Raw genomic sequence first — 93,025 nt, forward strand, 5'->3', positions numbered from 1 at the left:
GGGCGATCTGATCCTCGACGTGGTGTACGGCCGGATCATGTACATCGAGATACTCGGACGGCCACCCCTGCGACGTGGCGGGGATGGCCGTCCTGAGGGTGGAGCGGTTCAGCAGCCGGCCTTGCCGGTGTAGATCGCGAGCGCGGTGTTGGCGCCGAGGGTGGCGGTGAACTGGCCGCTGGAGTTGACGGTCACCGTCGTGTTGTTCTGCACGTTGCAGTACGTCCCGGCGCTCAGCGAGGTCTGGTACGTACGGCTCAGGCTGCTCGACTCGTGGTTGATGGCGACATAGCCCTTGCCGCCCCGGCCGAAGGCGATCGCGTCGCCGCCGTTGTCCCACCAGTTGGTGACCGACTCACCGCGGGTCGCGTTGCGGAAGGCGACCATGCGGAGGATCTCCGGCCAGGCGTGCTGGCACTTCCAGCCGTCCTGCCAGCAGGCCGTCACCGAGCCGCTGTTGGGCGGACCGGCGTCCGTGCTGGACCACTCGTAGCCGGAGTTGATGTCCGGGGCGCCGTACGGGTAGGCGAGCATGAAGACGTTGGCGAGGGTGTAGTTCGCCCCGTCCTTGTAGTTGAGCGTGGAGCCGTTGCGCTCGGTGTCGTGGTTGTCGACGAAGACACCGGAGACCGAGCTGCTCATATAGCCCCAGCCCTCACCGTAGTTCTTCAGGTAGGCGAGGTTCTCGTTGTTGAAGACACGCTTGAGGTCGTAGGCGTAACGGAACTCCTGCACGTCCCCGTTGCCGGTGTACTCGGTGGGCTGGACGGCCTCTCCGCTGCCGTAGATGGCCTCCTGCTTCCAGTAGACCGAGGTGTTGGAGAGCCGCGACTTGATGTTGGCGAGGTCGGTGGCCGGGATGTGCTTGGCCGCGTCGATGCGGAAGCCGTCGACGCCGTAGCCGAGCAGCGTGTTCATGTACCCGGCGATGGCGGAGCGGACGTACTCCTCGCCGGTGTCCAGGTCGGCGAGGCCGACGAGTTCGCAGTTCTGGACGTTGGCGCGGTTGGTGTAGTCGCTGATGGTCGACGTGCAGTCGTCGAAGTCGTACGAGGAGTACAGGCCGGGGTAGTTGTACTTCGTGTACGACGAGCCGCCGGTGCCGGTGCCGCTGCCCGCCGACATGTGGTTGATGACGGTGTCGACGACGACCTTCACGCCCGCGTTGTGGCAGGTGGTCACCATGTTCCGGAAGGCGGTGGCGTCACCGAGACGCCCGGCGATCTTGTAGCTCACGGGCTGGTACGAGGTCCACCACTGCGAGCCCTGGATGTGCTCGGCGGGCGGGGAGACCTGGACATAGCCGTAGCCGGCGGGGCCGAGCGTGTTGGTGCACTCCTTGGCGACCGAGGCGAAGTTCCACTCGAAGAGGACGGCCGTGACGTCCTTGGTGCCGGGCGGGGAGGCGGCGGCGGTCGTGGGGGCCAGGACGGCGGCCGCGGTGGCGAGCGCGGTGGCCGCGGCGCCGGCGGTTGCGGACCATCTCGATATCACGTGGGGGCTCCTTGCGTGACGGCCAGGCGTCCTTGCCCGGCGCCGGCGAGAACGTACCGCTAACGAAAGGTTTACAGCAAGGGGCTTGAAACTCACAGAAAGAACTTTCAACCACACCCTTGACGTGCCCTTCTCAACTCCGCCACGCTCACGAGTTGTTGAATGCCGCCCCTTCCAACTCGGAGCCGTCAATGACGCCGGCGATTTCAGTGAGCGGCCTCTTCGATCTCGGCCAGCAGCGTGCGGGCCTGCCGCAGGCGCGGGTGCTCCGGATGGAGAAGCCGCTCGCAGTCGGCCAGTGCCTGACGCGCCGCCGCTTCCGCCTCGCTTCGGCGTCCCAGGCCGTGCAGGGCGGCGGCCGTGCCCATGTCCAGTCTTCCGGTCTGCTCCCGGACCCGGGGCGGGGCGAATCGACGTGCCTCGGTGAGCGCTTCGTCGAGACGCCCTTGGCCGTTGAGGCTTTCGACCAGGCCGCAGTGCAGGGCGGCGAGCGCACGTCGTTCAGCGCGGGGCAGGTTCCCCCGCGCGATGGTCTCGGCCTCCTCATGGCGGGCCTGCCCGCACAGCGCGTCGACAAGCGTGGCCAGCACGGACAACTCGACACTCTGCACCGACATCAGATGCTTGAGCCGAGTCAGTTCGCGCAGCACGGCCGACCCTTCCGCCTCGGCCTCGCTGTGCCGCCGCTCGGCGTTGAGGACGACCAGGCGGTTCCTCCGCACACCCAGCAGGAGCAGCCGATACGGTCCCGCCGTCCCGTTCAGCTCCGCCGCGAGCGCATCCATCTCGTTCAGCACCCGCGCCCCGCGCCCATGGGCACACGCCGCACCTGTGGCCATGAACCTCGCGAACTGCCCCAGGGTCAGACGCCGGGAACGTCTGTGCAGGCGCCCCGCTTTCGCCTCGAGCTCCCTGGCCCCGGCCTCGACCGCCTCGTACGCGTCCTCGTCCCAGAGCTGGTAGAGACGCTCGATGTCGGCCTTGCCCCGCGCGTGGCCCCATATCGCCCATGTGATCTCCACAGGCGGTGACGCTACGGCACCCCCACAGGAGAGAGCCCGCCGCCTCAACAGGCAGCGGGCCCTCTCCGGGGAACGACCGTCAGGCCGTCGTCCACCACACCGTCGTGTCCGAGGGGACCTTCGTCTCGCCGTCCGCCTCCGCGATCTCACCGCTGGTGAGCAGGACACGGCCGTAGGACGGGGTCGTGACCGACTCGCCGCCGGTGTTGGCGACGCAGACGAAGTCGCCGCGGCGGAAGGCGAGTACGCCCTCGGGGGCGCGGAGCCACTCCACCGACTCGCCGGCGCCCAGGTCCGGCTGGGAGCGGCGCAGACCCAGTGCCCTGCGGTACAGCTCCAGCGTCGAGCCCGGCACGCCCGTCTGGGCCTCCACGCTCAGCTCGGCCCAGCTCGCCGGCTGGGGCAGCCAGCTGCCGCCCGCGCCGAAGCCGTACGACGAACCCTCCCGCGTCCACGGGATCGGCACCCGGCAGCCGTCGCGGAAGCCGTCCTGGCCGGCGCCGCGGAAGTACGCCGGGTCCTGGCGGACGTCGTCGGACAGATCCACTACGTCCGGGAGGCCCAGTTCCTCGCCCTGGTAGACGTATGCCGAGCCCGGCAGCGCCAGCATGAGCAGCGTTGCCGCCCTGGCCCTGCGCAGGCCCAGCTCCCGGTCGCCCGCCGTGCGGATCTGGGTGCCGAGGCCGGGCGGGTTGGCGAAGCGGGTCGCGTGGCGGGTCACATCGTGGTTGGACAGCACCCATGTCGCCGGTGCGCCCACCGGGGCCATCGCCTCCAGCGTGCGGTCCACCACCTCGCGGAGTTCCGTCGCGTCCCACGCGGTGCCCAGGTACTGGAAGTTGAAGGCCTGGTGGAGCTCGTCCGGGCGGACGTAGTTGGCGGTCCGCTCGACCGTCGGTGTCCATGCCTCGGCCACGAAGATGCGCCCGCCCGTCTCCCGCCACCGCCCTTCTGAGGAAGGCCCTTCGGGCCCCCTTCCATTTCCGGAGTACTCGTCGAGGATCGTCCGCCACTGGCGGTAGATGTCGTGCACGCCGTCCTGGTCGAAGAACGGCATGACATCGTTGCCCAGCAGCTTCAGCTGCTCGTGGTCGCCGAGGTCCGGGAGACCCTCCGCCTTCACCATGCCGTGCGCCACGTCGATGCGGAAACCGTCGACGCCCATGTCCAGCCAGAAGCGCAGGATGGAGCGGAACTCGTCGCCGACCGCCGGGTGTTCCCAGTTGAAGTCGGGCTGCTCCGGGGCGAAGAGGTGCAGGTACCACTCGCCCGGCGAGCCGTCCGGTTCGGTGACCCGCGTCCACGCCGGGCCGCCGAAGATCGACTCCCAGTCGTTGGGCGGGAGTTCGCCGCTCTCCCCCTTGCCGGGGCGGAAGTGGTAGCGGTCCCGCAGGGCCGAACCGGGGCCTTCGCGCAGGGCCCGCTTGAACCACTCGTGCTGGTCCGAGGAGTGGTTGGGGACCAGGTCGACGATGATCCGCAGGTTCAGTTCGTGCGCGTCGCGGATCAGGGCGTCCGCGTCGAGCAGGTTGCCGAACATGGGGTCCACGGCCCGGTAGTCGGCGACGTCGTAGCCGGCGTCGGCCTGCGGGGAGGCGTAGAAGGGGCTGAGCCACACGGCGTCCACGCCGAGGTCGCGCAGATACGGGAGTCGGGAGCGTACGCCTTCCAGATCGCCCATGCCGTCGCCGTTGCTGTCGGCGAAGCTGCGCGGATAGACCTGGTAGATCACCGCGTCCCGCCACCAGTCGCGGTGCCGGGCGACGGTGGCTACGGCGGAGGTCGGGGCCGGGTCGGCAGTGTGCTGCTGGCTCATGGCGTCCTTGCGGTGGGGGTCCCCCCGCTCGAGCGGAGTCGAGAGTGGGGGAGGAGTCATCGGGTCAGGTGGGGGTACGGGGGCGGGTGATGGAGGCGGCCGCGGTGACAGCGGGGTCGGATGGCCACCGCGGCCGCCACCCGCGCCCCGAAGGGGCGCGGGGAACTGCGCGATCAGCCACGACGAAGCCGTCGGACAACAGACGGCCATCGCGGCTCGATCGGCGGTCAGCCCTTCGTGCCGCCGGCGGTGAGGCCGGTCACCAGGTTCTTCTGCACGAGATAGAAGAACGCCGACACCGGTATCGCGATCAACACCGCCGCCGCCGTCATCAGGTTCCGCTGCGCGTCGTGCTCACTGACAAAGCTCTGCAGGCCGACGGCGAGCGTGTACTTCTGGTCGTCGAGCATGAACGTGGTGGCGAAGGCGACCTCACCGAAGGCGGTGATGAAGTTGTAGAACGCGGCGACCGCCAGACCCGGCTTGGCGAGCGGCAGGATCAGCCGGAAGAACGTGCCGAAGGGGGTCAGCCCGTCGACGCGTCCCGCCTCGTCTATCTCGAACGGGATGGTGTCGAAGTAGCCCTTCAGCAGCCAGGCACTGTAGGGCACCGCGGTCGCGCAGTAGACGAGGACGAGCCCAAGGTAGCTGTCGATGAGCTGGAGTTCCGACAGGATCTGGTACATCGGCACGATGAGTACGGCTATCGGGAACATCTGGGTGACCAGTAGCACCCACATGAACTTCCGGTAGCCGGGGAACCGCATGCGGGAGACCGCGTAGCCGGTGGTGGCCGCCGCGAACACACCGATGACGGTGGTGCCGAGGGAGACGATCAGCGAGCTCTTCAGCCAGTCGAAGAAGTTCGTGTGCTCCAGGACGAACGAGTAGTTGTCCAGCGTCATCTTGTCCCAGATGCCGCCCGGGTGGAGGTAGTCGTCCTTGTCCGGGCCGAGGGAGAGATAGACCAGCCAGGCGATCGGGAACAGCGCGATCAGGCTCGCGACGGTCAGGATGCCGTGGGAGGCGAGGGAGCCGACGAGGCTGCGCTGCTCGCGTCCGCGGCCCTTGCGCAGCCGGGAGGCTTCGAGGACCTGCGGGGTCACCGGACGGTCCGCCTTGATGTCGGAGGGGGTTGAGGTACTCATGGTGACTCCTGCCTCAGATCGCGAGCTGCTGGTCGTTGCGGTTCAGCCAGCGGCGGTAGAAGGAGGTGAAGACGATCAGGATGGCCAGCAGCAGGATGCCGTAGGCGGCCGACTGGGCGAAGTCACGCGGCTGCTGTCCGAAGCCGAGGTAGTACGCCCAGGTGACCAGGATCTGGGCGTCCGGGGCGGTGTTGCCGAACAGCAGGAAGATGATGGCGAACTGGTTGAAGGTCCAGATGACGCCGAGCAGTACGACGGTGGAGCTGACGGACCTGAGGCCCGGCAGCGTGACGTACCGGAACCGCTGCCAGGCGCCCGCGCCGTCCATCTCTGCGGCCTCGTAGAGCGAGGCGTCGATGGACTGGAGGCCGCCGAGCAGCGAGACCATCATGAACGGCACACCGCACCAGGTGTTGACCATGATCGCGGCGAACCGCTGCCAGAAGGTGTCCTCCAGCCACAGCGGTGTCGGCAGATGGAGGGTCTCCAGGAAGCTGTTGATGACGCCGCCGTCGGCGAGCATGAACCGCCAGCCGAACACGGTGACGAAGGTCGGTACGGCCCACGGCAGGACCAGGACCAGCCGGTAGAAGGTGCGGCCGCGCAGCTTCTGGTTGAGCAGCAGGGCGAGGCCGAGGCCGATGCCGTAGTGCAGGGCCACGCAGGCCGCCGTCCAGACGATCGTCCAGATGAAGTGCGACCAGAAGCGGTCGTACGCGGTGTCGCCCCAGAGGATGTCGGCGTAGTTGTCGAGGCCGATGAACTGGTAGGTGGCGTCGATGTGGTTGACGCCGATCTGCCGCGCCGTGTTGAGGCTGTTGGCGTCGGTGAGCGTGAGGTAGAGGCCGTACACCAGGGGGTACAGCACGAGGACACCGAGCACGACCGCCACCGGGGCGATCATCGCGTACGCGTACCAGTGCTTCTGGTATCCGTGCCTCAGGCGCTGGCCCAGACCGGGGCGTTGCCCGCGGTCACCGCGGCGTTTGCCGGTCGCGCGGTCGATGGCGACTGTCATGGTTCGACACCTTCTGGGAGTTCAAGGGGTGTACGGCTCACAGGCCGATGGCCGCCGGATCCCTCCCCCCATGAACCGGGGGATCCGGCGGCCGCTCGGGGCTTACTTGGAGAAGTCCGGGACCAGCTTGGCGATCGCGGTCTCGGCGTTGCTCAGACCCTTGTCCAGGGACTCCTTGCCGCCGGCGATCTTGGGCAGCTCGGTGTCCAGCGGGCCCCACAGGGAGCTGTACTCGGGCAGCGCCGGGCGCGGCTGGGCGGCGGAGAGGACCGTGCCGTAGCCGGCGATGCCCGGGTCGGCCTTGACCTCGGTGGTGTAGGCGTCGTCACGGGTGGGCAGCGTGGAGTTCTTCAGGGCGATGGTCGCCTGGGACTTCGCGGAGGTCATGAAGTTGAGGAACTTCAGCGAGGCCTTCTGGTGGGCGGCGTCGGAGCCGGCGTAGACCGAGAGGTTGTGGCCGCCGGTCGGGGCGCCCGCCTTGCCGGCTCCGCCGGCCGGGACGGTGGCGATGCCGAGGTTGGCCTTGTCCTTGAACGCGGCGCCCTTGTAGAAGTTGGTGATCTCCCACGGGCCCTGGATGATCGCGGCGACCTTGCCGTTGACGAAGGCGTCCTGGATGTGGGCGTAGGCGTCGGCGGTGGTGTCGGCCTTGTGCAGGCCCTTGCCGGAGAAGAGGCTCAGCCAGGTGCCGTACGCCTTGTTCGCGGCGTCCGAGTTGACGGTGATCTTCTTGGCGTCGGCGTCGACGGTGTCGGTGCCCTCGCCGTAGAGGAAGGACTGGGCGTAGTAGGCCTGGGTGGAGCCCCAGTAGCCGTCGACGCCGGTCTTGTCCTTGACCGTGGCGGCGGCCTTCTTCAGGTCGTCCCAGGTCCCCGGCGCCTCGACGCCGGCCTTCTCGAAGAGCTCCTTGTTGTACACAAGGGCGAGCGTGTCCGTGACGATCGGGACGCCGTACGTCTTGCCCTCGTACTTGGCCTGCTCGATCAGGTTGGACTTGAACTTGCTCTGGTCGGCGAGTGCCTCGGTGCCGTCCAGCGGCAGGAAGAAGCCCTTCTTGGCGAAGGCGGGGGTCCAGCCGACCTCGGAGCGCAGCACGTCCGGGGCGCCCGAGGCGCCGGCGGCGGTGTCGAACTTGTTCTGCGCCTGGTCGAAGGGGACGTTGACGTACTTGACCTTGACGTCCTTGTTGGCGGCCTCGAACTCCTTGATGAGGGCCTTGTAGGTCGGCGCCTCATTGGTGGCGTTGGAGGTGTCCCACCACGTGATGGTGACCGGACCGCTCGAGTCGCTGCCACTGTCGCTGTCGCCGTTGCAGGCCGTCGCCGTGAGGGCGAGGGACGCCACCAGCGCGGTGGCCGCTATGCCACGCCGCATGAGTTCTCCTTGAGGGTGAAAGCCCGTGTGTGCAGGGATGGCCCCGTCTGCCGCCCTGCTTGCGCAGGTGGCGGTCCCGTCCGCCGTCCCTGCCGCTGTCCGACTGCGCCGTTGCGGCCGCCGGGCGTCGCCGAACGTAACAGCGATGTAAGCGTGGCGAAAGGTCTTGCAGCAAAAAAGTGCAAGGCATCGTCGAAGTTATCCGCGCGTGACCTGTCGGCAACTGCCGTGAGACGCTTGTTTCCGGCGGTGGGGCGGCACAGGACGGGTTGTGCAAGACTCTGCAAGCTCTTGCCATCACTTTCACGAGGGAGCGCGATGACGCAGCAACCCGGACCCGGCCGGCCAACAGGCCGCTCGCGACGTCCCATTGGTGTGCAAGGGCAGATACGGCCGGTACAGTCCCACCCTGTGACCACACGGCTTGCCGACATCGCTGCACAGGCGGGGGTCAGTGAAGCGACTGTCAGCCGCGTCCTCAACGGGAAGCCCGGCGTCGCCTCCACCACCCGCCAGTCCGTGCTGGCCGCACTCGACGTGCTCGGATATGAACGCCCGGTGCGTCTGCGGCAGCGCAGCGAGGGTCTGGTGGGCCTGATAACGCCGGAGCTGGAGAACCCCATATTCCCGGCACTGGCCCAGGTCATCGGGCAGGCGCTGACGCGGCAGGGCTACACCCCCGTCCTCGCCACGCAGACCCCGGGCGGCTCCACCGAGGACGAGCTCACCGAGATGCTCGTCGACCGGGGCGTGGCCGGCATCATCTTCGTCTCCGGGCTGCACGCGGACACCTCCGCCGACATGCAGCGCTACGAGCAGCTGCGCGGCCAGGGTGTGCCGTTCGTCCTCGTGGACGGCTTCTCGCCGAAGGTGCAGGCGCCCTTCATCTCCCCCGACGACCGAGCGGCGATGACGCTCGCGGTGACGCATCTGATCTCGCTGGGGCACACGAGGATCGGCCTGGCGCTGGGTCCCAAGCGGTTCGTGCCCGTCCAGCGCAAGATCGACGGCTTCGTCCGCGCGATGCAGGACCAGCTGGGCCTGACCGCGGAGACGGTCGAGACGGAGCTCGTCCAGCACTCGCTCTACACCCTGGAGGGCGGTCAGGCGGCCGCCACGGCGCTGATCTCGCGCAACTGCACGGCGGTGGTGTGCGCCAGCGACATGATGGCGCTGGGTGCGATACGGGCGGCCCGGCAGCTCGGTCTGGACGTGCCGAAGGACATCTCGGTGGTCGGCTTCGACGACTCCCCGCTGATCGCCTTCACCGACCCGCCGCTCACCACGGTCCGCAAGCCGGTGCCGGCGATGGGCCAGGCCGCGGTGCGCACGCTGCTCGAGGAGATCGGCGGGACGCCCGCTCCGCACAGTGAGTTCGTGTTCATGCCGGAGCTGGTGGTGCGCGGTTCGACCGCTTCGGCCCCTGGGGACCGTAATCGTCCCTAAGGCGGAGAATCCGGGGTTCTGCCCCCCTGCGCTGGTAGGAGGCCGGGGAGTCGTCCCGCCGTAGGACATGCGTCCCGGACAGGACCGAGGGATGATCTGGGGGCAAGGGCTTTTCTGGCAGACTCTGTGTCCATGGGTGATTCGACCGTGACGACACTGGAAGGCCGCGAAGAGGCCGTTTCCCAGCCTGTCGCGGCCGATACGAGGCCGGGCTTCCTGCGCCGACTGCGCACCCCGCGCCGCCCCCGCCTCTGGTTCGAGATCCTGCTGATCGCTGTGAGTTACTGGACCTACTCACTGATCCGCAACGCGGTCCCGGAGCAGCGGGCCGAGGCGCTGCGCAATGCCGACTGGATCTGGCGGGTCGAGCACGACCTGGGGATCGCGGTCGAGGAGTCGGTCAACCACGCGGTGAATTCCGTGACTTGGCTGATCGTGGGCATGAACTACTACTACGCGACGCTGCACTTCGTGGTGACGCTCGGTGTCCTGGTGTGGCTCTTCCGCAGTCATCCCGGCCGTTACGCGGCGACGCGCATGGCGCTGTTCGCGACGACCGGCGTGGCCCTTGTCGGTTACTACCTGTATCCGCTGGCCCCGCCCCGCCTGATGAACGGCGGCGACTTCATCGACACGGTCATGGTCCACCAGACATGGGGCTCGATGGCCTCCGGCGACCTCAAGAACATGTCGAACCAGTACGCCGCGATGCCGTCCATGCACATCGGCTGGTCCCTGTGGTGCGGCCTGACGATCTTCGCGCTGGCGTCGGTGCCCTGGGTGCGCGTCCTGGGCCTGCTCTACCCGACGGCCACCCTCGTGGTCATCGTCGCCACCGCCAACCACTTCTGGCTCGACGCGGTGGGCGGCATCCTGTGCCTGACCTTCGGCTTCACGGTGGCACGGCTCTGGTACGGCGCTCTGCCGTACCGCTTGCCGCAACTGGTGCCCGCGGTGGCCCTCAAGCAGCCCCGGCCGCAGCCCGCATCGCCGCGATGAACGCCCGTAGCGCCGGCTGGGGCGGAGCCGTCTCGCGCAGCGCCGCGTAGATCGAGCGGGCGGGCTGCGGGCTCCGCAGTTCCCGTACCACCACTCCCGGCCGCACGCCGACCCCCAGCCCGAGCCGGGGGATGAGGCTCACCCCGAGCCCCGCCGCGACGAACCCCTGAGCGGTGACGTAGTCCTCGCTCTCGACCACGAAGCGCGGCCGGAACCCCGCCGTCTCGCAGGCGGTGAGCTGGGCGTCGAGGCAGGGTCCTGGCCATTCGCTGCCGACCCAGGGTTCCTCCGCGAGGTCGGACATCTCCAGCACTTCGGCATGCGCCAGGGGGTGGCCCTCGGGAAGTACCGCGAGGTAGGGGTCGTCCAGCAGGTGCAGGAACCGGACGCCGTCCTGGCCGGAGGCTCGTGGCCCCACCACCAGCGCCAGATCCGCCCGGCCCTCGCGCACGTCAGGCAGCGGGTCCTCGGGGTCGATGAGCTTCAGCTCGATCTGTACGCCGGGATGCTCCGTCCGCAGCCGGGCGACCGCCGGGGCGACCAGGGACGCGCCCGCCGTCGCGAAGTACCGCACCGACAGCCGGCCCGTCCGCCCCGCGAGCAGATCCGCCAGGGCGGTCTCCGCCTCGGCGACCTGGCGGCTGATCGTGTCCGCGTACTCGGTCAGGAGCAGCCCCGCCGCCGTGGGGCGCACCCCTCTCCCGACCCGTTCCAGCAGATCCGTCCGCGCCTCCTTCTCCAGCGCGGCGATCTGCTGGCTCACGGCGGAGGGCGTGTAGCCCAGCACCGTCGCCGCCCCCGTCACCGACCCGCTGCTCACCACGGCCCGCAACACCTGCATCCGACGCACATCCAACATGTAGCACAGCTTAACAACTCATCCAGAACTCTTCACTTGTCCTCACGCGTTAGGTCCCGGACCGTAGAGGCATGTCTCCCGCCTCCACGCTCCGCATGGCCGTCCTCGCCCTCCTGTGGGGCTCGGGGTTCCTCTGGATCAAACTCGCCCTCAACCACGGCCTCTCCCCCGCGCAGATCACCATCGTCCGCTGCGCGCTGGGCACGGCGACCCTGCTGGTACTGGCCCGCTCGGCCGGTCAGCGACTGCCCCGCTCACGGGCCACCTGGGGTCATCTGGTCGTGGCCGCGCTGTTCTGCAACGCCATCCCCTTCGCCCTGTTCGCGGTGGGTGAGCAGAGCCTCGACTCGGGTATCGCGGGCGTGCTGAACGCGACAACGCCCCTGTGGTCGCTGCTGATCGGCCTGCTTCTCGGCACCGACCGCGGCCTGCGCCCCGTACGCCTCGCCGGTCTCTTTCTGGGCTTCGCCGGTACGGTCCTGATCTTCGCCCCCTGGGATCAGTCGGGCCTGCTGAGCTGGAGCGCGCCGGCCCTGCTGGGGGCCGCGGCGAGCTATGCCGTGGCGTTCGCGTACATGGCCCGCAAACTCACGGACAAGCAGGCGCCGATGGCGATGTCCGCGGCGCAACTGCTCATGGCGACGGGTTGGACGACGCTTGCCCTTCCGGTCGCGGGCCCGGTCGACGCCGACATGACCGCCCTCCTCGCGGTGACCGCCCTGGGCGTCCTGGGCACGGGCGTGACCTTCTACCTCAACTACCGCCTGATCGCGGACGAGGGCGCGACGACGGCGGCGACGGTGGGCTACTTGCTGCCGGTGGTGTCGGTGGCGCTGGGCGCGCTGCTATTGGACGAACAGGTCGGGATCCGGGTGCTGGTAGGCATGGTCGTCGTGCTGGCGGGCGTGGCCATGACGCGCCCCACAGGGGCGCGGGGCTGTGTTGAATCTGCGGCTACCGCCGCGCGGGCGCGAGCAACCACGACGGCGCCGCGGCCGAAAACCGGAGCTCACGCCCCGTAGAACAGCGTCTCCACCACGGCCCGAGCCCGCCGTCCCGTACGCCGATAGTCGTCCAGCATGTCCCCCACATGCCCAGGCCCATACCCCAAGTACCGCCCCACCGCGGCAAGTTCACGCGGATCAGAAGGAAACGTGTCCCCGGCCCGCCCCCGAACCAGCATCACCGCATTCCGCACCCGAGTCGCCAACACCCAAGCCTCATCGAGGATCTCGGCGTCCTCACCCGCGATGAGCCCCGCGGCGCACGCCGCGGCGAGCGCCTCCCGCGTCCGCGTGGTCCGCAGCCCCGGCTCGGCCCACCCGTGCTGCAACTGCATGAGCTGCACGACCCACTCGACGTCGGAGAGCCCCCCCGGCCCCAGTTTGGTGTGCAGCTTCGGGTCGGCGCCGCGAGGCAACCGCTCCGACTCCATCCGCGCCTTCAGCCGCCGAATCTCCCGTACTGCATCGTCCCCTAGCCCCTCCGCCGGATACCGCAGCGGATCGATCAGCTCGATGAAACGCAGCCCCAGGTCCTCGTCACCGGCGACCACTTCGGCCCGCAACAGCGCCTGTGACTCCCAGACCAGCGACCACCGGCGGTAGTACGCCTCGTACGACTTCAACGTCCGTACGAGCGGCCCTGACTTGCCCTCGGGGCGCAGGTCCGCGTCGATCAGCAGGGGCGGGTCGGCGCTCGGGAGCCGCAGCAGGCGGCGCATCTCGGAGACGACCTTGTTGGCGGCCTCGGAGGCCGACTGCTCGGGCACGCCGTTGCGCGGCTCGTGGACGAACAGGACGTCCGCGTCGGAGCCGTAGCCGAGTTCGTGACCGCCGAAGCGGCCCATGCCGATGACGGCGAACCGGGTGGGCAGGGTGTCGCCCCAGGTGTCGCGGACCACCGCGCGCAGGGTGCCCGCGAGGGTCGCCGCGTTGAGGTCGGAGACGGCGCCGCCGACCCGGTCCACCAGGGCTCCCTGGTCGGCCTCGGCGGGCTGGGTCTCGGTGCCGTAGGAGCCGACGATGTCGGCGGCGCAGGTACGGAACAGTTCGCGGCGGCGTACTCCGCGGGCCGCGGTGACCGCCTGTTCGGCGCCGTCCGCGCGGCGCACCGCGGCGAGGATCTCCTGCTCCAGGCCGGCCCGGCCGCGCGGGGCGAGTCCGGCGCCGTCGCTGTCGCCCAGCAGCGCGACGGCTTCCGGTGCGCGCATGAGCAGGTCGGGGGCGAGGCGCCCGGCGGACAGCACGCGGGCGAGGTTCTCGGCGGCGGCGCCCTCGTCGCGCAGCAGTCGCAGATACCAGGGGGTCTTGCCCAACGCGTCCGACACCTTGCGGAAGTTGAGCAGGCCCGCGTCCGGGTCGGCGGAGTCGGCGAACCAACCCAGCAGTACGGGAAGGAGAGTTCGCTGGATCGCGGCCTTGCGGGTGACACCGGAGGCGAGGGCCTCCAGGTGCCGCAGGGCCGCGGCCGGGTCGGCGTACCCGAGCGCGACCAGCCGCTCCCGGGCGGCTTCGGGGCTCAACCGGGTCTCGCCGGACGCGAGTTGGGCGACGGCGTCGAGCAGCGGCCGGTAGAAGAGCTTCTCGTGCAGTCGCCGTACGACACTGGTGTGCCGCTTCCACTCGCGGTTCAGCTCGGCGACCGGATCCGTGCGCAGGCCCAGAGAGCGGCCGATACGGCGCTGGTCGGCGTCGTCCTCGGGGACGAGGTGGGTGCGCCGCAGCCGGTACAGCTGGATGCGGTGCTCCATGGAGCGCAGGAAGCGGTAGGCGTCGTCGAGTTGTACGGCGTCGTCCCGGCCGACATAACCGCCGGCGGCGAGGGCCTGGAGCGCGTCGAGGGTGGTGCCGCTGCGGAGGGAGGCGTCGGCCCGGCCGTGCACCAACTGCAGGAGCTGCACCGCGAATTCGACGTCACGGAGGCCACCGGGACCGAGCTTCAGCTCGCGCTCGATCTCGGCGACCGGGATGTTCTCGACGACCCGGCGCCGCATCTTCTGGACGTCGGCGACGAAGTTCTCGCGCTCGGCGGCCTTCCAGACGAGGGGTTCCAGCGCGCTGACGTACTCCTCGCCGAGTTCGATGTCTCCGGCGACCGGACGGGCCTTGAGGAGGGCTTGGAACTCCCAGGTCTTGGCCCAGCGCTGGTAGTAGGCGAGGTGGCTGGCGAGCGTCCGCACCAGCGGACCGTTGCGGCCCTCGGGCCGCAGGTTGGCGTCGACGGGCCAGATCGACCCCTCCACGGTCGTCTCGGAGCAGATCCGCATCATGTGCGAGGCGAGCTTGGTGGCGGACCGCAGGGCCTTGCCCTCGTCGGCCCCCTCGACGGCCTCCCCCACGAAGATGACATCGACGTCGGACACGTAATTCAGCTCATGGCCACCGCACTTGCCCATCGCGATGACCGCGAGCCGGCACACAGCGGCGTCGTCGGGGGCGGCGGCGCGGGCGATGGCGAGGGCGGCGCGCAGGGTGGCGGTGGCGAGGTCGGCGAGCTCGGCGGCGGTCTCGGCGAGGTCGGTGGTGCCGCACACGTCACGGGCGGCGATGGACAGGAGACAGCGCCGGTAGGCGACGCGCAGGGAGACGGGGTCGTCGGCCTCGGCGAGCCCGCGCTCGAACTCCTCCACGCCGGGGTGCAGATCGCGCGGTTCGTACATGACGAGCGCCTGCCAGTCCCCGGCATGCCGGGCCAGATGCTCGGCGAGCGCGGCGGAGGCCCCCAGCACACCTAGCAGACGGTCGCGCAACGGCTTGGCCGCTATCACGGTGTCCAGCAGCTCCCGGCGGGCGGTGGGGGCGGGCTGTGCCTCCAGCAGCCGTACGAGGCCGTGCAGCGCGAGATCGGGGTCGGCGGTGGCGCCCAGGGCTTCGAGGAGCACCGGATCATTGCGTACGGCGGTCAGCTCCGGACCGTCCAGCAGCCGCTCGGCAGCCGAGGGATCGGTGAACCCGTGCCGCAGCAGCCGACTGAAGGTACTGCTCCTGCGCCCCGGCGCCGTCATCCTCGGCCTCCTCCGATCAAGGTCACGTGCTTGAGCCTAACCGGAGAGGGTGAGAGAAGCGCCGGGGCGGATCGAGCGGGTGGGCCGGGTCGGCACCTGGTGTCGGGGGTGGGAACGGGCGCGGGCGCGGGACGTCGGGGGCGAGGAAGCGACCGGGCACCGCGGCACCGGGCTAAGCGCTCCGCGGGAAGTGCCGCGATGTGCCGTCACCCGTCCGCGGCGCCGTCGTGGCTGGTCGCGCAGTTCCCCGCGCCCCTTCAGGGCGCTGCCGAACCGTAGAGGACTTCACCCGACCCGCTCAGGGCCAGGAAGCGGTGGCCGTACGCCGGAGTGACGGCGCGCCGGAGCGAGGGCGACCGGGCGCCGAGGCCAGGCAGCGAGCGCCGGGTGCCAGGACGGGCTCAGCGGGTTACCACCACCGTGGTCGGGCGGGACGCGTCGGTGAGGACCTTGTCGCCGGGCATGCGGCCGGGGGCTGTGGTGCCTTCGAGGGGTGGCAGGAAGGCGGCCGCGACGGGGTGGCCGGCGAGGGGGACGTACACCCGTTGGACGGTGCCGGGAGTGCCCTTGCCGGGCAGGGTGGCGTACTGGACGTCGAGGCAGCGGGCGCGCAGCCGGGTCAGTACGGCCGTCACGGACGCGCCCGGCTCGACCGACGGGAGGACCAGTCGCGAGGGCTTCTCGCACCCGGGGTCGCCCGGCGGCGGGACGGGCTGTCCGGACCGACCCCCGTGCGGTCCGGACAGGGTGAGACTGCTGAGGTCGCCGACGGTGCCGTTCGTGGTGTCGACGCGGATCGTGTCGTCACGCAGCCACTGCAACGGGTGTCCGTCGAGGTCGGCCCGCACCCAGTCCGCGGTGTCGACCAGGAAGCCGGTCTCGACCGCGGCCTCCTCGGGCGGCACGAGCCGCCGGGGCGCCCGCCCGCGCGAGGCCCGTTCCGTACGGGCCTCGGGCCAGTGCCGCAGCACCACCAGCAGCCGCCCGCCGGGCCGGGCGAAGGGGTGTGCGCGGCCCGCGGAGACGGCGTAGGTCCCGGCCGCGGTGACCGCCTCACGGGAGGCCCCGTGGAACTGGACGCCGCCGCGGGGGCCGAGCGTGAAGCGCACGGTGGTGAAGGCCTCGGCCTTCTCGGGCGCGGTCTCGGGGGCGGCCTTCGTGGTCGTGGCCTGGCAGCCGGTGGCGAGCAGGGCCGCGACGAGCGTGGCGGCGCCCGTGGCGAGGGCGGCGGGCCGGTGCGGACGCGGGTGGCCGCGACCGTCGTAGGAGCGCAGGTGGGAACGCATGGGATGCCTCCGTGTCCTTCGGCAGCCGGAGTGCTGCCTGAGTCGACGATGCTCCGGTCAACTGCCCGGGCCCATTCGTCATTTGACGAATCCCGGTGTTCACGGGCGGCGCGGGAGTACGTTCGCGGGAGGCGAGACCCTCCTCGGGAGGCACCCATGACGACGGCCGAAATCCACATGCGGCGCATGGCCGATGTCCTGGAGGAGGCGCGGCGGGATCTGTCGGGCGGGATTCCGCCGAAGTCCCTGTTGCTGGGGTTGCAGCGCCTGGTCCCCTGCGACGACGCCAGTTTCTGCGAGCTGGACATCCCGACCAGGCGGGAGCTCAACAGCCAGGAGACGATCGAGGCGGACGGCGACTGCCGGATGGACGCGTACTGGCGCTGGCGTCACCAGCACCTGCAGTGCGTGCAGGTCTGCCGGCCGCACGACGCTCCCGAGACGACGCAGATGGCGGACTTCCTGTCGGTGCGCGAGCTACGGAACCTGCCGATCTACACGGAGTTCCTCGCCCCGCACCCGACCATCGCGGACATCGCCCTGCCCACCGCCCCGAACCGCACCCGTGTGTTCCAGTTCTACCGGACGGGTTCCCAACCGTTCACCGCGCACGAGATGACCACCCTGGAGCTGCTGGCTCCCCATGTGTACGAGATCTACAAGGAGGCCGCCCGCAGGCGCAGGCCTCCCGTGCGGCTGACCCTGCGGGAGCTCGACGTCCTGCGCTGCGTGGCCCGGGGCCTGAACACCCCGCAGATCGCCGAGCAGCTCTCGGTCTCCCCGAGCACGGTCCGCAAGCACCTGGAGAACGCCTTCGGCAGGCTGGGGGTGTCGAGCCGTACGGCCGCGGTGGCCCGCGTCTTCCCCGACCCGGAAACGCTGTGACCGATGAGTTCCGGATCCGCCGCGGGTCTGCCCTTGGAAGGGAGGCCGCTGATGTCCGACAAACAACCCGACGCCCGCCTCGACACCCGCTACAGCGAGGCGACCGCCACCGCGACCGACTGGTCCGAGGCGCTGAAGATCCTTAACCTGGCCGAGCTGTTCTGGATCTCCACGGTCCGGCCGGACGGGCGCCCGCACGTGACCCCGCTGCCCGCGGTCTGGTCGGGCGGCGCGCTGCACTTCTGCACGGGTCCCGAGGAGCGCAAGGCCCGCAATCTCGCGGCGAACCCGCAGGTGGTGCTGACGACCGGCGTCAACACCTGGAACGAGGGCTATGACCTCGTCGTGGAGGGCGAGGCGGTGCGCGTCGCCGATGACGGGCGGCTGCGGGAGCTGGCGGCCGCGTGGGAGGAGAAGTACGGCGAGTTCTGGCGCTTCGAGGTACGCAACGGCAGCTTCCACCACGGGGCCGGGCACGCTTTCGTCTTCTCGGTGGCGCCGCGCACGGTTTTCGGCTTCGGTAAGGGGGAGCCGTTCAGCCAGACCCGCTGGCGGTTCGACTGACGTCGACAAGGGAGTCAACGCCATGGACATGTCCCTCGAAGTGATCCTGCTGCCGGTTTCCGACGTGGATCGGGCCAAGGAGTTCTATCAGGACAAGGTCGGTTTCCACGTGGACCTCGACGGCGAGGTGATGGAGGGCGTACGGATCGTCCAGCTGACCCCGCCGGGCTCGGGCTGTTCCATCGCCCTGGTCGACGGTCTCCAGGTCCCCACGGGTACACCGCAGCCGGGCACGTACCACGGCATGCAGCTGTGCGTCACGGACGCGAAGGCGGCGTACGACGAACTGACGGCGCGCGGCCTCGACGTCAGCGAGCCGGTGCAGTTCGCCCCGCAGGACGGCGCCACCTTCATGTACTTCAAGGACCCGGACGGAAACGGCTGGGCGATCCAGGAGTACAAGCGCCGCGAGACGGAACCGCTGCACCAGGTACTGGCGAAGCTGACCGGCAAGTAGGGCACCAGGAGAACCGGACACACGCGAAGGGGCCGACGGTTCACGACCGTCGGCCCCTTCGTTGTCCGCGCTTTACAGCACCGGCAGGTTCTTCCGCAGCTCGAACGCGGTGACCTCGGAGCGGTACTCCTCCCACTCCTGGCGCTTGTTGCGCAAGAAGAAGTCGAAGACGTGCTCGCCCAGCGTCTCGGCGACCAGGTCGCTGCGCTCCATGAGGGTCAGGGCCTCGCCGAGGTTCTGCGGGAGGGGCTCGATGCCCATCGCGCGGCGCTCGGCGTCGGAGAGGGCCCAGACGTCGTCCTCGGCGCCCGGCGGGAGCTCGTAGCCCTCCTCGATGCCCTTGAGGCCGGCGGCGAGCAGGATGGCGTAGGCCAGGTACGGGTTGGCGCCGGAGTCGATCGAGCGGACCTCGATGCGGGCCGAGCCGGTCTTGCCGGGCTTGTACATCGGGACCCGGACCAGGGCCGAGCGGTTGTTGTGGCCCCAGCAGATGTAGGACGGGGCCTCACCGCCGGCGCCCGCGGTGCGCTCCGAGCCGCCCCAGATGCGCTTGTAGGAGTTGACCCACTGGTTGGTGATCGCGGAGATCTCCGCGGAGTGCTTCAGCAGGCCCGCGATGAAGGAGCGGCCGACCTTGGAGAGCTGGTACTCCGAGCCCGACTCGTAGAACGCGTTGCGGTCGCCCTCGAAGAGGGAGAGGTGCGTGTGCATCCCGGACCCGGGGTGCTCCGAGAACGGCTTCGGCATGAACGTCGCCTGGACGCCCTGCTCCAGCGCCACCTGCTTCATGACCAGGCGGAACGTCATGATGTTGTCCGCCGTCGAGAGCGCGTCGGCGTAGCGGAGGTCGATCTCCTGCTGGCCGGGGGCGCCCTCGTGGTGGGAGAACTCCACCGAGATGCCCATCGACTCCAGCATGGTGATCGCCTGGCGGCGGAAGTCCATGCCGATGTTCTGCGGGGTGTGGTCGAAGTAGCCCGAGTTGTCGGCCGGCGTCGGACGGGTGCCGTCCAGCGGCTTGTCCTTCAGCAGGAAGAACTCGATCTCGGGGTGGGTGTAGAAGGTGAAGCCCAGGTCCGAGGTGCGGGCCAGCGCGCGCTTGAGCACGTAGCGCGGGTCCGCGAAGGACGGCGAGCCGTCCGGCATGAGGATGTCGCAGAACATCCGGGCCGTACCGGGCGCCTCGGCGCGCCACGGCAGGATCTGGAAGGTCGACGGGTCCGGCTTGGCGATCATGTCGGACTCGTAGACCCGGGCGAAGCCCTCGATCGCGGATCCGTCGAACCCGATGCCCTCGTCGAAGGCCTGTTCCAGTTCGGCCGGGGCCACGGCGACGGACTTGAGGAAGCCCAGCACGTCCGTGAACCACAGGCGTACGAACCGGATGTCGCGCTCCTCCAACGTCCGGAGCACGAACTCCTGCTGCTTGTCCATCTTCCGCTTCCCCATCCTTGCTGGTCAGGCCACCTGTCTCTGGTCCCGCGCGAGACGGTCGGGCACCTGAGCATCCCACCACAACACCATTTCATCCGTGTTGCGGACCATGATCGGCGGGCCGACCTCCGGGCGAACGCCTCACGTACGGCAGGTGTACTGTTCTGCCGCCCATCTTGCCTGCTCGGACCCGTATAAGTAATGCCGGGCGTGTCGGAACCTGGGCGGACCCGGATCTCGGCGGGCGCCCGGTCTTCGGCCATTCCCGTGCCCTCCCTTTCTGGAGACACCCCCTTCCCCATTACGATCAGCGGACCCGCCCGGCCCTCCTTACCCCAGAAGGACACACCCCATGGGTTCCGCCAAGAACAAGAACTCCGCCGAGCGCCAGGCTCGAATAGCGGAGATGCGGCGTGCCGAACAGGCCCGCGAACGCCGCAACCGGCTCCTCACGATCGGGGCGAGCGTGGCCGTCGTCACCGCTCTCGTCGTGGGCGGCGTCGTGCTCGTGCGCTCTCAGGACGACGGCGGCAGCACGACGGCCGACTCCAGCAACCCGGGTCACTGGACCACGGGCAAGGACGGGGTGAAGACGTGGTCGTCGAAGCTCAGCCAGACCCATGTCACCAAGACCGTGAAGTACCCGATGACGCCCCCGGCCGGCGGTGACCACGACGCCCGCTGGATGAACTGCAACGGCGACGTCTACACCAAGGAACTCAACAACATGAACGCCGTGCACTCGCTGGAGCACGGTTCGGTCTGGGTGACGTACACCTCCAAGGCCAAGAAGGCCGACATCGAGGCGCTGGCGGCGAAGGTGAAGAAGACGCCGTACACGCTGATGAGCCCGTACGAGAAGCAGGCGGCCCCGATCATGCTGACGGCGTGGGGCCACCAGCGGACGGTGACCAGCGCCGACGACCCGAACGTGGCGAAGTTCTTCGAGACGTATGTCCAGGGTGAGCAGACTCCCGAGAAGGGTGCGACGTGTCAGGGCGGTCTGTCGTAGTGAGGAAGGCCGGCTGGATCGCCTCGGGCGCGGCGGCGGTGCTCGTCGCGACCGGGGGGATCACCTACGCCGTCACCCAGGACGACGGCTCCGCCGACACCCCGACCGCGGACTCCGCGGACGCCGGGTTCGCGCGGGACATGGCGGTGCACCACCAGCAGGCGGTGGAGATGTCGTTCATCGTCCGCGACCGTACGAAGAACGAGGACGTACGGCTGCTCGCGTACGACATCGCGCAGACGCAGGCCAACCAGCGCGGCATGCTGCTGGGCTGGCTGGATCTGTGGAATCTGCCGAAGGTGTCGTCGGACGCGCCGATGACCTGGATGGACATGGGCGGCATGGCCTCCGGCGAGGACGGCGCACTGATGCCGGGCATGGCGACCAACACCGAGATGGCGAAGCTGAAGAAGCTCAGCGGCAAGCAGGCCGAGATCTTCTATCTCCAGCTCATGACCGACCACCACAAGGGTGGCATCCACATGGCCGAGGGCTGTGTCGAGCGCTGCAAGGTGAAGGTGGAGAAGGACATCGCGCAGGGCATGGTCAACGGGCAGGAGTCGGAGATCGGCCTGATGACGGACATGCTGAAGGAGCGCGGCGCGAAACCGCGTTCTTAGCGGGTCTTGGAGGGCCTTGGAGGGTTAACCCTCGGTTCTCGTGGCGTCTTAACCCTCAAATGGCCTTGTCATTAGGTTAATTGGGGTCTTCTTGGGACTCGTATTCCCCTGGCATGAACGGTTCATCGAAAGAGTGGCCACCGTCGAGTGATCCACTCGAGACGAACCGCATACAGGGGGTTCCATGAGATCCAACCGCGCCACTCTGCGTGCCGGTGTGAGCATGGCAGCGACACTGCCCATGATCGCCGGCGCGCTGGCGCTCGGCATACCCGCGGCGCACGCCGCGGACGGCCCGGCCCGGGACACGCTGGCCGGGACCAGGCCGGCGTGGGCCACGGCCAAGGCCGACAAGGGCGCTACCGCCGACAGTTCGCAGGTCTCCGCCCGGGTCTACCTCGCAGGGCGGGACGCGACCGGCCTCGCCGCGTACGCGAAGTCCGTGTCCGACCCGGCTTCGGCGTCATACGGCAAGTACCTGAGCGCCCAGCAGGCGCAGGCCCGCTTCGGCGCCACGAAGGCCCAGGTGGCCGCGGTGAAGTCGTGGCTGGCGTCCGCGGGCCTGAAGGTCACCGGTGTCACGCGGCACTACGTCTCCGTCTCCGGTGACGTGGCCGCCGCCGAGAAGGCGTTCGGCACCCAGCTGCACAACTACGCCAAGGGCACGAAGACTTACCGCGCGCCCGCGAAGACGGCCTCCGCGCCGGAGAGCCTGAACGGCGCCGTGCTGACCGTCACCGGCCTGGACAACGCCCCGCACAAGGCGAGCCACAACGACCAACTGCCCGGTCCGGGCGCCGTGTTCAAGAACGCGGGGCCGTTCTCGTCGTACTACGGCTCGAACACCGCGAGCACCCTGCCCGACGCGTACGGCGGCAAGATCCCGTACGCCGTCAAGGGCTACACGGGCAAGCAGCTGCGGGCCGCGTACGGCGCGGGCTCGTATACGGGCAAGGGGGTGCGCGTCGCCATCACCGACGCGTTCGCCTCGCCGACCATCGCCGCCGACGCGCAGACCTACGCGAAGAAGCACGGCGACCCCGCCTGGAAGACCGGCCAGCTGTCCCAGGTGCTGCCCAAGAACTACACGCACACCGGCGCGGACGAGTGCGACGCCTCCGGCTGGTACGGCGAGGAGACCCTCGACGTCGAGGCCGTGCACGCGGTCGCGCCGGACGCGAACGTCACCTATGTGGGCGCCTCGTCCTGCATGGACGACGACCTGCTGGACTCGCTCAGCAAGATCGTCGACAAGCATCTGGCCGACCTCGTCTCCAACTCCTGGGGCGACATCGAGGCCAACCAGACGCCGGACCTCGCGGCCGCCTACGACCAGGTCTTCCAGTTCGGCGCGGTCGAGGGCATCGGCTTCTACTTCTCCTCGGGCGACAACGGCGACGAGGTCGCCAACACCGGGACGAAGCAGGTCGACACCCCGGCCAACTCGGCGTGGGTGACGGCGGTCGGCGGTACCTCGCTGGCCGTCGGCAAGGACGACAAGTACCTGTGGGAGACCGGCTGGGGCACCGAGAAGGCCACGCTGTCCGCGGACGGCAAGAGCTGGACGGACTTCCCCGGCGCGTTCACCTCCGGTGCGGGCGGCGGCACCAGCAAGACGGTCGCCGAGCCCTTCTACCAGAAGGGTGTCGTCCCCAACGCGCTCGCCAAGGCCAACAACGCCGCCGGCAACCGCGTCGTCCCGGACATCTCCGCGATCGCCGACCCGAACACCGGCTTCCTGGTCGGCCAGACGCAGACCCAGGCGGACGGCTCCGAGTCGTACAGCGAGTACCGCATCGGCGGCACCTCGCTGGCCTCGCCGGTCATCGCGGCCGTCCAGGCCCTCGCCCAGGAGGCGCGCGGCGGCAAGGCGATCGGCTTCGCCAACCCGTCGATCTACGCCAAGTACGGCACGAAGGCCTACCACGACGTCACCGACAACCCGACGGGCCGCCAACTGGCCGTCGCGCGCGTGGACTTCGTCAACGGCTACGACGCCACGGACGGTCTGACCACGTCGGTCCGCTCCCTCGGCAAGGACAGCTCGCTGTCCGCCGTGACGGGGTACGACGACGTCACGGGCGTGGGTACGCCCGCGAACGGCTACGTCGAATCGTTCCGCCGCCACTGAGACCGATGGGGTGGCGTGAGGTGACGTACACCTTGCGCCACCCCATCGCGTCGCTCTGACGATTACACTGGGCCCGTGCCTCCACTGAACTTCTGGTCGATCTATCAGCACGGGTTCGCACGCGTGGCCGCCTGTACGGGCCACACCGTCATCGCCGACCCGCCCGCCAACGCCGAATCGGTCCTGCGGCACGCACGCCGGTGCGCCGAGGAGGGCGTCGCCGTCGCGGTCTTCCCCGAGATGGTCCTGTGCGGCTACTCCATCGAGGACCTGCTGCTCCAGGACGCACTGCTCGACGAGGTCGAGGCGGCCCTGGCGACCGTGGTGGCCGGGTCGGCCGACCTGCTGCCGATCCTCGTCGTCGGCGCCCCGCTGCGGCACCGCAACCGGATCTACAACTGCGCGGTGATCATCCACCGCGGCCAAATCCTCGGCGTCGTGCCCAAGTCGTACCCCCCGAACTACCGCGAGTTCTACGAGCGCCGGCAGATCGCCGACGGCGCCGACGAGCGCGGTGGGACGATCCGGGTGGGCGGCTCGGATGTGCCCTTCGGCGTGGACCTGCTCTTCGAGGCGGCGGACGTTCCCGGTCTCGTGCTCTTCGCCGAGATCTGCGAGGACATGTGGGTCCCGGTACCGCCCAGCGCGGAGGCCGCCCTCGCCGGTGCGACCCTCCTCGTCAACCTCTCCGGCAGCCCGATCACGGTCGGCCGCGCCGAGGACCGCAAGCTGCTGTGCCGCTCGGCGTCCTCCCGCTGCCTCGCCGCGTACGTCTACGCGGCGGCCGGCCTGGGCGAGTCGACCACGGACCTGTCCTGGGACGGCCAGACGATGATCTACGAGAACGGCGTACTGCTCGCCGAGAGCGAGCGCTTCCCGCTCGGCGACTCGTACGCGATCGCCGACGTCGACCTCGACCTGCTGCGCCAGGAGCGGCAGCGGATGGGCACGTTCGACGACAACCGCCGTACCCACAAGGCGCGGACGGCCGACTTCCGGACGGTCGCCTTCGCACTCGACCCGCCCCGCACCGACCTGGGACTGCGCCGCAGCCTGGAGCGCTTCCCGTTCGTACCGGCCGACGCCGACCGTCTCGCCCAGGACTGCTACGAGGCCTACAACATCCAGGTCGAGGGCCTCCAGCAGCGCCTCGCCGCGATCGGCGGCCCGAAGGTCGTCATCGGCGTGTCCGGCGGCCTCGACTCCACGCACGCCCTGATCGTCGCCGCCCGTGCGATGGACCGCGCGGGGCGCCCGCGCAGCGACATCCTGGCCTGGACCCTGCCGGGCTTCGCCACCAGCGACCACACCAAGGACAACGCCCACGCCCTGATGCGCTCGCTCGGCGTCACCGCGGCCGAGCTGGACATCACGCCCACCGCGCGTCTGATGCTCAAGGAGATGGGCCACCCGTTCGCCTCCGGCGAGCCGGTCTACGACGTCACCTTCGAGAACGTGCAGGCCGGCCTGCGCACCGACTATCTCTTCCGGCTCGCCAACCACCACAACGGCATCGTGCTCGGCACCGGCGATCTGTCGGAGCTGGCGCTGGGCTGGTCCACGTACGGCGTGGGCGACCAGATGAGCCACTACAACGTCAACTCCGGTGTGCCGAAGACGCTGATCCAGCATCTGATCCGCTGGGTGATCAGCAGCGGGCAGTTCGACGACGGGACCGGCAAGATCCTCTCCGCGATCCTCGACACGGAGATCAGCCCGGAGCTGGTGCCGGGTGAGGAGATGCAGTCCACCGAGTCCAAGATCGGCCCGTACGCACTGCACGACTTCACCCTGTTCCACGTACTGCGCTACGGGTTCCGGCCGTCGAAGATCGCGTTTTTGACCTGGCACGCCTGGCACGACACGGCCACCGGCGCCTGGCCGCCGGGATTCCCCGAGGAGAAGCGGGGGTCCTACGACCTGGCGGAGATCCGGAAGTGGCTGGAGGTCTTCTGCCGCCGGTTCTTCGCGTTCGCGCAGTTCAAGCGGTCGGCGATGCCTAACGGGCCGAAGGTGTCGGCGGGCGGTTCGCTGTCGCCGCGAGGTGACTGGCGGGCGCCGTCGGACAGTTCGGCGCGGGCGTGGCTGCGGGACCTGGAGCGGTTCGACCTGTCGGGCTGACCTGCCCGGCCCGGCCTGCGACGGTCATCGTCTGCGCCCGTACGCCGACACCGACACCGCCAGCACCGACAACACCACCAGCGCCCCCGCCGGCCCCAGCACCGTCCACGGCGCCAGCTCCACATACGGCTGGTTCTCCGACAGCAGCCGGCCCCACTCCGGGGTCGGCGGCTGTTCACCCAGGCCCAGGAAGCCGAGCGAGGCCAGCACGAGGACCGTGGTCGGCAGGCGCAGCAGGGCGTTGCGCAGGACGCCCGGGAGGGCCGCGGGGACGTAGTGGTGGCGCAGCAGATAGCGCGGCCCTGCACCGAAGGACAAGGACGCCAGCAGGTGGCCGCTCGCCCGTTCCTCCTCGATGAGCGCCGCGGTCTGGGCGGCGTACGGGCTCCAGCCGACCAGGCACACCGCGAGGGCCGCTCCCCAGACCGACGGCCCGGTCACCGCGGTGGTCAGGAGTCCGGCGAGGACGGCAGGGAGGGTCGAGACCACCTCGGTCAGGCCGGTACCCACCCGGGTGGCCGTGCCGAGCAGAAGGCCGGTCACAACACTGACGGCGGTGACCGCGAAAGCCACTCCGGCGGTGCGCAGCGCTCCGTGGCCGAGGCGGGCCAGCAGGTCGCGGCCGAGGGCGTCGGTGCCCAGCGGGTGGGTGAGGGAGGGCGACAGCAGCCGGGCGGTGGTGTCGACGTGCAGGGGGTCGCGCAGCAGGCCCGCCACCAGCAGCGTGAGCAGAACGGCCGTACAGAGCCCGGCGATCCAGGGCAGCGAGCGCGGCCGCCGGAGCACGGGCACCGCGAGTGCGGGCAGGGCCCCGGCGCGCAGGGCGGGGCCGAGGAGGGCGCGGCGCAGGGCCTGCACGATGAGGCCGGCGGTGACGCCGAGCAGGATCAGGACGAGGGTCGCGGACTGCAGGAGCGGGAGGTCCTGGGCCTTGGCGGCGTCCAGGGCGAGGCGGCCCAGGCCGGGGATGTTGAAGATCTGCTCCACGGCGACCGCGCCGCCGACCAACGCCACGACGGTCGGCAGGAGTTGCGGCAGCACCCCGGACAGGGAGCGGCGCAGCGCGGTGCGGGCGATGGCGCCGGACGGGAGTCCGGAGGCGTACCAGGTGCGCGCCCAGGGTTCCTGGAAGGCGGCGGGCAACGACCGGTCGAGCAGCCCGCCGATCATCGCCCCGGACGGCACGCCGAGGGCGAGCGCGGGCAGCACCATCGCCTGCGGCCCCTCCCACCCACTGGACGGGAACCAGCCCAGCCACACCCCGAACACGGTGGCGAGCACGGAGGCGAGCAGGAACTTGGGCAGCGCGGCCAGGACGGCCGCCCCGGCACCGGTCCGCGCCTTCCGCAACCGCCGCCGGGAACCGAGATACACGGTCCGGGCACAGACCATCGCGGCCACCGCGGCCGTGACCGCGAGCGCGCCGAGCATCAGTGTGACGGACACCGCGAAGGCGGTGCTCAGCTGCGCCCCGACGGGTTCACCGGACACCCACGACGTTCCCGCGTCCCCGCGCACCAGCCCGCCCAGCCAGTCCACGAGATGAGCCAACGGCCCGTCGTCCAGACCGAGTTGCTCGCGTACGGCGGCCAACTGGGCCGGTGTGGGGTCCTGCTCGGCGGAGCGGGCCCGCAGCACCGTCAGCGCGGGGTCGGTCCGGGACAGCCAGGGCAGCAGGGCGACGGCCGTGAGCAGCGCGGCGCCGGCGACCAGGCGGCCGCCGGCGGTGCGAAGGCGGCCGTCTCTCACTTCAGGTGGGTGCCGAGGTCGACCAGCGAGCGCTCGCGCGGGTCCAGGAGTACGCCCTCGACATCGGTGGCGATGCCCTGCACGGCCTGCTCGTGGACCAGCGGGACGACGGCGTCGGTGCGCAGGATCTGCGCCTCGGCCCGCATGACCTTCTGCTGCCGCTCGGCCGCATCACCCTCCGCGGCGGCCGACTTGATGGCCTCGTCGACCTTGGCGTCCTTCAGACCCGCGATGTTGTACACACCGTCACTCGTGAAGTCACTGGCGAGATAGGCGACCGCGTCACCGGTGTCGAGCAGCGTCACACGGGAGAAGACGAGGGCGTCGTACGTGCCCGCGAGGAGGTCGGCCTCCATCTGCGTGTACTCGCGTACGTCCTGCTTCACGGTGAACCCGGCCTTCTCCAGCTGCTGCTGGAGCACGGACGCGGCCTCGGGAAGCTCGGAGCGGTTGGTGTAGGTGGCCAGCCGCAGGGTCTTGCCCTTGGTCCCGGACTTCACCTGAGCGACCGTGGCGGCATCGACCCGTCCGCTCACCTCCACCCGCTTGTCCGCGGCCCAGGAGACGGCCGGCCCGAACAGACCCTGGGCGGGATCGGCGTACCCACCGAAGACGGAGTCGACGAGGGCGGAGCCGTCCACGGCCTCACGAGCGGCCGCCCGCAGCGAGGCGTCGGTGAAGACACCGCCGCCGGTGTTGAGGATCAGGCTGTCGGTCCGCACGGAGGGCACCTCGTGCCGGGTGTCCTCGTCGAGGAGCTTCGCCTGTGCGGTGGGGATCCACTCGGCGATGTCGACATCACCACCGCGCAGGGCGTTGGCACGGGCGGTGCCGTCGGCGATCCAGGTCACGTCGATGCCGGACGCCTTGGCCTTGCCGCCCCAGTAGCCGTCGTACCGGTCGAGGGCGGCCTTGGTCTTGCCGGTGAGCTCGGTGATCTCGAAGGGCCCGGTCCCGGTGCCGACAGGGCTGACGCTCCCGTCCTTCGTATACGCCTTCGCGGCGAGGATCCCGAGGGCGGGGCTGGCGAGCCGCAGCGGGAGCACCGGATCGGCGGTCCTGGTGCTGATGGTGACGGTGTCGGCGTCCTCGGCCCTGACCGTCAGGGTCACGTCGCTCAGGACGCGGGGCTTGGTCTCCGCCGCACCGGCATGGTCGAGGGCGTTGACGACCGACTCGGCGGTGACCTCGGTGCCGTCCTGGAAGGTGGCCTTACGGAGCTCGAAGACCCAGGTGGTGGCGTTCTTCTGCTTCCAGGACCTGGCCAGCGCGGGCGCGGCGACCCCGTCCTCGTCCAGCGCGGTGAGCCCCTCGGCCACGGAGAGCTTGCTCAGCACGGTGGCGTCATTGCTGTACGGCGACAGCGCCTGCACCGGCGGCACCGCGAGAGCGACCTTCAACCGAGCGCCGGAGCCGTCCGCGGCATTCGCGTCCGAGCCGTCCTCACCCGACACGAAACAGGCGGTCAGCAGAGGAGCGAGAGCAAGCGCCGCGAACAGACGGCGGGGGGTGGGGCGCATGGGGGGTCCTGTCGTACGGGAGACATTCACGCCCCGCACACCTGACACGGCAGCAAGGCCCCGCCACCCTATAAGGCTAGCCTTACCAAACTCTCACCGGGTGGATGAATTCTTAACGACCGAGAGCCCCGGGGGTGTCCGCCCACAGCGTCCGGCGGTCGAGGCCGCGGTCAGGAAGACGTGTCGACCTTCACCCGGGCAGCCAGCGGAAGGTGGTCGCTCCCCGTCTCCGGCAGCGTCCACGAGCTCTCCGGCTCGACACCCTTCACCAGGATCTGGTCGATCCGCGCCATCGGGAACGACGCCGGCCAGCTGAACCCGAACCCGCTGCCGGCCGCGCCCTGCGTGGAGCGCATCTGGGAGGTGACGGCGTTCAGCGCGCGGTCGTTCATCGTGCCGTTGAGGTCGCCGAGCAGCACGATCCGCTGCAACGGCTCGTCGGCGATGGCCTCACCGAGCGCGTCGGCGCTCTTGTCGCGCTGCCGGGCCGTGAACCCGGCCTCCATCTTCACCCGGACCGAGGGCAGGTGGGCGACGTAGACCGCGAGCTGCCCCTCGGGCGTGGCCACCGTGGCGCGCATGGCGCGCGTCCAGCCCAGCTTGATGTCGACGGGCTCGACCCCGGTCAGCGGGTACTTGCTCCACAGCCCGACGGTGCCCTGCACCGAGTGGTACTTGTACGTCGCCGCCAGCGCCTTCTCGTACGTCGGCACCGCTCCCGCGGTCAGTTCCTCCAGCGCCACCACGTCCGCGCCGGAGGCGGCCACGTCACGGGCGGTGCCGGACGGGTCGGGGTTGTCGGCGTTGACGTTGTGCGTGGCCACCGTGAGATCGCCGCCGGAGCCGGTCTTGTCGGTGAGCAGACCGCCGAAGAGGTTGAGCCAGACGGTCGCCGGGAGCAGCACGGCGACCAGGGCGGTCACCGACTTCCGTACGACACCGAGGACCAGCAGCACCGGCACGAAGAGGCCCAGCCAGGGCAGGAAGGTCTCGATCAGACTGCCGAGGTTGCCGATGCGGTTGGGAATGCGCGAGTGCAGCAGCATCACCAGCGCGAGGACCACCGCCAGCGCGGCGACGACCAGACCGCGGCGCCAGATTCTCGGGTCGCCGCGCCATCCGGTGAGCAGCCGGTCGAACAGGCGCCGGAACCTGGAGCTCTGGCGCTCGGGCCCCGAGCCGCCGTTGTCCGTCTCCTCCATGTACGCCTGCTGCGCCATACCGCGTCGCCTCACTGCCCGCCGTGCATCCGTCCGTCCCCCCGTGTCTCAAGACCCTAGGGGATGATCGGTTCCGTTCTCGCCGTCCGATGACGGCCGTACCCGTACGAGCACGAACAAGTCGGCGCCGCCAGTTCCATGCACGGACGCAGAAAGCGCCCTCTGTGACGAAACGCGCACAGTAGGGCTACGACGCCGTCGAACTGACGATCGGTGAGCTGACGGGCCGTAGGTCCTCCGGGTCGAAGGGGCGCAGTCCTTGGAGGATCGTGTCGACGATCTGCTCGGACAGGCCGTCCGGGAGGTCGGCGTCGGGGCGCATGACGGAACGCAGCAACATGGGGCCGACGAAAATGTCGTTGAGCAGTTCGACGTCGATGTCCTCGCGCAGTTCGCCGTTCGTCTGCCCTCGCAGCAGGACCTCCATCCCGAGCCTGCGCCGGGGCGCGATGACGAGGTTGTGGTACGCCTCCCAGATCTTCGGACTGCTCTTCATCTGGGCGTGCACGTTGTGCAGGATCACCGAGGAACGGCTGACCAGTCCGCGCTGGCGCAGCGTCTCCAGGAGGACGACGAGGTCGTCGCGCATGGAGGTGCCGGGGAGTTCGGGATCCGGGGGTTCGGCACTGCGGATGACATCGACGAAGAGCTCCTCCTTGCCGCTCCACCGGCGGTAGATGGTCGCCTTGCCGACGCCCGCGGTACGGGCGATGCGCTCGATGGACAGCTCCGCGAGCGGCACCCCCTCCTCCAGCAGCTTCATCACGCCCTCGACGATGGCACGCTCCACGGCCTCACTACGGGGCCGCCCCCGCGCGGGGCCCGCTTGTCGGGGCTGACCTTCGGCGAGGCTGCTCACGTCGCTGGATCCCTTCTGTGTCCTGGGACGATTGTCCCCCGCCATAGCCCGCACCGGGGAGCCGCCAAGGCCCGCCCCGGCTTGGGGGGGCCGTGCAGCCCGGCTCAGGAGTCGCCCGCAGCTCCGGTGCGGGACGCGCTCGCATGGCGCCTCCTACTCCGCCGCCACCAGCTTCCGACCCTCCTCGTCCTTCTGGGCGGTCGGCGGCTTGCCCGGTAGGAACACGGCGACCACGATCGCGCCGACCACCGCGACGCCGGCTCCCCACAGGGCGGTGACGTGCATGGCGTGGAGGAAGGCGTCGTGGGCGGGGACGATGAGCGCGTCGCCCCGGGGGCCGAGCTTGTCGGCGACGCCGAGGGTGGCCTCGATGGACTCGCCCGCGGTGTGGCGCAGCCCGGCGGGGAGGAGGTCGAGCTTGTCCTCGATGCCGTTGCGGTACGCCGTGGACAGCACCGAGCCGAGGACGGCGATACCGAGGGCGCCGCCGACCTGACGGAAGGTGTTGCTGAGGGCGGAGGCGGAGCCGGCCTTCTCGCGGGGCAGGGCCTGCATGATGACGACGCTCACCGGGGTCATGATGTGCGCCATGCCGGCGCCCATCAGGAAGAAAACGACCTCCAGGATCCAGATCGGCGTGTCCGCCTCGAACCCGGCGAACGCGGCGAGTGACGCGGCGATGACGAGCAGTCCGGCGGTGGTGGTGGCCTTGTTGCCGAACCGGTCGACGACCAGCCGGGCGCGCGGCGCGAAGATCATCTGTGCGGCGGCCAGCGGCAGCATCAGCAGACCGGTCTCCAGCGGCGAGTACCCGCGCACGCTCTGTGTGTAGAACACCGAGAAGAAGGTCACGCCCATCAGCGCGAAGAAGACCAGCGCGATGGCGGCGATCGCCGCGGAGAAGACCTTGTTCTTGAAGTACGTCACGTCGATGGACGGATGGCTGCTGCGCTTCTCGAAGACGACGAAGGCGACGAGTACGGCGAGACCCGCGCCGATCGTCGACAGCACGGTCGCGTCCGTGAAGTCCGCGAGCTGGCCGCCCTTGATGATGCCGTAGACCAGCAGGACCAGGCCCACGACGGACAGCACGACACCGATCGGGTCGATACGGCCGGGGTTCGGGTCCCTGGAGTCGGGCACGAGCCAGATCATCAGCGCGAGGGCGATGAGCACGATCGGCACGTTGATGAGGAAGACGGACCCCCACCAGAAGTGGTCCAGAAGCACACCACCGGTGATCGGCCCTATGGCGATGGCGAGCCCGACCCCACCGGCCCAGATACCGATGGCCTTGGGCTGCTCCTCGCGCTCGAAGACGTTCATGAGCACCGCGAGGGTGGCGGGCATCACGAAGGCGGCGCCGAGGCCCATCACCGCGCGGAACGCGATCAGCTCGGTCGGCGACCCGGCGGTGGCGGCGAGGGCGGACCCGAGACCGAAGACGGCGAGCCCGCCGAGGAGCACCCTCTTGCGTCCGAGCCGGTCTCCCAGCAGACCGGCGCTGAAGAGGAGCCCCGCGAAGACGAGGGTGTAGGAGTTGATCGCCCACTCCAGCTCGCTCTGGGTGGCGCCCAGGCCGGTGGGGGCGGGGGTGGAGATCGTCTTGATCGCGACGTTCAGGATCGAGTTGTCGAGCACCACGATCAACAGGCTCAGCATCAGCACGCCGAGGATCGCCCAGCGGCGCCGGTGCACGGCTTCCGGGATGCGGGAGCCGGGGAGGGCAGGGTCGGCAGGAGAAGTCATACGGTCGACCCTAGACCTATTTCGATACGGCACCGTCTCGTATTGGAATTCTTTACGGAGACCTTAAGAACAGCCCTAGGACCCCGGACTTACGTCGCTGGAGGCGTGACCCAAGTCCCCCGCCCCCCTCTGGCCGAGCGTGACACGAAGTGCCACCATGGAGGTGATCCGGGGACGCCGTAAGGGCGCCTCGAGATGACGTGTAAGGAGCAGTTCCATGACGCAGCTCTCGGCTGCCCAGAAGCCCTCCGACGGCAGCAAAGCGTTGTACGGGGGGAAGGGCACACGCCGTATCACTGTTCGTGACATCGCTCTCGCCAAGGAGCGGGGCGAGAAGTGGCCCATGCTCACCGCGTACGACGCCATGACCGCGTCCGTCTTCGACGAGGCCGGTATCCCGGTCATGCTCGTGGGCGACTCCGCGGGCAACTGCCACCTCGGCTACGAGTCGACCGTGCCCGTCACCCTCGACGAGATGACGATGCTCTCGGCGGCCGTGGTCCGCGGCACCTCCCGTGCCCTGATCGTCGCCGACCTCCCCTTCGGCTCGTACCAGGAAGGCCCCGTACAGGCGCTCCGGTCCGCCACCCGGCTGATCAAGGACGCCGGGGCGGGCGCGGTCAAGCTGGAGGGCGGCGAGCGGTCGTACGAGCAGATCCGGCTGCTGGTCGAGGCCGGCATCCCGGTGATGGCGCACATCGGTCTGACCCCGCAGTCCGTCAACGCCATGGGCTACCGCGTCCAGGGCCGTGGCGAGGAGGCCGCCGCGCAGCTGCTGCGCGACGCCAAGGCCGTGCAGGACGCGGGCGCGTTCGCGGTCGTCCTCGAACTGGTCCCCGCCGAGCTGGCGGCCGAGGTGACCCGGTCCCTGCACATCCCGACCGTCGGCATCGGTGCCGGGGCGGAGACGGACGCGCAGGTCCTGGTGTGGACCGACATGCTGGGTCTCACCGGCGGCCGGGTCCCGAAGTTCGTGAAGAAGTACGCCGACCTGCGCGAGGTCATGGGCAACGCGGCGAAGGCGTTCGCGGAGGACGTGGTGGGAGGCACCTTCCCGCTGGAGGAGCACAGCGTCCACTAGAGCCATTGCGGCACCAAAGCAGCCCGCCGGTCTTCCCCCGCCGGCGGGCTGCTCCGCTTTTTGCGCCTAAACCGGCGCCGCTCTCGCGGATGTGGTTGCTCACCGTCGTGGTTGCTCAATTGATGGTTGCGGCGGTCGTCGGGGAAAGAATCGGCGCTGTCGGTCGGCTGTCGGTGGTGTCGGTGACTTGTCGGTGGTCTGTCGGTCGGGGCTGACACCGTCTTGCCCATGACGCGAATCGACAAGAACCCCAGCGGCGCCGACATCGCCGTGACCGTGCGGGGGCTGGTGAAGCACTACGGCGACACCAAGGCGCTGGACGGTGTGGACCTGGATGTGCGGGAGGGGACCGTGATGGGGGTGCTCGGGCCCAACGGGGCCGGGAAGACCACCCTCGTCCGCATCCTGTCCACCCTTCTCGCCCCGAACGCCGGACAGGCCACCGTCGCCGGCTACGACGTCGTACGCCAGCCCCGCCAGCTGCGCAGGGTCATCGGCCTCACCGGCCAGTACGCCTCCGTCGACGAGAAGCTCCCCGGCTGGGAGAACCTGTACATGATCGGGCGGCTGCTCGATCTGCCCCGCAAGGAGGCCCGCCGCAGGGCCGACGAACTGCTGGAGCGCTTCTCGCTCACCGAGGCCGCCAAGCGGCCGGCGAGCACGTACTCCGGCGGTATGCGGCGACGGCTCGACCTCGCCGCGTCCATGATCGGCCAACCCGCCGTCCTCTTCCTCGACGAGCCGACCACCGGCCTCGACCCCCGTACCCGCAACGAGGTGTGGGACGAGGTCAAGCGGATGGTCGGGGACGGGGTCACCGTCCTGCTCACCACGCAGTACATGGAGGAGGCCGAGCAGCTGGCCGACGAGCTCACCGTCGTCGACCGCGGCAAGGTCATCGCCGGCGGCGGCATCGAAGAGCTGAAGGCCAAGGTCGGCGGGCGGGCCCTGCGGGTACGGCCCGTGGATCCGCTGCAGCTGCGGCCGCTCGCCTCCTACCTCGACGGCCTCGGCATCACCGGCCTCGCCACCACCACCGTGGACTCCGACGCCGGCTCTCTCCTGGTGCCGATCCTCAGCGACGAGCAGCTGACCGCGGTGGTCGGCGCGGTCACCGCGCGCGGCGTCACGATCTCCTCCATCACCACCGAACTCCCCAGCCTGGACGAGGTGTTCCTGTCCCTCACCGGCCACCGCGCGAGCGCCCCGCAGGACGCCGTGCCCGCCGACGACCGCGAGGAGGTCGCCGTATGAGCGCCGCCACCGTCACCACACCCGTCTCCACCTCCGCCTCCGACGACGTCCGCATTCCGCTGCGCGGCCATCTGCGGCACACCAGCGCCCTCATCCGCCGCAATCTGCTCTGGATCCGCCAGGACCCGGAGTCGATGGCCGACGCGCTGCTGATGCCGGTCATCTTCACGCTGCTGTTCGTGTTCGTCTTCGGCGGCTCGATCGGGCAGGCGCTGGGCGGCGGGCAGGACCAGTACGTGCAGTACGTCATCCCCGGCATGATCGCGATGATGAGCATGACGCTCTCGCAGGGCGTCGGCACCGGCTTCAGCCAGGACTTCAACTCCGGTGTCATGGACCGCTTCCGGTCCCTGCCGATCGGACGCGGCTCGGTGCTCTTCGCGAAGATCTCCGTCGAACTGATGCGGATGCTGTTCGCGACCGCCGTGCTGATGATCGTCGCCGTCCTGGTCGGGTTCGACATCACCAACTGGACCGGACTGCTCGCCACCGTGGCCCTGTCCACGGCGTTCGCCTCGTCGATCATGTGGGTGTTCCTCACCCTGGGCGTGATCATGAAGAGCGCGCAGTCCGTGCAGGCCATGGGCTTCCTGGTGCTGTTCCCGCTCCAGTTCGGTTCGTCGATCTTCGCGCCGACCGGCTCCATGCCGGGCTGGCTGCGGGCCTTCACCGACTACAACCCGCTGTCCACGCTCGCGGACGCGGCGCGCGGACTGATGGTGGGCGGCCCGGTCGCCCACGACCTGTGGGTGACGCTCGCCTGGTCGGTGGCGATCACCGCGATCATGGCGCCGGTCGCGATCCACAAGTTCAAGACCAAGAGCTGACGTTCGCCTTTCGTCGGTGCGCGTCAGATCAGGGCGGTGGCCTCCGTGGGGGAGAGGCCACCGCCCTCCGCGTACGCCGCCTCGAACGCCTCGTCGCCGAGCGCGGCGCGCGCATGGCGCTCGGCCCGGCTGAACGTCTCGCGTTCTATGGAAGTCGCGACATGGCCATGCGGCAGCATCGCGCGCGCGGCCCCGAGGATGCGGGCCGCGTCACGGGGCTCGTTCTTGCCCTCGGGTGCGGCCACGGCGATCGCCGCGATCGACAGGTACAGCGGTCGCATGAACGGGGCGATGGCCTCGGACAACGGGTCGTCGGCCCTCTCCAGGGCCTGCCGGGCCTTGTCCAGGCAGGCCTCGTAGCAGCCGTCGGCCGCCTCCATCCAGGCCTCCGAGCCGAGGATGAACGCGTCGAAGACGACGAAGTGGGCGATGTTGAACTCCCCGCGCAGCAGCCGCAGTTGCTCGCGCGCCTCCAGGGTCCGGCCGGTGAAGGAGAGATGCGCGGCAAGGAACATCCGGGCGGCGGGCAGAGCCCCGTTGACCCCGCCCTCCTGCTGAGCGATCACCTCACGCAGGATCCGCTCGGCCCGCTCGCTCTGGCCCGCCTCCATGAGCGCACTGCCGAGCCGGGCGCGGAGCACCGCGTTCTGGGCGCGGGCGCCGAGCCGGTCGGCCTGCTCCATGGCCGCCTCGTAGTCGGCGGCGGCCTCCAGCCAGGCGCCCGCACGCTCCCGGGCCTCACCGCGCGCGGACAGTGCCTCCGCGGTGCCCCACGCGTCTCCCAGGGACTGGAAGATCTCCAGCGCCTCGTCGGCGTCGCGCGTCGCGTCGCCCGCCCAGTCGGCACGGTTCGCGAGGACGTTGGCGCGGATCTGGAGGGTGCCGGCGAGCTCCCACTCGGTCCCGGGCGTCGCACGGCAGGTGCGGACGGCGGCGTCGAGGATCCCGGCCAGCCGCTCCGCGCCGCCGCTCAGCATCACGGCGTAGAACCAGAGCATGCCCGGGGGACGGCAGACCTGCGGCAGGCCGGGTTCGTAGACCTCGGTGATGATGCGCAGCTTCTCCTTGGCCTGAGGGGTCTCCCAGGCGTCCAACTCCGTGTCCATGCAGGCCAGATGGGAGAGGTGGATACCGCGCCGGGCCTCGGCGAGGAGTTCGCCGGTCAGCGGGGGCGGGGAGTCGGTGCAGCGCTGGTGGACCGGGGCCGCGCGGCGCACCGGCTCGGTGAACGGGTCGGCGCCGAGGGCCATGATCTCGCTGTACCAGTTGCGGGCCTCGATACGGACGTCACGCAGCTGCCAGTACCAGCCCAGCGACAGCCCCAGACACAGCGCCTCCTGCTCGTCGTGCTCGGCAATGGCGTGCCGCAGGGCGGTGCGCAGGTTCTCGTACTCGCGCTCCAGCCGTTCGATGGCGAGGAGTTGGCCCGGCCCGCGGAGCAACGGGTCGGTGGTGCGGGCGAGTTCGCGGTAGTACGTCAGATGCGCACGCTCCGCCTCCCCGCGCCGGCCGGTCTCGTCGAGCCGCTCGCCCGCGTACTCGGCGACGGTCTCCAGGAGCCGGTAGCGCATCTCACCGCCCTCGCCCGAAGGCGCGGCGACGACCAGGGACTTGTCGACGAGCGAGCCCAGCGCCTCCAGCGCGACGGGACCGCACACGGCCTCGGCGGCGGCCAGGTCGCAGCCGCCGGCGAAGACCGACAGCCGCCGCAGCACGTCCCGTTCGTCCTCGTCGAGCAGTTCCCAGGACCAGTCGACGACGGCCCGCAGGGTCTGCTGGCGGGGCAGGACGGTACGGCTGCCGGAGGTGAGCAGCCGGAAGCGGTCGTCGAGCCGGTCGGCGATCTGACGTGGCGTCAACATGCGGAGCCGGGCCGCCGCGAGCTCGATGGCGAGCGGCAGTCCGTCCAGCCGCAGGCAGATCTCGGCACAGGCAGCGGCGGTCTCCTCGTCGGCCTCGACCCGGAACCCGGGCCGGGCCGCCGCCCCGCGATCGGCGAGCAGCCGCAACGCGACGGGCTCGGGCAGCGGCTCCACGGGCCGCAGCAACTCCCCCGGCACGCCCAGGGGTTCACGACTGGTGGCCAGCACCGTCAGCTGCGGGCAGCGCGCCAGCAGCTCCTCCACGAGCCGGGCGGCGGCGTCCACGACATGCTCGCAGTTGTCGAGGATCAGCAGCATCCGGCGTTTGCCGCAGTGCTCCGCGAGCCGCTCCACGGGGTCGGCGTGCCGCTCGTTCCCGGCCCGCATCGCCTCCGCGCCCGCGCCGTACAGCACGGTCTCCCGGGCGCCGACGGCGGTCAGCACGGCCTCCGGCACCCCCTCCGGATCATCGACCGGAGCGAGCTCGGCCAGCCACACCCCGTCCCGCGCCGCGTACCGCACGGTCTCGGCCGCCTCCTGCGACAACCGCGTCTTCCCAGCACCCCCGGGCCCGAGCAGGGTCACGAGCCGCGCCGCCACGAGGTCGCCGCGGATCGCCTCGATGTCGGTCTCACGGCCGACGAAGGAGGTGAGACGGGCGCGGAGATTACCGAGGGAGACGGGCTCGGTGCCTGCGGGAGCGGGCTCGACGGAGGGCGCCCGCGAGACCCGGTCGCCGTCGACGTTGACTGCGGAAGCGGCCGGACCCGCCGCGCCCGAGCCCTGCCCGCCCGACACCCCCGGTCGCAGCAACTCCCCGTGCAGCACCCGAAGTTCCGGCCCGGGATCCGCCCCCAACCGCTCGGCCAGCACACGTCGTACGTCCTCGTAGGCCGCCAGCGCCTCGGCCGTGCGGCCCGCGTCGCGAAGGGCACGCAGGCGCAGGGACTGGAGGGGCTCGTCCAGCGGGTGACTGTCGCACAGCGCGGTCAGTTCCGGGAGGGACTGGTCGGCGTGGCCGAGGGCGAGGGCGGCGGTGTGGCGGGCGCGCAGGGCGTCCAGACGCCGGGTCTCCCAGCGGGCCGCCTCGGCGGTGCGGTCGGGCAGGTCGGCGAGGACGGGGCCGCGCCACAGGGCGAGGGCGTCGTCGAGGGCGCCGGCCGCCTTCGCGGCGTCGCCGTCGGCGAGCGCGCGCGTGCCCTCGCCGGTCAGCCGGTCGAAGCGGTGCAGGTCGATGTCGTCGGGCGCGGCGACGAGCCGGTAGCCGCCGTCCGCGGAGGCGACCGCGTCCGCGCCGAGGGCCCGCCGCAGCCGGCCCACCAGCGCCTGCACCGCGCCCTGCGCGTCGACGGGCGGGTCGCCGTCCCACACCTCGTCGACCAGCAGGCGCACGGCGACCGTACGGCCGGGCCGCAGCGCGAGCACGGTCAGCAGCGCACGCAGCCGCGCGCCGCCGACGGGGAGCGGGGTGCCGTCGGGACGGAGTACCTGGGTGGTGCCGAGGATGCGATAGCGCACGGGGTCCATTGTCTCTGGTGGGTTCGGGGGCAGTCACGGGGATCGGGCATGGGCGGGCGCCGTGTCGGTCGCGGCGGCCGGCGGATCAGGTGGGCCGGCCCCGCACCGTGCTGAACGTCTGCAGCAGTGCCGCCGGCGGGTGCGCGTCGATGCCCTCCGTCTCGGCGCCGGGAGGTGCGTCCTCGGGCAGGCCGCTCGCCCTGCGTAGGGCGTGGGACAGCCCGGAGTCCGTGTCCGGAACGTCGAGGGTGACCACGGCACCCGCGTCCGAGCGTCGGCTCCGCTTTCCTGTCGCGCTCTCGGCGAACCACTTCGGGCACCGGTCCACCGCCCGCAACCACCGCTCCTGCGGCACCGGCCACCACGTTTCCGAGTCCGGCGGCTGAACGTACCCCTGTGTCAGCACCTGGAGCGCCCGTACCCGGCCTCGCACCTCGGGCAGTTCGGCGCCGTGCGTCTCGACCGTGAGCAGGCCGACCAGCCGGACACGGTCCCCCGAGCGCTGCCGCACGGCGACCTCCAGGCCGTTCTCGTCCCGCAGCACCCCGCCCTCCACCGGCCCCACGACCTCGGTCAGCTGATCGTGCCAGCCCCCACCCAATACCAGACCGCTCTCACTCAGCAGCAGCGGCCAGCTCACCTCGTCCCCCACCGAGAACGGCGTACCGCAGCACTCCATCTGCCAGTCCTCATAGAACACATGCCAAAGCCCCATGACCCCACCTTCCATGGAACCGATCAGGTACCGCGAGACGTTTTCGTCGTACGCCCGGTACGGTCGGGCAGTCCCAGAGCGTGTTCGAGAGTCGGGGGAACCCCATGACCACCACAGCCGCCCGCAACAGCGACCGGCGGATCAGCCCTGTCTTCGTGGGCATCCTGGCCGTCACCGCGGTGACCGGCTGGGCCACCTGGACCGGGTTCGCCGAGCAGCCCGGCGTGGCCGTGTTCCTGTTCGTGACCGCCGCCTGGATCGTGTCCCTGTGTCTGCACGAGTACGCACACGCGCGTACCGCCCTGCACAGCGGTGACATCTCCGTGGGTTCAAAGGGTTACCTCACGCTCAATCCTCTGAAGTACACCCATGCGCTGCTCAGCATCGTCCTCCCCGTCCTCTTCGTGATCATGGGCGGGATCGGTCTGCCGGGCGGTGCCGTCTTCATCGAGCGCGGGCGGATCCGGGGGCGCTGGAAGCACAGTCTGATCTCGGCGGCCGGGCCGCTCACCAATGTGCTGTTCGCGATCGTGTGCACGGCCCCGTTCTGGCTGGACGCGCTCGACGGGGTCCCGGCGGACTTCCGGTTCGCGCTGGCCTTCCTCGCCCTGCTCCAGGTGACGGCCGCGATCCTGAACTTCCTGCCGATTCCGGGCCTGGACGGCTATGGCGTCATCGAGCCCTGGCTGTCGTACAAGATCAAGCGCCAGGTGGAGCCGTTCGCGCCGTTCGGCCTGCTGTTCGTCTTCGCGCTGCTGTGGGTGCCGGCGGTCAACAGCGCGTTCTTCGACGTGATCGACTCGATCCTGGCCTCGCTCGGCATCAGCGACTTCCAGACGTACTGCGGTCAGGATCTCTACCGCTTCTGGCAGACGAGCGACTTCTGCTCGGTCAGCGGGTGACGGACTTCTCCATCCTGGCGCGCTTCACGTAGTACCAGCACATGTTGCTGGACAGCCCCACGATCAGCACCCACACGATCCCCAGGAAGCTGCCCCGGGCGAAGGACACGACCGCTGCCGCCACGGCGAGGAGACAGACGATCAGGGCGTAGAGGGCGAGGCGGGGCATGGGAGCGGCTCTCCTGTCGGGGGGACACTGGTGACGTCGTCGTCCAGTGTCCCCCATCGGCTCATACGTCCGTGACGCGCAGACCGGCGTGCGCCTTGTACCGGCGGTTCACGGAGATCAGGTTGGCGACCAGCGACTCGACCTGGTGGGCGTTGCGCAGGCGCCCCGCGAAGATGCCGCGCATGCCGGGGATACGGCCGGCCAGGGCCTGGACGATCTCGACGTCGGCGCGTGCCTCGCCGAGGACCATCACGTCGGTGTCGATCTCGTCGACCTCCGGGTCCTCCAGCAGGACCGCCGAGAGGTGGTGGAAGGCGGCGGTGACCCGGGAGTCCGGCAGCAGGGCGGCGGCCTGCTGGGCGGCGCTGCCCTCCTCGGGCTTCAGCGCGTAGGCGCCCTGCTTGTCGAAGCCGAGCGGGTTGACGCAGTCGACGACCAGCTTCCCGGCCAGTTCCTCGCGCAGCGACTCCAGTGTCTTGCCGTGGCCGTCCCAGGGCACGGCGACGATCACGATGTCGCTGCGGCGCGCGGTCTCGGCGTTGTCGGCGCCCTCGACGCCGTGTCCGAGCTCGTCGGCGGCGGCCTGGGCGCGGTCGGCGGCGCGCGAGCCGATGATCACCTTCTGGCCGGCCTTGGCGAGCCGGTAGGCGAGGCCCTTGCCCTGGGGGCCGGTCCCGCCGAGCACGCCGACGACGAGCCCGGAGACGTCGGGAAGGTCCCAGGGGTCCTTCGCGGGGGCCTTCTGTGCACTGTCGGTAGAGGTCATGGGCCGACTTTACGTGCGCCCCGCGCACCCCGTCCGGTCAGGTGAGCCGCGTCACGGACACCCGCCGGAAGCCGATGTCGATGTGCCCCCGCCCCCGCGGAAGGCCGACAGCTCTTGCTATGCCTGGTTCGGGCGAATTCGTGGTGAACTCCGGGTCATGAGTGGCCGCTTGCGGCAGGATGCGGCCCCATGGACGCCGTACGTGTCGCGTTGCTGCGCGAAGTGCTCGCCGGGACCGAGTGGTTGGGGGCGACCCGGAAGTTCGCCGGGGTGCTGCGCGGCTCGGTGGTCTCGCACGGCGGTGGCCTGCTGCTGGTCGGCACACCGGAGTACGAGCCGTGGCATCTGGCGGCTCATCTGGTGGACGAGGCGGCCTGGTCGGGCACACCGGAGCTGGCTCCCACCCTCGTACGACATGAGGCGCAGCCCTCGGACCCGGCCCATCTGGCCGTCGGCCTGGGACGGTTGGCGGCGGCGCGGCGCGGGGAGACGCTGCTGGTCGTGTCGCCCGAGTCGCCGGGCGCCCCGCTGCTGGAGCGGGTGCACGACGCCCGCCGCGCGGGGGCGACGGTCCTGGCGCTCGGCCCCGACGAGGGCGACCTCGCGGCCATGGCCCACGAGTCCCTCACCGTCCCCGAGGGCACGGACCTCGACCTGGACACCGTCCAGCACCTGGTGAGCGCGGCGGCCGGCGAGAACGCCCTGCCGACCCCCCGGGCCCGCCGACGCTTCCGGGACCGCCTGTCCCTCCTGACGGACCAGCTGACGGCTCCGCCGCCGGCGCGGTGGTAGCGGGGCGAGGGAGGTGCGAGTGCGCGCGGGCACGAAGGCCAACCGCTCGCGCGCCGGGGGAGGCAACCAGCGGTGGGGGCCGTGCGAGGCGGTCGCTGACGCACTGTGTATCAGCACCCCTGCAGGTCAGACGGACGGCACCGCGCCGCAGAAGGCGGCCACCGGCTACACGGGGGTCGCCCGCGCGGCACCCAGTGGGCGCCCTCGCAAGGCCGGCCGGCGGTCGCCTCCTCGCCACGGGCAACGGACGCCGATGCGGGTCGAGCGGCGGTCGCCCTCACGACACCGACGACGCCCGCCCGCGCGACGCCGCCCGGGCCCCGCCGCCTGCTCCCTGTCCGGAAGTGCTCACGCGCCCGGAAATTCGGTTGCCCGGGCCGTCGCCCCACCCGACCATGGCCCCTCGTGACCGACGACGACGCCCCTCCTGCCCGCCCCTCCCGCCTGCGCTCCGTCCTCCCCGACCTCACGCCCTGGCTGGCCTCCGCCGACTTCCGGCGGCTCTGGGTGTCGGGGCTGATCTCGAACTTCGGGAGTTTCCTGACGTTCGTCGCGCTGCCGGTGCAGATCAAGGAGCTCACGAACTCCGCGGCGGCGGTCGGGGCGATCGGCGCGGTGGAGCTCGTACCGCTGATCGTCTTCGGGCTGTACGGCGGTGCGCTGGCCGACGCGCTCGACAAGCGCGGGCTGATCATCTGGACCGAGGCCGGGCAGGGTCTGCTCAGCGCGGTGCTGCTGGTGAACGCGCTGATGCCGAACCCGGCGGTGTGGCCGCTGTATCTGGTCGCCGCCCTGTCCTCCGCGCTCGTCTCGGTCCAGCGGCCCGCGCTGGACTCGCTGTGGCCGCGGATCGTGGCTCATGAGCATCTGCCGGCCGCGGCCTCCCTCAACACCTTCCGCTGGACGGTCGGCGGGGTCGCGGGCCCGGCGGTGGCGGGTGTGGTGGTGGCGTACGCGGGGTTCGGCTGGGCCTATGCGGCGGACCTGCTGACCTTCGTGATCTCGGTCGCCCTCATCGTCCCGATCGCCTCCTCCCCCGCCGCGCACGAGGCGGCGAGACCGTCGCTGAAGGCGATCGCGGAGGGCGCCCGGTACGCCTGGAGCCGCAAGGAGCTGCTCGGCACCTACGCCGTCGACCTGGCCGCGATGTTCCTGGCGATGCCGCTGGCGTTGCTGCCGTTCCTCGCGGACGAGCTGGACGCCGAGTGGGCGCTGGGTCTGATGTACGCGACGGTCCCGCTCGGGGCGCTGCTGGTGAGTGTGACGAGTGGCTGGACGGCGCGGATCCACCGGCACGGAAGGATGGTGGTGTTGTCGGCCGCGTTGTGGGGCGTGGCGATCGCGGCGGCCGGGCTCGTCGGCAACCTGTGGCTGGTGCTGTTGTTCCTGACCGTGGCGGGCGGCTGCGACATGGTCAGCGGGATCTTCCGCGGGGTCATGTGGAACCAGACGATTCCGGACGAGCTGCGGGGCCGGCTCGCCGGGATCGAGCTGCTGTCGTACTCCGTCGGTCCGACTCTGGGCCAGGTCAGGTCGGGCGGTTTCGCCGCGTGGTGGGGTGTGCGGACGTCGGTGTGGTCGGGCGGTGTGCTGTGCGCGGGCGCGGTGGGCCTGCTGGCCCTGTGTCTGCCGAAGCTGATGACGTACGACGCGCGGACGGACGAGCACGCGGCGCGGGTGCGGAAGCAGCGGACCGCCGCCGCACCCACGGGCGCCTGATCAGTCGTCGTCGCTGCGGCGGGCCGAGGCGTCGTGCCACTTGGGGTCGTTCTCCCACTCGAGGTTGCGCTCGCGGGCGGTCTCCATCGCGTGCTCGGCCTCCTGCCGGGAGGCGTACGGCCCGAAACGGTCCTTGCCGGGGCAGTCCGGCCCCTCCTCGACCTTCTTGTGCTCCAGGCAGTAGTACCACTCGCCCGGTTTGCCGACCGTGCGCTTCTTGAACAAGGCCATGACCAGCTCCTCTCGCCACCGACATGTTCCCCCACAGCGGCTCGTTAGACTCGCTGGCATGTCTGGCCAGTCGCTGCTTGTACCAGGGGAGCTGTCCCCCACCCGTTCCGTGCCCGGAAACATCCGTCGTCCTGAGTACGTCGGCAAGCCGGGGCCGACGCCGTACACCGGACCGGAGGTGCAGACTCCGGAGACCATCGAGGCGATGCGGATCGCCGGCCGGATCGCCGCGCGGGCGATGGCGGAGGCGGCGAAGCTGATCGCCCCCGGTGTGACCACCGACGAGCTGGACAAGGTGGCGCACGACTACATGTGCGACTACGGCGCCTACCCGTCGACGCTCGGCTACCGCGGCTTCCCCAAGTCGCTGTGCACCAGTGTCAACGAGGTGATCTGCCACGGGATCCCGGACTCGACGGTGCTGCGGGACGGCGACATCGTCAACCTCGACGTGACGGCGTACATCGGCGGGGTGCACGGCGACAACAACGCGACGTACCTGGTCGGGGACGTCGACGAGGAGAGCCGGCTGCTGGTCGAGCGGACGCGTGAGTCGCTGGAGCGCGCGATCAAGGCGGTCCGGCCGGGGCGCCAGATCAACATCATCGGCCGGGTCATCGAGTCGTACGCCAAGCGCTTCGGGTACGGGGTGGTGCGGGACTTCACGGGGCACGGGATCAACTCGTCGTTCCACTCCGGGCTGATCATTCCGCACTACGACAGTCCGCACGCGACGACGGTCATCCAGCCCGGCATGACCTTCACGATCGAGCCGATGCTGACGCTGGGCACCCATGAGTACGACATGTGGGACGACGGCTGGACGGTCGTCACGAAGGACCGCAGGCGCACGGCGCAGTTCGAGCACACGCTGGCGGTGACGGAGAGCGGCGCCGAGATCCTGACGCTGCCGTAGCAAGCCCGTGGACCCGTCGCCTGCTGGGGGCGGGTCTTTTCTTGTACGCTTTTACCGACAGGGCGTCGGCAAACCTATTGACTTAGGTAAGCCTTACCTTGGAGGATGCACGGCATGGACTCCTTCTCGACAGTGATCCGCACCGCGTCCCATGAGCAGCACGTGGAGGCGGAGACCTCGTCGTTCATGAGCGACCTGCTCGGCGGCAGGCTGGGCGTGGACGCGTACACGCGGTACACCGAGCAGCTGTGGTTCGTGTACGAGGCGCTGGAGAGCGGGGCCGAGCGGCTGGCCGCGGATCCGGTGACCGGGCCCTTCATCCGGCCCGAGCTGTACCGGCTGGGCGCGCTGGAGCGGGACCTGGAGCATCTGCGGGGCGCCGACTGGCGTACGGGGCTGACCGCGCTGCCGGCCACGCAGGCCTATGCGGACCGGGTGCGGGAGTGCGCCACCGAGTGGCCGGCCGGTTACCTCGCCCACCACTACACGCGCTACCTCGGCGACCTCTCCGGCGGCCAGATCATCCGCGACAAAGCGGAGCGGACGTGGGGCTTCGAGCGCAAGGGTGACGGAGTGCGCTTCTACGTCTTCGAGGGGATCGCCAACCCCGCCGCGTTCAAGCGGGGTTACCGGGAGCTGCTGGACGGGGTGCAGGCCGACGACCTGGAGAAGCAGCGGATCGTGACGGAGTGCAAGAAGGCGTTCGCGCTGAACACGGCGGTCTTCCGCGCCCTTGACCAGGAGTTCCCCCTGAGCGCCTAACGCTCCAGGTACACCCGGCCGCCGATCTCCACCCAGCCGCCGGGCTGGGGAGCGGTGAGGATCTGTGAGCCCGCGCCCTGAGTGATGTTCAGGGCGCGACCCAGCCGTTCGGTGAGCAGAAGGGCGGCGGCGCCGGTCGCCTCGTCCTCGTCGATCCCGTCGTCACGGCCGGGGAACGCCCGCGCGCGCACCCGCCCCGCGGGCTCGTCCTCCCAGGCCCAGGCGTAGATCCACTCCCCCTTCGGCGGCACGTCCAGGTCGTCGACCTCGGCGGCCGTCGCGTACCGCCTGAGCGTCCGCGGCGGCGCCCACTCCGCCCGTGCCTCGATCCAGCTGAACTCGCCGTCGAGCCGGGCGCCCACGACGCCGGCCGGGGTGACCAGCTCCGGCACGTCGAGCAGCCATGCCGTGCCGACACAGGGGTGACCGGCGAAGGGCAGCCGCAGCGTCGGCGTGTAGATGTCGATGACCCCACGCTCCGGGTCGTCCACGAACACGGTCTCACTGAACCCGAGCTTCCCGGCGAACAGTTGCCGCTCCTCGCGGTCCGGCATCACTGATCCCTCGCGTATGACGCCGAGTTCATTGCCGTATCCGCCGTTCGGCGCGCAGAAGACGCGCAGTACGTCGTAGTCAGTCACGGGGGAATTGAAGCATCGCGCGGTCGGCGAGGTCGTCCCAGGCCCTGGCCCCGCCGGGGAGGGGCCGGAGGCCGGCGGGGGCCACGCCGTACGCAAGCGAGGCGACCAGCTCGGCGTGCCCCTGTTCCACGGCGGCCCGTTGGCGTGCGTGGCCCGGATCGCCGGTCGGGTCACCGCCGACGGGGCGCAGAGGAGATCTTCGGCGAGCGGCTGCTGTCGGAGGTGTACGACCAGCCCGTGGAGGGTGTTTCCGCACCCTCGGACGGGGGCGCTGCTCGTAAACCCTGAGCGGGACCTTTGAATCTCCTTTGACTGTTACTTGGGGTCCGTTTTGAGTCACCGTGATCGGGTCGTGCTCTTACACCGTCTATGAGAGGTGAATCACGGAACGGCGGGGTATCACGCAGGTAAGGCTCGGATAAGTTAGGCGAGCCTCACCGAACTGTGTGAGCCCTGTCACGTGATTTTTCAGCCATCGCCCGGGAGCCCGCATGCGAGCCGCCAGACTCTCCGCAGTCACCGCCACCGCCACCGTGGCGGCCTTGACCGCCCTCACCGGGTGCACCGAGAAGGGCGGCTCCGGGGGCAGCGACCGCGTCATCGACGTGACCGCCACCGACAGCAAGTGCGACGTGTCGAAGAAGGAGTTCCCGGCCGGCCACGTCGAGCTCGCCATCGAGAACAAGGGCTCCAAGGTCACCGAGGTCTACATCCTCTTCCCGGACGACCGGGTCGTCACCGAGCGCGAGAACATCGGCCCGGGCACCAAGCAGACCGTCACCGCCGAGGTGAAGGCCGGCGACTACACGATCGCCTGCAAGCCCGGCATGAAGGGCGACGGCATCCGCCAGGACGTCAAGGCCACCGGCGGCACCGCCGCCAAGCGAGACCCGCGGCTCGACAAGGCCGTCGCCGCCTACCGCACATACGTGCAGGCGCAGGCCGACGAGACGCTGCCGCTCGCCGAGACCTTCGCCAAGGCGGTCAAGGACGGGGACCTCGAGGCCGCGAAGAAGGCCTACGCCCCCTCCCGTATCGGCTGGGAGCGCACCGAGCCGGTCGCGGAGTCCTTCGGTGACATCGACCCGAAGGTCGACGTCCGCGAGGACGGTCTGGAGGACGGCCAGGACCCGGAGAAGGACTGGACCGGCTGGCACCGCCTGGAGCGCTCGCTCTGGAAGGACAAGAAGCTCACCGCCCGTGACTCCGAGCTCGCCGACCAGCTGATCACCGACCTCAAGGACTGGCAGAACCGGGTCGGCAAGGCCGAGATCACCCCGACCTCCATGGCCAACGGCGCCAAGGAGCTCCTCGACGAGGTCGCCACCGGCAAGGTCACCGGCGAGGAGGAGCGCTACTCGCACACCGACCTCGTCGACTTCAAGGCCAACGTCGAGGGCGCCGAGAAGTCGTACGAGCTGCTGAAGGCGGTCGCCAAGGAGAACGACGCGGCCCTCACCACCGAGCTCGACAAGCAGTTCGCCGCGCTCGACACGCTGCTCGACCAGTACCGCGCCGACAAGTCGTCGTACGACTTCACCTCGTACGACAAGGTCGGCGAGGCCGACCGCAAGGAGCTGTCGGACGCGGTGAACGCGCTCGCGGAGCCGCTGTCGAAGCTGGCCGCCGCCGTCGTCACGAAGTCTTCCTGAGGCAGGAGCAGCCATGACGGACGCAACTCCCTCCCGCCGTGCGCTGATCGGCTGGGGCGGTGCCGGGCTCGCGCTCGGTGCCGCCGCGGCCGGCGGGGCGGTGGCGATGACCCAGGCCGGCAACGACGTCGATCCGGCTGCCTCCGAAGCGGGCGCCGCTGTCGAGTTCCATGGTGACCACCAGGCCGGCATCTCCACCCCCGTGCAGGACCGGCTGCACTTCGCCGCGTTCGACGTGAAGACCGAGGACCGCGCCGAGTTCGTGCAGATGCTGAAGGACTGGACGGCGGCCGCGCGGCGGATGACCGGCGGGCAGGCGGTCGGCGAGGGTGCCTTCGGCGGGCTGGCCGAGGCGCCGCCGGACGACACCGGTGAGGCGCTGGGGCTCAAGCCCTCGCGGCTCACCCTCACCATCGGCTTCGGGCCGTCGCTGTTCCGGAAGTTCGGGCTCGAAGGCGAACAACCCGAGGGTCTCTTCGAGCTGCCCAAGTTCGCCGGGGACGCCCTCGACAAGAACCGCAGCGGCGGCGACCTGTGCATCCAGGCCTGCGCCGACGATCCGCAGGTCGCCGTGCACGCCGTCCGCAACCTGGCCCGTATCGGCTTCGGCAAGGTCGTCATCCGCTGGTCGCAGCTCGGCTTCGGGAAGACCTCGTCGACGACGCCGCAGGAGCAGACCCCGCGCAACCTCATGGGGTTCAAGGACGGCACCCGCAACATCGCGGGGACCGAGACGGACCGGCTGAAGAAGTTCGTGTGGGTCTCCGACCAGGAAGGGCCCGACTGGATGGTCGGCGGGTCCTATCTCGTCGCGCGCCGTATCCGGATGCACATCGAGACCTGGGACCGCACCTCCCTGCAGGAGCAGGAGGACATCTTCGGCCGTGACAAGGGCGAGGGCGCCCCGGTCGGCAAGGCCAAGGAGCGCGACAAGCCGTTCCTGAAGGCGATGCTGCCCGACGCGCACGTCCGGCTCGCGCACCCCGACTCCAATCACGGGGCGACGATCCTGCGCCGCGGCTACTCCTTCACCGACGGCACGGACGGGCTCGGGCGGCTCGACGCCGGGCTGTTCTTCCTCGCGTACCAGCACGATGTGCGCAGGGGGTTCGTGCAGATCCAGCGCAACCTCGCCCCGGACGCGCTCAACGAGTACATCCAGCACGTGGGTTCGGCGGTCTTCGCCGTCCCGCCAGGCGTCCGTGACAAGGACGACTGGTGGGGCCGCACGCTGTTCGCCAGGGAGGCGTAGCCGTGTTCAGCAACTATCTGATCGGTCTGCGCGAGGGCCTGGAGGCCTCTCTCGTCGTCTGCATCCTCATCGCCTATCTGGTGAAGACGGACCGCAGGGACGCGCTGAAGCCCATCTGGATCGGCATCGCGGTCGCGATCGCGATCGCGCTCGGCTTCGGCTGCGCGCTCGAATTCGGCTCCCAGGAGCTGACGTTCAAGGCGCAGGAGGCGCTCGGCGGCTCCCTGTCGGTCCTCGCGGTCGTCCTGGTGACGTGGATGGTCTTCTGGATGCGGCGCACCGCCCGGCATCTGAAGGCGGAGCTGCACGGCAAGCTGGACGCGGCCCTGCGGATGGGCACCGGCGCGCTGGTCGCCACCGCGTTCCTCGCGGTCGGCCGGGAGGGTCTGGAGACGTCCCTGTTCGTGTGGGCGTCGGTGCACGCGGCCGGTGACGGGACGCCGCGCCCGCTGATCGGGGTGGGGCTCGGCATCGCCACGGCGGTCGTGCTGGGCTGGCTGTTCTACCGGGGCGCGTTGAAGATCAACCTCGCCAAGTTCTTCACGTGGACCGGTGGCATGCTGGTCGTCGTGGCGGCGGGTGTGCTGGCGTACGGCTTCCATGATCTCCAGGAGGCCGACTGGCTGCCGGGCCTGAACGACAAGGCCTTCGACATCTCCGGGGCCATCCCGCCGGACAGTTGGTACGGCACCCTGCTGAAGGGCGTCTTCAACTTCCAGCCGGACCCGACCGTGCTCCAGGTCACGGTGTGGCTGCTGTACCTGATCCCGACGCTCGCACTGTTCCTCGCCCCGGTAGGGTTCGCCTCCGGGAAGGGGAAGGTGAAGGCATCCGATGAGCAGGAATCGCAGCCCTCGAAGGCTTCGCAATCTTGACCGGAGGGTGCTGATAGCGGCCTCGGTGACCGCTTTGTCGCTGACGGCGAGCGGGTGTGTGGTGGTCCACGGGGAGCGCGAGGTGCTCCCCGCGACGACCAAGGCCGAAGCCGCCGAGGCACTCCGGGAGTTCACGACCGCGTACAACAAGGCCGACAAGGCGTACGACAGTTCCCTGGACGCGGACCACGTCACCGGCCCCCTCGCCGACATCGACGCGGCGCGGCTGAAGGCGGGCAGGGCCAACAGCCCGCAGGGCAACACGGCGCACACCCCGCTGAAGCTGTCCGACGCGAAGTACACCATCCCCAAGAAGGCGGGTTGGCCGCGCTGGTTCGTCGCCGACACCGCCGCGAACAAGGGCGGCACCGCGCGCTGGCTGTTCGTGTTCACGCGCGACGGCCTGGACGAGCCGTTCCAGGTGGCGTATCTGACGCTCGTCGCACCGGACGACGTACCGCAGTTCAAGACGGACACGGACGGCTGGGCGGAGGCCGTCCCAGCGAACTCGACGGAACTGTCCGTCGCCCCGCGGCAGTTGAGCCAGGACTACGCGACCTATCTGGAGAGCGGCGAGGGGAAGACCTTCGCGGCGGGCGCGCACACCAGCGGATGGCGCACGCAGCGCACGAAGGACGCCAAGAAGCCGGGACGGGCCACGCAGTACATCGACGAGTCGCTGACGAGCGGTGACTACGCCCCGCTGGCGCTGCGCACGAAGGACGGCGGCGCCCTGGTGTTCTTCACCACGCGGCACTTCATGAAGCAGACCGCCTACGCGGGCACCACGCTCCCCGACCAGAACGCGGCCGTCGACGCTCTGACGACCGGCGAGGTCAAGCAGTCGCTGACGATGGAGTTCGTCTCCAACGAGGTCGCGCTGGACCCGGCGAAGGGTGCGGACGGCGCGCAGGTGTCGGTGCTGGGGCGGATCCAGGGACTGACGGCGGCGAAGGGCGAGTAGCCCCTCGTTCCCGAGTAGCCCCCCTCGTTCCATGAGGAGGTGCCTCTTCTTCCGAGGAGGAGGTGCTTCAGCCGCGCGAGGGCCAGGCCGTGGCGACGTGGTCCCGGTCCTCGCCGGCCCAGCGGGCGCCGGCGTCGGTGAGGATCTCCAGCAGGCTCAGCGGGTCGGGCAGGGGGTGCTCCGGGCCGCGTACCCAGTGCACGGACTGTCCGTCACCGGGCAGCCGGGCGGGCGGTACGAGGACATAGGAGCCGCGGCAGTGCCAGCGAAGCCCCGGATGCTCGTCCATCGTCTCGGGGTGGCAGTCCAGCTCGCACGGCCACCACTCGTCCTCGTCCTCGGGGGTGCCGCGGGTGAGGGTGAAGAACATCAGCCGGCCGTCGGTCTCGGCGACCGGGCCGACCTCGATACCGGAGGCGAGCAGCCGCTCCAGGGCCTCGCGGCCGGCGTCGAGGGGCATGTCCAGGACGTCGTGCACCATGCCGGTCGCGGTGATGAAGTTGGCCTGCGGCTGGTGCCGGGCCCAGCGCTCGATCTGGGTGCGGTCGGTGGTGGACTGCGTCTGCCAGGCGAAGGAGACGGGGTGCCGGGCGGGCGTGGGACAGCCGATGCGGTCGCAGGAGCAGCGGTAGCCGGCCGGGTGCGCGGCGGGCGCGAGGGGCAGTCCCGCCCCGGCGGCGGCCAGCAGCAGGGCCTCACGGCCGCCGTCGTCGACGGCGTCCTTCGGGCGGCGTCCACGCAGCCACTGGGTGAGTTTGCCCTGCAGGCCGGTCCGGCCGCCGAACTCCTGGCTCATGTATCGCCTCGCCTCGCTGTGGTGCGGACAGCATGCCCTATGGTCCCACCATCCTGCGCTCCCGGTGGCCGGAGCCCACAACCGGGGTAGGCGGGACAGGGCGTACCGGGGAGGAGGATCGGGTGAAATCCTCCGCTTTGACAGGATTTAGACCCCTGGCGCCTCTACCGTGGTCGTCATGGTCACGAGGATCGCGCTGACGGGCCTGGCTTCGGCGGCTTCCCTGGTCTCGCTGTTGGGACCGACGAGCCCGCTGGAGTGGGGGCCCGGACCGCTCACAGCCGACTCCCTGCCGCGTGTGACATACGTCGCCCATCGCGGCGGCGCCCGTGAAGTGCCCGAGAACAGCCTGTCGGGGCTCATGGCCGCCTATGGGCGCGGTACGGCCCACGTACTGGACTTCGACACCCGCATGCTGAGCGACGGCACGCTCGTCGTGATGCACGATCCGCTGCTGAACCGCACGACGTATCTGGGCGGCGAGGTGCACAGGCTGAACGTGCGGGAGTGGCAGGGCGTACGGGTGCGCCCCAAGGCCTCCCTCCCCGGCAGCTGGCGGTCGGAGCGGCCGCCCACCGTGGCTCAGGTGCTGGATCTGCTGGGCGGGCGGGTCGTGCTGATGCTGGAGGCGAAGGATCCCCGGAGCGTGGCCCCGCTGGCGGCACTGCTCCGTTCCCGGGGTCTGACCCGCTCGGTCTTCGTGCACTCCAACGACCCGGCACTGGCCCGCCGGGCCCATGGCATGGGTCTGCTGACCGGCCTGTGGCGCTCGGCTCAGCAGCTGCGCACCGACCGTCCCGAGCGGTGGCGGTCCTTCGTGGACGTCCTGGACGTCGACTACAAGGCGCGTGACGCGGACCTGGTCCGGGCGGCGAACTCCGGTGTCCGGCGGGTGTGGGCGCACACCGTGGTGACGTCGGCGCAGCGGGACCGGGTGCTGGGGCTGGGCTGCGACGGGGTGATCACGGATACGCCGGGGCGGCTGGCGCGGGGGCCTCAGCGGGGGCCTCAGCGCGGGGCGAGACCGTAGAGGGCGTAGTCGACGAGGGTGTCGGTGTACGTGTGGTCGATGGGGCCGGTGTGCTGGAGCCAGCGCTGGGCGAGGGGCGAGACGACGAGCTCCAGGGCGATGCGCGGGTCGATGTCCTGGCGTACGTCACCGGTGTCCTGTGCGGAGCGCAGACGGTCGACGTAGAGCTGGAGCGAGGGTTCGAGCAGCTTGGCCACGAGTTCCCGGCCGAGCTGCTCGTTGACGACGCCTTCCGCGGCCAGGGCGCGGGACGGTACCTCGAAACGGGGGTCCCTCAGCTCGTCGACTGTGGCGCGCAGTACGGCCTTGAGGTCGGCGGCGAGGTCGCCGGTGTCCGGGAAGGCGTAGGACTCCTGGCCGGCCTCGCGTGCGGACTGTTCGCCGAGGTCGAGGAAGGCCTCCATCAGCACCTCCGCCTTCGACGACCACCACCGGTAGATCGTCTGCTTGCCGACGCCCGCGCGGGCCGCGATGCCCTCGATGGTGGTCTTGGGGTAACCGACCTCGCCGACGAGCGCGAGGGCGGCGTCATAGATGGCGCGACGGGACTTCTCGCTGCGGCGAGTGGTGTCGGGGACGGACTGCTTGACCATGGGCCGACGGTAGCAGGCGAGTGAGACGCCCCGTCTCGTCGAACCCGAGCGTTCCCGTCCCTGGGGGCTGCGCCCCCAGCCCCCCGCTGTCGGCCCTGAACGGGCCTCGTCCTCAAACGCCGGACGGGCTGGAATGCAGTGACCGGCGCTCGGAAAGCGGGCGGTCCGTGAATTTCAGCCCCTCCGGCGTTTGAGGAGCGGGGGTCCAGGGGGCGGAGCCCCCTGGGAACGGGGTCGAAGGGGCAGCGCCCCTGGAGGATGGGGCGGGTAGGGGCGGCGGGGGCGAAGAAAAGTCCGCAGCTACGGCAGTGGGGGCCAGGGGTCGCCCCAAGCCGCGTTCCGCGCCGCCTTGTACAGGTCACCGTGGCGCTTCGTCACCGTCGTGCGGGACAGTTGCTCGTCCGTCTCGCAGAGGTCCAGCAGGACCTGGCCCTTGCGGATCTGGGGGCGGCGGATGACACGGGACGCAGCCGGGGTGACCGGGAAGCGGGCAGCGGCGACGTAGCTGAACTTCTCGTCCTCGTAGGGCAGGGAGCCACCCTTGACCTGCCGGTGCAGGGACGAGCGGCTGACCCGTGTCGAGAAGTGGCACCAGTCCTCGCCGGGGACGATGGGACAGGCGGCACTGTGGGGGCAGGGGGCAGCCACCTGGAAACCGGCCGCGATCAGACGGTCCCGGGCCTCGATCACCCGTGCGTATCCGTCCGGCGTACCGGCCTCGACGATCACCACCGCCTGCGCGGCGCCCGCGGCGGCGTCGACGAGGGCGGTGCGGTCGGCGGGAGCGAGTTCGTTCAGGACGTAGGAGACCGTGACGAGATCCGTGCTCTCGAGCGCGGATGAGGATCCGATCCGCGAGCGTCGCCAACTCGCACCCGCCAGCGCCGGGTTCGCCACGGCGATCTCCCGGCCGAGGGCCAGCGCGGGCTCCGCCCAGTCGAGGACCGTCACCGGCCGCGTACCGGACCAGGTGGCACTGACCGCCCAGGTCGCCGCCCCGGTGCCGCCGCCGACGTCCACATGACTCCCCGGCACCCACTGCGGCACCGCGTCCGCGAACGCGTCCAGCGCCGAGCGCACCGCCTCGAAGGTGGCCGGCATCCGGTACGCGGCGTACGCGGCGACGTCCGCCCGGTCCCGGAGGATGGGCGCGTCGGTCGGGGTGGCCCCGCGGTAGGTGGCGATCAGCCGGTCGACGGCCTGCGCGGCCTGCTTCGGGGGCAGTCCGTCGAGGACGGTGGCAAGGGTGGCGCGAAGGGTCTCGGCCGGGGATACGGGGGCGTTCACCCGGCGATTCTAGGTCGCCCGGAACCGGCCCTGAACAGCCCTCGTCCTCACACGCCGGACAGGCTGGTGGGGCGGACCGCGCGCGCCAGACGGGTGGCCACCGCCGCTCTCGGTCTGCTGTCCGGTGGCCGTCTTCGGGGGTGGACGGCGTTCGAGAGCAGCACCAGGAACGTGTCCGTCGCCCGGTCGAGGACCAGCGAGGTCCCCGTGAACCCGGTGTGCCCCGCGGCCCCCCGCCCCGCCAGCTCGCCCATGAACCACGGCTGGTCGATGGCGAAGCCCAGGCCCGGTGGGGTCAGCATGAGTTCGACGAAGTCGGGGCCGAGGATGCGGGCGGGGCCGTAGGAGCCGCCCGCCAGCAGGGCGCGGCAGAAGACGGCCAGGTCACGGCCGGTGGAGAAGAGACCGGCGTGACCCGCCACGCCGCCCAGCGCCCACGCGTTCTCGTCGTGGACGACACCTCGCAGCATCCCCCGGTCCGCCTTGGCCCAGGGCCGCCGCTGGTACTCCGTCGCCGCCGCCCCGGGGCACGGCCCGAACCCGGTCGCCGTCATCCCCAGCGGCCGTGTGATGCCGTCGTGGACGAGGGTGTCGAGGCCCCGGCCGGTGATGCGTTCCAGGACGTGCTGGAGGAGGAGCAGGTTCACATCCGAGTACGTGTAGGTGCCGGGTACGCCGATCGGGGGCTCGGACCGCAGCAGCTCCAGCCGTTCCGTGTCGTCCGCGCAGTCGTACAGCGGGAGTTCGGGGCGGAGTCCGGAGGTGTGCGTGAGCAGCTCCCGTACCGTCACCCCGTGCTCGGCCGCCCCCCGGAAGTCCGGCAGATACGCGCCCACCCGGGCGTCGATGCCGAGGGTGCCGCGTTCGATCTGCTGCATCGTGGCGACCGCGGTGAACAGCTTGGTGAGGGAGGCGAGGTCGAAGGGGGTCGCGACCGTCGTGGGGACGCGTGCCTTGCGCGGCAGCTCCACGCCCGCGTCGGCCTCGGGGTCGTAGGAGGCGTACCGGACCGCCCAGCCCGCCGCCTCCTCGACGGCGATCACCGGGCCGCGTCCGGCGACCACGACGGTGCCGGCCGCCCAGGGGCGCTCGCCGGTGGTGAGGTCGTGGACCTCCTGGGCGAGGTGTTCGAGTTCCCCGGGGTCGAGTCCGGCCCGTTCCGGTGTGTCGCTGCGCAGTCTCGGCGCGCTCAGCTCTCTGCTCCCTCCGCGCTCGCACGTCTGTTCCAAGGACGGCACATTCCCATGAAACAGGCAAGCGCTACCAGTGCCGACACGACTTGGACCACGGCCATCGGTACGGCGGTGTCCTCCCCGGCGACCCCGACCAGCGGGGAGGCGATGGCCCCGATGAGGAAGGAGGAGGTGCCGAGCAGGGCGGAGGCGGAGCCCGCGGAGTGCTTGGTGCGCAGGAGGGCGAGGGACTGGGCGTTGGGGAGGGTGATGCCCATCGCCGACATCAGGACGAAGAGGGCGGCGGCCACGGCCACCAGGCCGGGCTCGCCGAACACGCCCAGGGACATCAGCAGCAGCGCGGTCGCGGCGGCGATGACGATCGTGAGCCCCACGCCCAGCACCTTCTCCAGGCTGACCCGGCCGACCAGCACCTTGCCGTTGATCTGGCCGACGACGACCAGGCCCACCGAGTTCAGTCCGAAGAGCAGGCTGAAGGTCTGCGGCGAGGCCCCGTAGATCTCCTGGATCACGAACGGCGAGGCCGAGATGTACGCGAACAGTGCGGCGAAGGCGAAGCCACCCGCGAGCATGAAGCCGGTGAAGGGGAGGTCGGCGAGCAGGGTGCCCATGGACCGCAGGGCCGCGCCGACCCCGCCGACATGGCGCCGCTCCACCGGAAGGGTCTCGGGCAGCCGGGCCCACACCAGCACGGCCAGCAGTGCGCCGACGACTGTCAGCACCACGAACACGCCCCGCCAGTCCGTCACCCGCAGGATCTGGCCGCCGATCACGGGCGCGACGATCGGGGCGACCCCGCCGATCAGCATGAGGGTGGAGAAGAAGCGGGCCATGGCCACACCGTCGTAGAGATCGCGCACGACGGCCCGCGCGATCACTATCCCGGCCGCGCCCGCCAGCCCCTGCGTCAGCCGGAAGGCGACCAGGGTCTCGACGGTGGGCGCCAGGGCGCACAGGGCGGTGGCGAGGACGTAGACCACCAGACCGGCGAGCAGCGGACGCCGGCGGCCCCAGCGGTCGCTCATCGGGCCGACCACGAGCTGGCCGAGGGCCATGCCGAGCAGACAGGCGGTGAGCGTGAGCTGGACGGTCGCGGCGGGCGCGTGCAGGGAGTTCGTGACCTCCGGGAGCGAGGGGAGGTACATGTCCATCGCCAGCGGGGGCGTGGCGGTCAGGCCGCCGAGGGTGAGGGTGACGACCCAGCCGGTGCGGCGCGCGGCACGAGTGGGCGGCTGCGCCGGTGCCGCAGCCGCCTGTTCCAGGTCCGATGTCGATGCCCCGCTGTCGGGCATGTGCCCCTCCCTCTGAATCCGATCCGCCACCTATGCTCTCAGCTCGTACACAGTGGCGAGTGTCACGCGAGCGAGGATGGGCGCGGGGATGACGGAGCAGAGGGTGCGCTGGGGAATCCTGGCGACCGGTGGGATCGCGGCGGCGTTCACGGCGGATCTGGTGACCGCATCCGATGGCGGCTGCGCCGCGGGGCCGGACGCGGAGGCCGTGGCGGTGGCCTCGCGGAGCGGGAAGGCAGAGCGGTGAGCGTCACGCGAGCGAGGATGGACACGGAGATGACGGAGCAGAAGGTGCGCTGGGGAATCCTGGCGACCGGTGGGATCGCGGCGGCGTTCACGGCGGATCTGGTGGATCTGCCGGATGCGGAGGTCGTGGCGGTGGCCTCGCGGAGCGAGGAGTCGGCGAAGGCGTTCGCGGAGCGGTTCGGGATCGAGCGGGCGTACGGCGAGTGGGGCGCGCTGGCCGAGGACGCGGACATCGATGTCGTCTATGTCGCCACCCCGCACTCGGCGCACCGGGCGGCCGCCGGTCTGTGTCTGGAGGCCGGGCGGAACGTGCTGTGCGAGAAGGCGTTCACGCTGAACGCGCGCGAGGCGCAGGAGCTGGTCGGGCTCGCGCGGGAGCGCGGGAGCTTCCTGATGGAAGCCATGTGGATGTACTGCAATCCCCTGATACGGCAGCTCAAGGCGCTGGTGGACGACGGCGCGATCGGCGAAGTGCGCAGCGTCCAGGCCGACTTCGGACTGGCGGGCCCCTTCCCGCCCAGCCACCGGCTGCGCGACCCGGCACAGGGCGGCGGCGCGCTCCTCGACCTCGGTGTGTACCCGGTGTCGTTCGCCCAGCTGCTGCTCGGGGAGCCGTCGGACATCGCGGCCCGCGCGACCCTCTCCGACGAGGGCGTCGACCTCCAGACGGGAGCCCTGTTCTCCTATGACAGCGGCGCGCTCGCCTCGGTGCACTGCTCGATCATCGGCGGTACGTCGACCTCGGCGTCGGTCACCGGTTCGCTGGGCCGTATCGACGTGCCGTACGGCTTCTTCTTCCCGGACCGGTTCGTGCTGCACCGGGACGGCCGTGACCCCGAGGAGTTCAAGGCCGAGGCCGGTCCCCGCAACAGCCTCAAGCACGAGGCCGTCGAGGTGATGCGCGCGCTGCGGGCCGGCGAGACCGAGTCGCCGCTCGTCCCGCTGGAGGGCACGCTCGCGGTGATGCGGACGATGGACACGGTCCGGGAGCGCATCGGGGTCCGCTACCCGGGGGAGTAAGACATCCGCATGACGGACTATTGATTCCACATTACGGATGCACCTCGTACGCTCCATGTCATGACTGAACGTGGATCGAAGATCGCCGTCGTGACCGGCGCCGGCTCGGGCATCGGGCGGGCCGTCGCCGCGGAACTGCTGCGGGCCGGCTGGTCCGTGGCGCTGGCCGGGCGCCGCCCCGGGACGCTTCAGGAGACGGCCGCGCTCGTACCCGAGGGCGCCGCCCTCGCCGTACGCACGGATGTCGCGCGACCGGACGACGTGGCCGCACTGTTCGCCGCGACCGTCGAGCGGTTCGGGCGGGTGGACCTGCTGTTCAACAACGCGGGGACGTTCGGCCCCGGCGGAGTGCCCGTCGAGGAGCTGCCGTACGACGCGTGGCGGCACGTGGTGGACACCAACCTCAACGGGGCGTTCCTGTGCGCGCAGGCGGCGTACCGGCAGATGAAGGAGCAGGAACCGCAGGGCGGGCGGATCATCAACAACGGTTCCATCTCCGCCCATACGCCGCGTCCGCACTCCGTCGCCTACACCGCGACCAAGCACGCCCTGACCGGCCTCACCAAGTCGCTGTCCCTGGACGGGCGGCCGTACGGCATCGCGGTCGGGCAGATCGACATCGGGAACGCGGCGACCGACATGACCGCACGGATGCAGACCGGGGCCTTGCAGGCCAGCGGCGAGGTCGCGCCGGAGCCCGTGATGGACGTCGCCGACGTCGCGCGCACGGTGCGGCACATGGCGGAGCTGCCACTGGAGGCGAACGTGCAGTTCGCGACGGTGCTGGCGACGGCGATGCCGTACGTGGGGCGCGGCTGAGGCGTGATTGAGGGCTCAATCTGCACAAGCGGAATATGAACATCCGCTCCATCCGGGCCGATGCCAGACTTATGCTCTACATCTCCTCCACCAGAACTTCACACTTGGAGCAGTGAGCTTCCGCAGACCAAACCGAGGGGGAGACGGCAGTCGTTCCACCGCACCGGATGGGGGTGGGCTCCGCGCGGGACCGCGGAGTACACGCCGGTGGATGGAACGGCTGCCGCATACTTTCTCAGCTCTCGCACATCCCTTCTCAGGCCTTGCACATCCCTTACTCACGGCTCCGCAATGCAAGGTCCCTAACTTGAGGCCGCGCCCACAGCGGGCGCCAAGAACCTCTGAGGAACGGGATGTTTGGCATCTATCTCAAGCGCGAGCTGGGCCGGCGCAAGAAGGCCGCCCTGGTCATCGCACTGGGTCTGGCGCTCGGTATCGCGCTGGTCATCACCGTCAACTCGGTGTCGGCCGGCATGTCCCAGGCTCAGGACAAGGTCCTGAAGTCGCTGTACGGCCTCGGCACCGACATGACGGTCACCAAGGCCAGGTCGGCGCCGACCGACAACAGCTCGGGCAGACCGAACTTCGAGTTCGACGCCAGTTCCAACGACAGCGACGACAAGCAGAGCTCCGACCGTGTGATGACGCAGGGCGGCCAGGCCCTCAAGGCCGCGCTCGTCGCCAAGGTCGCCCAGCAGGAGGGCGTGGCGAACGCGGTCGGCGCGATCACCCTGAACGTCACCAAGGTCGACGGCTCCTTCACCCAGGGCAAGGCGCAGTCCACGACCGGCAGCGGTCAGTCCCAGGGCGGCGGCCCCGGTGGCGGCAGCGGCGGCGCCAGCACGGCCGCGCCTCAGGTGCAGGGGGGCGGCGCCTCGTTCGACGTGAACTCCTACTCTGTCGCCGGCGTGGACGTCACCGACCAGACCCTCGGCCCGCTGGCCGGCATGGAGATCACCTCCGGCAAGACCTTCACGGCCTCGCAGACCAACGCGAAGGTCGTGGTGCTCAGCAAGTCGTACGCCAAGGAGAACTCGTACAAGGTCGGCAAGACCCTCAAGATCTCCGGCACCAAGTACACGATCATCGGTATCGCGACGGCCTCCAGCAGCGAGTCCACCACCGACGTCTACCTGCCGCTGAAGCAGGCCCAGACGCTGGCCGACGCCAAGAACCAGGTCACCACGATCTACGTCAAGGCGACCGACTCGAAGCAGATCGACTCGGTCAAGTCGACGATCCAGAAGAACATTTCGGGTACGACGGTGACGACCTCGGCCGACCTCGCGGAGACCGTCTCCGGCTCCCTGTCCACCGCCTCCAACCTCGCGACCAGCGTCGGCAAGTGGCTGTCCATCGCGGTGCTCGCCGCCGCCTTCCTGGTGGCCGCGCTGCTGACCTCCTCGGCGGTGTCCCGCCGGGTGCGTGAGTTCGGCACCCTGAAGGCCCTCGGCTGGCCGAGCCGCCGGGTGACCCGGCAGGTCGTCGGCGAGTCGATGGTGAACGGTCTGATCGGCGGCGTCCTCGGTATCGGCCTGGGTCTGGCGGCCGCGTACACCGTGACCGCGATCAGCCCCAAGCTGACCGCGGAGCTCGGCAGCAGCGGCGGCGGTGGCATGGGCGGCCCCGGTGGTGGCCCCGGCCGGCAGTCGACCCAGAACACGATGGAGATCGCGCTCTCCGCGCCCGTCTCCCTCACCACGATCGCCCTCGCGGTGGGCCTGGCCGTGACCGGTGGACTGATCGCCGGCGCGATGGGCGGCTGGCGGGCCTCGCGGATGCGCCCGGCGGACGCGCTGCGCAGCGTGTCCTGACCCCTCATGAGCCGGGGCGCCACGTCCGTTCCCCCCGGGTCGCGGCGCCCCGCCCCCCTCTCCTCTCACGTACTCACGGAGCACCCATGTACAGACTGACCGGCGTCACCAAGCGCTACACGCGGGGCAAGGACACGGTGGAGGCGCTGCGCGGCGTCGACCTCACCATCGAGGACGGCGACCAGCTCGTCATCCAGGGCCCCACCGGTGGCGGCAAGTCCACCCTGCTGCAGATGATCGGCGGCCTGGACCGGCCGACCGAGGGCAGTGTCGAGCTGGACGGCGTCGACCTCGCGAAGATCAGCGAGGCGAAGCTGACCCGGCTGCGGGCGGAGAAGATCGGCATCATCTTCCAGTCCTTCAACCTCATCCCGACGCTCACCGCGCAGGAGAACGTCGAGACGGCCCTCGTACCGCTCGGCGTGAAGCCGGCCGAGCGGCGCGAGCGGGCGGCCGAGGCGCTGCGCTCGGTCGGCCTCGGCGAACGGCTCGGCCACGCGCCGTCGGAGCTGTCCGGGGGCCAGCAGCAGCGGGTCGCCATCGCCCGCGCGCTGGTGAAGAAGCCGAAGGTGCTCCTCGCCGACGAGCCCACGGGCAACCTCGACGAGTCGATGCGCGACGAGATCATGGCCCTCCTCGAAGGCCTGTGGCACGAGTACGGGCTGACCTTCATCATGGTCACCCACGACTCGTCGATCGCCAGGAAGTCCCCGCGTCTGGCCACCATCAAGGCGGGGCAGATCACGCTGACGGATCAGCGGCAGGCGTACGCGCAGTACTAGCGGGTCGGGCCGTTCACCGTTCGAGGATTCGGTTGATCTCGGTCAACTGATCGGCGGTGAGCGGCCCTTTCTCCATTGCTCCCGCGTTCTGTTCTGCCTGGGCTACCGAACGGAAGCCCGGGATCGGCACCGTGCGCGGGCTGCGGGCCCAGATCCAGGCCAGGGCACCCTGGGCGAGCGTACGGCCGTTGCTTGTAAGGATCTCGTTGACGGCGTCGATCCTGGCCAGCCACGCGGGGTCGGTTCCGGAACTGTCGCTGAAGCCCGGGAGCCAGGTCGGCGGCTTGCTGCGGATGTCCCCGGCGTCCTGCGGCCCTTGACGCTTCCCGGCCAGCAACCCCATGGCCAGCGGGCTGCGGTTGATGCTCGTGAGTCCCGACTTCTCGCACAGGGCCAGCATTTCGGGTGCGTCCTGCATCACGTTCAGCGCGTGCTGCACGGCGGCACAGTGCGGGCCCTCGGCGAAGACGGCGGCGCGGGCCGGGTCGTCGGTGCTCCAGGCGTAGGCGCGGATGAGGCCCTCGCGTACGAACTCCTCGCACAGGTCGCGGAGTCGGGCGCCCTGGTCGGGGTGGGCGTCGGAGAGGTGCAGTTGGTACAGGTCGACGTAGTCCGTGCCGAGGCGGGTGAGGGAGGCGGTCAGCGCCTCACGGGCGTGGTCCGAGGAGGTGTCCTCCCCGTTGAGAGTGCGGGTCTCCTCGTCGAAGAGGTTGCCCCACTTGGTGGCGACGACCACGTCGGCGCGGCGCTTGCCGAGGGCGCGGCCGAGGATCCGCTCGCTGTGCCCGGTGCCGTAGACGTCGGCGGTGTCGAAGAAGGTCACGCCGAGGTCGAGGGCGCGGTGGATCGCCCGTACGGACTCGTCGTCGTCGACCTTGCCCCAGCCGAGGGGCTGTCCGCCGAGGTCGGACCACTCACCGCCGATGGCCCAGCAGCCGAAGCCGAGGGGGCTGACCTCTATGCCGCTACGGCCCAAAGTCCTGTTGGTCTCCATGGGTCGAGACGCTAGGCCTTGGAGCGCACTTCAAGGCAAGGGCTTTCTCGGAACCTGTCGGACCCCGCTATGCCTGCCCGGTCTCGAAACGGGTGATCTTGTCGCCGTCCACCTCGAAGTGCCACTTGGTGCGCATCTCGCCCCAGGTGTCGTTGCTGTAGCGGGCGAGGAGGTCGCGGCCGCCGCGGGACTCGTTGTCGACCTCCATGTGACCGTGGGAGGAGAAGATCTCCCGGTCGGTCCAGTCGTCGAGGTCACGGTCGGAGCCGTCGTCCGACATGGTCGCGCCGGGGGCGAGGAGGGCCATGAAGCCGTCGCGGTCGTGCGCGTTGACGGCGTTGACGAAGGCGCGGACCGCTGGGTCGCTGAGTTTGCCGGTCTGAATCGTCATGCCAGCCAGACTCACACCGCTCCCCCGGGCCCGCCACCCGAACGGCGGCGCGGGTGACTCCCGGAGGTGTCAGGAGTGCGACGGTGGAAACGCGAGGGGGATGTTTCGTCCATCTCTTACGGGAGTCATCGTGACCTCACACACCTCTTCCTACGACCGACGCGATCTGGGCCTGCTGTTGCTCCGGCTGGGTACCGGGGGTGTGCTGGCCGCGCACGGCGCACAGAAGCTGCTCGGCTGGTTCGGCGGCCACGGCATCGAGGGAACCGGCCAGTTCATGGAGTCGGTCGGCTACTCGCCCGGCAAGGCGAGCGCCACCGCGGCGGGCCTCGCGGAGGCGGGCGGCGGCACACTGCTGGCGCTGGGCCTGGCGACCCCGGCGGCGGGCGCGGCGGCGGCCGGTGCGATGGCGGGAGCGTCCACCGTGCACACGCCCAACGGCTTCTTCAACGCCGAGGGCGGCTTCGAGTACGCGGCGACGCTGGGCCTGGCGGCGACGGGCCTCGCGATCACAGGACCCGGACGACTCTCCCTCGACCACGCCATCGGGCATGTGTTCGACCGGGGTTGGATGGTCCCCACGGCACTCGCGGTGACCGCGGCGGCCACGGCGGTGGTCGTGGGGGCGCGCAACCGCAGGCTCCAGGAGAAGGAGAGGGAGGAGCAGGCGGAGCAGTTCGATGCGCAGGAGGCGTTGTTCGGGGAGTAGGGGTGCCCCGTACGCGGGTCGGGCGCCCGCTCGCCTAGGCTGGCCCCCGTGACCGGCCCCGAGCACCACCCCGCACGACCGCCCCGGTGGTGGTGGCGGGCGCTGCTCGTGCCGGCTCTGCTGGCGGGGCTCATGGGCATGCACGCCCTGGCCCCCGGTGCCACCGTCACGGACGATCACCCGCACGCCCCACCCGTGGCCGCCGTCTCCGTCTCAGCCGTCCATGACGGATGCGCCGACGAGGGCCACTGCGGCTCGGGCCACCTCACGCACGCCGACGCCACCTGCGCGGCGGCCGCGGTGAGCGGTGGGCCGACGCTGCCCGCGCTCGTGCCCGACCCGGTCGCCACCGTCGTACGAGACGAATCACCGCGCGCGTACGCCGGCTCCGACCCGGAAGGCGCCCGGGCGCCCCCGTCCCTGGCGGAACTCCAACTCCTGCGGATCTAGACACCACGCCGCGCACCTCGGTGTGCGCATCGGCATGTCCAGATCCCTTTCATCCAGCAGGAGTTCAAGCATGAGCACCACCCGTACACGCCGCGCTGCCGTCATGGCGGCGACCGTCACCGCCGCCCTCGTCCTGGCGGCCTGTGGCGACGGCGACAGCGCCAGCGGTCACGAGAGCGGCCACAACTCCCCCTCGTCATCGGCCACTTCCCACAACGCCCAGGACGTCTCCTTCGCGCAGGGCATGATCCCCCACCACCGCCAGGCCCTGGAGATGGCGGAACTCGCCGCCGTCCGGGCCTCGTCCGCCGAGGTGAAGGCCCTCGCGGCGCGCATCGAGAAGGCGCAGGACCCGGAGATCCGGACGATGTCCGGCTGGCTGAAGTCCTGGGGCGAGGAGGTGCCGGGCACGGAGCACACCGCGCACTCCGGCATGCCTGGCATGATGGACGGCGCCGATATGACGAAGCTGGGGAAGGCGTCCGGCGAGAAGTTCGACGCCCTGTTCCTGAACCTGATGGTCGAGCACCACGAGGGCGCCGTCGACATGGCGAAGACGGAGCAGTCGAAGGGCCGGTACACGGCCGCCACCGCCATGGCCGACGACATCGTCACCGCGCAGGCCGCCGAGATCGAGGAGATGGACAAGCTGCTCGGCGACGGCTGATCTGCTGTCGACGGCCGGGGCAGGTCAGCGGCGGGCCCGTGGCCTCCCCGGCTGTCAGTGGCGCATGCCAAGCTGCGTCCATGAGTGATCAGGACCCCGACATCTGGTCGGGCATCGATGCCCTGTGGACGTGGATCGAATCGAACCGCCCGCTCGGCGGGCAACAGGACCTCCTCCTACGGCTGTTGAAGCTGTCGGAGGAGGTCGGCGAGGTGGCCGAGGCGGTGATCGGCGCGATGAACCAGAACCCGCGCAAGGGCGCGTCCCACACCTGGGACGACGTCCAGAGCGAGCTGTGCGACGTCGTCATCACCGCCCTGATCGCCTTGCGCACGCTGACGCCGGAGACCCGGGAGGTGTTCGACGGGCACCTGGCCCGGGTCATGGAACGGTCGCTGGGTGCGCCCTAGAAGCTCCTGAGCAGCCGGATGAGTGATCCGTACGCCCTAGGGCCGCACGCGCGCCCCTCCCTTCCGGGTGTCGTCACCCGTGCCACACGACGCTGCAGATGTAGACGCACTCATGCCGGGGAACGGCGAGGAACTGGATGAAGCCGCGGCCGCCGAAGATCGGGAAGTTTCTCAGGCCGCCTGGCTTGTCCTCGGGTCTGCTCCCTGCCGTCTCGGCGTCACGGCCCAGCGCGGCAAGTTCGTTGGCGATGCGCTCCACCTCTGCCACAACGCCGACTGGGAGCCCGGCGGTCAGATACTCCTCGCTCGGGTTGTAGTCCCACTTCCAGTCGGTCACAGCCCGGCCTCGACCTCCGCCTCCGAGTGGATCTTCTTTATCTCGGTGATGGCGTCCGTCGGATCCTCCACCCCGCCACTCACCACGTCTTCCAGGTGGCGCAGGCGAGCGGCTCGCGAGGGGTAGCGCTGGATCGCGACAAACACGCCCCATGTGTGGACGAAGGTGCGCAGTGGCGCAAGGGACTGTGCCCGCTGAGCGCTGGTGGTCGCGTCGACGAGATCGCGGACGAACGACGGCATACGGCTCGGCGTGAGCTCCTCAACGGCGGCGCGCAAGGCGTCGGGGGTCAGGGCCGGCATGGGAATGATCGGCTCACCGGGCTGCGGCTGCGCGTGCAATGCGGTCACGGTTGTGCTCCCGGTTCGAGGGTGGACGTTGCCTGCGGTTTAGACGGTACCCGCACCGCGTCGGCCCGACGGTCGGATCAGCGCACGGGCGCGAGCCGATCATGTCTGGTCGCCCGTCGACCGGTGAGACCCGTGTTGGTGCTGGGAATGAGCACCGGTCCCATCCACGGGCACGCCGGGTGCGGCCTTGCCTCCGTAAGACATCGGCGCCTTCGCAGACAAGATCGCACCCGACCACCGGCACTACGGCCGGACGTCTTACGACGTCACATTCTGTCGGCCACCATGATCCCAACGCATTCTTCGAGCGCCGCATGCAACGAAGGTACGAAGGCGGCGAGTTCGGCGTCCGACGCCTCGCCTCCCTCGATCACAGCACCGACGACCGTCGCCAGGACAGCGGCGGCTTTGAGGGCGTGCGCATCGGCCAGCTCCTCAAGGAAACCGCCCGTCTGCGCGACCACGAACGCCTCCTTACCGGTGGCCGGATCGACACCGACGCTGCGGAAACGCCTCGCGCTCATGCGACCTCCGCCGGGATGTTGTCCTGACCGAGGGTCGCGAGGACGGCCGCTCGGCGCCGGTACCGCTGGAGGCGCCTGTGGTCTTGTTCGCCTCGCTCGCGTTCCCATACGGCGAGGTAGGGGCGGACGAGGGGGAGGCCGTCGGCGAGGACGATATCCGCGGGGTATGCCCAGGTTCGCCGGGCGGCCGAGGCGGGATGGCGCGCCGGGGCAGGCGCCAAGGAGGAGATGGATGGTGGCCTTCCGGTGGCGCGGTGCGCACCGTGGGCAGGCAGAAAGAGGCTCAGGATCGCGGCCAGTAGGCTGCGCATAGGTCGACTCCTACGTAGTCGGCTCAGCCCCGGCACGGAAGCTCTCACCCTTCCCGCCGGGGCGTTTCTTTGAGCCTCATGGTATCGCCTTGTATCGACTCGTAGCGAGACGTATCTCAAAGAGCATCTATCACCTCCTTTGCTTAGCGTCGACTCCATGAACCCTGACGCCGAGATCGATCACGGTGCACCGCTGACCCCCTACCGGCAGCTGGCCGAGATTCTGCGTGCGCAGATCCAGCGCGGAGACTGGCAGCCTGGACGGATGCTGCCGAGCGAAGCCCAACTCGTACAGCGGTACGGAATCGCACGGACGACCGTCCGGCGAGGCCTTGGCCTGCTGGCCGAGGAAGGCTGGGTGTACGCCGTTCCGCAGCGAGGGTGGTTCGTCGCGGACCCTCTGCCGCCCACACCGGGACTGCCCAACTACTGAGGTTTTCGGCCTAGGGTGACGGTGATCTCGTGGGTGGGTGTATCCCTGTGTCATGCGGTATCCCGATGGGGGTGGCCTGACCGCGAAACAGCGGGCTCAGCGGGAGCAAGTGCGGTTCGAGGCCGCCGAGTTGTTCGCTCAAGGAGTGCTGCCGCCGCAGATCGCAAGGCGGTTACGGGTCTCTCGAAAGTCCGCCTATGCCTGGCATGCCCGCTGGCGAGAGGGCGGCGCGGAGGCCCTTCGGTCCAAAGGCCCGCCGGGGCAGCCATCCCGGATGAAGCCTGGCTGGCGCGAGTGGCTGGCCCTCGAGTTGGAGAAGGGGCCGGCCGCACACGGCTGGGTGGAAGACCAGCGGTGGACGCTGGACCGGATCTCCACGGTGATCGCGCGACACTTCCATGTCCGCTTCAGCCCGGCGCAGACCTGGCGCATCATGCACCAGATGGGCTGGACGGTGCAGGTCCCGGCCCGCCGGGCCGCCGAACGCGACGAGGACGCCGTGACCGGCTGGATCAAGGACACCCTGGCCACGGGTGGAAAGACGGTGAGGGACCAGGACGCGTGGCTGTGCTTCGCGGACGAGTCGGGCCAGATGCTCCGGCCGCCGAAAGCACGGACCTGGTCCCCACGCGGTCACACGCCCTGCGTCAGCGTCAGGGCCGCGGGCTCGGGACGCATCTCCCTGGCCGGTGTGGTCTGCCGCAAGGCCGGCCGCCGCACTCGGCTGATCTTCCGGGTGCTGGTGCACCACGGCCGCAAAGGTGAAAAGAAGGGGTTTCGGGAGAGGGACTTCGCCTCGCTGCTGGACGCCGCCCACCAGCAGCTCGGCGGCAACATCGTGCTGGTGTGGGACAACTACAGCCATCACGTCGACGCCACCATGCGGGAGCTGATCGGGAAACGGCCGTGGCTGACCGTCTTCCGTTTCCCGACCTACAGTCCCGACCTCAACCCTGCCGAAGGCGCGTGGGCGCACCTCAAGAACAGCCTGGGCAATCTGGCCCCATGCAGTATCGATGACCTGGCCGGACTGGTCGGCACCCGCCTCAAACGCATGCAGTACCGGCACGACCTGCTCGACGGCTTCATTGCCGGAACTCGGCTGATCACGACACCGCCATGACGTCACCCCGAACCGAAAACCTCAGTAGTCAGCAAACGTCGGGCTCATCCCTCCACGGCCCTCCCGTTCCTACGGTGGGACTGCGACCTTCCGCATGGCCAGATGCGAGCCCGAACAACGCCGATGAGGCTCGGCAACCGCAATAGGTTGCCGAGCCTCCAAATGTTCGTCAGTCATCAAGAGGTCGGGATTGTCCGCCAGGTCGAAGGGGGACGCTGCCGATCACTTCCGGAGTCTGGCCCTCTCTTCCCTACGCTGCCAATGCACTGGGCTGAGCGGTACTGCGTAGATGCATGAACGCAACGAAGAGGCCGTCGATCTGCTCGTCGTCGAAGAGATCGTCGGGACCACCGGGGGCACGGTCGAGGAAGGGACCTTCGTACAGGTCTTTGTTATGCAGGAAGCCCCGTTTGACTACCACATCGATGATCAACTCTACGAAGTCGATCTGTGGAGGGGTGAGCTGGTGTTCGCCGATGAAGTCGGCGAACACCAGCTGGGTCGCCCGGCGGTCGAGGCCGCAGAGGCCCCGAACGAAGAGGCCAAGCCCAGGGGCTCCACGCACTTCATCAAGGTCCTCGGGGGACGCGATGCCTTCGGCAAGGAAGACCTCCTCCAGGGCGGCCAGGTCCTCGGCGGTGATCTGCTCGACATTGCGGAGCTTGCGGACCGAAGGGTGGTCATCGTGGCGGAGGAGATAAGCGCGGGCCTTCTGGCGAAAGCGCTGTTCGTCGGTGCCGACGGGCATGCCACGGAGTTCGGCCTCCGTGATCTCGCCGAGTTCGTCCTCGAAGTCGGTATAGACGATCTTGCGCTTGGCCTTGGGGTCGACCAGGCCAGCGATGCCACGGACCTTGCGTCGCATATCCTCCAGCATGGGGAGGGTCGCGTCCTGCCACCATTCGTCCCCGGCGAGGCCGTCGAGCAGGCCAGCGTGTTCGGCGACGGCCGGAATGTTGGTCTTGCCCAGCAGGTCGTCCGCGATGTCCATGATCTTCTGCCGGAGCTTAGTGAATTCCTTGCCGCCTTCGAGAGCAGCGAGTTGGAGCCGAAAAGCCATGAGGTCGAAGCGCTTCGCATCCTCGCGACGGTCGTCCGCGTCCGGGTCGTAGGCGCTAGGTAGCTTGATCAACTTCTCGCGGATCTCTGCGTCGGCGTCGTCGTCAATGCGGTGCCAGGTGGTGAAGTCGGCGTAGACCTCAACGGCGCGGCGGTGCGGGCGGACCAGGAAGTTGTCCGGGCTCATGCCGTTGATGACGCCGTTCAGGCGGTGGGCGAGGGCCCAGCGGACGGCGTGCTCGGTGCCGATGTCGTCCGGGCCGCCGTCGCGGGTGGGGTCGGGCTGGATCCGGCGGTCCAGGCTGCGCAGAAGGTCGAGCTGGGTGGAGAGAATACGTTCTGTGAGGGAAGCCGTCTGGCGGCCTTCGGTACCGGCGATCTCACTGTTGAAGAAGTCGATGTTGCCGCAGAAATCGAAAACCCGGAAGTCCTGCTTGGCCTGGGCGGGGTCTGTCTCGTCCGGGCCGAAAAGGGCGGGGCGCAAGCGAGTACCCCGGCCGATCATCTGCCAGAACTTGGTCTTGGAGAAGACCGCCTTGGCGAAGACCAGGTTGACGACCTCGGGAACGTCGATACCGGTGTCCAACATGTCGACCGAGATCGCGATGTCCGGGTCTTTGGCAGGGTTGGAGAAGTCCTCGATCAGGGTCTGACGGTACGTCTCCTTGTAGGTGATCACGCGGGCGGTGTGGCCCGCGCCCTGGGGATAGTTCGCGTTGTAACGCGCCTCTATGAAGTGGGCGTGTTCGTTGTTCTTGGCGAAGATGATGGTCTTGCCGAGGCGGTCACCGCCCTGGACGCGGTGGCCCTGCGTGACCAGGACCTCGAGCATCTTGTCAACGGTGTCCTCGTTAAAGACGTACTTGTTAATGTCGCCACGGCCGACAGCGTCGGGGACCTGACCGTCCTCAGTCCATTCCTTGGCGTCCCATTCGGCGCGCTCCTCCTCTGAGAGCTCTGCGTACCGAATGCCGTGTTCCATGATCTTAAGGGGGACCTTCACCGCGCGCGGCGGCACTAGGTAGCCGTCGGCGACGGCTTCGTCCAGGCCGTAGGAGTCGGTGGGGACACCGTCCTCCAGCTGGAACAGCTTGTAGGTGTTGCGGTCGATCTCGTCCTTAGGAGTAGCGGTGAGGCCAAGGAGGAGCGAGTCGAAGTAGTTGAAGATCTCGCCGTACTTGGCGTAGACGGAGCGGTGGGCCTCGTCGATGACGATGAGGTCGAAGTGCCCGGGTCCGAAGCGGCGGCGGCCTGCGGAGTCGGTGACGTCGATCTGGTTCATCATCGTCTGGTACGTGGACACAAAGACGCGGGCGGAGGCGTTCTTGTCGTCCAGGAGGCTGGCGACTGGAGTGTTCGGCAGGTGTTCCTTGAACGCCTTCGTCGCCTGGACGACGAGGGCTTCACGGTCGGCCAGGAAGAGGACGTTCTTGGCCCAGCCCGCCTTGGAGAGCTGGTCGACGAGGGCGACGGTGGTACGGGTCTTACCGGTGCCGGTGGCCATGACGAGGAGGGCCTGGCGCATCCGCTCGCGATCGAAGGTCTCGCCGACACGCTTGATGGCGCGGAGCTGGTAGGGGCGGCCGGCGATGTTCAGGTCGGTGGGGTAGGTGGTGAGGGAGCGGCGCAAGGCGCGCTGCTGGATGCGCCAGAGGAGCTGTTCCTTGGTGAGGAAGCCGGAGATCGGGCGAGGGGGGTAGCCGCTGGACTGGTTCTTGTTCCAGTCATCCCAAATATGGGTCTCGTAGCCGTTGGTGAAGAAAATTACCGGGCGGCGGTTGTACGTGGCTTCGAGGGCATCGGCGTAGAGCTTGGCCTGCTGCTGGCCGTCGCGGGGGTCGCGACGAGTGCGCTTGGCTTCGACGACAGCAAGCGGTTTACCGTCATCGCTCCACAGGACGTAGTCGGCGCGGCCGTTGCCGGAAGCGGTCTGCATGCCGGCGATGGAATATTCGGTGGTGCAGTCGCTGGCACCAACGGTCCAGCCGGCCTCCTTGAGGAGGATGTCGATGAAGGCGTCGCGGGTGGCCTGCTCGTCGTAGTCGTGGGTGTCCTGGATCTGCGTGTTGGCCCGCTTGGCGAGTTCGATCTGACGGCGCAAGTCGGCGATCTCGCGGGCTCGGGCGTCATTCTCCTCGAGGACCCTCTCCAGCTCCTTGGCCTGCTGCTTGTAACGACGGGCATCCGCCTCGGCCTCGGCCTTGAGCTCGGCCTGCTTCTTGAGGCGGGCCTGGGGCGAGAGAGGGCGGGGTACGGCGGCCGTGTCAAAGTCGAGAGCGGGGGCAGGACGGTGCTCGGGCTGGCGGGTGTAGGTGCGGGCGACCCAGTAAAGGGAGTGGAAGAGCTCGCGGAGTGCGGTGAGCGCGCTGGTGGGCGAGACAGGCGCGGACTTGTGCACGGCGTCGTTGCCGAGGCGGCGCACCAGGTCCATTTTGGTCGCCACGGCCGGGCCGACGAGCTGTTTGAAGGTGGCCTCGTGAAGGTGGGCAGCGAGGTCCTTCTTGTACGGCTCGCGGAGGCTGGAGGTGTCGTTGTCGTACATCCAGTGGACGGCGAGTTCGAGCACGCGCCGGGAGTAGAAGCAGGAGGCGCGAGGGTCAGCGTAGGCGAAGCGTTCTGCTTGGCGGGCCTCGTGGTAGAGGGCCGGCCAGGCGACTTCGAGGAAGCCGAAGTTGGAGGCGGCGGCAGCTGCGTTGGAGGCGGCGGCCTGGGCGCGGGACGTAGAGGTGGGCTGCTGGTTAGCAGGGCGGGCCAGGCGGGGGTCGCGGGGCTTGGGGGGTATCGGTCCCCGCTGTCCCGTTCCGTTGTTGCCGTTGCCCTGGTTCTCATTGCTCGCGTTGCCGTGCATGGTCGCTTCCTGATCCCCTCTCCCCTTTGGTTTCTGCGCGGCAGTGGTGGGGGCGCCGGACCAACAATGGCCCGGCGCCCCCACCACCATGTGCGCGACACGATTTTCATGAGCGAACGGTCGCGGCTGACGTGGTGCTGCGGGCCCGGCGGCCTCCTAGGGCTCCCCCTGTCCCCCTGAGTTGGGGCAGCCGGGTTTGGTGCGGTGTTCCGGACCTGGCTGCGGTGTCGCGAGCTAGGCCGGGACAGAGGTGTGGTGCAAGTTACGCGACTTCATGATCCCAGACCTGGCCAGCGAAAACACGCTGTTGGAGGCAGGTGAAGAGTTCATCGAGGGTGGCGAGGTGGGCAAGATGTGCAGCTTGCTGTGCCTCAATCGCACCTACGCGCCTACGGAACTCACGTTGCGTAGAAATCTCGACAACAGGAAGCGGGAAAGCGCTCAGTTGCGTCTTGTTGATCGACGCGATACCAGTGGTCTGCTTCGCAACGCGGAGAAAGTACTGCTTTCCATAACTCGACGAGACTACCCACTTCAAATAGACGGGATCGATCAGATCACTCCGAGAAATACGAACCTTGAAAACATGGTTCTGATGCAAACAGAGCGGAAGCTCTCCAGCCCACAGCGTACCCCGCCCCAATTTATCCGGATCTCCCCCTTCCGTTAGAAGAAGGTCATCTTCTAGAAGAGAGAAGCGAGATACCTCAGACTCGGAAACATCGATCTCCTTGAGGACTGAAAGATCCAACCTGCGGTCCTGAACATTCGCCACCGCAAGGTACGGGACCTTTCGAAGTGGCCCCGCTGGAACCTTGCGCCCCTTGGTGATACCAGAAGAAATCACAGATACATTCGAGAGCGGAACCGAGTTTTCAATGGAATTCGCAATCGCGGCACCTACCAACTCAGCGAAAACTGCGCTAGCGAGGTCATCCAGCAGAGCAACAGCTTGGCGACGCTTGGCACGGAGGGCGTCGACGTGGTCAAGGAGGGCGGCGATGCGTTCCTGTTCGGGAAGAGAGGGGAGCGGAACCTTAAGCGCCTTCAGAATTGTGGAGTTGATGTTCAATTGAGCGACGCCGCTGGCCTGGCGTTCCAGCTCCGCAACAACGCTATCGAGGTACCGTCGCAGATACGACGAACTCAACTGCCGCGAATCACGCGGGACCAACCCTGCAATAGCCTGATTTGTTGCCGCATCTACACCCAGCGTTGCAGTTCGCCCGATTGTCGCAAAGATAGAGATAAGCACGGTGCCAGCGGGAAATACTTTGGCCGAGCTTCCCGCAATCGCAGATTCGCTGATCTTCTCCTCGGTATCCGTCACCACGCCTTGAAGCATGTCACCGATTTTTACCCATGGAATTTCCCCAATGAAGAATTCGGGGACTGACCTCGAAGGCGTGCCGCCCGACTGCACCGTGCAGATATCCCCAAGCGCTGCATGTCCCCATGCCTTCATGCCAGCATCCCCTTCAATTCCTCGACACCCTTGGCGATCTCCTCACCGAGGCGCTCAATGTCGACCAGGATGTCCAGCGGTTCCCGGGTCTCGATTTCCTCGTGGATGATTTCCTTGTATCGGTTCAGTGAAAGGTCATAGCTTTGCGCTGCGATGTCCGCCTTTGGAACCGTGAAGGACTGGGCCGTGCGCGGCCGCTCGCGTTCCGTAGTGTCGCGGGCGAACCAACGGGCGAGGGTGTCCGGGAGGTTGTTCTTGGCGTGGTCGGCCCCTGTCAGGGACTCGGTCGGGCGGACGCCGAACTTTTCCTCCGGGAGGAGGAGGTTGCGCTTGTCGTCCAGGGACATGCCGTCGGCCTGGACGTCGTAGAACCAGACGTTGTCTGTACCGCCGGAGTCGGTGCGGGTGAAGAAGAGGATGGCGGTGGAGACTCCGGCGTAGGGCTTGAAGACGCCTGAGGGGAGTTTCACCACGGCGTCCAGCTTCTGGTCTTCGACCAGCATGCGGCGGAGTTCCTTGTGGGCCTTGGTCGAGCCGAAGAGGACACCGTCGGGGACGATGACGGCGGCACGGCCACCTGGCTTGAGGAGCTTCAGGAAGAGGGCGAGGAAGAGCAGCTCGGTCTTCTTGGTCTTGACGACGCGGAGGAGGTCGACGGCCGTCTGCTCGTAGTCGAGGCTGCCTGCGAAAGGCGGGTTGGCGAGGATGAGCGAGTAGCGCTCGGACTCGGGGGACGCGGACTCCGACAATGAGTCGCGGTAGCGGATGTCCGGGTTCTCGATGCCGTGCAGGAGCATGTTCATCGAGCCGATGCGGAGCATGGTCGAGTCGAAGTCGAAGCCGTGGAACATCGAAGCGTTGAAGTGGCGGCGCTGGGCGACGTCGAGGAGTTCCTCGCGGTGTTCGCGCTTGACGTAGGACGCGGACTGGACGAGGAAGCCAGCCGTGCCGCAGGCCGGGTCGCAAATCTCGTCGCCGGGGCGCGGCTGAGTCATCTCAACCATGAGGTCGATGATGTGGCGCGGGGTGCGGAACTGGCCGTTCTGGCCAGCCGAAGCGATTTTGGCGAGCAGGTACTCGTAGACGTCGCCCTTGACGTCGCTGCGGTCCATCGGGAGGCCGTCGAGGATGTCGACGACCTTGGCAAGGAGGTTGGGCGACGGGATCGTGAAGCGGGCATCGCGCATATGGTGGGCGTACGTGGAGTCGTCGCCGCCCATGCGGCGGAGATAGGGGAAGACGCCTTCGGAGACCAGCTGGTACGCGAGCTCGGGGTCGCGGTCCTTGAAGTTCTGCCAGCGCAGGTCCTGCTCGTCAGACCCGAAGAAGGGGTCCGGGTCGGGCTCTCCGATGCGGTTCGCCTTGCGGTCCTTGACGGTCTGGAGTTCGTCGAGGCGCTTGATGAAGAGCAGATAGGTGATCTGCTCCATCACCTCGAGGGGGTTGGAGATACCGCCGGTCCAGAACGCGTCCCAGACGCGGTCGACCTTGCTCTTGAGTTCGCCCGTAATCACAGGTCGATCGTAGCGCCGGGCGCCCACAGCGGATGTCCGCTTCAGATGTGCCGCACCGTCAGCCCCCGTTGCGCCCGCCACCTCAGGATCCGCAGCTCTCCTGCCCCGGCTTCTCGGTCACGCCCATTGCACATCGCTTGCGCAACCAAACGGGAACTCCTGGGAACGCCGCAGCTCAGCCGGGCACACCCCAATCGACGCAAAACGACCCTGCCCCGGGGAAATCCCAGGTGAGGGCCAAACAAGCAGACGAGTCGGGCTGTACGCCGGGTTCTGTCACCCGGCCGCCTCGCGGCGGTCGGGGAGACGGCCATCCATCTAGGGCCGGTGTTGCCACCGGCCTCGTGCGGTCTACCCGGGGACTCGGGCGGGCAGCCCTCGAACGTCTCCGCAGAGCGCTTTTTACGGCGCTCCTTTTGACCTTGCTCCAGGTGGGGTTTACCTAGCTGCCCAGGTCACCCTGGGCACTGGTGGTCTCTTACACCACCGTTTCACCCTTACCGAGGACCGAGGTCCCCGGCGGTCTGTTTTCTGTGGCACTGTCCCGCGGGTCACCCCGGGTGGCCGTTAGCCACCACCTTGCCCTGTGGAGCCCGGACGTTCCTCGGGAAGCCCCCGTCAAGGGGACTCCACGCGGCCGTCCGCCCGGCTCGTCTGCCGTGTCGACCATGGTACCGGGCCCTCATCCCTCGCAGGACCGGCCGCTGTCGCTAGGACCGAGCCCGCCAGGATCAGGGCAAATGAAGCCCCGCCCCCTACCGTCAGCTTCTCGTCCAGGAACAGCGCTCCCGCCGCCACCGCCACCGCCGGGTTGACGTACGTGATCACCGTCGACCTCGTCGGGCCCACCTCCTTGATCAGCTCCAGGAAGGCGACGAAGGCCACCGCCGTGCAGATCACGCCCAGGCCCGCCAGGGCCAGCAGGACAGTGGGCGAGGGCGCCGTGGACGGCCAGGTCATCGCGGCCGGCGTTGCGTACACCAGCGCCGCCAGTCCCAGGCAGGACGCCGTGAGCTGCAGGGACGGGACATTCCGAAGGTGGCGTGCCGCGATCAGTGGGGCCGTCGCGTAGCCCACGACCGTGACCAGTAGCTCCGCCAGCGAGCGAGCGTCCCCTCCCGTCAGGTGCGGGACCGTCAGGACTCCCACCCCCGTCAGGCCCAACCCCAGGCCCGTCACCCGCCTCGCCCCCAACCGCTCCGTGTCCCCGAAGAAGCGGGCCAGTGCCACTCCCACGATCGGCACCCCGGCGATCAGCAGACCCGCCGTCGAGCTGGACAGATGCCGTTCCGCGTCCGTGAGCGTGAACCACGGGCCGATGATCTCTATGCACGCGAAGGCCAGCATCGGCTTCCAGGCCCGCCTGACCGTCCCGCCCAGGCCCTTCACCGCGAACGGCAGCAACAGCGCCGCGCCCAGCGCGCAGCGCGTGAACACCACGAAGGACGGGGACAGCGGGGCCTCCACCGCCACCTTGATCATCAGATAGGGGATGCCCCAGACCACTCCCATCAGGGAGAACAGGAACCAGCCGCGTGCAGTCATACGCACACCTTGGGCCGGATCAGGGCCTGAGGTCTTGAACGCTGTTGCGGTACGCCGCCGGGGTCACGCCGAGGACGCGGCGGAACCAGCGGGTGAGGTGCGCCTGGTCCGCGAAGCCGACGAGTGACGCGACCTCCGCCGGCCGCAGGCCCGTGTCCAGGAGGCGGCGGGCGCGGGTGACGCGGTACTGGGCCAGCCAGGCGTACGGGGGCAGCCCCATCGTCGTACGGAAGGCACGGAGCAACTGGTAGCGGGACAGGCCCAGTTCCGCGGCCAGCGCCGCCAGTGACGGGGGGTCCAGGAGTTCGTCGGCCAGGCGGTCCCGTACGAGGAGAGCGATCCGGTCCGCGCCCGGGATCGTGTCCGTCGTGGCCCGGGCCGTGGAGTGGCGGCGGGCCAGGGCCGTGAGCAGCCAGGGGAGGCGGGACTCGGTCTCCAGGGGGTCGGGGCGGGCGCCCAGTTCGGTGTGGGTGAGCAGGATCGCCGAGGCCAGTTCGGGGTCGTCGATCAGTGGCTCGCGGAAGTGCGGGACGCCGCCCAGCGTTCCCTCCGTCAGCAGCGAGGTCTCCGCGTACAGCGCGCGGTACGCGTAGCCGTCGGTCGCGTTGCCGGGGCCGCCCGTGTGCACCTCGCCGGGGGCCAGGACGACGATGGAGCCCGGGCCCGTGCGGATGTGGCCGCCGCGGTAGTCGATGACCTCGGAGCCGGCGACGCAGACGCCGACCGTGAACTCGTCGTGGGCGTGCGGGGCGTAGACATGTTTGTCGAAGCGGGCCGTCAGGAGATCCAGGCGCGGGCCACAGCGGCCCAGCCTCGCCCTGGTCCACAGTGCCTGCTCCACGCGCCGCCCCCTGTCCGTCGTCCTCAGGGTGCAACGCCGGGATGCTCAGAGAAAGTCCGCTGTATCCAGTTCGAAGGCGAACGGTTCAGGGAGCGTGAGCGGCTTGCCCAAGGGGCGGGTGCAGTGCTCGCGGTAGTCGTCGTTCTCCGGGTCGCTGAACAGCGTGATCGAGGATGCTTCGCGGTCGACGAGCAGATAGAGGGGGATGCCGCCGCGGGCATAGCACCGGCGCTTGGCCTCACGGTCGGCCTTGGGCTTGGTGGAGGTCACCTCCAGCACCATGGCGACGCCGTCGCAGGGCATCCAGGAGTCGGCGCCCCGGTAGAGCCGAAGTTCCGTGGGGGCGAAGGTGCCGTCCGGGATCACGTGGTCCTTCGGGCAGCCGCCCCCGCTCTGCAGCTTCAGCCCCTTGTTTCCGGAGAAATCCATGTCTGTCCGGGACCGCCTGATCACCTGCTTCATGGTCAGGCTGATGTAGTCCTCGTGGTCCCCGTCCGGCGGCGGCGTCACAACGATCTCCCCCTCGATCAGCTCGGCCCGGAAACCCTCGGGGGTGTCCAGGGCGAGAAAGCCCTCCAGCAGGACCTCTGCGCGCGTGAACGGCTCATGAGCCATGGCTGTCATGTCACGCCCCTCCTTCGGTCGCTCGCCAGACTGGGACATCGGAAGATCACCTGTCCATGAGATCGGAAACCGTTCCCTCGATCGTGGCACACGATCCCTGCCACCGTCAGGCACGCCGAACCGCACACTTGACCCTGCCGCAGCGTCAACGTCTCTACTGATCCCATGCGGATCGGAGAACTCGCCGCGGCCGTCGGCGTCACCACGCGGGCCGTGCGGCACTACCACCATCAGGGGCTGTTGCCGGAGCCGGAGCGGCTGGGCAACGGGTACCGGAACTACACCCTGCGGCACGCCGTCGTACTCGCGCGGATCCGGCGGCTGACCGAGTTGGGGCTGGGGCTCGCGGAGGTGCGGGACGTGCTGGCCGATGACACGGAGAAAGAGCTCACGGAGATCCTCCAGGAGCTGGACGAGGATCTCGCCCGGCAGGAGGCGGCGATCCGGGAGCGGCGGGTACGGCTGCGGGCGCTGCTGGACGCCGACGAGCTGCCCGCCGAAGGACCCGTCTCCCCCGAACTCGCCGCGCTGTTCAGTGAGATGGCCCCCTTGTCCGACTCCCCCATGGCCGCCAAGGACCGTGAGGTGCTCGCCCTCATCGAGGCCGCCGCGGGTCCGCAGGAGCGGGAGCGGATGCTGTCGGCGGTGAACTCCGTGCTCGCCTCGCCCGAAGGGGTGGCCAAGGCCAACGAGGCGTACGCGCTGCTCGACGCGCTCGCCGATGCGCCGGTCGACGATCCTCGCGTGGACGACGCCGCCCGCAAGCTCGCCGAGAGCACACCGCGAGAACTGCTCCCCGAAGCCGTCTCCCTGGACCACGGCAGCAGCTTCCTGCGCGCCTTCTACGCCGACTTCGCCCCGGCCCAGGCGGAGGCCATCCGTCGTGCCATGCGCATCCTCACGGAGGAGACATGAGGACAGCGGCCTCCGCCCTCGTACGGCATGAACTGCGGCTGTTCGTCAGCCTCGCGCTGTGGATGGCCCGGCGTACGCACCAGCCCCGGCACGGACAGGAATTCGGATACGCCCGTGGCGAGGGGCCGTTGATGTTCGGGTTCGCGTTCGTGTGCGTGATCGAGTCGGTGACGATGTCCGTGCTGCTGCGGGATCTGCCCGCCGTGCACACGCCCGTCCTCGTCCTGGACGTCTACACCGTCGTCCTCGTCGTCGGCATGCACGCGGCCAACGTCGTACGGCCCCACGTGCTCGACGCCGACTCCCTCCGGATCCGCCGCGCCGCGCACGTCGACCTGCGCATACCGCTGCACCAAATAGCCGACGTACGGCGCGAGTTGCGCGCCACCCACCACCGCGCCGACGGCGAACTCGACCTCGCCATGGGCGCACGGACCACCGTCACCCTCGAACTGGCCCAGCCGGTCCGCCACTTCACCTTCCTCGGGCGCCCGAAGCAGATCCACCTCGTCCGCTTCCACGCCGACGAACCCGGCGAGTTCGTACGCGCGGTCACGCAGGCACGAAACGCACGGTCGGAGCGGGTTCCGGGTCGGCCTGTGTGAGGCGGACCCGCAGCCGCTCGCCCAAGGACAGGCCGGTGCCCTCGACCCGTCCGATCACCGCCGGTGACTCCAACTGCACCACGCCCACCGTCGGTCGACGCTCCTCGACCTCCACCACGCACCCGTCGAACACCTCCCCCACCCGGTCCTTCAGCAGGGCCGCCTCGACGATGTCCACGCACGCCCGTTCGACCGCGCCCGCGCGCCGGCCGCCCTCGGTCATTTCACGGGGCAGCGCATCGAAAGCGGCCAGGACCCAGTCGGGCACCGGCTCCCCCGCCATCGCCGCGAGGCAGATCTCCGACGCGTACCGGTCGGCCAGGCGGCGCAGTGGTGCCGTGCAGTGGGCGTAGGGCGCGGCCACCGCCGAGTGGGTGGTGATGTCGGGCAGTACGCCGTCCCTGAAGACCGTGTAGCCCGCGCCCCGCAGCAGCGTCGTGCACTCCTGGAGGAACGCCGCGTGGTGCGGGACATGCGGGTCCAGGGAACGGACCAGCGCCGCGTACGACACGTGGTGCGGCCAGTCGATGTGCAGGGCATGGGCCGTGCGACGCAGCCGGCCGACCGCGCCGTCGGGGGCGGCGGGGAGGGTGCGCAGGACGCCGGTGCCGTGCGCCAGCATCAGGTCCGCCGCCGCCATCCCGGTCAGGAGGGAGATCTGGGCGTTCCAGCCGTCGGCGGGGAGCGGGGCGCGGTAGGTCAGTTCGTACGTCCCGTTCCGCTCGACGATCTCCTGTTCGGGGACGTTCAGCGAGATCCCGCCCCGCTCGACCTCGAGCTCCTCCCGCAGCCGTCCGATCACCTCCAGCAGCGCCAGTGGCTCCTCGGCCGTCTTCGAGTCGATCTCCTTCTGTACGCCCTCGTAGTTCAGCTTGGCCCGGCTGCGGACCAGGGCGCGGCGTACGTCGACGGCGACGGTACGGCCGTCCGCGTCGAGGTCGATCGTCCACAGGGCGGCCGGGCGCGGCCGGTCGGGGAGCAGACTGGCCGCGCCCTCGCTGAGGGAGACGGGGTGCAGGGGGACCTTCTCGTCCGGGAAGTAGAGGGTCATCACGCGGCGGTGTGTCTCCGCGTCGAGGGCCGATCCGGGGGCGACGAAGGCGGCGACGTCCGCGATGGCGTACCGGACGCGGTAGCCGGTGCCCTGGCGGGAGAGGTGCATCGCCTGGTCGAGGTCGGTGGAGGCGGGCGGGTCGATCGTGAACAGGGGGATGTCGGTGGCGTCGTACGACGGGAGTACGGGAGGTGTCTCGGCGTCCGCCAAGGCCCCCGGCGGGTAGGCCTGCGGCACCCCCAGTTCGGTGCGCAGCGCTGTGAGGGCGGCCCGGAGGGGGGCTTCGGGGGCGCCGGTCACGCGGATGTGGCGGCGGGGCATACAGCGAGCGTAGGGCCGGGAACCCCGAGGAGCACGCCGTACGCTGTCGCAGAGCTGTACAGGATCTACAGCCACCGCAGAACGCCGCTGTCGAAGGAGATCCCGCCCGTGCTTGTCCTGCTGCCGCCGTCCGAAGGCAAGGCCTCCTCCGGTCGTGGCGCCCCGCTGAAGCTGGAGTCGTTGTCGCTGCCGGGGCTGACGGAGGCCCGTGAGGCCGTTCTCGGCGAGCTCGTCGAGCTGTGCGCCGGTGACGAGGGCAAGGCGCGCGAGGTGCTGGGGCTGAGCGAGGGGCTGCGGGGCGAGGTCGGCAAGAACACCGAGCTGCGGACCGCCGGGGCGCGGCCCGCCGGGGAGATCTACACCGGTGTGCTGTACGACGCCCTGGAGCTGTCCTCCCTCGACACGGCCGCCAAGAGGCGGGCCGCCCGTCAGCTTCTCGTGTTCTCGGGGCTGTGGGGTGCCGTCGGGGTCGCCGACAGGATCCCCTCGTACCGGTGCTCCATGGGCGTGAAGCTGCCCGGCCTCGGAGCGCTGGGCGCGCACTGGCGTACGCCGATGGCGGCGGCGCTTCCCGAGGCCGCGGGGGACGGGCTGGTGCTGGATCTGCGGTCCTCGGCGTACGCGGCGGCCTGGAAGCCGAAGGGTGAGGTGGCCGGGCGGACGGCGAGTGTGCGGGTGCTGCACGCGCCGACGCGGAAGGTGGTCAGCCACTTCAACAAGGCGACGAAGGGGCGGATCGTACGGAGTCTGCTGTCGGCGGGCATCGCGCCGGCGGGGCCCTCCGAGCTGGTGGAGGCACTGCGGGACCTCGGGTACGTGGTGGAGGTGGCGCCGCCGAAGGGGCCCGGGAAGGCCTGGACGCTGGACGTTCTCGTGGACGAGATCCACTGACGGTTGCAGCATCTGCAACGCTCGTTGCAGCTACCGCTTCCCGTGGGCACGATGAGGCCATGACCTCGCCGCCGCCCTCCTCTCCGCTGCCCTCCTCGCCGTACGCCTCCGTGCTCGACCTCGCGCCCGTCGTGCCCGTCGTCGTCATCGAGGACGCCTCCGATGCCGTGCCGTTGGCGCGGGCACTGGTCGCCGGAGGGCTGCCGGCGATCGAGGTGACCTTGCGGACGCCGGTCGCGTTGGAGGCGATCCGGGCCATCGCCGAGGGTGTGCCGGGCGCGGTGGTCGGGGCGGGGACGGTCGTGACGCCGGAGCAGGTGGCGCAGTGCGTGCGGGCCGGGGCGCGGTTTCTGGTCAGCCCGGGCTGGACGGACGTACTGCTGACCGCGATGCGGGCGTCCGGGGTGCCGTTCCTGCCGGGGGTGTCCACGGCGTCGGAGGTCGTGGCGTTGCTGGAGCGCGGGGTGCGGGAGATGAAGTTCTTCCCGGCGCAGGCGGCGGGCGGGACGGCGTATCTGAAGTCGCTGGCCGGGCCGCTGCCTCAGGCGCGGTTCTGCCCTACGGGGGGTATCGGCCCGGCCAACGCGCCGGAGTATCTGTCCCTGCCCAACGTCGGTTGCGTGGGCGGGACTTGGATGCTGCCCGCGGATGCGGTCGCCGCGCGGGACTGGGACCGGATCGAAGGGCTGGCCCGCGCGGCGTCGGGGCTCAGGGGCGCAGGTGGGACGTGTCGTTGAAGAGCCGCACGCTCGCGTTGCCGTCGGCGTAGTACGCCACGGCGGACAGGGACGCGGCCGACAGTTCCATGCGGAACAGGGACTCCGGCGGGGCGCCGAGCGCGAGTCGTACGAACGTCTTGATCGGCGTGACATGCGTGACGAGCAGGACCGTACGTCCCGCGTACGCCGCGACCAGCTTGTCCCTCGTCGCCGCGATACGGGTGGCCGTGGCCGCGAAGCTCTCACCGCCGCCGGTGGGTTCGGCGTCCGGGTCGGAGAGCCAGGTGTTGAGGTCGTCGGGATAGCGCTCCCGTACCTCGGCGAAGGTGAGCCCCTCCCACGCCCCGAAGTCGGTCTCCCGGAGCCCGTCCTCGACGGTCACCTCGAGCCCGAGCCGCTCGGCCACGGCGGCGGCGGTCTCCCGGGTACGGGTGAGGGGCGAGGCGAGGATCTCCTGGACCGTGCCACGCCGGGCAAGGGCGGCGGCGACCCGCTCGGCCTGCTCACGCCCGACGTCGGACAGGGACGGATCGGTCCCTCCACTACCGGAGAACCGCTTCTGAGGCGTCAACGGCGTCTCCCCGTGCCGCAGCAGCACAAACGTCGCGGGCGCCCCCATGTCGGCCGGCGCCCACCCAGGACTGGCCACCACCTTCGCGGCACGCACATCAGCCTCAGCCGCGGCGGCTCCGCCACCCGAGAACTCCACCGCTCCGCGGCGGGAAGAGCCGCCGGGGGAAGACGCGGAAGAGGCAGAAGACGCAGAAGAGGCAGAAGACGCAGAAGAGGCAGAGCGGGAAGCACCGGCAGAAGCAGAACCCAACGCCGCACGCACCTTCGCCGCCCCAGCCACCGCGTCCCCCGCCGCCCCAGCCACCACACCCGCCCCAGCCTCAGCGGCTCCGCCGCCCGAGAACTCCACCGCTCCGCGGCGGGAAGAAGAGGCGGCCGCGTCCAGCTCCGCCGTAGAAGCCGACGCAGTCCACTGCTCCCCCCTCTTCCCCGCATCCATCGCCTCGTTCGCGAGCCGGTCCGCGTGCTTGTTGCTCTCCCGCGGGATCCACTCGTACGTCACCTGGTCCGCCGGATACACCCGCCCCGCCTCCATCGCGAGCGGCTTCATGTCCGGGTGCTTGATCTTCCAGCGGCCCGACATCTGCTCGACGACGAGCTTGGAGTCCATGCGGACGTGGACGGAGGCGGCGGGGTCCAGTTCGTGCGCGGCGCGCAGGCCGGCCAGCAGGCCCCGGTACTCGGCGACGTTGTTGGTCGCGACGCCGATGAACTCGGCCCGCTCCATCAGCGTCTCGCCGGTCGCCGCGTCGATGACCACGGAGCCGTAGCCCGCGGGCCCGGGGTTGCCCCGGGACCCGCCGTCGGCCTCGACGATGAACTCCCGCACGCGTAACGCCCCTTACCTGGCCCTCAGGCCCTTACAGACCGGACTCGGACGTACGCACCAGGATGCGGCGGCAGTTCTCGCAGCGGACGACCGTGTCCGGCGCGGCCGCGCGGATCTCGTTGATGTCGGTGATCGCCAGCTCCTGGCGGCAGCCCTGGCAGGTCCGCTGGTACAGCTTCGCCGCACCGATGCCGCCCTGCTGCTCGCGCAGCTTGTCGTAGAGCTTGAGCAGGTCCGCGGGGATCGTGCCCGCGATGACCTCGCGCTCCTTGGTGACGGTGGCGACCTCGTTGTCGATGCCCTCGAACGCGGCCTCCCGGCGGGCCGTCGCGTCGTCGACCTTGCCCTGCACCGCGCCGACCCGCTCGGTCAGCTCGACGACCCGCTCCTGCGCGGACTCCCGGCGCTCCATGACTTCCAGGACGATGTCCTCCAGGTCGCCCTGGCGCTTGGCGAGGGAGGTGATCTCGCGCTGGAGGTTCTCCAGGTCCTTCGGGGAGGTGACGGCCCCGGAGTCCAGACGCTGCTGGTCGCGGGTGGCGCGCTGACGCACCTGGTCCACGTCCTGCTCGGCCTTGGTCTGCTCGCGGGCGGTGTCGCTCTCCTCGGTCTGCGCGGCGACCAGCAGGTCACGCAGCTGGGTGTGGTCCTTGGTCAGCGACTCGATCTCGGCGTGCTCGGGCAGCGACTTGCGCTTGTGCGCGAGCTGCTGGAGGCGGACGTCGAGGCCCTGGACCTCGAGGAGACGGATCTGGTCGGCGGGCGCGGCGTTCAGTTGGGGGCTCCCAGTGAGTCGGTGGAAGAAGAAGGGGGGCGCGGAGCGCTCGTGGGAAGGGTGGCGGCGGGCGACGGGTGGGCGGACGCCGCGTGGGCGGTCCAGGGGTCGGTGACCGTCTTGGAGACGTGGACCCGCAGGCCCCATCCGTGGCGGTCGGAGATCTCGTCGAGCTGGGTCGCGGCCAGCTCGCACCAGGGCCATTCGGTGGCCCAGTGCGCCGCGTCGAGCAGCGCGAGAGGCGTTTGGGCGCGATCCGCCATGAATTCCGCTGCCGGGTGGTGGCGGAGGTCCGCGGTGAGGAAGGCGTCGACGCCCGCGGCGCGGACGACGTCGAAGAGGCTGTCGCCGGAGCCGCCGCTGACGGCGACCGTGCGGACGACCGCCTCGGGGTCGCCGGCGACGCGGATGCCCTGCGCGGTGGCGGGGAGCCGGGCGGCGGCCCGGGCGGCGAAGTCCTTCAGCGGCAGCGGGTGGTCCAGCTCGCAGATCCGGCCCAGGCCTCGACGGCCCGACGAGTCGGTCGGGTCCGGCACGAGCGGTCGTACGACCCGAAGGTCCAGCGCGCCCGCGAGCGCGTCGCTCACGCCGGGGTCCGCCGTGTCCGCGTTCGTGTGCGCCACGTGCAGGGCGATGTCGTTCTTGATGAGGGTGTGGACGACGCGGCCCTTGAAGTGGGTCGCCGCGACCGTCGTCGTACCGCGCAGATAGAGCGGGTGGTGGGTGACCAGCAGGTCGGCGCCCAGCTTCACCGCCTCGTCGACGATCTCCTGGACCGGGTCGACGGCGAACAGGACCCGCGTGACCTCCTGGTCGGGGTCGCCCACGACGGTGCCGACCGCGTCCCAGGACTCGGCCCGCTCGGCGGGCCACAGGTTCTCCAGCGCGGTGATGACTTCAGACAGACGGGGCACGGGGCAAAGGCTACCTGGCTGGTCTGTGCCGATGTACCGGTCCGGCTCCCGATGACCCCGCCCAGCACAATCGTCCCGTTTTCCTCAGGCGAATCGTTCCTGGGCCACCCCTTTGTGTGAAGTGGCCGTCGGCTCGTCCCACGTCCGTGCGTGCGAAAACTAGCTTCGTGGCCGGAGGTGACCGAACGATGACGGCCTGTGCGATCGAGCCCACGGCGGCGGACGAGGACGGTACGCCGCAGGCTGGCTGCACGATCACCGCGGACGGCGCGTACGCCGCCCGCCTCACGCTGGACGGCGACTCCTGGTTCCCGGAGCGCTGGACACTGGACGGCCCCGAGCCGTACGCGGTACCGCTGCCCGGCAACCAGCCGGAGGAGCCGGGCACCGAGGTGCAGCCGATGGGCGACGGACGGGTTCTGATCAGGCGGTTCGCGGACGGGCGGCACAACTTCTCGCTGATCTACCCGACCGGGCCCGCGACCGGTGAGCTGCCGCTCGGGGCGGTCGAGTGCCCGGAGGAGGGCACCCGGCTGTGGCTGCTGGCGCCCGCGCCAGGGGGCGAGAAGGCGTACGCCCTCGCCGCGGGCCGGCACTCGACCGCGGTGTGGCTGGTGGCGGGGGGCGCCTTCGGGCCCGAGCACCTCGCGGAGATCCCGGGGCGCTGTTCGGGCGGGGTGTGGCTGGACCGGGCGGGGCGGATGCTGGCCCTCGACCGGGAGGTCGGCGGGTGCACCAAGGCGATCGTGGTCGATCTGGAGCGGGACGGTGAGGTGTCGCCGCTGCTGCAGATCGCCGCCGGCAGTGACGACCGGCTGCTGCTCGCCGACCCGGACAGCGGGCTGCTGCTGATCCGCTCGGACGCGCCCGGTGAGGAGCGGCTCGGCTGGGGGGTGCTCGGCAGCACGCTGCCGGTGCGTTTCCCGGAGAGCCTGCGGCTGCCCGAGTGCGCGGTGACACCGTTCGCCGTCCAGCCGGGGCAGGTGCTGATGCCGGAGAGCTGTGCGGTGGCGCTGCGGATCGACGGCCCGGTCGGCAGCTGGGTCGGCATGTGGCGGCCGAACGGGCGGCAGGTGCACCATCTCGCGGCGCCCATGGGGTGGTTGACGGGTGCCGGGCTGTGGACACCGGACGGGGTGCTGCGACTGCCGTACGCCACGGACGAAGTGCCGTGCGGGGTGGCGGAGTTGACGGTGCCCACGGGGGAACCGGGGGGCGGGGGAAGGACGGGGGGCGCGGGCCCGGGGGATCCGGTCCGGGACGCGACGGCCGACGAGCCGACGCCGGGGAGGCCGTCGGACCCGGACGGGCCGTCGCAACCGGATCCTCCGGAGCCCGCGGTGCTGAGACCGGTGCCGCTCGGGAAGGCGCCGTTGGAGGCGCTCGGGAAAGTGGCGTCGAAGAGCCTCGGGAAAACGGCGTTGGGTGGTCTTGTAACGAACTAGTGCCGGTTGGCGTGGCCGCCTGGATTCGCCCCGTGGTCGGTTGGTTAAACTCGCCCGGCTGTTAGAAAGATCATGTTGACGGGGTGAGTTCTTCCGATGAGCGACGCAAGCACGATTCAGCCGCCGCGCACCGATGTCCAGCAGACGTCCGGCCACGGTCGGCACCGGGGGCAGGTCTCGGCTCACGACGGCGATTCGGCCCCTCGGGGCCGGCACCGCAAGCCGGTCGAGGAAGCCGAAAAGGCTGCCTGACGGTACGACGACGAAGGGGTCCGCGTGTCGGGTGACACGCGGACCCCTTCCGTATGTCCACTCCCGTCTATCTGCTCCCGTATGTGCTCCCGTGTGTCTACTCCCGCTTGAGCCCCAGCACCTCCGCCGCCGCGAACGTCTCCCCCGGCGGCCGCGCCGCGTAGTGCGGGGTGAGCAGCGCGTCCAGTTCGTCGTACGTGAAGGTCTCCTGCTTGCTGTCGAACTTGGCCTGCACCCGCGGCCGTTCGACGACGACGACCATCCCTCCGTGTACGACGAGCAGCTGCCCGTTGACGCGGGCGGCGGCGGGTGAGGCCAAGTAGCCGACGAGCGGGGCGACATGCTCGGGGGCGAGTGGATCGAGCCCGGCGTCGGGAAGCTCGAAGCCGGCGAAGACGTCCTCGGTCATCCGGGTACGGGCGCGCGGACAGATGGCGTTCGCGGTGACGCCGTACTTGGCGAGGGCGAGGGCCGTGGAGGTGGTGAGCCCGACGATTCCGCCTTTCGCGGCGGCGTAGTTGGGCTGTCCGGCCGAGCCGGCGAGGAACGCCTCCGAGGAGGTGTTCACGATCCGCCCGTACACCGGCCCGCCGACCGCCTTGGACCTCTCCCGCCAGTGCGCGGCGGCGAAGCGCGTGGTGTTGAAGTGGCCCTTGAGGTGGACCCGGATCACCGAGTCCCACTCCTGCTCGGTCATGGAGAAAACCATGCGGTCGCGCAGGATGCCCGCGTTGTTGACGAGGATGTCGAGCTTGCCGAACTCCTCGACGGCCGACTGGACGAGCCGCTGGGCCTGTGGGAAGTCGGAGACGTCCCCGGTGTGGGCGAGCGCCTTCCCGCCCGCCGCGCGGATCTCGGCGGCGACCTCCTCGGCAGGGCCCGCGGAGGCCTCGCCGGAGCCGTCCCGGCCGGGCTGCCCGTAGTCGTTGACGACGACGGCGGCGCCGAGCCGGGCGAGTTCGAGTGCCTCGGCCCGGCCGAGGCCGCGTCCGGCGCCGGTGACGATCGCGGAGAGCCCCTCAAGTGGCAGTGACATACCCGGAGTTCCTCAGATCTCTATGCAGGTGCGCAGCGAGGTGCCGGTGCGCATCTGGTCCAGGGCCTCGTTGATGTCGGCCAGCGGGACGCGGTGGGTGATCAGGCCCGCCAGGTCGACGCGGCCCGCCCGCCACAGGGCGATGGTCCGCTCGTAGGAGGTCAGGACGTCACCGCCGCCGTACATGGACGGCAGGATCCGCTTCTCGTCGAAGAACAGCTCGAACATGTTGAGCTGGAGGTTGTCGTCCATGGCGCCCGCGCCGACGACGACCAGGGTGCCGCCGCGCCGGGTGTTGTCGTACGCGGTGCGGGCCGTGGCGGACCTGCCGACGACCTCGAAGACGTAGTCGAAGCCCTCGCCCGCGGTGACCTGTTGCTTGGCGTCGGCCAGCTCGTCGGGGGAAACGGCCCTGGTGGCACCGAACTTGAGGGCGGACTCCCGGCGGGAGAGCACCGGGTCGACGGCCACGATCTCCGCCGCGCCCTTGAGCCGGGCGCCCTGGATCGCGGAGATGCCGACGCCGCCGCAGCCGATGACGGCGACGGACGAACCGGCCTGTACGTCGGCGGTGTTGAGGGCGGCGCCGAGGCCCGTGGTGACTCCGCAGCCGATCAGCGCGGCGATGTCGAAGGGCACGTCGTCCGGGATCGGCACCGCGCAGCCCGCGTCGACGACGACCTCCTCGGTGAAGGTGCCGGTGCCGGCCATGCCGAAGACGTCTCCGGCGGTGCGCCTGAAGTTGGGGGTGCCGGCGTTCATGAACCCGGCCAGACACAGCTCGGTCTGTCCGCGCTTGCACGCCGGACACGCGCCGCAGGCGGGCAGCCAGCAGACGACGACCCGGTCGCCGGCCTTCAAGTTGCCGACACCGTCCCCGACTTCGAGGATCTCGCCCGCGCCCTCGTGACCGGGGACGAAGGGCGCGGGCTGCGGCAGCACGCCGCTCATCCCGGACAGGTCCGAGTGGCACAGCCCCGCGGCCCGCACCCTGATCCTGACCCTTCCGGGACCGAACCCCACCGCCTCGACGTCGTCGAGGACCTCCAGCTTGTCCTGGCCGATCTCGTGCAGTACGGCTGCGCGCATGGTGCGGCTCCCCTCAACGGCTGGTGTGCTCAGGTCAACGGCTGGTGTGCTCAGGTGTGTTCGACGACGGTGTCGGCGAGGACCGGCGCGTCGTCCCGCTCGACAGCGCTCACGGCGACCCGTACGGCGCCCTGCTGTTCCCACATCCGGATGCGCAGGGTCTCCCCCGGGTACACGACCCCGGCGAACCGGGTGACGTAGGACCGCACCCGCGTCACGTCCCCGCCCAGCGCGGTGTCGACGACCGCCTTGAGCGCGATGCCGTAGGTGCACAGCCCGTGCAGGATGGGCCGCTCGAACCCGGCGACCTTGGCGAACTCGGGGTCGGCGTGCAGCGGGTTCCAGTCGCCGGAGAGGCGGTAGAGCAGGGCCTGGTCCTCGCGGACGGCCCGCTCGACGATCCGGTCGGGCTCGCCGGAGGGCGGGTCGAGGCGCCCCGACGGCCCTCGGTCGCCACCCCATCCGCCCTCTCCCCGTACGAAGATCTGGGCGTCGTTGGTCCACAACGGGCCGTCGGCGTCGGCGACTTCGGTGCGCATGACGAGGACGGCGGCCTTGCCCTTGTCGTGGACCGCGGCGATACGGCCGGTGGCGGTGGCGGTGCCCGCGACGGGCAGGGGGCGGTGGATGGTCAGCGCCTGGCCGCCGTGCAGGACCTTGGCGAGGTCGACCTCGATGCCGGGCATGGACAGACCGCTGATCACGCCGGGCGAGCCGGAGCCGGCGACGGTGGCGAAGCTCGGCAGGACGTGCAGCCTGGACTCGAGGGTGTAGCGCAGCTCGTCCGGGTCCGTCGCCGGGACGCCTGCTCCGATGCCGAGGTGGTAGAGCTGCACGTCCTTGGAGTTCCAGGCGATCTCGCCCGTCCGGGGTTCGGCGGCCACTGCCTTTGCGGCGTCGATGGGCATGGGGCTCCTGGGGGCTGAGAGACCTCGGTGCGGCCGTCCGCACCGTCGGCCGCACCGAGGTCGTTCACGGGTCCGTTCCTCCGCGCTCGTTCTAGAACGCGTTCCAGTACGGCGACCCCTGTATAGCCCAGCTCTCAGAAGTTGTGAAGACTACTGACGGCATGTCAGATGCTTGGACCCATGACATTTGTACTGCCGGATTACGTACATGTCCCTCTGCCGCGCACGTGGGCGGGTTCGTAGCGTGGGAGCCATGACACAGGGGAACGGAAACAGGTCCTGGTTGCGGAAGACGTCGTGCCGAATGGACGCGTGGCAGGTGGCGCGGGCGGACTGGAAGTCGGACATGGAACGCTTCAAGGCCGACCAGCGCACCGCCCGCAAGACCGGCGTGCCGGTCGAGAACCCGGGCCCACCGCCCACCGGCTTCTCCCTCCTTCCCTGGCTGCTGATGGGAATGGGCGCCTTCTCCAACATCTTCCAGGCCGGAACACCCCAGCCATGGCTGGGCGCCCTGGGCCTGTTCACCTTCAACTCCCTCTACATCTACGTGGTCTTCCGCGCCTTCGTGAAGGAGAAGCGCGAGGCCCGCTCGACCCGGGTCGCGCTCGTCCTGATGGGCGTGGTCACCTGCGCCCTGGCCATCGGCTACGGCGGCAACTGGCTGTTCTTCTTCCCCCTGCTCGGACTGGCCACGGGCGCCGTGACCCGGGGCCCCTGGCTCGGCCGGACCGGGCTCGGCCTCACCGCACTCGCGGTGGCTGTCTCCGCGGTCCAGGACGGCTGGGACGCGGTGAACATCGGATACGCCACCTTCCTGTCGACGATGGTGACCGCGGCGATCCTGTCCCTCTCCGAGGCGGTACGGGAACTGCGCGCCGCCCGCGAGGAACTGGCCCGGCGCGCGGTCGAGAAGGAGCGCCTGCGCTTCTCCCGCGACCTCCACGACCTCCTCGGCCACACCCTGTCCGTGATCGTGGTCAAGTCGGAGGCCGCCCGCCGTCTGGCCCCCCGCGACATGGACGCGGCCCTCGCCCAGATCACCGACATCGAGTCCGTCGGCCGCCAGGCGCTCACCGAGATCCGCGAGGCGGTGACCGGCTACCGCGAGGGAAGCCTCAGCACAGAACTGGACCGCGCCCGCTCGGCCCTGGAGGCCGCGTCCATCGAACCCGTCGTACGCCACTCCGGCCCACCCCTCGCCGCCCACACGGAGACGCTCCTGAGCTGGGTCGTACGGGAGGCCGTGACCAACGCGGTACGGCACAGCGGGGCTTCACGGTGCGAGATCGCGGTGGAGGGGACGACGGAACGGGTGCGGCTGCGGGTGGCGGACGACGGACGGGGGACGGTGTGCGGGGTGGGTGCGGGGGATGCGGTGGGTGCGGTGGGGGCGGTGGGTGCGGTGAACGGGATGGGCTCGGTGGCTGCGGTGGGCGCGGTGGGTGCGATGAGTTCCCCCGGCACCGGCCTGAAGGGCCTGGCGGAACGGCTCGCGGCGGCGGGCGGCCGACTGGAGGCGGGCCCGGGCCCGAGGGGCGGGTT

Annotated in this window: 84 protein-coding genes, 1 other RNA gene and 1 pseudogene (1 of these 86 only partly in view); 41 read left to right on the top strand and 45 right to left on the bottom strand. The window is 69.9% G+C overall.

The features are described from left to right. Window positions 1–133 carry the final stretch of a hypothetical protein gene (locus TN53_RS08630; RefSeq protein ID WP_046257824.1) on the top strand. The gene continues 233 nt to the left of window position 1, outside the view, so only the last 133 of its 366 coding nucleotides appear in the window; its start codon lies beyond the left edge, outside the window; the stop codon is at window positions 131–133. Here TN53_RS08630 and TN53_RS08635 read toward each other — a convergent pair. The 6 genes from TN53_RS08635 to TN53_RS08660 all read right to left on the bottom strand — a co-directional run bounded on the left by TN53_RS08635 (window position 109) and on the right by TN53_RS08660 (window position 7,872). Then, the gene (locus TN53_RS08635; protein WP_046257825.1) at window positions 109–1,494 is read right to left on the bottom strand and encodes an alpha-amylase; all 1,386 of its coding nucleotides are present in this window, start codon (window positions 1,492–1,494) and stop codon (window positions 109–111) included. The genes TN53_RS08630 and TN53_RS08635 overlap by 25 nt on opposite strands. Before the next feature lie 206 nt (window positions 1,495–1,700). Further along, window positions 1,701–2,516, bottom strand: coding sequence for a tetratricopeptide repeat protein (locus TN53_RS08640; RefSeq protein ID WP_095046375.1), 816 nt, complete (start codon window positions 2,514–2,516; stop codon window positions 1,701–1,703). Window positions 2,517–2,595: 79 nt separating this feature from the next. Then, window positions 2,596–4,332, bottom strand: a complete 1,737-nt coding sequence (locus TN53_RS08645) for a glycoside hydrolase family 13 protein (protein WP_046257826.1) — start codon at window positions 4,330–4,332, stop codon at window positions 2,596–2,598. 227 nt (window positions 4,333–4,559) lie between these two features. After that, window positions 4,560–5,480: a sugar ABC transporter permease gene (locus TN53_RS08650; RefSeq protein ID WP_046257827.1), complete on the bottom strand. Its 921-nt coding sequence runs from the start codon at window positions 5,478–5,480 to the stop codon at window positions 4,560–4,562. Window positions 5,481–5,493: 13 nt separating this feature from the next. Continuing rightward, window positions 5,494–6,498: a carbohydrate ABC transporter permease gene (locus TN53_RS08655; protein WP_046257828.1), complete on the bottom strand. Its 1,005-nt coding sequence runs from the start codon at window positions 6,496–6,498 to the stop codon at window positions 5,494–5,496. A gap of 102 nt (window positions 6,499–6,600) precedes the next feature. Then, window positions 6,601–7,872, bottom strand: coding sequence for an extracellular solute-binding protein (locus TN53_RS08660; protein ID WP_046257829.1), 1,272 nt, complete (start codon window positions 7,870–7,872; stop codon window positions 6,601–6,603). Between the two features lie 411 nt (window positions 7,873–8,283). Between TN53_RS08660 and TN53_RS08665 the strand changes: the two genes are divergently transcribed. Then, complete coding sequence (locus TN53_RS08665; RefSeq protein ID WP_046257830.1) at window positions 8,284–9,318, top strand: LacI family DNA-binding transcriptional regulator; 1,035 nt, start codon at window positions 8,284–8,286, stop codon at window positions 9,316–9,318. Between the two features lie 132 nt (window positions 9,319–9,450). After that, window positions 9,451–10,317: a phosphatase PAP2 family protein gene (locus TN53_RS08670; protein ID WP_046257909.1), complete on the top strand. Its 867-nt coding sequence runs from the start codon at window positions 9,451–9,453 to the stop codon at window positions 10,315–10,317. Here the strand turns inward: TN53_RS08670 and TN53_RS08675 are convergent. Next, entirely contained in the window at window positions 10,280–11,176 is an 897-nt protein-coding gene (locus tag TN53_RS08675; RefSeq protein WP_046257831.1) for a LysR family transcriptional regulator, read from the bottom strand. The genes TN53_RS08670 and TN53_RS08675 overlap by 38 nt on opposite strands. Window positions 11,177–11,247: 71 nt before the next feature. Between TN53_RS08675 and TN53_RS08680 the strand changes: the two genes are divergently transcribed. Beyond that, window positions 11,248–12,198: a DMT family transporter gene (locus TN53_RS08680; RefSeq protein ID WP_046257832.1), complete on the top strand. Its 951-nt coding sequence runs from the start codon at window positions 11,248–11,250 to the stop codon at window positions 12,196–12,198. Here TN53_RS08680 and TN53_RS08685 read toward each other — a convergent pair. Both TN53_RS08685 and TN53_RS08690 read right to left on the bottom strand, forming a co-directional pair. After that, a complete protein-coding gene (locus TN53_RS08685; RefSeq protein WP_046257833.1) occupies window positions 12,186–15,182 on the bottom strand; it encodes a bifunctional [glutamine synthetase] adenylyltransferase/[glutamine synthetase]-adenylyl-L-tyrosine phosphorylase in 2,997 nt (998 codons plus the stop codon). The genes TN53_RS08680 and TN53_RS08685 overlap by 13 nt on opposite strands. Window positions 15,183–15,583: 401 nt before the next feature. After that, on the bottom strand, window positions 15,584–16,468 hold the full coding sequence (locus tag TN53_RS08690) for a hypothetical protein (protein ID WP_046257834.1): 885 nt from the start codon (window positions 16,466–16,468) through the stop codon (window positions 15,584–15,586). Window positions 16,469–16,624: 156 nt separating this feature from the next. Between TN53_RS08690 and TN53_RS08695 the strand changes: the two genes are divergently transcribed. Genes TN53_RS08695 through TN53_RS08705 form a run of 3 tightly spaced genes read left to right on the top strand, consistent with a single transcriptional unit; the run spans window position 16,625 to window position 18,374 of the window. Beyond that, window positions 16,625–17,353 (top strand): response regulator transcription factor, encoded by a 729-nt coding sequence (locus TN53_RS08695; RefSeq protein ID WP_046257835.1) that lies wholly within the window; start codon window positions 16,625–16,627, stop codon window positions 17,351–17,353. A gap of 51 nt (window positions 17,354–17,404) precedes the next feature. Beyond that, window positions 17,405–17,917: a pyridoxamine 5'-phosphate oxidase family protein gene (locus tag TN53_RS08700; RefSeq protein WP_046257836.1), complete on the top strand. Its 513-nt coding sequence runs from the start codon at window positions 17,405–17,407 to the stop codon at window positions 17,915–17,917. A gap of 22 nt (window positions 17,918–17,939) precedes the next feature. Then, window positions 17,940–18,374, top strand: coding sequence for a VOC family protein (locus TN53_RS08705; protein ID WP_046257837.1), 435 nt, complete (start codon window positions 17,940–17,942; stop codon window positions 18,372–18,374). A gap of 72 nt (window positions 18,375–18,446) precedes the next feature. Here TN53_RS08705 and TN53_RS08710 read toward each other — a convergent pair whose 3' ends face one another. Next, window positions 18,447–19,808, bottom strand: coding sequence for a glutamine synthetase family protein (locus tag TN53_RS08710; RefSeq protein ID WP_046257838.1), 1,362 nt, complete (start codon window positions 19,806–19,808; stop codon window positions 18,447–18,449). Window positions 19,809–20,160: 352 nt separating this feature from the next. Here TN53_RS08710 and TN53_RS08715 point away from each other — a divergent pair, with 352 nt between their 5' ends. The 4 genes from TN53_RS08715 to TN53_RS08730 all read left to right on the top strand — a co-directional run bounded on the left by TN53_RS08715 (window position 20,161) and on the right by TN53_RS08730 (window position 25,692). Then, window positions 20,161–20,820: a DUF3105 domain-containing protein gene (locus TN53_RS08715; RefSeq protein WP_046257839.1), complete on the top strand. Its 660-nt coding sequence runs from the start codon at window positions 20,161–20,163 to the stop codon at window positions 20,818–20,820. Next, window positions 20,799–21,440, top strand: coding sequence for a DUF305 domain-containing protein (locus TN53_RS08720; RefSeq protein ID WP_420719090.1), 642 nt, complete (start codon window positions 20,799–20,801; stop codon window positions 21,438–21,440). The genes TN53_RS08715 and TN53_RS08720 overlap by 22 nt, the downstream gene beginning before the upstream one ends. Window positions 21,441–21,663: 223 nt before the next feature. Further along, window positions 21,664–23,571 carry a S53 family peptidase gene (locus TN53_RS08725; protein WP_234441529.1) on the top strand — a complete coding sequence of 636 codons (1,908 nt, stop codon included), beginning with the start codon at window positions 21,664–21,666 and terminating at the stop codon, window positions 23,569–23,571. 75 nt (window positions 23,572–23,646) lie between these two features. Beyond that, window positions 23,647–25,692 (top strand): NAD(+) synthase, encoded by a 2,046-nt coding sequence (locus tag TN53_RS08730; RefSeq protein ID WP_199924536.1) that lies wholly within the window; start codon window positions 23,647–23,649, stop codon window positions 25,690–25,692. Window positions 25,693–25,716: 24 nt separating this feature from the next. On the opposite strand, the gene TN53_RS08735 is transcribed toward TN53_RS08730, so the two are convergent. From TN53_RS08735 to TN53_RS08755, 5 genes are all read right to left on the bottom strand, one after another. Then, complete coding sequence (locus TN53_RS08735) at window positions 25,717–27,441, bottom strand: ABC transporter permease subunit (protein ID WP_046257842.1); 1,725 nt, start codon at window positions 27,439–27,441, stop codon at window positions 25,717–25,719. Beyond that, window positions 27,438–28,961: an ABC transporter substrate-binding protein gene (locus TN53_RS08740; RefSeq protein ID WP_046257843.1), complete on the bottom strand. Its 1,524-nt coding sequence runs from the start codon at window positions 28,959–28,961 to the stop codon at window positions 27,438–27,440. The genes TN53_RS08735 and TN53_RS08740 overlap by 4 nt, the downstream gene beginning before the upstream one ends. A gap of 170 nt (window positions 28,962–29,131) precedes the next feature. After that, on the bottom strand, window positions 29,132–30,181 hold the full coding sequence (locus TN53_RS08745) for an endonuclease/exonuclease/phosphatase family protein (protein WP_046257844.1): 1,050 nt from the start codon (window positions 30,179–30,181) through the stop codon (window positions 29,132–29,134). Window positions 30,182–30,368: 187 nt separating this feature from the next. Further along, window positions 30,369–31,085, bottom strand: a complete 717-nt coding sequence (locus TN53_RS08750) for a TetR/AcrR family transcriptional regulator (protein WP_199924537.1) — start codon at window positions 31,083–31,085, stop codon at window positions 30,369–30,371. 108 nt (window positions 31,086–31,193) lie between these two features. Continuing rightward, window positions 31,194–32,789, bottom strand: coding sequence for an MFS transporter (locus tag TN53_RS08755; protein WP_095046377.1), 1,596 nt, complete (start codon window positions 32,787–32,789; stop codon window positions 31,194–31,196). Between the two features lie 217 nt (window positions 32,790–33,006). Between TN53_RS08755 and panB the strand changes: the two genes are divergently transcribed. The 3 genes from panB (at window position 33,007) to TN53_RS08770 (ending at window position 35,951) form a co-directional block, all read left to right on the top strand. After that, window positions 33,007–33,870 carry a 3-methyl-2-oxobutanoate hydroxymethyltransferase gene (gene panB, locus TN53_RS08760; RefSeq protein ID WP_046257847.1) on the top strand — a complete coding sequence of 288 codons (864 nt, stop codon included), beginning with the start codon at window positions 33,007–33,009 and terminating at the stop codon, window positions 33,868–33,870. A gap of 228 nt (window positions 33,871–34,098) precedes the next feature. Then, a complete protein-coding gene (locus TN53_RS08765) occupies window positions 34,099–35,124 on the top strand; it encodes an ATP-binding cassette domain-containing protein (protein ID WP_046257848.1) in 1,026 nt (341 codons plus the stop codon). After that, complete coding sequence (locus TN53_RS08770; RefSeq protein ID WP_046257849.1) at window positions 35,121–35,951, top strand: ABC transporter permease; 831 nt, start codon at window positions 35,121–35,123, stop codon at window positions 35,949–35,951. Before TN53_RS08765 ends, TN53_RS08770 begins: the two co-directional genes overlap by 4 nt. A 23-nt stretch (window positions 35,952–35,974) precedes the next feature. On the opposite strand, the gene TN53_RS08775 is transcribed toward TN53_RS08770, so the two are convergent. After that, window positions 35,975–39,340 (bottom strand): AfsR/SARP family transcriptional regulator, encoded by a 3,366-nt coding sequence (locus TN53_RS08775; RefSeq protein WP_046257850.1) that lies wholly within the window; start codon window positions 39,338–39,340, stop codon window positions 35,975–35,977. A 76-nt stretch (window positions 39,341–39,416) separates the two neighbouring features. Beyond that, window positions 39,417–40,046, bottom strand: coding sequence for a DUF6578 domain-containing protein (locus tag TN53_RS08780; RefSeq protein ID WP_046257851.1), 630 nt, complete (start codon window positions 40,044–40,046; stop codon window positions 39,417–39,419). A gap of 104 nt (window positions 40,047–40,150) precedes the next feature. On the opposite strand from TN53_RS08780, the gene TN53_RS08785 reads away from it, so the two are divergent. Further along, on the top strand, window positions 40,151–40,948 hold the full coding sequence (locus TN53_RS08785) for a site-2 protease family protein (RefSeq protein ID WP_046257852.1): 798 nt from the start codon (window positions 40,151–40,153) through the stop codon (window positions 40,946–40,948). On the opposite strand, the gene TN53_RS08790 is transcribed toward TN53_RS08785, so the two are convergent. Both TN53_RS08790 and npdG read right to left on the bottom strand, forming a co-directional pair. Next, window positions 40,938–41,174 carry a hypothetical protein gene (locus tag TN53_RS08790; RefSeq protein WP_234441530.1) on the bottom strand — a complete coding sequence of 79 codons (237 nt, stop codon included), beginning with the start codon at window positions 41,172–41,174 and terminating at the stop codon, window positions 40,938–40,940. The genes TN53_RS08785 and TN53_RS08790 overlap by 11 nt on opposite strands. A gap of 4 nt (window positions 41,175–41,178) precedes the next feature. Further along, window positions 41,179–41,883, bottom strand: a complete 705-nt coding sequence (gene npdG / locus TN53_RS08795) for an NADPH-dependent F420 reductase (RefSeq protein ID WP_046257854.1) — start codon at window positions 41,881–41,883, stop codon at window positions 41,179–41,181. Between the two features lie 189 nt (window positions 41,884–42,072). On the opposite strand from npdG, the gene TN53_RS08800 reads away from it, so the two are divergent. Both TN53_RS08800 and TN53_RS08805 read left to right on the top strand, forming a co-directional pair. Next, the gene (locus TN53_RS08800; RefSeq protein WP_046257855.1) at window positions 42,073–42,675 is read left to right on the top strand and encodes a hypothetical protein; all 603 of its coding nucleotides are present in this window, start codon (window positions 42,073–42,075) and stop codon (window positions 42,673–42,675) included. A gap of 405 nt (window positions 42,676–43,080) precedes the next feature. After that, a complete protein-coding gene (locus TN53_RS08805; protein WP_046257856.1) occupies window positions 43,081–44,394 on the top strand; it encodes an MFS transporter in 1,314 nt (437 codons plus the stop codon). On the opposite strand, the gene TN53_RS08810 is transcribed toward TN53_RS08805, so the two are convergent. Beyond that, window positions 44,395–44,625, bottom strand: a complete 231-nt coding sequence (locus TN53_RS08810) for a hypothetical protein (RefSeq protein ID WP_046257857.1) — start codon at window positions 44,623–44,625, stop codon at window positions 44,395–44,397. A 58-nt stretch (window positions 44,626–44,683) separates the two neighbouring features. Between TN53_RS08810 and map the strand changes: the two genes are divergently transcribed. Both map and TN53_RS08820 read left to right on the top strand, forming a co-directional pair. Beyond that, window positions 44,684–45,541, top strand: coding sequence for a type I methionyl aminopeptidase (map, locus tag TN53_RS08815; protein WP_046257858.1), 858 nt, complete (start codon window positions 44,684–44,686; stop codon window positions 45,539–45,541). A 114-nt stretch (window positions 45,542–45,655) separates the two neighbouring features. After that, on the top strand, window positions 45,656–46,303 hold the full coding sequence (locus tag TN53_RS08820) for a heme oxygenase (biliverdin-producing) (RefSeq protein ID WP_046257859.1): 648 nt from the start codon (window positions 45,656–45,658) through the stop codon (window positions 46,301–46,303). Here the strand turns inward: TN53_RS08820 and TN53_RS08825 are convergent. After that, window positions 46,300–46,944: a PhzF family phenazine biosynthesis protein gene (locus TN53_RS08825; RefSeq protein ID WP_046257860.1), complete on the bottom strand. Its 645-nt coding sequence runs from the start codon at window positions 46,942–46,944 to the stop codon at window positions 46,300–46,302. The two genes, TN53_RS08820 and TN53_RS08825, sit on opposite strands and share 4 nt — an antisense overlap. 491 nt (window positions 46,945–47,435) lie before the next feature. Here TN53_RS08825 and efeO point away from each other — a divergent pair, with 491 nt between their 5' ends. Genes efeO through TN53_RS08845 form a run of 4 tightly spaced genes read left to right on the top strand, consistent with a single transcriptional unit; the run spans window position 47,436 to window position 51,687 of the window. Then, entirely contained in the window at window positions 47,436–48,596 is a 1,161-nt protein-coding gene (gene efeO / locus TN53_RS08830) for an iron uptake system protein EfeO (protein WP_046257861.1), read from the top strand. 13 nt (window positions 48,597–48,609) lie between these two features. Further along, window positions 48,610–49,848: an iron uptake transporter deferrochelatase/peroxidase subunit gene (efeB, locus tag TN53_RS08835; RefSeq protein WP_046257862.1), complete on the top strand. Its 1,239-nt coding sequence runs from the start codon at window positions 48,610–48,612 to the stop codon at window positions 49,846–49,848. 2 nt (window positions 49,849–49,850) lie between these two features. Further along, entirely contained in the window at window positions 49,851–50,723 is an 873-nt protein-coding gene (efeU, locus tag TN53_RS08840; protein ID WP_046257863.1) for an iron uptake transporter permease EfeU, read from the top strand. Then, entirely contained in the window at window positions 50,683–51,687 is a 1,005-nt protein-coding gene (locus TN53_RS08845) for a hypothetical protein (protein WP_095046378.1), read from the top strand. The genes efeU and TN53_RS08845 overlap by 41 nt, the downstream gene beginning before the upstream one ends. A gap of 67 nt (window positions 51,688–51,754) precedes the next feature. Here the strand turns inward: TN53_RS08845 and TN53_RS08850 are convergent, their stop codons facing one another. Beyond that, entirely contained in the window at window positions 51,755–52,483 is a 729-nt protein-coding gene (locus TN53_RS08850) for a bifunctional DNA primase/polymerase (protein ID WP_046257865.1), read from the bottom strand. Window positions 52,484–52,661: 178 nt separating this feature from the next. Here TN53_RS08850 and TN53_RS08855 point away from each other — a divergent pair, with 178 nt between their 5' ends. Then, window positions 52,662–53,513: a glycerophosphodiester phosphodiesterase gene (locus tag TN53_RS08855; protein ID WP_046257911.1), complete on the top strand. Its 852-nt coding sequence runs from the start codon at window positions 52,662–52,664 to the stop codon at window positions 53,511–53,513. On the opposite strand, the gene TN53_RS08860 is transcribed toward TN53_RS08855, so the two are convergent. The 4 genes from TN53_RS08860 to TN53_RS08875 form a co-directional block, all read right to left on the bottom strand. Then, window positions 53,492–54,106, bottom strand: a complete 615-nt coding sequence (locus TN53_RS08860) for a TetR/AcrR family transcriptional regulator (protein ID WP_046257866.1) — start codon at window positions 54,104–54,106, stop codon at window positions 53,492–53,494. The genes TN53_RS08855 and TN53_RS08860 overlap by 22 nt on opposite strands. A 300-nt stretch (window positions 54,107–54,406) precedes the next feature. Further along, the gene (locus tag TN53_RS08865; protein ID WP_046257867.1) at window positions 54,407–55,393 is read right to left on the bottom strand and encodes a small ribosomal subunit Rsm22 family protein; all 987 of its coding nucleotides are present in this window, start codon (window positions 55,391–55,393) and stop codon (window positions 54,407–54,409) included. A 47-nt stretch (window positions 55,394–55,440) separates the two neighbouring features. Next, complete coding sequence (locus tag TN53_RS08870; RefSeq protein WP_046257868.1) at window positions 55,441–56,631, bottom strand: serine hydrolase domain-containing protein; 1,191 nt, start codon at window positions 56,629–56,631, stop codon at window positions 55,441–55,443. Further along, window positions 56,583–57,878 (bottom strand): multidrug effflux MFS transporter, encoded by a 1,296-nt coding sequence (locus tag TN53_RS08875; protein WP_046257869.1) that lies wholly within the window; start codon window positions 57,876–57,878, stop codon window positions 56,583–56,585. The genes TN53_RS08870 and TN53_RS08875 overlap by 49 nt, the downstream gene beginning before the upstream one ends. Window positions 57,879–57,966: 88 nt before the next feature. Between TN53_RS08875 and TN53_RS47210 the strand changes: the two genes are divergently transcribed. The 5 genes from TN53_RS47210 to TN53_RS08895 all read left to right on the top strand — a co-directional run bounded on the left by TN53_RS47210 (window position 57,967) and on the right by TN53_RS08895 (window position 62,559). After that, a complete protein-coding gene (locus TN53_RS47210; protein WP_159038106.1) occupies window positions 57,967–58,125 on the top strand; it encodes a hypothetical protein in 159 nt (52 codons plus the stop codon). Between the two features lie 29 nt (window positions 58,126–58,154). After that, complete coding sequence (locus TN53_RS08880; protein WP_046257912.1) at window positions 58,155–59,144, top strand: Gfo/Idh/MocA family protein; 990 nt, start codon at window positions 58,155–58,157, stop codon at window positions 59,142–59,144. A gap of 60 nt (window positions 59,145–59,204) precedes the next feature. Continuing rightward, window positions 59,205–59,963 (top strand): SDR family oxidoreductase, encoded by a 759-nt coding sequence (locus TN53_RS08885; protein WP_046257870.1) that lies wholly within the window; start codon window positions 59,205–59,207, stop codon window positions 59,961–59,963. A gap of 353 nt (window positions 59,964–60,316) precedes the next feature. Next, window positions 60,317–61,777, top strand: coding sequence for an ABC transporter permease (locus TN53_RS08890; protein WP_046257871.1), 1,461 nt, complete (start codon window positions 60,317–60,319; stop codon window positions 61,775–61,777). A gap of 86 nt (window positions 61,778–61,863) precedes the next feature. Then, window positions 61,864–62,559, top strand: coding sequence for an ABC transporter ATP-binding protein (locus tag TN53_RS08895; protein ID WP_046257872.1), 696 nt, complete (start codon window positions 61,864–61,866; stop codon window positions 62,557–62,559). 13 nt (window positions 62,560–62,572) lie between these two features. Here the strand turns inward: TN53_RS08895 and TN53_RS08900 are convergent, their stop codons facing one another. Beyond that, window positions 62,573–63,553: an aldo/keto reductase gene (locus tag TN53_RS08900; RefSeq protein WP_046257873.1), complete on the bottom strand. Its 981-nt coding sequence runs from the start codon at window positions 63,551–63,553 to the stop codon at window positions 62,573–62,575. A gap of 67 nt (window positions 63,554–63,620) precedes the next feature. Further along, window positions 63,621–63,944, bottom strand: coding sequence for a hypothetical protein (locus TN53_RS08905; protein WP_046257874.1), 324 nt, complete (start codon window positions 63,942–63,944; stop codon window positions 63,621–63,623). Window positions 63,945–64,044: 100 nt separating this feature from the next. Here TN53_RS08905 and TN53_RS08910 point away from each other — a divergent pair, with 100 nt between their 5' ends. The 4 genes from TN53_RS08910 to TN53_RS08925 all read left to right on the top strand — a co-directional run bounded on the left by TN53_RS08910 (window position 64,045) and on the right by TN53_RS08925 (window position 66,180). Continuing rightward, complete coding sequence (locus TN53_RS08910; protein ID WP_046257875.1) at window positions 64,045–64,653, top strand: DoxX family membrane protein; 609 nt, start codon at window positions 64,045–64,047, stop codon at window positions 64,651–64,653. 48 nt (window positions 64,654–64,701) lie between these two features. Continuing rightward, on the top strand, window positions 64,702–65,103 hold the full coding sequence (locus TN53_RS08915) for a DUF6153 family protein (RefSeq protein ID WP_267886529.1): 402 nt from the start codon (window positions 64,702–64,704) through the stop codon (window positions 65,101–65,103). 70 nt (window positions 65,104–65,173) lie between these two features. Further along, a complete protein-coding gene (locus TN53_RS08920; RefSeq protein WP_046257877.1) occupies window positions 65,174–65,770 on the top strand; it encodes a DUF305 domain-containing protein in 597 nt (198 codons plus the stop codon). A gap of 80 nt (window positions 65,771–65,850) precedes the next feature. After that, window positions 65,851–66,180: a MazG-like family protein gene (locus TN53_RS08925; protein ID WP_046257878.1), complete on the top strand. Its 330-nt coding sequence runs from the start codon at window positions 65,851–65,853 to the stop codon at window positions 66,178–66,180. A gap of 73 nt (window positions 66,181–66,253) precedes the next feature. Here the strand turns inward: TN53_RS08925 and TN53_RS08930 are convergent, their stop codons facing one another. The 3 genes from TN53_RS08930 to TN53_RS08940 all read right to left on the bottom strand — a co-directional run bounded on the left by TN53_RS08930 (window position 66,254) and on the right by TN53_RS08940 (window position 67,391). Continuing rightward, entirely contained in the window at window positions 66,254–66,517 is a 264-nt protein-coding gene (locus TN53_RS08930; protein ID WP_046257879.1) for a hypothetical protein, read from the bottom strand. After that, window positions 66,514–66,867 (bottom strand): DUF6247 family protein, encoded by a 354-nt coding sequence (locus TN53_RS08935; RefSeq protein WP_324609607.1) that lies wholly within the window; start codon window positions 66,865–66,867, stop codon window positions 66,514–66,516. Before TN53_RS08935 ends, TN53_RS08930 begins: the two co-directional genes overlap by 4 nt. A 266-nt stretch (window positions 66,868–67,133) precedes the next feature. After that, window positions 67,134–67,391, bottom strand: a complete 258-nt coding sequence (locus tag TN53_RS08940) for a hypothetical protein (RefSeq protein ID WP_046257880.1) — start codon at window positions 67,389–67,391, stop codon at window positions 67,134–67,136. A 468-nt stretch (window positions 67,392–67,859) separates the two neighbouring features. On the opposite strand from TN53_RS08940, the gene TN53_RS08950 reads away from it, so the two are divergent. Together TN53_RS08950 and TN53_RS44780 are read left to right on the top strand one after the other, a co-directional pair. After that, entirely contained in the window at window positions 67,860–68,135 is a 276-nt protein-coding gene (locus tag TN53_RS08950; RefSeq protein ID WP_046257882.1) for a GntR family transcriptional regulator, read from the top strand. Between the two features lie 52 nt (window positions 68,136–68,187). After that, the gene (locus TN53_RS44780) at window positions 68,188–69,258 is read left to right on the top strand and encodes an IS630 family transposase (RefSeq protein WP_095046379.1); all 1,071 of its coding nucleotides are present in this window, start codon (window positions 68,188–68,190) and stop codon (window positions 69,256–69,258) included. 250 nt (window positions 69,259–69,508) lie between these two features. On the opposite strand, the gene TN53_RS08960 is transcribed toward TN53_RS44780, so the two are convergent. The 7 genes and pseudogenes from TN53_RS08960 to TN53_RS08980 all read right to left on the bottom strand — a co-directional run bounded on the left by TN53_RS08960 (window position 69,509) and on the right by TN53_RS08980 (window position 79,154). Next, complete coding sequence (locus TN53_RS08960; protein ID WP_095046380.1) at window positions 69,509–73,165, bottom strand: DEAD/DEAH box helicase family protein; 3,657 nt, start codon at window positions 73,163–73,165, stop codon at window positions 69,509–69,511. 262 nt (window positions 73,166–73,427) lie between these two features. Continuing rightward, window positions 73,428–74,630: a restriction endonuclease subunit S gene (locus TN53_RS44785; protein WP_095046381.1), complete on the bottom strand. Its 1,203-nt coding sequence runs from the start codon at window positions 74,628–74,630 to the stop codon at window positions 73,428–73,430. After that, on the bottom strand, window positions 74,627–76,144 hold the full coding sequence (locus TN53_RS08965; protein ID WP_046257883.1) for a type I restriction-modification system subunit M: 1,518 nt from the start codon (window positions 76,142–76,144) through the stop codon (window positions 74,627–74,629). Before TN53_RS08965 ends, TN53_RS44785 begins: the two co-directional genes overlap by 4 nt. Window positions 76,145–76,390: 246 nt before the next feature. Then, window positions 76,391–76,797, bottom strand: an RNA gene (gene rnpB / locus TN53_RS44020) — RNase P RNA component class A. 67 nt (window positions 76,798–76,864) lie between these two features. Beyond that, window positions 76,865–77,689: pseudogene (locus TN53_RS49485) on the bottom strand (DMT family transporter); the annotation flags it as partial. 19 nt (window positions 77,690–77,708) lie between these two features. Then, a complete protein-coding gene (locus TN53_RS08975; RefSeq protein WP_046257885.1) occupies window positions 77,709–78,530 on the bottom strand; it encodes an AraC family transcriptional regulator in 822 nt (273 codons plus the stop codon). A gap of 45 nt (window positions 78,531–78,575) precedes the next feature. Then, window positions 78,576–79,154 carry a Uma2 family endonuclease gene (locus tag TN53_RS08980; protein ID WP_046257886.1) on the bottom strand — a complete coding sequence of 193 codons (579 nt, stop codon included), beginning with the start codon at window positions 79,152–79,154 and terminating at the stop codon, window positions 78,576–78,578. Window positions 79,155–79,319: 165 nt separating this feature from the next. Between TN53_RS08980 and TN53_RS08985 the strand changes: the two genes are divergently transcribed. Both TN53_RS08985 and TN53_RS08990 read left to right on the top strand, forming a co-directional pair. Continuing rightward, window positions 79,320–80,069 (top strand): MerR family transcriptional regulator, encoded by a 750-nt coding sequence (locus TN53_RS08985; protein ID WP_046257887.1) that lies wholly within the window; start codon window positions 79,320–79,322, stop codon window positions 80,067–80,069. After that, window positions 80,066–80,674, top strand: coding sequence for a hypothetical protein (locus TN53_RS08990; RefSeq protein ID WP_046257888.1), 609 nt, complete (start codon window positions 80,066–80,068; stop codon window positions 80,672–80,674). Before TN53_RS08985 ends, TN53_RS08990 begins: the two co-directional genes overlap by 4 nt. Here TN53_RS08990 and TN53_RS08995 read toward each other — a convergent pair. After that, window positions 80,622–82,049, bottom strand: a complete 1,428-nt coding sequence (locus TN53_RS08995) for an RNB domain-containing ribonuclease (RefSeq protein WP_046257889.1) — start codon at window positions 82,047–82,049, stop codon at window positions 80,622–80,624. The two genes, TN53_RS08990 and TN53_RS08995, sit on opposite strands and share 53 nt — an antisense overlap. 108 nt (window positions 82,050–82,157) lie before the next feature. Here TN53_RS08995 and yaaA point away from each other — a divergent pair, with 108 nt between their 5' ends. Both yaaA and TN53_RS09005 read left to right on the top strand, forming a co-directional pair. Beyond that, entirely contained in the window at window positions 82,158–82,940 is a 783-nt protein-coding gene (gene yaaA / locus TN53_RS09000; protein ID WP_046257890.1) for a peroxide stress protein YaaA, read from the top strand. Window positions 82,941–82,999: 59 nt separating this feature from the next. Continuing rightward, window positions 83,000–83,677 (top strand): bifunctional 4-hydroxy-2-oxoglutarate aldolase/2-dehydro-3-deoxy-phosphogluconate aldolase, encoded by a 678-nt coding sequence (locus TN53_RS09005; protein ID WP_046257891.1) that lies wholly within the window; start codon window positions 83,000–83,002, stop codon window positions 83,675–83,677. On the opposite strand, the gene TN53_RS09010 is transcribed toward TN53_RS09005, so the two are convergent. Genes TN53_RS09010 through TN53_RS09020 form a run of 3 tightly spaced genes read right to left on the bottom strand, consistent with a single transcriptional unit; the run spans window position 83,649 to window position 86,750 of the window. Further along, on the bottom strand, window positions 83,649–85,061 hold the full coding sequence (locus tag TN53_RS09010; protein ID WP_046257892.1) for a bifunctional RNase H/acid phosphatase: 1,413 nt from the start codon (window positions 85,059–85,061) through the stop codon (window positions 83,649–83,651). The genes TN53_RS09005 and TN53_RS09010 overlap by 29 nt on opposite strands. A gap of 31 nt (window positions 85,062–85,092) precedes the next feature. Then, the gene (locus TN53_RS09015; RefSeq protein ID WP_046257916.1) at window positions 85,093–85,836 is read right to left on the bottom strand and encodes a zinc ribbon domain-containing protein; all 744 of its coding nucleotides are present in this window, start codon (window positions 85,834–85,836) and stop codon (window positions 85,093–85,095) included. Further along, complete coding sequence (locus TN53_RS09020) at window positions 85,833–86,750, bottom strand: Nif3-like dinuclear metal center hexameric protein (protein WP_046257893.1); 918 nt, start codon at window positions 86,748–86,750, stop codon at window positions 85,833–85,835. Before TN53_RS09020 ends, TN53_RS09015 begins: the two co-directional genes overlap by 4 nt. A 188-nt stretch (window positions 86,751–86,938) precedes the next feature. Here TN53_RS09020 and TN53_RS09025 point away from each other — a divergent pair, with 188 nt between their 5' ends. Further along, a complete protein-coding gene (locus TN53_RS09025; protein ID WP_046257894.1) occupies window positions 86,939–88,195 on the top strand; it encodes a hypothetical protein in 1,257 nt (418 codons plus the stop codon). A 349-nt stretch (window positions 88,196–88,544) separates the two neighbouring features. On the opposite strand, the gene TN53_RS09030 is transcribed toward TN53_RS09025, so the two are convergent. Genes TN53_RS09030 through TN53_RS09040 form a run of 3 tightly spaced genes read right to left on the bottom strand, consistent with a single transcriptional unit; the run spans window position 88,545 to window position 91,480 of the window. Next, window positions 88,545–89,483 carry a 3-oxoacyl-ACP reductase gene (locus TN53_RS09030; protein ID WP_046257895.1) on the bottom strand — a complete coding sequence of 313 codons (939 nt, stop codon included), beginning with the start codon at window positions 89,481–89,483 and terminating at the stop codon, window positions 88,545–88,547. Window positions 89,484–89,495: 12 nt separating this feature from the next. After that, window positions 89,496–90,572, bottom strand: a complete 1,077-nt coding sequence (locus tag TN53_RS09035; RefSeq protein ID WP_046257896.1) for a Zn-dependent alcohol dehydrogenase — start codon at window positions 90,570–90,572, stop codon at window positions 89,496–89,498. Window positions 90,573–90,622: 50 nt separating this feature from the next. Then, complete coding sequence (locus tag TN53_RS09040) at window positions 90,623–91,480, bottom strand: MaoC/PaaZ C-terminal domain-containing protein (protein ID WP_046257897.1); 858 nt, start codon at window positions 91,478–91,480, stop codon at window positions 90,623–90,625. Window positions 91,481–91,784: 304 nt separating this feature from the next. Here TN53_RS09040 and TN53_RS09045 point away from each other — a divergent pair. Beyond that, window positions 91,785–93,025, top strand: a 1,241-nt coding sequence (locus TN53_RS09045) for a sensor histidine kinase (RefSeq protein ID WP_052745157.1), incomplete at its 3' end; no start/stop codon positions are given.

The sequence above is a fragment of the Streptomyces sp. WM6386 genome, from assembly GCF_000972385.1.
In the GTDB taxonomy this organism is placed as follows: Bacteria; Actinomycetota; Actinomycetes; order Streptomycetales; family Streptomycetaceae; genus Streptomyces.

Coding starts and splice junctions, on each gene's coding strand:
- TN53_RS08800 (WP_046257855.1), top strand. CDS start 42,073: ATGGACGCCGTACGTGTCGCGTTGCTGCGCGAAGTGCTCGCCGGGACC.
- TN53_RS08985 (WP_046257887.1), top strand. CDS start 79,320: ATGCGGATCGGAGAACTCGCCGCGGCCGTCGGCGTCACCACGCGGGCC.
- TN53_RS08950 (WP_046257882.1), top strand. CDS start 67,860: ATGAACCCTGACGCCGAGATCGATCACGGTGCACCGCTGACCCCCTAC.
- TN53_RS08860 (WP_046257866.1), bottom strand. CDS start 54,106: ATGGTCAAGCAGTCCGTCCCCGACACCACTCGCCGCAGCGAGAAGTCC.
- TN53_RS08940 (WP_046257880.1), bottom strand. CDS start 67,391: ATGAGCGCGAGGCGTTTCCGCAGCGTCGGTGTCGATCCGGCCACCGGT.
- TN53_RS08755 (WP_095046377.1), bottom strand. CDS start 32,789: ATGACTTCTCCTGCCGACCCTGCCCTCCCCGGCTCCCGCATCCCGGAA.
- TN53_RS08960 (WP_095046380.1), bottom strand. CDS start 73,165: ATGCACGGCAACGCGAGCAATGAGAACCAGGGCAACGGCAACAACGGA.
- TN53_RS08780 (WP_046257851.1), bottom strand. CDS start 40,046: ATGGGGCTTTGGCATGTGTTCTATGAGGACTGGCAGATGGAGTGCTGC.
- TN53_RS08925 (WP_046257878.1), top strand. CDS start 65,851: ATGAGTGATCAGGACCCCGACATCTGGTCGGGCATCGATGCCCTGTGG.
- TN53_RS08645 (WP_046257826.1), bottom strand. CDS start 4,332: ATGAGCCAGCAGCACACTGCCGACCCGGCCCCGACCTCCGCCGTAGCC.
- TN53_RS08675 (WP_046257831.1), bottom strand. CDS start 11,176: ATGTTGGATGTGCGTCGGATGCAGGTGTTGCGGGCCGTGGTGAGCAGC.
- TN53_RS08670 (WP_046257909.1), top strand. CDS start 9,451: ATGGGTGATTCGACCGTGACGACACTGGAAGGCCGCGAAGAGGCCGTT.
- TN53_RS08990 (WP_046257888.1), top strand. CDS start 80,066: ATGAGGACAGCGGCCTCCGCCCTCGTACGGCATGAACTGCGGCTGTTC.
- TN53_RS08980 (WP_046257886.1), bottom strand. CDS start 79,154: ATGACAGCCATGGCTCATGAGCCGTTCACGCGCGCAGAGGTCCTGCTG.
- map (WP_046257858.1), top strand. CDS start 44,684: ATGTCTGGCCAGTCGCTGCTTGTACCAGGGGAGCTGTCCCCCACCCGT.
- TN53_RS08900 (WP_046257873.1), bottom strand. CDS start 63,553: ATGGAGACCAACAGGACTTTGGGCCGTAGCGGCATAGAGGTCAGCCCC.
- TN53_RS44785 (WP_095046381.1), bottom strand. CDS start 74,630: ATGAAGGCATGGGGACATGCAGCGCTTGGGGATATCTGCACGGTGCAG.
- TN53_RS08880 (WP_046257912.1), top strand. CDS start 58,155: ATGACGGAGCAGAAGGTGCGCTGGGGAATCCTGGCGACCGGTGGGATC.
- TN53_RS08775 (WP_046257850.1), bottom strand. CDS start 39,340: ATGGACCCCGTGCGCTATCGCATCCTCGGCACCACCCAGGTACTCCGT.
- npdG (WP_046257854.1), bottom strand. CDS start 41,883: ATGACCTCTACCGACAGTGCACAGAAGGCCCCCGCGAAGGACCCCTGG.
- TN53_RS08850 (WP_046257865.1), bottom strand. CDS start 52,483: ATGAGCCAGGAGTTCGGCGGCCGGACCGGCCTGCAGGGCAAACTCACC.
- TN53_RS09025 (WP_046257894.1), top strand. CDS start 86,939: ATGACGGCCTGTGCGATCGAGCCCACGGCGGCGGACGAGGACGGTACG.
- TN53_RS08680 (WP_046257832.1), top strand. CDS start 11,248: ATGTCTCCCGCCTCCACGCTCCGCATGGCCGTCCTCGCCCTCCTGTGG.
- TN53_RS08820 (WP_046257859.1), top strand. CDS start 45,656: ATGGACTCCTTCTCGACAGTGATCCGCACCGCGTCCCATGAGCAGCAC.
- TN53_RS08740 (WP_046257843.1), bottom strand. CDS start 28,961: ATGCGCCCCACCCCCCGCCGTCTGTTCGCGGCGCTTGCTCTCGCTCCT.
- TN53_RS08745 (WP_046257844.1), bottom strand. CDS start 30,181: ATGGCGCAGCAGGCGTACATGGAGGAGACGGACAACGGCGGCTCGGGG.
- panB (WP_046257847.1), top strand. CDS start 33,007: ATGACGCAGCTCTCGGCTGCCCAGAAGCCCTCCGACGGCAGCAAAGCG.
- TN53_RS08655 (WP_046257828.1), bottom strand. CDS start 6,498: ATGACAGTCGCCATCGACCGCGCGACCGGCAAACGCCGCGGTGACCGC.
- TN53_RS08650 (WP_046257827.1), bottom strand. CDS start 5,480: ATGAGTACCTCAACCCCCTCCGACATCAAGGCGGACCGTCCGGTGACC.
- TN53_RS08705 (WP_046257837.1), top strand. CDS start 17,940: ATGGACATGTCCCTCGAAGTGATCCTGCTGCCGGTTTCCGACGTGGAT.
- TN53_RS08700 (WP_046257836.1), top strand. CDS start 17,405: ATGTCCGACAAACAACCCGACGCCCGCCTCGACACCCGCTACAGCGAG.
- TN53_RS08845 (WP_095046378.1), top strand. CDS start 50,683: ATGAGCAGGAATCGCAGCCCTCGAAGGCTTCGCAATCTTGACCGGAGG.
- TN53_RS08910 (WP_046257875.1), top strand. CDS start 64,045: ATGTTTCGTCCATCTCTTACGGGAGTCATCGTGACCTCACACACCTCT.
- TN53_RS08995 (WP_046257889.1), bottom strand. CDS start 82,049: ATGCCCCGCCGCCACATCCGCGTGACCGGCGCCCCCGAAGCCCCCCTC.
- TN53_RS09030 (WP_046257895.1), bottom strand. CDS start 89,483: ATGTCACTGCCACTTGAGGGGCTCTCCGCGATCGTCACCGGCGCCGGA.
- TN53_RS08875 (WP_046257869.1), bottom strand. CDS start 57,878: ATGCCCGACAGCGGGGCATCGACATCGGACCTGGAACAGGCGGCTGCG.
- TN53_RS47210 (WP_159038106.1), top strand. CDS start 57,967: ATGACGGAGCAGAGGGTGCGCTGGGGAATCCTGGCGACCGGTGGGATC.
- TN53_RS08920 (WP_046257877.1), top strand. CDS start 65,174: ATGAGCACCACCCGTACACGCCGCGCTGCCGTCATGGCGGCGACCGTC.
- TN53_RS08750 (WP_199924537.1), bottom strand. CDS start 31,085: ATGGCGGGGGACAATCGTCCCAGGACACAGAAGGGATCCAGCGACGTG.
- TN53_RS08725 (WP_234441529.1), top strand. CDS start 21,664: ATGGCAGCGACACTGCCCATGATCGCCGGCGCGCTGGCGCTCGGCATA.
- TN53_RS08890 (WP_046257871.1), top strand. CDS start 60,317: ATGTTTGGCATCTATCTCAAGCGCGAGCTGGGCCGGCGCAAGAAGGCC.
- TN53_RS08785 (WP_046257852.1), top strand. CDS start 40,151: ATGACCACCACAGCCGCCCGCAACAGCGACCGGCGGATCAGCCCTGTC.
- efeB (WP_046257862.1), top strand. CDS start 48,610: ATGACGGACGCAACTCCCTCCCGCCGTGCGCTGATCGGCTGGGGCGGT.
- TN53_RS08660 (WP_046257829.1), bottom strand. CDS start 7,872: ATGCGGCGTGGCATAGCGGCCACCGCGCTGGTGGCGTCCCTCGCCCTC.
- TN53_RS08885 (WP_046257870.1), top strand. CDS start 59,205: ATGACTGAACGTGGATCGAAGATCGCCGTCGTGACCGGCGCCGGCTCG.
- TN53_RS08695 (WP_046257835.1), top strand. CDS start 16,625: ATGACGACGGCCGAAATCCACATGCGGCGCATGGCCGATGTCCTGGAG.
- TN53_RS08790 (WP_234441530.1), bottom strand. CDS start 41,174: ATGGGGGACACTGGACGACGACGTCACCAGTGTCCCCCCGACAGGAGA.
- TN53_RS44780 (WP_095046379.1), top strand. CDS start 68,188: ATGCGGTATCCCGATGGGGGTGGCCTGACCGCGAAACAGCGGGCTCAG.
- TN53_RS08895 (WP_046257872.1), top strand. CDS start 61,864: ATGTACAGACTGACCGGCGTCACCAAGCGCTACACGCGGGGCAAGGAC.
- TN53_RS08710 (WP_046257838.1), bottom strand. CDS start 19,808: ATGGACAAGCAGCAGGAGTTCGTGCTCCGGACGTTGGAGGAGCGCGAC.
- TN53_RS08770 (WP_046257849.1), top strand. CDS start 35,121: ATGAGCGCCGCCACCGTCACCACACCCGTCTCCACCTCCGCCTCCGAC.
- efeO (WP_046257861.1), top strand. CDS start 47,436: ATGCGAGCCGCCAGACTCTCCGCAGTCACCGCCACCGCCACCGTGGCG.
- TN53_RS08810 (WP_046257857.1), bottom strand. CDS start 44,625: ATGGCCTTGTTCAAGAAGCGCACGGTCGGCAAACCGGGCGAGTGGTAC.
- TN53_RS08905 (WP_046257874.1), bottom strand. CDS start 63,944: ATGACGATTCAGACCGGCAAACTCAGCGACCCAGCGGTCCGCGCCTTC.
- TN53_RS08715 (WP_046257839.1), top strand. CDS start 20,161: ATGGGTTCCGCCAAGAACAAGAACTCCGCCGAGCGCCAGGCTCGAATA.
- TN53_RS09005 (WP_046257891.1), top strand. CDS start 83,000: ATGACCTCGCCGCCGCCCTCCTCTCCGCTGCCCTCCTCGCCGTACGCC.
- TN53_RS08690 (WP_046257834.1), bottom strand. CDS start 16,468: ATGCGTTCCCACCTGCGCTCCTACGACGGTCGCGGCCACCCGCGTCCG.
- TN53_RS08685 (WP_046257833.1), bottom strand. CDS start 15,182: ATGACGGCGCCGGGGCGCAGGAGCAGTACCTTCAGTCGGCTGCTGCGG.
- TN53_RS09035 (WP_046257896.1), bottom strand. CDS start 90,572: ATGCGCGCAGCCGTACTGCACGAGATCGGCCAGGACAAGCTGGAGGTC.
- TN53_RS09040 (WP_046257897.1), bottom strand. CDS start 91,480: ATGCCCATCGACGCCGCAAAGGCAGTGGCCGCCGAACCCCGGACGGGC.
- TN53_RS08765 (WP_046257848.1), top strand. CDS start 34,099: ATGACGCGAATCGACAAGAACCCCAGCGGCGCCGACATCGCCGTGACC.
- TN53_RS08855 (WP_046257911.1), top strand. CDS start 52,662: ATGGTCACGAGGATCGCGCTGACGGGCCTGGCTTCGGCGGCTTCCCTG.